Below are 112,181 nucleotides of genomic sequence, written 5' to 3' on the forward strand. Positions count from 1 at the left end.
GGATACGGGAGGGGGAGGGAGAGGTGTTGGTGCCTGGGGGTTTCTCAGGGGGCGGAGCCCCCTTGGCGGGGGGCCGTTGGGGGGCAGCGCCCCCCCGACACGACCTCTCGGCGGCAGCCGAAGGACGACGGGGGCGTGCCCCCACGGAGCCGGGCCATCCGCGGAGGGGGACTGACCCCGCGAAGGGAGTTGGGGGTCAGGTGGTGAGGAGGACGCCGCCGTATGACGCGCCGGCGACGACGATCCAGGCGCAGAGTCCGAGTGCGGCGACCCGCGCTCCGGTGCGGGTCAGCGACGGCAGATGCACCGCGCTGCCGAGTCCGAACAACGCGGCGGCCAGCAGGATCTCCTGCGCGGTGGCGGCGCCGTCGAGTACGGGGCCGGGCAGCCACGCAGTGGTCCGCAGGGCCACCATGCCCAGGAAGCCCAGCACGAACAGCGGAACGAGGGGAGGGCGTCGGCCCTGCGGAGGGTGGCCGGTTCCGTGGCGTTCCCGTGCGGCGAGGACCATTGCCGCGACGAGGGGCGCCAGCATCAGCACGCGGAGGAGTTTGACGAGGACGGCCTCGTTCAGGGCCTGCGGGCCGCCGGTCTGGGCGGTGGCGACGACCTGGCCGACGTCGTGGACGCCGGCGCCGACCCAGCGTCCGAACTGGGCGGAGTCCAGTCCCAGGGGCCCGTGGAGGAGGGGCAGCACGAGGATGGCGAGGGTGCCGCACAGTGTCACCAGCGCGACCGAGGTGGCGACGTCCTCCTCCTCGCTGCCCCGCACTTCGCTGACCGCTCCGATCGCGGAGGCTCCGCAGATCGAGTAGCCGGTGGCGACGAGTACGGGCTGGTCGCCGGGGAGTCCGAGCCTGCGCCCGAGCCACACGGTGCCGAAGAAGGTGGCGGTGACGACGCAGGCGACCATCGCCACGGTGGCCCAGCCCAGTTCGAGCACGTCGCCGAGGGCGAGTTTGAGCCCGAGCAGTACGATGCCGAGTCGCATCAGCCGCTTGCCGGCCAGGGTGAGCCCGGGGCGGGCGGCTCCGCGGACGAGGGTGCGCAGCCCCGGCAGGTGTGCGGCCGCGATGCCGAGCACGACCGCCGCTGTCAGCATCGGAACGGCGGGCACCAGGAGGTGCACGGCGGATGCCGCGGCCACGCCGAGTGCGGCGAACGCGAGTCCGGGTAGCGGGCTCGGCGTCCGTGCGGGTGCGGGTGCGGTGGCGCCGGTCGCCGCGGGCCGGTCCGCGCCGCGGAGGGTCTCCCGCGCGCGGCTGCCGAGAAGGGCCATCAGGCGTCGGCCGGAAGGTCGTACACCCGGCGGACGCTGCTGCCCAGCCGTGAGATGTCCGCTCCGTAGACGTGCAGGGAGACGGCCAGGCCCTCGCAGCCGTTCCACACCCGGTGGATGTCGCCGGGCGGGGCGAAGCCGCAGACGGCTCCTTGCGGGTTGACGACGTCCTCGGTGGCGACGAGGCGCGCGCTGCCGCCCGCGGCCTCGGCGGGCAGCAGCCGGTAGCGGCGCTCGTGCTCCTCGCCCTGGTGTACGCCGGTCACGCACCAGGAGACGTGGTCGTGGATCGAGGTGCCCTGTCCGGGCAGCCACACCAGGGCGACGACGGAGAAGCTGCCGTCGCTCTCCGCGTGCAGTACGTGCTGGCGGTAGCGCTCGGGGTCGGGTGCGCACTGGGCGTCGGTCAGCAGATCGTCGGCGCCCAGGTGCGGTGCCAGCTTCTCGCCGACCAGGTACGCGGTCACGTCCGGCGGCAGCCCTCGGCCGACGGCCTCGCGCACGTCCTCGACGAGGGCGTGCAGCCGCCCGGCGGTCCGGGCGGCGGATGGGGTGGTCGTCGTCGCAGTCATACGGGCAGCGTCGCGGCGGGCACGTATCACGTCCAACGACGGTTCCTTGGCCCCTCCCTCGTATCTGCTTATGGGAGGGCGGCTTGCTTGTGGGCGGGCGGTCCGGTCGGCTCTCGGCGCCGGGCCCGCTCGGCGCGGCCACCGCGGCGTCGGTGAAGGGGAGCCGGACCCGCGGGGGAGGCGCCGCATCCATGGCACGGGGTGGCCTCCGCGGCAGCGGTCAGCAGCCGACGCGGCGTTCCGCGACGGTGCGCAGCGCCGCCAGTACGCGTGCTGTGGCGGGGATCTCCAGGTGCTCGCGCAGCACGTACGCGGAGACCTGGCGGCGTGAGGCGGGGTCGAGTGCGCGGCCCGTGACCTTCCGGTGGACGAGGAAGGAGAGCACCAGTCCCGGCACCATGGCGACGCCGAGCCCTTCGGCGACCAGGCTCTGCACCACCAGGTTGTCGTCGGTGGTGAAGGCGATCTCGGGTGCGAAGCCCAGTTCGGCGCATTCGTGCAGGAAGTTGGCCCGGCAGCGCAGGCAGCCGGCGATCCAGCGTTCGTCGGCCAGCTCGCGCAACCGCACGGCGCGGCGCCTGGCCATGGGGTGGCCGGTGGGCAGCAGGACGGTGAGCTGGTCCTCCAGCAGCGGGATCTCCACCAGTTCCTCGGGCACCTGTTCGCGCAGTCCGGGGTAGGTGAAGGCGAGGGTGATGTCGCACTCGCCGCGTACGACGCGGCGCAGCGATTCGGGCGGCTCGTCCTCCTGGAGTTCGACGCGTATGCCGGGGTGTTCGGCGGCGAGTTCGGCGAGGGACTCGGGCACCAGGGTGGCGCCCGCGCTGGGGAAGGCGCAGACGGTGACCTTGCCGGCCCGCAGCCTGGTGAGGGACTCCATCTGCTGTCGGGCGGTGCTGATGCTCTCCAGGATCACCTCGGAGTGCCGGGCGAGCGCCTCTCCCGCTTCGGTGAGCCGCATCCGACGGCCGACGCGTACGAACAGCGGGGTGCCCACGGACCGCTCCAGTGCCTTCATCTGCTGGGTGATCGCGGGCTGGGTGTAGCCCAGTGCTCGGGCCGCCGCGGAGTAGGAACCCGCGCGCACCACTTCGTGGAAGGTCTTGATGTGTCGCGAGTCGAACATGGCAGAACCATAAGCAGATTTTGGGTCGGTGCGGGAGGTGGGGTTCTGTGCTTCTGGATCACTCCGTCGGCACTGCCGCCTCGATGGGCTCCTGCGTCCCTTCCGCAACGGACGTCCGGCGCTTCGCCGGGTCCCCGGCGGGGAGTTCAGGTCGCAGCCGCCGGGCCACCGCGACGCCCGCGAGGGCGACGACGGCCGAGACGGCGTACACGGCCGCGAACGCCGCCGGCTGCGCGGCGTCCGCACCGCCCGCCCCCGCGGCGTCGGCGCCGCCGGTACCGGTGACGGTGACCGAACCGCCGCCCAGCGCGGCGAACAGGGCACCGGTCACCGCGAGCAGCAGCACGTTGGAGAGGCCGTCGCTCAACTGGAGCGCGGCGGAGTTGCGTCCGGCCGCCTGCGGGGCCGACAGCCGCAGCAGCAGGACGCTGAGGGAGGAGATGGTCAGGCCCATGCCGAAGCAGCCGATCCCCATGGCGAGTGCGAGGCACCAGACGGGTACCGACTCCACCAGCACCAGCGGCGTGCAGCCGACGGCGAAGGTGACCAGGGACATGCCGAGGACGACGAGCCGTTCGCGGTACGGCTCCAGCCGGGGCCGGGACTGGGCGAAGGAGCCCAGCGCCCACAGCGCGCCCCCGGCGGCGAGGGTGAGCCCGGCGAGGGTGACCGACAGCCCGCGCTGGGTCACCAGCATCAGGGGGACGAAGCTCTCCGCGACGATGAAGGAACCGGCCGCCATTCCGCGCAGCAGCACGACGGAGGGCAGCCCGCGGGCCGCGCGCAGGGTCCCGCGGGGGAGCAGCACCCGCAGCGAGCGGGCCAGCAGGAAGAGCCCCGCGGCGGCGGGCGGCAGCGCGCTCCAGCGCAGGTCCTGGCCGGCGTACTGGAGCAGTCCGGCGCCCAGCGCGGCGGCGACCGCGAGCCGGATCCGCCGCGCGCCCTCGCGCCGGTCGCTCCCCTCTCCGGGGGGACCAAAGGCCGGGGGCGGTCCGGAGGCCCGGCTCCTGAGGGGCGGCAGCATCACCAGCAGCGGCAGTGCCACCAGTGCCGGGATGCCCAGGAACACCCAGCGCCAGCCCAGTTGCTCGGCGACGGTGCCGGAGATCAGCGGCCCCACCACGGAGGGCACCACCCAGGAGGCGGCGAACGCGGCCATCACGGTGGGCCGCAGATGTTCGGGGAAGGCGCGGCTGACGGTGACGTACAGCGCCACGATCACCAGTCCGCCGCCCACGCCCTGCACGGCGCGGCCGAGGATGAACAGCCACATGCTCCCGGCGGTCCCGGACAGCAGGAGGCCACCGGCGAACAGTGCGATGCCGGTGGTCAGCGGGGGCAGCGGACCTCTGCGGTCGCACCACTGGCCCGAGGCGACCATGCCGACCACGGACGTGGTGAAGAAGGCGGAGAAGGCGTACGCGTAGAGCGGGATGCCGTCCAGTTCGTCGGCCGCCAGTGGCATGGCCGTACCGACGGCGGTCGCCTCGAAGGCGATGAGCAGGACGACGGAGACGATGCCGAAGGTCAGCGGCCGGTGGGCGCTGCTGAGCACGGTCTCCCGGCGGCGGGTGGCGGGATCGTCCGGCGGTACGGCCCCGGGCTCGGTCGCTGACATGCCCACCACGGTAAGCGGCGTCCGGGGAGGGGGACACCTACCGTGGTGGGAGTTGCCGCTCGGTCGCCGGTCCTGGTCCCGGCCGCGGTGCCCGTGACCGGCCGCGGTGTGTCTGGCCGTGACCGGTCACGGTTCCCGCCTGTGGCCGCTCGCGTGCCGGCCTGCGAGCGGCCGTCGCGTCAGCCCTTGACCAGCTTCATGTACCGGTCCCAGTCCCAGTGCTTCCCGGGGTCGGTGTGGTCGTTGCCGGGGGCCTCGCTGTGGCCGATGATGTGCTCTCGGTCGAGGGGGATGCCGTGCGCGTCCGCGAGATGGCGGGTCAGCGCGGCGGAGGAGCGGTACATCGCGTCGGTGAACCAGGACGGGTCGTCGACGTACCCTTCGTGCTCGATGCCCAGCGCGGAGGAGTTGGCGCTTCTGGCGTGATAGGCGGTGTCCGCGTCGCGCACCGTCTGGGTGACCGCGCCGTCCGAGGAGCGCACCACGTAGTGGGCGCTGACCTTGGCCTCGGGGTTCTGGAACCAGCTTATGGTGCCCGCGTAGGAGCCCTGGGTCACATGGATGACGATCGTGTCGAGCGCCGCGCTGCGGCCCTTGGCGTAGTTGGCCGGGTCGGCCGGAACCCACGCGGCGTCCGGGTAGTCGGCGCTCCGGGTCGCGGGCCCCGACCCGGTGGCGCCCTTGGCGGGGTGGACGTCACGGGCCGCGACGGACACCCGCTCGCCGTCCGGGGCGCGGCCCCGGACGCCCTGCCGCAGGATCCGGTAGACGTTGTCGGCGTACAGCCGTGCGGCGGCGCCGTGGGCGCCGCTGTAGCGGGCGACGACCGGGTACCAGGCGTCCGCGTCGGCGCGTTCCGCCGCGTCGAGCCCGAGGGCGTCGGCGTAGCCGCGCAGTACGGCCGCTCCGCCGCGGATGTTGGCGTCGGTGTCGGTGCGCAGCCGTGCGGTGGACTTCCCGGTGAGTTCGGCCGCGCGTTCGAGGGTGTGCCGGGAGGGGTTGCTGACCAGGTGCATCACGCCGAAGCCGTGCGCCTGGCTGGGGGCGCCGTCGTGGCCGTCGAAGTGGGTCTCGCCGTAGCCGACGGCGGCCAGTACGTCGCGGGGTATCCCGTACTTCTCGGCGGCCGAGTCGAAGGAGGCGTTCATCGTGGGGGTTGGGCCGCCCGGGCCGGCCGTCGCGGGCTGGACGCCGGCCAGCAGTGCGGCGCAGCCCAGGGCGGTGCCGAGGGTGACGGCGACGCGTGTGCGCGGCCTGCGGGCATGCGGATGTGCGGGCATGACGTGCTCCTGTGGTGGGGGGATGGAGCTCAGGCGCCTGGGGCGTCACAGTACTCATGTGACTCATGCATGACAACGATTTCGGTGGTGTTCGGGCATCCGATCCCCGGTCCCAACCCTTCGCCGCTGCACGCGAGTTGAGACTTCCGACGCGACGGCGCCGGTGCCGCGGCCCCCACCGCGGCACCGGCGCCGCCCGCAGGGCCGGCGGGTTCCGCCGGCCCCTCGCCGGATCAGCGGGCGAAGCCGGCGCCCAGGTGGGAGCCCGCCTCCGGGGCTCCCAGGGTCTTGGGCCCGTAGGAGACGACGCCGTCGGCCGTCAGTCCGCCCGTGGTGCCCCGCAGCACCCACACCGCGCCCGCGTCGACGGCATTGCTGCCGCCGTCCTCGGTGGGCGCGCCGACGGCCAGGTCGTCCCGGCCGTCCCGGTCGGTGTCGGTCATGGTCAGGGCCGCGCCGAAGCGGTCCCCGGCCTCGACCACTCCGGGCACACCCGCGCTGCCCTGGTCCCAGTTCTTCGCGCCCGTCCCGGTCAGCCCGCTCTTGCCGCCGAGGAGCTGGACGACGGCCCCGGCGTCCTTGCCCGAGGCGCCGCTGCCGATGTCCTCGCCCGGCACACCGACCGCGATGTCGGCGTAGCCGTCGCCGTTGACGTCGCCCGCCGCGAGGGCCTTGCCGAACTCGTCGCCCTCCTCGTTGACGCCGGGCACACCCGGGCTGTTCTGGGTCAGCGTGCTCGTGCGGTGCGCGCCGGGGCCGTCGGCCGAGCCGTAGAGCACCTTGAGCGTGCCGTGGTCGTGGGGCAGGTCCTCCACGACGCCGCCCGGAACGGTGCGGACCACCAGGTCGCCGAAGCCGTCCTTGTCCACGTCTGCGATGACGCCGGTCTCGGCGTCGGTGACGTGCTCGGAGGAGGTGGCCAGCCCGTCGGTCGAGCCCTGGAAGAACTCGCTGCTCTCGGACATCTCCTCGAAGGCGTGCGTGGTGACGAGGTCGTCGACGCCGTCGCCGGTGACGTCGCCCGCCGTCAGCGACGTCGGCCCGAACAGATGGCCGGTCTCGCGGGTGTCGCTCCTGGCGGCCTTGCCGTCCCGGCCGAAGCCGCCGTACAGCACCGTCAGCCCCTGGTCGAAGTCCCCGGTGCCCACGGCGAGGTCGGGCTTCTCGTCGCCGTCGAAGTCGCCCGCGACGAGCCGGGTGACGTTCTTGACCCCCGAGACCTGCGTGGCGCTCGTGAGGCCCTTGCCCTTCTCGCCCCACAGGATGACGACGCCCTTGTTGCCGCTGACGGCCAGGTCGGTGACGCCGTCCCCGTCGAAGTCACGGGCTGCGGTGTTGCGGCCGAAGGCCCCGTAGGTCTCCGCGCTGCCGGGCACGCCCGCGGAGTTGGCGCTGAAGAGCTGGCGGCGCGAGACGTCCGCGCCCTTCGCCGAGCCGTAGGTCACGGTGAGGAACCCCGCGTACGACTTGCCGGAGACGGTTGCCGTGGGAGCCGCCGCGACGGTCTCGGCGTATCCGTCGCCGTCGAAGTCGGCCTTCGGTGCGGCGGCGCTCTTGGCCGCCGTGGTGGCGCCGGGCGCTGCGGCGCTCTTCGCCGGTGCCGCCACCGACGGTGTGGCGCAGAGGAGACCGGCCGCCAGTGCGGCCGTCACACCGACGGCGCGGGCGGCCACGGCGGTGGCGCTTGCTGTCGCGGTGCGACCGGGTGTGGTGCGGGGGGTGGCACGGTCGTGGTGACGCACTCGTCCTCCTGAGTCGTTGTGCTCCGGACTCCAGCGGCAGGGAGAGCAAAAGGAGTTGAGCCTGCGGGGGCGGACCGGGACCGGGGCTTTGGTCAGTCGTCCGTGAGACCCGCGAGGCGCGTGAAGGGTTGCCCCGCGACAGCCGGTTCGTCGTCGGACACCGCACCCGTCGGCCACCGGGCGGCCACCGGGCGGCCACCGGCCGGCCGCCGGGAGGCCACCTTGCCGGCCCGGTCCCACGCCGTGTCGTGGCCGGACGGCCGCCGTGCGGGATCCGTGTGCGCCGAGCACCGGAGGTGCTCCGCCATGCCGTCCATCCGGGGCACTCCGCGGAATTCCGCCCGTGTGCGACGGCACTGTCAGGGCCGCCGGGACGCTCTCCGCGGGAAGGATTCCGTTCCGGGCGGGCAGCCCCTGTTCGCGGATGATCAGCAGAGAGGAAGCAGGAATGCTCGTGCGGGCAAGAATCCCACGCGTCACCGGTGCCGCCGCGGTCCTGGTGTTCGCGCTGTCCGGCTGCGCGGGCGAAGGGGACGGCAAGAATCCCGGCGCCACCGACCGGACCCGGCCGACCGCCGACGCCGACAGGAGCGCCGGTAGGTCCGCCCGGCCCGGCCCGTCGGGCCCCACCGCCGCCTCTCCCGCGCACTCGGCCGCGCCCTCGGCCGCCCCCGCGGACCAGACGGCCCCAGCGGACGAGGACTCCGCGGCCGGTACCGGCCGCGTGACGGGCTCGGCGTCCCCTCCCGTATCCGCCACCGGCGCCCCCGCCACCCGCGGCACCCGCCCCGGCGGCAGCGGCACCCCGCGGGAGCCCGGTGCCGAATCGGGCGCGGGGATCGACGCGGTGCAGGGGACCTGGTACTTCCCGTACCGCGTCAGCGGCCGGGCCGTCACCTTCACCGTCACCGGCGGCTCCTACACGGTGCAAGGCGTCGGAGCACGCTGCACCGGAACCGTCAGCCGCGGCCTGCGGCTCGGCGGCAGTTGCCGGGGCAGGGCCATGACCGGCCGGGCGGTGCTCGGCGACGGGGGTGGCAGCCTCACGCTCGACTGGGACGACGGCAGGCCGGACCGGTTCTCCCGCGCCCGGCCCCGGTGATCCGGGCGGGTGGTCGGGCGCAGCGACCCGGCGCCGCTCCGGACGCCCGGCGCCCCCGGTAGGGTTGGCGCGGCTGTGCCGGCAGGCCGCCGCCGTACCTGATCCCGTCGTCATCCCGTCGCCCCGGAGACCGTGACTACCACTCCCACCACCCCCAGCAACAACCACCATCTGTCGCCCGCCTTCCCCGGCCGCGCTCCCTGGGGCACGGCCAGCAAACTGCGGGCCTGGCAGCAGGCGGCGATGGACGCGTACCTGGAGCGGCAGCCGCGCGACTTCCTGGCCGTCGCGACGCCGGGCGCCGGCAAGACGACGTTCGCGCTCACCCTGGCCTCGTGGCTGCTGCACCATCACGTCGTGCAGCAGGTCACCGTCGTCGCGCCGACCGAGCATCTGAAGAAGCAGTGGGCCGAGGCGGCGGCACGGGTGGGCATCAAGCTGGATCCGGAGTACAGCGCGGGCCCGCTGAGCAAGGAGTACCAGGGGGTCGCGATCACCTACGCGGGCGTGGGTGTACGGCCGATGCTGCACCGCAACCGGGTCGAGCAGCGCAAGACCCTCGTCATCCTCGACGAGATCCATCACGCCGGGGACAGCCGCTCCTGGGGCGAGGCGTGCCAGGAGGCGTTCGAGCCCGCCACCCGGCGGCTCGCGCTGACCGGCACGCCGTTCCGCTCGGACACCAACCCGATCCCGTTCGTGGAGTACGCCGAGGACGGCGAGGGCATCCGCAGGTCGGTCGCGGACTACACCTACGGGTACGGCGACGCGCTCGCCAACGGTGTCGTGCGGCCCGTCATCTTCCTCTCCTACAGCGGCAACATGCGCTGGCGGACCAAGGCCGGGGACGAGATCGAGGCCCGGCTCGGCGAGCCGATGACCAAGGACGCCATCTCCCAGGCGTGGCGCACGGCGCTGGCGCCGCGCGGCGAGTGGATGCCCGCCGTGCTGCGCGCGGCCGACCACCGGCTGACGGAGGTGCGCAAGGCGGTGCCCGACGCGGGCGGCCTGGTCATCGCCTCCGACCAGGACTCGGCCCGCGCCTACGCCAAACTGCTCCGCGAGATCACCGGTACCGGTCCGACCGTGGTGCTCTCCGACGACACCGGCGCCTCGCAGCGCATCGAGGAATTTCGGACCTCGGAGAATCCTGCCGACCGCTGGATGGTCGCCGTCCGCATGGTCTCCGAGGGCGTGGACGTGCCCCGGCTGGCGGTCGGGGTGTACGCGACCACCGTCTCCACCCCGCTCTTCTTCGCGCAGGCCGTCGGCCGCTTCGTCCGCTCCCGGCGGCGCGGCGAGACGGCGTCGGTCTTCCTGCCGACGATCCCCACCCTGCTGACCTTCGCCAACGAGATGGAGGTCGAGCGCGACCACGTCCTCGACAAGCCGAAGAAGGGCGGCGAGGACGATCCGTACGCCGAGGAGGCCGACCTCCTCAAGGAGGCGGAGCGGGAGCAGGACGAGGAGGGCGCCGACGGGGACCAGTTGCCCTTCGAGGCGCTGGAGTCGGACGCGGTCTTCGACCGGGTGATGTACGACGGCGCCGAGTTCGGCATGCAGGCCCACCCGGGCAGCGAGGAGGAGCAGGACTACCTCGGCATCCCGGGGCTGCTGGAGCCCGACCAGGTGCAGATGCTGCTCCAGAAGCGGCAGGCCCGGCAGATCGCGCACAGCAGGAAGCGTCCGGACAGTGAGGCCGACCTGCTGGAGACGCCCGCCGACAAGCGTCCCGTGGTCACCCACAAGGAACTGCTGGAGAAGCGCCGCACGCTGAACAATCTGGTGGGTGCCTACGTGCACCAGAGCGGGAAGCCGCACGGGGTCGTCCACACCGAGCTGCGGCGGGTGTGCGGCGGGCCGCCCAGCGCGGAGGCGACCGCGAACCAGATCGAGGCCCGCATCGCCAAGGTGCGGGAGTGGGCCACCCGGATGAGCTGACCGGGCCCGTGCGGGCGGTCCCGGTGTGGGGCAGCCCCCGGGTGCGGACGGCCACCGGGTGCGGACGGCCACCGCTACGGCCGGCTCCGGACGAGCTGCGGCCACGGCACGGCCGCCGCTGCGGCTGCGGGGGTTCCGGTGGCGTTCCGGCGCCTTCCCCGGAGCCCACGGAGAATCCGTTCGGCGGGTCGACCGTCCGGTGATCCGGCCGAAGAACAGGAATTCGTTCGGCAATCGTTCGGAAATTCCACGGAAAATCGTTCGGAAGGCCCGCCGGGCGGTAGAAGGCGTTCCGAAAGGAATACGAGACCGTACCTTCGGGACGTTTGCGGCGAAGGCGGTCAGGCGGCGCCCGGATTCTGGACAGACTCTTCCGGTCAGCGGTGCTGCTCGCTAAATTTCCCGGACACACAGCCCGTGGCGAGGTGCCGCGGGCGGCCGGTTATCCCGTTGACACTCAGTTTGCCCAGCTCGCTGTGCAACAGCTCTTTCCAGTGCCACCGCGACCGGCGGCCTCCAGCGCTGCGCTCGGGGTGCCGACCCAGGCCGGGGGCCGGGGGAGGTGGCTCTCGAACGCGTCCGCCCTCGCGGCTGCCGTCACTCACCCGAGGGAGGGGGGCGTCGTGACAGCGGAAACCTCTCAGACGCTCGACCGAGGGCTGCGTGTCCTCAAATTACTGGCCGACACCGACCACGGCCTCACCGTCACCGAGCTGTCCAACAAGCTCGGCGTCAACCGCACCGTGGTCTACCGGCTGCTGGCCACTCTGGAGCAGCACGCCCTCGTCCGCCGCGACCTCGGCGGCCGGGCGCGGGTCGGGCTCGGGGTGCTGCGCCTGGGGCGGCAGGTCCATCCGCTGGTGAGGGAGGCGGCGCTGCCCGCGCTGCGCTCGCTGGCCGAGGACGTGGGCGCCACCGCGCACCTCACCCTCGTCGACGGCTCCGAGGCACTGGCCGTCGCGGTGGTCGAACCGAGCTGGACGGACTACCACGTCGCGTACCGCACGGGGTTCCGCCACCCCCTCGACCGGGGTGCCGCGGGCCGCGCGATACTCGCCGGGCGCGGTGTCGACGGCGAGCGTGGTCCCGGCTTCGTGCTCACCCACGGGGAGCTGGAAGCGGGTGCCAGCGGTGCCGCGGCGCCGGTGCTGGGCGTGAACGGCATCGAGGGCAGTGTGGGCGTGGTGATGCTGTCCGAGACGGTGCCCGAACAGGTCGGCCACCGTGTGGTGCGGGCCGCCGACGAGGCGGCCGCGGCGCTGCGCTGAGCGGTCCGGGCGTGGACCGGTACGGGACCCGGTACGGGGTCTGCGTACCGGCCCGCGCCCCGGTCGGTAGATTGCGGGGGTGTCCGCATCCAGCACCCGCGCCCCGGGGACCGAAGGCCCGCGCCGTACCCGCCGCCGCACGCTCGCGCTCTGCGTGCTGCCCGTCGTCCTGCTGTTCGTCGTGGCGCTGTCCGCTCCGCTGCCGTTCTCGCTCGCGCAGCCCGGCGAGACCGCGAACGTGCTCGGCCGCAGCGACGGCGAACCCGTGATCACCGTCGAGGGCGCCGAGACGCACGGGAGTGACCAGGGGCGGCTGCTGTCGGTCACCATCGCCGCGACCCGGCCCGAGGCCACCGTGCGGCTGCCCGGCGTGGTGCGGGCCTGGTTCCGCGACGACCGGGCGGTGATGCCCCGCGACGCCGTCTACCCGGGCGGCGGGGACACCGAGGACGCCGAGAAGCGCATCTCGGCGGAGATGGAGGACTCGCAGCACAAGGCCGTCACCGCTGCGCTGCGCCAACTGCACCGCTCCCCGGAGAAGGTGCACGTGAAGCTGCGGCTGGGGGATGTCGGCGGCCCGAGCGCGGGGCTGTTCTTCGCGCTCGGCATCGTCGACAAGCTGGACGGGAACGGCGCCGGCTCCGGGCTGACCGGCGGCCGCACCGTGGCCGGTACCGGCACCATCGACGCGGACGGGAAGGTGGGTCCCGTCGGCGGCGTCCCGCTCAAGACGCAGGCGGCCCGGCGCGACGGGGCGACCTGGTTCCTCGTTCCCGAGGAGCAGTGCGACGACGCCGGTGCGCAGCTGCCCTCGGGGCTGCGGCTGGTGCCGGTCGGCTCGCTCCAGGGTGCGCTGGACGCGCTGGAGGAGATCCGTACCGACGGCAAGGTCCCCGCCTGCTGACCGCGGGCTGCTGCGGGGCCGTGCGCGGGGTCACTGCCCGGCGGAGTCCTGTGCGGCCTGCCGTACCAGCGGCACGATGCGCAGCGGTACCGGGTTCTCCATGACGATGGCCGTGGAGGCGCGGACGATGCCCTCGATGCCCACGACCCGGTCGATGACCCGCTGGAGGTCGGCGTTGGAGCGGGCGACCAGGCGGCAGAGCATGTCGCCGCTGCCGGTGGTGGTGTGCAGTTCCAGCACCTCGGGGACGGTGGCCAGGTGCGCCCGTACCTCCGCGCCCTGGCCCTGCCTGATCTCCAGCGTCGCGAAGGCGGTGACGGGGTAGCCGAGCGCCGCCGGGTCGACCTGCGGGCCGAAGCCGCGGATGGCGCCGCTGGAGGTGAGCCGGTCCAGCCGCGCCTGTGCCGTGCCGCGCGCGACGCCGAGCCGCCGGGACAGCTCCAGCACGCCGATCCGGGGCTCCTCGGCGAGCAGTTCGAGCAGCCGTCCGTCCAATCGGTCGATGCCCATGGGTTGCCTCTCCGTGAGTGTCGGCATAGTGCGCGGAGGCGCTGCACATATTGCACACATCGTCCGCCCAGTCCCGTGTTCCACTGAACAACCTGCCCAGTCGAAACGCAAACTATTGCGCACCTTGTGGCCCGGCGGGACGCTGCCGCCATGACTGCTGCATCCGGAAAGACCACCCACCCGGCACCCCCCGAGACCGCACGGCAGGCAGATCCCTTCCCGGTCAAGGGGATGGACGCGGTCGTCTTCGCCGTCGGCAACGCGAAGCAGGCAGCGCACTACTACTCCACGGCCTTCGGCATGCGTGCCGTCGCCTACGCCGGTCCGGAGAACGGCAGCCGGGAGACGGCCAGTTACGTGCTGGAGTCCGGCTCGGCGCGGTTCGTGTTCACCTCCGTCATCCGCCCCACCAGCGAGCGCGGCCGCTTCCTGGCCGACCACGTCGCCGCACACGGCGACGGCGTCGTCGACCTGGCCATCGAGGTCCCGGACGCCCGGGCCGCCTACGCGTACGCCGTCGAACACGGCGCCCGCGGCCTCGAGGAGCCCTACGAGACCAAGGACGAGCACGGCGTCGTGGTGCGGGCCGCCATCGCCACCTACGGCGAGACCCGGCACACCCTGGTCGAACGCACCGGGTACGACGGCCCCTACCTGCCCGGCTTCGCCGCCATGGACCCGATCGTCGAACCCCCCGAGCGGCGCTTCTTCCAGGCCATCGACCACTGCGTCGGCAACGTCGAACTCGGCCGGATGAACGAGTGGGTCGAGTTCTACAACCGGGTCATGGGCTTCACCAACATGAAGGAGTTCGTCGGCGACGACATCGCCACCGAGTACTCCGCGCTCATGTCCAAGGTCGTGGCCGACGGCACGCTCAAGGTGAAGTTCCCGATCAACGAGCCCGCCGTCGCCCAGAAGAAGTCCCAGATCGACGAGTACCTGGAGTTCTACGGCGGCTCCGGCGTCCAGCACATCGCCCTGGCCACCAACGACATCGTCTCCGCCGTGCGGAGCATGCGCGCTGCCGGTGTGCGGTTCCTGGACACCCCCGACACCTACTACGACACGCTGGGGGAGTGGGCGGGCGAGACCCGGGTGCCGGTCGAGACGCTGCGCGAGCTGAAGATCCTCGTCGACCGTGACGAGGACGGCTACCTGCTGCAGATCTTCACCAAGCCGGTCCAGGACCGGCCCACCGTCTTCTTCGAGATCATCGAGCGGCACGGCTCGATGGGCTTCGGCAAGGGCAACTTCAAGGCGCTCTTCGAGGCCATCGAGAGGGAGCAGGAACGCCGCGGCAACCTGTAGCCCGCCGTGCGCGCGCCGGGTGGGCGGGGAAGCCCCCAGCACAGGGGGCTGCGGGGCTTCCCCGGGCGCAAGTGCGCTGCCACGCTGAGGGAATGAGCGAGCTCCTCGAACAGCTCCGGTCCGCACTTCCCGCCGACGCGGTGCAGACCGACCCCGACGTCCTGCGCGCGTACGCCGCCGACACGGCCGGCTTCTGCCCCGCGGGCCGCCCGGCCGCGCTCGTGCTGCCGCGCACCGTGGAGCAGGTGCGGCACGTGCTGCGCACCGCGCACGCCCGGCAGGTCCCGGTGGTGCCGCAGGGCGCCAGAACGGGGCTTTCGGGGGCCGCCAACGCGGTGGAGGGCTGCCTGCTGCTCTCCCTCGTCCGGATGGACCGCATCCTGGAGATCGATCCCGTCGACCGGATCGCCGTGGTGGAGCCGGGCGTCGTCAACGCCCGGCTCTCCCGCGCGGTGGCCGAGCACGGCCTCAGCTACCCGCCGGACCCCTCCAGTTGGGAGACGTGCACCATCGGCGGCAACATCGGCACCGGTTCCGGCGGCCTGTGCTGTGTGAAGTACGGCGTCACCGCCGAGTATGTACTCGGCCTCGACGTCGTGCTCGCCGACGGGCGGCTGCTGTCCACCGGCCGCCGCACCGCCAAGGGCGTGGCCGGCTACGACCTCACCAGGCTGATCGTCGGCTCCGAGGGAAGCCTGGGCATCGTCGTCCGCGCCGTCCTCGGACTCCGCGCCCAGCCGCCCCGGCAGCTCGCCCTGGCGGCGGAGTTCCCCTCGGCGGCCGCGGCCTGCGACGCCGTGTGCCGGATCATGGCGGCGGGCCACACGCCCGCGCTGCTGGAGCTGATGGACCGCACCACGCTGCGCGCCGTCAACGACATGACGAAGATGGGGCTCCCCGAGACCACCGAGGCGCTGCTCCTCGCGGCCTTCGACACCCCCGACCCCGCCCCGGAGCTGCGCGCCGTGGGAGAGCTGTGCACGGCCGCGGGCGCGAGCGAGGTGGTACCGGCCGCCGATCCCGCCGAGTCCGAACTGCTGCTCCAGGCGCGGCGGGCCGCGCTGACCGCCCTGGAGGCGGTCAAGGGCACCTCGATGATCGACGACGTGTGCGTACCGCGCAGCCGGCTGGCCGAGATGCTGGAGGGGACCGCGGAGATCGCCGAGCGGTACGGGCTGACCATCGGCGTCTGCGCGCACGCCGGGGACGGCAACACCCACCCCACCGTCTGCTTCGACGCCGCCGACGAGGACGAGGTCCGCCGGGCACGCGAGTCCTTCGACGCGATCATGGAACTGGGCCTGCGGCTGGGTGGCACGATCACCGGTGAACACGGTGTCGGACTGCTGAAGAAGGACTGGCTGGCGCAGGAACTGGGCGAGGTGAGCCTCGGACTCCACCGGGCGGTCAAGGCCGCCTTCGACCCGACCGGGATCCTGAACCCGGGAAAGCTGTTCTGAGGACCTGCCGAGGGCGGTCCGGCTCCCGCGTCGGCGGTCCGGAGCGCCGTCCGGGCTCCTCCGGTCGGCGCCCGGCACACCTCGGCGAGCCCGCTTCGCCAGGGCGGTGCCGGCGCGCGCCGGGAGCTCCTAGAGGTCCAGCGGCTCCAGCAGCCGGTGCGGACGCAGCAGGGCGCGGCTGACGGCGTCCTGGCGGGCCGTGGGGCCGTCGGTGCCGGGGGCGGGGTACACCTCCACGTCCTGCGGCGGCACCGCGACCGATCCGCAGGCCGCGCACCCGCCGCCGGGGCCCAACTCCTGCCCGCAGTCGGCGTGCACGTACAGCCGGCGCGCCGGGGCGCCCCGGGAGGCGAACTGCTGCCCCCAGGTGAGCAGCGCGAACAGCGCCGGCCACAGGCGGCGGCCCGGCTCGGTGAGGACGTACTCGTCCCGGGGCGGGGACGCCTCGTACCGGCGCCGCTCCATGACGCCGGACTCGGTGAGGGTGCGCAGCCGGGTGGAGAGCACGGCGCGCGGGATGTCCAGGTGCGCGAGGAAGTCGCTGTAGCGGCGCACGCCGTAGAAGGCGTCGCGCACGACCAGCATGGTCCACCGCTCGCCGACGAGTTCGAGTGTGCGGGCGAGCGCGCAGTCCTGGGCCGCGTAGTCCTTCTTCAGCGCCATGGCCGCCAGCTTACCAAGAAGCGGATTCATTCATTGAACCTTGGGTGCTAGTCTGCCCCGGGCAAGCGAGTTCAATGAACGAACTCACTTGCCCGCTGTCTGCCTCCCCGCCCGCCTGCCTACTCCGAGGAGCCTCCTCGTGCCGACCGCACCGAGACCGTCCGGCGCCCGTCCCGGCGCCGTGCTGGCCGCCACCAGCCTGGCCACCTTCGTCGTGCTCATGGACTACACGGCGCCGATGCTCACCCTCCCCGGCATGACCGCCGACCTCGGCACCTCGCTCGCGGGCCGCCCCTGGCTGCTCAACGGCACCCCGCTCGGCCTCGCCGCCGTGCTCCTGGTCGCGGGCAGCTTCGCCGACGACCACGGGCGCAAACGGGTCTTCGTCGGCGGCCTCGGCGCGCTGACGGTCACCGTCGCGCTGGGCGCCCTCGCCACCGGCACCCTCGGCTTCACCCTGGCCCGGGTCGCCCAGGGAGCCGCCGGGGCCGCCGTCCTCGCCAGCAGCCTCGGACTGCTCGCCCACGCCTTCCCGGCAGGACCGGCGCGCATCCGGGCCACCGGAGTGTGGGGAGCGGCCCTCAGCGGCGGCATCGCCGTCGGGCCGGTGGTCTCCGCCGCACTCGGCACCGTCGACTGGCGCCTGTGCTACGCGTTCTACGCCGCCGCCGCGCTCCTCCTCACCGTGTGCTCGGCCCGCGTCCTCACCGAGTCCCGCCACCCCCGCCCCGGCCGCCCGGACCTGGCCGGTGCCCTGCTGCTCGGGCCCGCGCTGACCGCGCTGCTCGCCGCCCTCACGCTGGGCCGGGACGGCTGGCTGCGTCCGCAGGTCCTGGGCCCGGCCGCCGCGGCCCTCGCCCTGTTCGCCGCCTTCGCCGCGGCGGAGACCAGAGCCGGCGCGCCCCTGCTGGACCCGAAGCTCCTCCGCCGCCCGGCCTTCCTCGCCGCGACCAGCGGCGCCCTGTTCACCGGGCTCGGCGTCATCGGCCTGTTCAGCTACCTGCCCGCACTGCTGCAGCAGTCCCTCGGCATGTCCGAACTGGGCACCTCCTGGCTCTTCCTGCTGTGGTCCGGCACGGCGCTGCTCGCGGCCCTCCAGGTGCGCCGGCTGCCGCCCCGGTTCGCCGCCCGGCACCAACTCGCGCTCGGCTTCGCACTCTCCGCCGTCGGCGCACTGACGATGCTGGGCGCGCTGGCCGCCGGCTCCTGGGCCCGCACCGTGCCCGGCTTCTTCGTCGCGGGCGTCGGCAGCGGGCTGCTCAACGCGGCCCTGCCCCGGCTCGCCGTCGAGAGCGTCCCCGCGGACCGGACCGCCATGGGCTCCGGGGCCAACAACACGGCGCGCTACCTCGGTTCGTCCATGGGACTCTCGCTCACCCTCGCGGTGTCCACCACCGCGCCCGGCGCGGATCCCGCGCAGGCCCTCGCCCACGGCGCCGACCGTGCCCTGTACGTGGCAGCCGGACTGATGCTCACAGGCGCGCTGGCCGCCCTGCTGTGCCGGACGTGGCGCTCCCCGGCCGTCCCCGCCCGTCCGGAGGCCCCGGCACCGGCCGTCGCGGAGTCCGCGGCACCTGCCGGGCCGGTCGATCCGGCGGCCCGGCCCGCGGAGCCCGCCGCCTGAGCCCCCACCGGCCCGTCCCGGCGGCCCGGGCCGCCGGGACGCGGGCACCCCGCAGCGCCCGCCCGCCGGAACCCGGGCGGGCGGCTGCCGCCACGCCGGTCACCCCGGCAGCCGGGTCACTGCTCCAGCAGGCCGGTCAACTGCTCGTCCAGACCCAGCGCCTCCGACTCGCTGCCCGGCGGCACCGCCCGCAGCACCCGCTCCAGCCAGTCGGCCACCACGTGGGACGGCGCCTCCAGCAGCGCGTCCCCGTTGGGCGAACTCAACGCCAGGCAGAGCACGTCGCGGTCCGCCACCGAGGTCGGCCACACCCGTACGTCGCCGTCCCCGCACGGCTGCGCCACCCCCTCGACCAGCAGTTCGCGGGCGAACGTCCAGCGGACGGGCGTGTCGGAGTGGATATGGAAAGTCATGTGGACGGCGTAGGGGTCGTCCGTGCGGTAGCTGAGCCGGGCCGGTACGGCCACGCTGAGCTCCGGCGCGAGGACGAGCCTCATCTCCACTTCGCGTTCGACGACGGTGTGCATACTGTGCGCCCTTTCGTGTGCTCCCCGGATCCCCGGATCCCCGGTGCGGGCCGCCGGAAAGGGGCCCGCACCGGACAAGAGGCAGCAGGGCGCGGTTTCTTACACGGGTTCGCGGAAGTTTTTCGCCGGGCACCCCGCGCGGGTGACCTCCCGGTGGCCGCCGAGGCCGCTCCGAGGGCGTGACCGGGCGCGATTCCGCCTGGTCGGGCCGCGGTCGGCGGGGTGCCGGCGGGTCCCTCGAAGGCGGGCCACGCGGCGGCTGCTTCCGCCCCGCGCGGTCTTCTTCGTTACTGTCCTCCTTACCGTCCTTCCCGGACGGTGAGGAGGAGCCCGCCGCGCCGCCGGCGGCGGGTCGTGCGGCCGCACCACCGCGGCCCGGTCGAATGCTTCGTGCGTGAGGGGAGTTGGGGGCTGTGGGACCCTCCGGTACTCATGGTGAGGTGCCCCGTGCTGGGTACTATCCGGATCCGTCCATCCCCGGATACATCCGCTACTGGAACGGCTCGTCCTGGGTGCCCGGGACCAGCCGCCCCGAGCCACGTGAGGGTGAACCCATGCCCGCGCCGCCACCCGTGGCGTCCTCGCCCGCGGCGGCTCCCGCCCCGCCCGCCACCGGTGGCCAGGAGGGCCCCGCGGGCCCGCCGAGCCCCCGCCGCTCGACGGCGGACGAGACCGGCCCGGTCTTCCTGGACGAGGGCGGCGACGGGGACGGGCCCGGCCCGCAGCGAAGGCCGGTCCCGGGCCCGGAACCCGCGGCGTCCGGTGGATCGCCCGGACCGGCCCCGGCCCGGCCGCAGTCCGGTCCGGGGCAGTCGAGCCCGCCGCAGGGCGGCTTCGGGCCGCCCGCCGCCGACCCCCGGGGCGACTGGGGCGGCGACGCGCGGGCGGCGGAGCGCACCGAACGCGAACCAGGTCCGGCGCCTGAGGCTCCGCAGCCGGGCGGCCGGGAGAAGACGGTCGGCCTGCGCCGCTCCGAGGTGCTCCGCACCGGCGACCGGACCCCGCAGGCCGGGGCGCCCGCCCACTCGGCTCCGGCAGCGGACGCCGCCGCCCCCGGCGGCGCGCCGTCTGCACGGTCTGCACCGACTCCCGACGCGGCGGCGGAGGGCGGGGCATCCGGCGCCGCTCCGGTGCCGGACCCGGCCCCGAACCGTCCGGTGTCGACGGCCGTGAACCTGCCCGGGCAGTCCGCCCCCGCCGCGGCGTCCGCACCGTCGGGCGGTGCGGCGGCGATCCCGGCACAGAGCCAGGCGCCGGAGAACGGCCGCCCCTCCGCGGGCGGATCCGCCCCGGACCGGGTCGAGCCGAACCCGTCCGGTACCGGCGGCGCTCCCGCGCCCGCCCCCGGCCAGACACCCGGGTCCGGCCGACCGGCACCCGCGCAGGGGGCGGCCGGGGCCGTGGCGGAGCGGCCGGGGCAGCAGACGGCGCTCGGCGCGGGCCCGGTGGCGCTCCCCGCGCAGCAGGGACCGCCTGCGGGGCTCGCCCCGGTGCCCGGGCCGGGGCAGGACCAGGCAGGGCACCCGCCCGCCGCCCGGCAGTCCGGTCGGCCGCCGGAGTTGGCCGCTCCCTCCTGGTCGCAGCCGGCGGGGTCGCCCGCCCAGCCGCAGTCCCCGGGGCAGGACGTGGTCACCCCGTGGCGGCCGCCCGCCGACGACCCGTTCGCGCGGGCTGCGCAGCAGGAGGTGCGGCCCGGTTCGCTGGGCATGCGGCTCGGTGCGCGCCTGGTCGACCTCGTGCTGACGCTCGGGGTGGCCGTGGGGGCCGCGTTCCCGTTCGTGGACCGGACGATCGACCACATTGACGCCAAGGTGGAGGCCGTGGAGCAGGCGGGCGTCACCCAGCGGGTGTGGCTCGTCGACGGCACGACGGGCGGCTATCTGGCGCTGGTCCTGGGGGCCGTACTGGTCTTCGGACTGGTCTACGAGGTGCTGCCGACCGCCCGGTGGGGCCGCACGCTGGGCAAGAAGCTGTTCGGGATCTCGGTGGTGAACATCGAGGGCTACGGAAAGCCCTCGTTCGGCAAGGCCGTGCTGCGCTGGCTGGTGCACGGGGTGCTGGGGCTGCTGGTGGTCGGCGTGGTCAACGCCGCGTGGTGCCTGTTCGACCGGCCCTGGCGGCAGTGCTGGCACGACAAGGTGGCCGGTACGTTCGTCGCCAAGGGGCGCGCGGGCGGCGGTGAGCTGAGGCTGTGACCGCGCGGGTGCCGGGCCCGGGGCGGGGCGTGCCGAGGCGGGGACCCGCCCGGCACGGCACCTGCTGAGTCGCGGCACCTGCTGAGTCGCGGCACCTGCTGAGTCGCGGCACCTGCTGAGTCGCGGCACCTGCTGAGTCGCGGCACCTGCTGAGTCGCGGCACCCGCTGAGCCGCGGCACCCGCTGTGGTGCGGCATTCCGCGAGGTGCGGCGCCTCGGGGAATTGAGGTGAACGGACCTTCCCGTCCCTCGAACAGCCCGCCCCGGATGCGGCGGCCTCCCGGGGGCGGTGCACTCGGGCCATGAGTACGGACCAGCCGGAGAACGATCCGTTCCGGAAGCCGCAGGAGCCGGGGCAGGAGCCGCAGCGCCCCGCCGCGGGCGGACAGCCGCCGGGGCAGGAACCGCCCGGCCCCGGGGCCCCGCCACCGGGCGGACCGGGTACGCCGTACGGCAATCCGCCGCCGCCTCCGGCCGGCGGCGGTCCCGCAGACGGCTACGGCGGCGGCTACGGCGGTGGTCCAGGCGGGCCGGGCGGCGGCGGGAGCCCCTACGACAACCCGTACGGGGGGCCGGAGGGTGCCGCGGACCCGCTGGCGGGGATGGCACCGCTGGCGTCGCGGGGCAAGCGCCTGGTGGCCCGGATCATCGACGCGCTGCTGGTCGCCATCCCGATCGGCATCATCGCGGGCGTGGTGGAGGGTGGCTATTCGACCGACACCGGCATCGACTACTGGCCTCAGCTCAGCTACACCCTCGTCTACTTCCTCTACGAGGGGCTGATGCTGACGAACTCGGGGCAGACGGTCGGCAAGAAGCTGATGCGCGTCCGGGTCGCGATGCTGCAGAACGGCGCCGTACCGGCGGGTAGTCCGGGGTGGCTGCGGGCGGCCGTCTACCAGATCCCTCCGCTGGTGCCCTGCGTGGGTTCGCTGTTCTGGCTGGTGAACGTGCTCTTCTGCACCTGGGACAAGCCCTATCAGCAGTGCCTGCACGACAAGGCGGCCCGCACGGTGGTGGTCGCGGCGGACTGACGGCTCCGCCGCCCCGGCGCGCTCCGCGGTCCGGCCCGGGGCCGGTGCGCTCCCGGAGCCCCCGGCGCGGCGGCCGGGGAGTCCGGGAGAGGGCTGCGGGCACGGTCAGTTGCGGGCCCCCAGGCCCGCTGTCGCGGCGGGAGCCGGGGCGGCGGCCGTCCGTGCGGCGGGAGCGGGGTCGGGCCGGGGCGCCGGCGCGCGGGAGCCGACGGCGGCGGGGACGCGGGCAACGGTCCGGCGTCGGCGCAGCGTTGGTCCGGCGACGGGGACGGTCACTGCCACCAGCAGGCCAAGTGCGAGGGACGCGAGAGCGGTCACGGCGATCCAGGCGCCCGAACGCATCTCGAAGAGCAGCAGCATGGCGAGCGTGGCGCAGATGACGGTGGCCGAGCCGTAGACGAGTTGGGCGGGGTGCGGACGCGGCATGGCGGATCCGTCCTCGGGGGGTGTGGGCACGGTCTGAACGGATGAACAGGTCGATGTGCGCTACGGGTTGCCTCGGTACAAACGGGGCGCCATCGAACGACTCTACGGTCCGGCATGCCCTTGCGGAAAGCGCGGCAAGCGTGAGCTGACCCACGCCGTAGTTGCACGGGGGGCGCACCGGCGCACGAGACTCCGGTTGTCCCAACTGGCGGACGGCGGAAGGGTCTTGCGCGGGTCGCGCGCTGCCCGCGTCGGGCGCGGGTGGCGGAGGGCGGCCCAGTGCGCTGCGCATGCTCCCGCACCGGTGTTCGCACCCGCTATCTGATGGGGAGTTGGGGATTCCGCTTAGCCGGACGTTCCGGCCGGTTCTCCCTGTTGCCAGCGGTTGGGCCAATGGCGACGCCGAAAGTAGTAGCCCTTTCAATCAGCCGCGACAAAACACGTAAAATGGTGCAGAACAGTCAACAAGATGGCACAGTTACGGACGGTCAGGGGGGCCTGAAGATCCACAAACGGGTGGTCGGGCACAGGTGAGCGACCCCTGTGCAACCCAGGTATGAATTTGTTTGCATCGTTGCAGGTCAAAACATGATCATCCGTTACCCCCTGGCGATCGGCGCTCGATCGCGTTTAGATGCATGGTGGGGATGCCTCAGGGCGGCCCCGTATCGACCGACCCGAACGAGTCTCACGGGGGAGATGGTGATCATGTCAGGAGGCGGATTCGTCAGGCTTCCGGACGGCAGCGTGATCGTCGCGCTGACGCTTCCGGTGCCGCGCGAGCCGCACAGTGCCGCCGCCGGTGCCGCAGCCCCGGGCGCGCGGAGCGGGAGCGGGGGCGGAGCCCGTCGCTCCGCCGTCGTACCCGCCCCGGGACGCCCCGGGCTGCTGCCGGCCTCGCGGCGCTGGTCGGCGTTCGCGGACGAACCGCACACGGTGCGTGAGGCCGCGGTGTGCAGACCCAGCGAGGAGCAGCGCGTCCGGGTACTGGTGCACGCCGGGAACCGTGCCCGCGCGCTGACCAGGCTGCGGAACCTCGGCCTGCGGGCGATCTACCTGCGCGGCAACGCGGAACCGCCCACCGCGGACGAGGTCACGGCGGTGCTGCACCACCCCGAGGGGCTGGTCTGGCGGGCCGTCCCGGACGACGACCGCAACTCCTGGCGCCCCATCGCGGCCCTGCTGCGCGCCACCCCGGCCTGACCCCGCGTCCTTCGACGCCCCCTGCCCCCTGCTCCTTCGCGGGGCCGGGGGCAGCCGTGCGACGGCAGGCTTCCCGACCGGAGCCGGCCGCACGGCCGGGGGCGGGAAGGCCGGCGGCGCGGAGGACCGGCGGGTGACGCCGAGCGGCGGGTTCCGGGGCCGGTGCGGCAGCCGCCCCGGCGCGACATCGGCTCCGGGCGGGCCTGAGGGCTCGGGGCGGGTCCGAGGGCTCGGGGCGCCCCGCACGCAACCCGCGGGACCCGCGCGGGGGCGCTCACCGAGGGCGCGCGAGCGGCTCTAGGCGGGAGCGACCACGGGCTTGCCGGTCAGCTCCACGCCCCCCTCGCGCAGCTCGTACAGCGCCCGCTGGACGGTCTCCTCGGCGACGCCCGCGGTCAGATCGAGCAGCACCTGGGTGCGGAACCCCGCGCGGGCCGCGTCCAGCGCCGTCTCGCGTACGCAGTGGTCGGTGGCGATGCCGACGACGTCGACCTCGGTCACCTGCCGTCGGCGCAGCCAGTCCGCCAGCTGGACGCCGTTCTCGTCGGCGCCCTCGAAGCCGCTGTAGGCGGCGGTGTGGGCCCCCTTGTCGAAGACCGCCTCGATGGCGCCGGAGGCGACGGCCGGCGTGAAGTTGGGGTGGAAGCCCACGCCCTCGGTGCCCGCCACGCAGTGCGGCGGCCAGGAGTGCCGGTAGTCCGGGTCGGCGGAGAAGTGCTCGCCGGGGTCGATGTGCGCGTCCCGGGTCGCGACGACATGGCGGTAACCGGCGGAGGCGTCCCCGACCAGGTCGGTGATGGCGGCCGCGACGTCGGCGCCGCCCGCGACGGCGAGGCTGCCGCCTTCGCAGAAGTCGTTCTGGACGTCCACGACGATCAGGGCCCGGTGCATGGTGCACACCTTTCGGCTGGTGGGTCGACTGGGAGGGGCGGGACCGGGGAGAGGTGGGCCGTTGCGCCCTCGGCGGATGCCAGAGGGAGCCGCCGCCCGTCACCTCCGAGACTAGACACTTGCGAGGCCCGGCGGCAGTGTGCGGACGCCGCCGCCGCGGCTCACCGTACCGGGGGTTGCATGCGTCACCGTACCGGGGGTTACACGTGCTCCACGGGGAGTACCGGCTCGCCCCGGGAGAGCTGGGTCGCGGACATCGGCAGCCGGGCCCGGGCCGCGCGGTGGCGTTCACGGGCGGCGTCCAGGGGCTCGCGGCCGACGACGGTGCCCCGGTCGACCAGCTTCACCTGGACGAGGTGCTCGGCCAGCTCGGGCGGCACCTCGCCGGTGCCCACGATCTCCGCCGTGGCGACCCCGTCCGCGTCCACCGGCCGGGCGGCCCACTTGGCGCCGCCGATGGAGGTCTTGCCGCCGGTCGACCGCTTGGCCACCGGACGGAGCGGTGCCCCGGGGGTGTCGGAGTCGGCGCGGGCCACCAGTTTGTAGACCATCGAGCAGGTCGGGTGCCCGCTGCCGGTGACCAGCTGGGTGCCCACGCCGTAGGCGTCCACCGGGGCCGCGGCCAGCGAGGCGATGGCGTACTCGTCCAGGTCGCTGGTGACCACGATCCGGGTCCGGTCCGCGCCCAGCTCGTCGAGCTGCTGGCGCACTCGGTGGGCCACCAGCAGCAGGTCCCCGGAGTCGATCCGGACGGCGCCCAGCTCCGGGCCGGCGACCTCGACCGCGGTGCGCACCGCCTCGGCCACGTCGTAGGTGTCCACCAGCAGGGTCGTACCGCTGCCCAGGGAGTCGACCTGCGCGGTGAAGGCGTCCCGCTCGGTGTCGTGCAGCAGCGTGAAGGCGTGGGCGCTGGTGCCGACGGTGGGGATGCGGTAGCGGAAGCCCGCTGCCAGGTCGGAGGTGGTGTCGAAGCCTCCGACGTAGGCCGCCCGGGCGGCGGCCACGGCGCCGAGTTCGTGGGTGCGGCGGGCGCCCATCTCGATCAGCGGGCGGTCGGCCGCGGCCACCGCCATCCGGGAGGCCGCGGCCGCCACGGCGGAGTCGTGGTTGAGGATGGAGAGGATCACCGTCTCCAGCAGCACGCACTCGGCGAACGTGCCCTCCACCCGCAGGATCGGGGAGCCGGGGAAGTAGACCTCGCCCTCCGGGTAGCCCAGGATGTCGCCGCCGAAGCGGTAGTCGGCCAGCCGTTCGAGGGTCGGCTCGTCCACCACCCGCGTCTCGCGCAGGAAGTCGAGCAGTTGGCCGTCGAAGCGGAAGTTCTCCACCGCGTCCAGCACCCGTCCGGTGCCCGCGACGACACCGTAGCGGCGACCCTCGGGCAGCCGGCGGGTGAAGACCTCGAAGGCGGAGCGGCGTTCGGCGGTCCCGGCGCGCAGCGCGGCCTGCAGCATGGTCAGCTCGTACTGGTCGGTGAAGAGCGCGGTGGACGGCACCTCCACCGGCAGCCCCGTCTCCATCCGCCGGGCGTGTTCCTGCCGGGAGTCGTGCGGGGGCTGCCCCCCTGGGGAATCCAGCACTGCTGCCTCACCTCGTGTGTTCGGGTCGGTCGCTGCGAGCGTACCCCGGATCTCGTCAGCCTGACGATATACGGGGCTCGGGGGAGCTGTTTGGGCGCCCCCGGGTGCCGAGTGGCAGCATGGGACCCGTGAGTGTCGCCCCCACGGAGATCGAGCGCCCGGAGACCACCGAGGAACCCGTAGAGGTTCCCGAACCGGATGTGCCCTGGGTGACCGTCGTGCACAACGACCCGGTCAACCTCATGAGCTACGTGACGTACGTGTTCCAGGCGTACTTCGGCTATTCGAAGGAGAAGGCGAAGAAACTGATGCTCGACGTCCACCACAAGGGGCGCGCCATCGTCTCCAGCGGGACCCGCGAGGAGATGGAGCGCGACGTGCAGGCCATGCACGGCTACGGTCTGTGGGCCACGCTCACCCAGGACCGCTGATGGCCGGGCACTTCGAGCCGACCGGGGACGGCGGCGCCGCCATCGCGCTGGACGAGGTGGAGATCTCGATCCTGCGCAGCCTCGCGGTGCAGCTCCTGGAGCTGATCGGCCCGGGCAGCGAACCCGCCGACCAGCCGCAGCCCCCGCAGGATGCCGGGTCCTCCGGTACGGCGGGTGGCGCGAGCATGGAGGAGGAGCTGGCGGGCATCGAGGCGGTCTCCTGGCCGCCGTTCGCCGAGGGGTCCAGCGAGCCGCCCGCCGACCCGGTGCTGGCCCGGCTCTTCCCCGACGCCTACGGTCCCGGCCCGGCTGCCGCGCCCGCCGAGGACCTGGAGCCCGGCAGCGGCGAGGCGGCGCGGGCCAAGCAGGACCGGGCCGCCTCCGCTGAGTTCCGCCGCTACACCGAGAACGACCTGCGGGCCCACAAGCGGGCGGCCGGGCTCGCGGTGGTTCGGGCGCTGGACGGGCTGACGCCGGGGGAGCGGGGCGCCGTGCTCACCCTGACCCCGGAGCAGTCCCAGCAGTGGCTGGGCGCGCTCAACGACCTGCGGCTGGCCATCGGCACCCGCCTCGAGGTGAGCGACGACAGCGACGACGAGCTCTACCGGCTGCCCGACAGCGACGAGCGCAAGCCCATGGTGATGGCCTACCTGTGGCTGGGCGGTCTGCAGGAGACCCTGGTGGAGACGCTGCTGCCGGGTACCGGCGAGGACTGACGCGCTCCGGAGGAAGCCACCGCTTCGGCGGCCCCCGCACGGGGGCCGCCGAAGCGCGCTCGGCCGGTTCCTGACGCGGAATCCCGGCCGGCTCCTGGCACGGCCCGGTGTGGCCCGGGAGCAGCGGGCCCGGCACGGCATAGCCATGACGGGTGCGCCTGGTGTCCGCGCCGTTCACCCGGTCGGGTATTCGTGCGCGGTGCCGGACGGCCCCCGCGCCGCACGTCGGCGCGGTGCACCCTCCGAGGCGACCGCCAGGGCGGTCCGCCGCGCCGCCTCCCGGGCCCGGCCGTCTCCGTCGCCTCCGTGCCGTGTCTCCTGCGTCGCCGACCGCTCCGCGTGGTACGTCTCCCCACGTCCGGCTGCGGCCCCGGGTGCCGCCCCTGCCGCACGGCGGCGCACGGCGGCGCACCGCGGGCCGGCCGCCTGCCCGGACGACTCCGGCCGGGGATCGGGCGCGATCCGGAGCGGGCCGGACCGGCACGGCGAAAGGCGCACCAGATGACCTCCGAGGTCGAGGACCACGATCCGGTACCGGACCCGACGTCCGGCACCGCGGCGGAAGCCGCCGGCGGCGCGACTCCCGGCAGCGGCTCGCCGGAGGGCTACCGGCGGGGGCTCGGCGGCCGGCAGATCCAGATGATCGCCATCGGCGGCGCCATCGGGACCGGGCTCTTCCTGGGGGCGGGCAAGTCCATCCACAAGGCCGGACCGAGCATCATCCTGGCGTACCTCGTCGCGGGCGCCGTCATCTACGTGATCATGCGCGCGCTGGGCGAACTGCTGATGTACCGCCCGGTCTCCGGCTCGTTCTCCGAGTACGCGCGCGAACTGCTCGGGCCCTACTGGGGGTTCGTCACCGGCTGGACCTACTGGCTCTTCTGGGTCGTCACCGGCATCACGGAGGTGACGGCCGCCGCGACCTATGTGAACTACTGGTGGAGCGTCCAGCCGTGGATCTCCGCACTGGTGTTCACCGTCGCCCTCTACGGCATCAATCTGATCTCCGTGAAGCTCTTCGGGGAGCTGGAGTTCTGGTTCTCGATGATCAAGGTGACCGCGATCGTCGGCATGATCCTGATCGGCCTCGGGGTGCTCACACTGGGCTTCTCGCAGGCCGGTGACACCGCGTCGGTCGGCAACCTCTACCAGCACGACGGGGTCTTCCCCAACGGCGTCGGCAGCACCCTGATGACGCTGCAGATCGTGATGTTCTCGTTCCTCGCCGTCGAACTGGTCGGCGTCACCGCGGGCGAGGCCGCCGACCCGGCCAAGGTACTGCCCCGGGCGATCCGCACCGTGCCCTGGCGGATCGCGCTGTTCTACATCGGCTCGCTGGCCGTCATCCTCTCGGTCGTCTCCTGGACCGCGTTCGAGCCGGGCACCAGCCCGTTCGTCGCCGCGTTCCAGCGCATCGGGCTGCCCGCGGGCGCGGCCGTCGTCAACTTCGTGGTGCTGACCGCGGCGCTCTCCTCCTGCAACTCGGGGATGTACTCCACCGGCCGGATGCTGCGCGACCTGGCACTCAACGGCCAGGGCCCGAGGCTCTTCACCCGGCTCTCCGGCACCGGGCTGCCGTTCGTCGGGACCACCGCCTCGGCCGCGCTGATGTCGGTCGGCGTGTGGATCAACTACGAGTGGCCGTCCAAGGCGTTCGACTACGTCGTCTCCTTCGCCACCATCTCCGGCATGTGGGCCTGGATCATGATCCTCTGCTCCCAGCTGCGCTACCGGGCCAGGGCCGACCGGGGCGAGCTGCGCCGCTCGGACTTCCGGATGCCCGGCGCGCCCTGGACCGGCATGGCGGCCCTGGCCTTCATCTTCCTGGTGATCGCGCTGATGGGCTTCGACCCCGACGCCCGGGTCTCGCTCTACGCCGCACCGATCTGGGCGCTGCTGCTGACCGTCTCGTACTTCGTGGTCAAGGCCCGCACCCCGCACGTCTTCGCCCGGCCGGCGCCGCCCGTGCCCCCGGCCGAGCAGCCGGAGCAGCCCTGAGCGGCCCCGGCCCCGGACGCCGCCGCTGACCGCCCGCGCCGGGCACCACTGCCACGCCCGCCCGCCCGGGCCCCCGCCCCGTCCGCCCCGACCGGTCCGACCGCCCCGACCGCCCCGACCGGTCCGTCCGGCCCGGGCAGCCCTGTCCGGCGGGTGCCGCCGGGCGCGTGCTTATCCTTGCCCCCATGCTGACCATCACCCAGGAGCTGCACGACCGGATCGTCGCCCACGCCCGCGCGGACCACCCGGACGAGGCGTGCGGTGTGATCGCCGGACCGGTCGGCAAGGGCCGTCCGGAGCGCTTCATCCCGATGCTGAACGCCGCGCGCTCGCCGACCTTCTACGAGTTCGACTCCTCGGACCTGCTCAAGCTCTACCGCGAGATGGACGACCGGGACGAGGAACCGGTCGTGATCTACCACTCGCACACCGCGACCGAGGCGTACCCCTCTCGGACGGACATCTCCTACGCCAACGAGCCCGGTGCGCACTACGTGCTCGTCTCCACCGCCGAGTGCGGCAACGACGAGGGGCCCTTCTCGTTCCGTTCGTTCCGCATCGTGGACGGCGAGGTGACCGAGGAAGAGGTCGCGGTCGTCGAGAGCTACTGAGCACCTGCTCAGCGACCCGTCACCCACCATTCTGAGACGCCTCCGTCCGCATCATGAAACCGGCATCCGATTTCCCGTCCGGGAATCGTTACGATGAGCCCATGGTTGTCCCCGACGTGAGCGCATTCGAGAAGGCCCCGGGCAGCGTGCTCGTGGCGCGCCTGCACGTCGACCTGTGCCGCCTCGCCAGCGCGATCTGTCCGCTGTCCTGACGTGCGCCCCCTCGGGTGCCGCGCTGCGCGCCCGGGCCCCGTCAGCCCCCTGCCCGCGGTACGGGGCATGCGCGCGCAGCCCGCCCGCCGAACAGCCAGCCCTCTTTCCTCTCCGACGGGAGCTCTCTCATGGCCATCGAGGTCCGCATTCCGACCATCCTCCGCACCTACACCGGCGACCAGAAGGTCGTCGAGGGCACGGGCGCCACCATCGGTGAACTCTTCACCGACCTGGAGAGCCGCCACACCGGCATCCAGGCGCGCCTGGTGGACGGCGGCGAGCTGCGCCGGTTCGTGAACGTCTACCTCAACGACGAGGACGTGCGCTTCCTCGACGGCATCTCGACCCGGCTCGGCGACGGGGACAGCGTCACGATCCTCCCGGCCGTCGCCGGGGGCTCCGGTGCGCGGCCGGCCGGCCGACGCCTGGGCATGCGCTGATGCGCTACGACTCCCCGCTCGAGGCGGTCGGCAACACGCCTCTGGTGCGGCTGGCCCGCCTCTCGCCCTCCGAGGAGGTGCGGATCTGGGCGAAGCTGGAGGACCGCAACCCGACGGGTTCCATCAAGGACCGTCCGGCGCTGCACATGGTCGAACAGGCCGAGAAGGACGGCCGGTTGCGGCCCGGCTGCACCATCCTGGAGCCGACCTCCGGGAACACCGGCATCTCGCTGGCCATGGCGGCCCGGCTCAAGGGCTACCGCATCGTCTGCGTCATGCCGGAGAACACCAGCGAGGAGCGCCGCCAGCTGCTGGCCATGTGGGGCGCCGAGATCGTCTCCTCGCCCGCGGCGGGCGGCTCCAACACGGCGGTCCGGGTGGCCAAGGAACTGGCCGCCGAGCACCCGGACTGGGTGATGCTCTACCAGTACGGGAACCCGGACAACGCGGGCGCGCACTACGCCACCACCGGCCCCGAGATCCTCGCGGACCTGCCGTCCGTCACCCACTTCGTGGCGGGCCTCGGCACCACCGGCACCCTGATGGGAGCGGGCCGCTATCTGCGCGAGCACCGTCCGGACGTGAAGATCGTGGCCGCCGAGCCGCGCTACGACGACCTGGTGTACGGGCTGCGCAACCTGGACGAGGGCTTCGTGCCCGAGCTCTACGACGAGTCGGTGCTCACCACGCGCTTCTCGGTCGGCTCCGCGGACGCGGTGACCCGCACCAGGGAACTCCTCGCGCAGGAGGGCATCTTCGCCGGAGTCTCCACCGGCGCCGCGCTGCACGCCGCGATCGGGGTGGGCCGCCGGGCCGTGAAGGCGGGGGAGAGCGCCGACATCGTCTTCCTGGTGGCGGACGGCGGCTGGAAGTACCTGTCGACCGGCCTGTACACCGCCGAGTCCGACGAGGACGCGGTCGCCGCCGTCCAGGGCCAGCTCTGGGCGTAGCGGCACGGCCCCCGGCGGTCCGGGGCCGGTCCCGGTTCCGGCACCCGGTCAGTCGGCCAGGTGCCGGACCCGCTCCCAGGTGTCCGGGTCGACCTCGCCGCAGCGGGTGAGAAGCCGGCCGAGTCCGGCCTCGGCCAGGATCTCCGGCTCCAGATAGGCGGGACCGGCCGCGGCGTCCTCCGGAAGCACCGGAAGATCGGTGGGCTCCGGCGTGAGCCGGGCCAGCCGGGCGCCGTCCGTGCGCACCGCCAGGACGAGGAAGAGCGGCTCGCTGCCGTCCGGCAGGCTGGTCCGCCAGATCTCCCCGGGCCGGGGGCGCGGCGCCGCCCGCTCGGCCCGCGGCTTGCCGCCCCGGCCGCCCGGGTCCGCGGGGCGGCGGGGGCCCAGCCGGCCCCGGCCGTCCACGAGCGCCGCCACGAACGCGAGCAGCACGACGCCGCCGAGCGCCAGCCACCACCTGGTGTCCATTTCCGTTCCGCCTCCGCCGCGCCTGCGAGGTGTCCGGGGTGTCCCTCCCGACACCGTGCGGCGTTTGCGCGGGGACCGCCCGGGGAACGACGCTACCCCGGGCTGGTGATTCCGCCCACACCGCCGCCGCATCGAGGAGCCGACCCGACCCGCGCGGCTTACGCTCGGAAGTCCCCTCGTCAACCAGATGGGGACTTCTCCCGCAGCCGTCAACGGAGGTTCCCGCTCCATGAAGCTCACCGTCGTCGGCTGTTCCGGGTCGTTCCCGTCCACGGAATCGCCCTGTTCGAGCTATCTCGTCGAGGCCGACGGCTTCCGGCTGCTCCTGGACATGGGCAACGGCGCGCTCGGTGAGCTGCAGCGCCACTGCGGGCTCTACGACCTCGACGCGATCGCGCTCAGCCATCTGCACGCGGACCACTGCATCGACATGTGCGGCTACTTCGTGGCCCGCTACTACCGCCACGAGGGCGGCCGTTGCGCTCCCCTCCCGGTGTACGGCCCGCCCGGCACCGAGCAGCGGCTCACCACCGCCTACGCCGACACCCCGTCCGAGTCGTCGATGAGCGAGGTCTTCACCTTCCGTACGCTCACGCCCGGCGGCGGCTTCGAGGCGGGTCCCTTCCGGGTGCGCACGGAGCGGGTCGAGCACCCGGTCGAGGCGTACGCGTTCCGCGTCGAGCACGAGGAGAGCGGGCGGGTCCTCACGTATTCGGGTGACACCGGGCCCAGTCCGGCGCTCGAACTGGCGGCGCGGGACGCCGATCTGTTCTTGTGCGAGGCGTCGTTCACGGACGGCAAGGAGCAGATCCCCGGTCTGCATCTGAACGGACGGGAGGCCGGGGAGGTCGCGGCCCGGGCCGGTGCGGGGCGGCTGGTGCTCACCCACGTACCGCCGTGGACGGATCCGCAGATCAACCTGCGGGACGCGAAGGCGGTCTTCGCCGGGCCGGTGGAGATGGCCCGGGCCGGTGCGGTGTACGAGGTCTGAAACCGACCGGCGTGCCGCGGCGGCGGATGCCGCGCGGCACGCCGGCGCCTGTCACTTGGTCAGGTCCTCGACCTCGTCGTCCGGTTCGCGGCCCGGGGTCTTGATGTCCAGCTTCACGATCAGGAAGCGGAAGATCACGTAGTAGACCGCAGCGAAGCACAGTCCGATCGGGATGATCAGCCAGGGTTTGGTGGCCAGGCTCCAGTTGATGGCGTAGTCGATGAAGCCCGCGGAGAAGCTGAAGCCGTCGTGGACTCCGAGCGTCCAGGTCACCGCCATCGAGACGGCCGTGAGCACCGCGTGCACCACGTACAGCACCGGTGCGATGAACATGAAGGTGAACTCGATCGGTTCGGTGATGCCGGTGACGAACGAGGTCAGCGCGAGCGAGACCATCATGCCGGTCACGGCCTTGCGGCGGTGCGGCTTGGCGCAGTGCGCGATCGCCAGCGCGGCGGCGGGCAGCCCGAACATCATGATCGGGAAGAAGCCGGACATGAACTGGCCCGCGCTCGGGTCGCCCGCGAAGAACCGGGCGATGTCGCCGTGCACGACGTCCCCGGAGGCGTTCGTGAAGTCACCGAGCTGGAACCAGGCGACCGTGTTGAGGAACTGGTGCATGCCCACCGGGATCAACGCCCGGTTGATCAGGCCGAAGATGCCCGCACCGGTGGCGCCCAGCCCGGTCATCCACTCGCCGAACGCGGTGATGGCGTCCCCGATCGGTCCCCAGACCAGGGTGAAGGCCACGCCGACGACGAGGCCGACGAAGGCCATGATGATCGGCACCAGCCGGCGGCCGTTGAAGAAGCCCAGCCAGTCCACCAGTTTGGTGCGGTGGTAGCGCTGCCAGACGACCGCGGCTATCAGCCCCATCAGGACGCCGCCGAGCACTCCCGGGTCGTTGTAGACGGCCGGGGTGTCCTCGCCCGCCTTGACCACGGCCTCGTGGACGGGGAAGGCCTCCAGGACGTTCTTGTAGACGAGGAAGCCGACGAGCGCGGCGAGCGCCGTGGAGCCGTCGGACTTCTTGGCGAAGCCGATGGCGACGCCGATGCAGAACAGCAGCGGCAGGTTGTCGAAGATGGCGCCGCCCGCGCCGGCGAACGCGGCGGCGACGTCGTGCCACTTCAGCCCCTCGTCGCCGAAGACGTCGGGCTGGCCGAGCCGGTTGAGGATGCCTGCGGCGGGGAGGACGGCGATGGGCAGCTGCAGGCTGCGTCCGACCTTCTGCAGTCCTTGGAACAGTCCGGAGCCCCGCTTCTTCGCGGGAGCAGCGGTGTCCGTGCTCATGGGGGTGTTCCTCCAGGTGGGGCGGGTGCTGCACAGGGAGGAGGCAGCCCGCTGGTGGTCTAGTCCACGTAGTGGTGTAGACCATTAGTAGCACGGCCCCGGCGCACGGCGGAACGGTCTCTTCCGGGTGATCTGGGCAACGTTCGGCCGCTGCCCGGTGCCGCCGAAGCCGGCACCCGGCAGCCCCGCTCCCGGCGGCTCGCCGGGTCTCGTCACCGGCGCCCGGTGCGGTGCCCTGTCCAGGCGGCGAGCCGGACATCTCCCGGCGGCCGGGCAGGCGCACCGGCCGGCTCGCCCGCTACGGGGTCAACGCCTTGCGCGCCCGGCGCCGCCCCCTCGGCGGCGCCGCCCTTTCGGCGGCCGACTTCCCGCGGCCCGGAGCGGCACCGCCGCGCACCCGACCGGGCCGCCGCCAGCTGTCCGGCCGCGCGGCCCTGTGCCGCGGCCCACTCGTGCCCCGCGGCTCCGGCGAAGTGCTCTCGCTCCACCGCGCACCCGCGCCGCTCGGCGGTCGCGCCGCCGCCGTCGGCGCAGGCGCAGGCGCCGGCTTCGCGTGCAGCGCCGCTACCGGGTGACGTCGTTCTCGATCTCCTCTGCGATCTCCTCCGGCTCCCGCCCGGGAGTCTTGAGATCGAACACGGAGATCACGACACGGAAGATCACGTAGTAGACCACCGCGAAGCACAGTCCGATCGGGATGATCAGCCAGGGTTTGGTGGCCAGGCTCCAGTTGATGACGTAGTCGATCAGCCCCGCGGAGAAGCTGAAGCCGTCGTGCACGCCGAGCCCCCAGGTGAGGGCCATCGAGACGCCCGTCAGCAGGACGTGGATGACGTACAGCACCGGGGCCACGAAGAGGAAGGAGAACTCGATCGGCTCGGTCACCCCGGTGACGAACGAGGTCAGCGCCGTCGAGAGCATCAGGCCGCCGACGACCTTGCGGCGCTCCGGCCGGGCCGCGTGCGTGATGGCCAGTGCGGCGGCGGGCAGCGCGAACATCATGATCGGGAAGAACCCGGTGAGGAACTGCCCGGCGTCCGGGTCGCCGGCCAGGAAGCGGTTGATGTCGCCGTGCACGATCTCGCCGTCCGGCTTCTTGTAGCTGCCGAACTGGAACCACATGAAGGTGTTCAGGAACTGGTGCATCCCGATCGGGATCAGTGCCCGGTTGGCGATACCGAAGATCCCCGCGCCCCAGGCGCCCAGGTCCGACATCCACTTCGAGAAGCTGGTGAGCCCGTCGCCGACGGGCGGCCACACCCACTGGCACAGCACCGCGAAGACCAGCGCGACGAAGGCCATGATGATCGGCACCAGCCGGCGGCCGTTGAAGAAGCCCAGCCAGTCCACGAGCTTCACCCGGTGGAAGCGCTGCCAGAACCACGCGGTGAGCAGCCCGACGATGATGCCGCCGAACACCCCCGGGTTCTGGAAGGAGGCGGCACCGGCCGCGGTGCTGTCCTTGGCCAGGCAGGTGCCCAGTTCGGCGTCGTAGCTGGTGCCGGAGGGGCAGTCGGGGAACTGCTGGAGGATGTTGTAGTAGACGAGGAAGCCGGCGACGGCGGCGAGCGCGGTCGAGCCGTCCGCCTTCTTGGCCATGCCGATGGCCACGCCCACGCAGAACAGCAGCGGCAGTCCGAGCGCCGAGTCCAGCAGCGCGCTCCCCGCGCCGAGGAAGACCTTGGCCACATCCGTCCAGCCCAGCCCGTCGTCGCCGAAGATGTCCGGCTGGCCGAGCCGGTTGAGGATGCCGGCGGCGGGGAGCACGGCGATGGGGAGCTGGAGGCTGCGGCCCATCTTCTGCAGGCCCTGGAAGAATCCGGAGGTCCACTTCCTCCCCGGCCCGGCTGCGGCGTTGGCGCTCACGGCCCCTCCTGACTGGTCGGCCGCTCGTCCGCCGACCGGGCGACTGACGCATACTGGTGTAGACCACTACTGGATGCGGGAAGTCCGCCGTGCGGCGGCTGACGCCCTCGCGGCACCAGTAAGCGTCATCATTCGCCAGACAGCGCACCGGCGCGCGCAAAGCTGGGCTGATCGTGGGCTAACGTGACAAAAGATCCACCGATGCCAGCAACGCCACAGCGTCCACCGGGCGGGAACACAGGAGAAGGACATGGCCAGCAAGGCTGAGAAGATCGTCGCCGGACTCGGCGGGCTCGAGAACATCGAAGAGGTCGAGGGCTGCATCACCCGCCTCCGCACCGAGGTCGGCGACCCCTCCCTCGTCGACGAGGCCGCCCTCAAGAGCGCGGGCGCCCACGGCGTGGTCAAGATGGGGACCGCGATCCAGGTCGTCATCGGCACCGACGCGGACCCCATCGCAGCGGAGATCGAAGACATGATGTGAGCCGCACCCCGGCCGGCCACGTCCGCCGCCCGGCGGCCCCCGGCACCCCACCCGGCACCCCGGAGCGGAGCCGGGAGCCCGAACCGGGGGACCGTGGGGCGCGCGCGGCCCGGGCGGTCGAACGGCCCGGCCCCGGCGGCGCACCGGCCCCGTACCGGGCCGGACCGGCGGCCCGGGGCCGCGTTCGGCCCGCGCCCCCGGCCGGGGATACGCTCGCCCCCATGTCACGTATCGACGGCCGTACGGCCGAGGAGCTGCGCCCCGTCACGATCGAGCGCGGTTGGAGCAAGCACGCCGAAGGCTCCGTCCTGGTCTCCTTCGGCGACACCCGGGTGCTGTGCACCGCCAGCCTCACCGAGGGCGTGCCCCGCTGGCGCAAGGGCAGCGGCGAGGGCTGGGTCACCGCGGAGTACGCCATGCTGCCGCGCGCCACCAACACGCGTGGCGACCGCGAGTCCGTGCGGGGCCGGATCGGCGGCCGCACCCATGAGATCTCCCGCCTCGTCGGCCGCTCGCTGCGGGCCGTCGTGGACTACAAGGCGCTGGGCGAGAACACCATCGTGCTCGACTGCGACGTCCTCCAGGCGGACGGCGGCACCCGCACCGCGGCCATCACCGGCGCCTACGTCGCACTGGCCGACGCGGTGGCCTGGGCGCAGGAACGCAAGCTCGTCAAGGCCAAGGCGAAGCCGCTGACCGGCACGGTCGCCGCCGTGAGCGTCGGTATCGTCGACGGTGTGCCGATGCTCGACCTGCGCTACGAGGAGGACGTGCGCGCCGAGACCGACATGAACGTCGTCTGCACCGGCGACGGCCGCTTCGTGGAGGTGCAGGGGACCGCCGAGGGCGAGCCCTTCGCGCGCGAGGAGCTCAACGGGCTGCTCGACCTCGCGGTCGCCGGCTGCGCCCAGCTCGACGGCGCGCAGCGCACGGCGCTGGGGCACTGAACCGGAGAGAGCGCCGCCCGGAAATCCGCGCGGTGTGGGGAACTTTGCCCCCGCTTTACGCGTCTGACGGGGTGCGGGCCGCACGTGTCGAACCGTGCGGCCCGACCAGTCTCGGGGAGGGGACGCTGAGGTGTCACGCAGGAGGACCGCTCTGACAGCGGCTGCCGTCACGGCCGTCGTGCTGACCGTACCGGCGGTGGCGAGCTGCTCGGCCGTCGACCGGACACTGGACTGCGCCGGTACGGCGGTGACCGTCGCCCGCTCCGTGGACGACCTCCGGCAGGCCGTCTCCGACGCGGGCGAGGACCCGGCCCAGGCGAAGCAGGCCCTGGACCGGATCGACAAGAACCTCGCCGCGATATCCGAGGAGACGGACGACGGCGACATCGCCGAGTCCGTCTCCCGGCTGCAGAAGGCGGCCGACAGCGTCCGCTCCGACGTGGAGGCCGGGCGCACCCCGCGGACCGGGCCGGTGACCGACGCGGCCGACGAGCTGACACAGGTCTGCACCCCCGGCTGAACCGCGTCCCGGGCGGGGAGATACTGGGTGGCCATGAGCACCCAGCGCCTGATCCTCGCCACCCGCAACGCCCACAAGGTCGTCGAGCTGAAGGCGATCCTCGCCGCCGCGGGCCTCGAACTGGACCTGGTGGGCGCGGACGCCTACCCCGAGGTGCCCGACGTCAAGGAGACGGGGGTGACGTTCGCGGAGAACGCGCTCCTCAAGGCGCACGCCCTCGCCCGGGCCACCGGGCTGCCCGCCGTCGCGGACGACTCCGGACTCTGTGTGGACGTACTCGGCGGAGCACCCGGCATCTTCTCGGCACGCTGGGCCGGCCGGCACGGCGACGACGGCGCCAACCTGGACCTGCTGCTGGCCCAGCTCGCCGACATCGACACCGCACACCGCGCCGCCCACTTCGAGTGCGCGGCGGCCCTCGCCCTGCCCGACGGCACCGAACGGGTCGTCAGCGGACGGCTGCGCGGCACCCTGCGGCACGCCCCCGCGGGCGCCGGCGGCTTCGGCTACGACCCGATCCTGCAGCCCGAGGGCGAGAGCCGGACCTGCGCCGAACTCGACCCGGAGGAGAAGAACGCGATCAGCCACCGCGGCGAGGCGTTCCGCGCGCTGGCCCCCGCCGTCCGGGAACTGCTCGGCTCGGACTGAGGTTCCCTCAGGGTGCGCGAGGGGGGACTCGAACCCCCACGTCCGAAGACACCGGCACCTAAAGCCGTCCCGTCTACCAATTCCGGCACTCGCGCGCGCACGTATCGTACTGCGCCGGTGTGCCCGCGCACCGGGGCGGGGGCGGGCGCACCGGCGCGGGGCCGGACGGTGCCGTCGCCTGCCGGCGCGCCGGGCCCGGCGCGCCGGGTCAGAACGTGGGCTCGTGGTTCTCGGCCCGGGCCAGTGCGCGGGCCTCCTCCGGGGTGCTGACCGAGGGCGGTGAGCCGGCCAGCGGACGCCGGGCCGTCTCCTTCATCAGGGACACCGCGATGATGCCGAGCAGCGCCGCGCCGGAGGCGTAGTAGGCCGGGGCGAGGTTGTCCCCGGTACTGTCCACCAGATAGGTCATCACACCGGGCGCGGTGCCGCCGAACAGCGAGGTCGCCACGTTGTAGCCGATGGAGAGCGAGCCGTAGCGCACATCGGTGGGGAAGAGCGCGGGCAGCGTGGCCGACATCGTGCCCAGCAGGCACACCAGGCAGGCGCCGAGCACCAGCAGCCCGATCAGCACCGCGGCGAAGCTGCCCTGCTGGAAGAGGGCGAAGACCGGGACGGTCAGCACGAAGAAGCCGACCATGCCCGCCATCAGGACGGGCTTGCGGCCGAAGCGGTCGTTGAGGTGGCCGATCCGCTGGATGACCGCCGCCATCGCCACCATCGTGATGATGGCCGCGACCAGCTCCATCGAGTTCTCGTACCCGAGGGAGTCGGTCAGATAGGCCGGCATGTACGAGAGCAGCATGTAGTCGGTGACGTTGTAGGCGGCCACCAGGCAGATGCACAGCAGGAGCGTGCGCCACTGCTCGGAGAAGATTGACTTCAGCTCCCTCTGCGGCATGTTCTCCGAGAGCCTCGGCTCGTTCGCCTCCGCTGCGCCCGCCTCGGGGGAGGGAGCGAGCTGCTCGGCGCGCTTCCGGAAGGCCGGGGTCTCGTCCAGCTTCATCCGCAGATACAGCCCCACGACCCCGATCGGCCCGCCGACCAGGAACGGGATGCGCCAGCCCCAGCGCAGCATCGCGTCGTCGCCCAGCGCGGTGTTCAGCACCAGCACCAGTGCGGCGGCGCCGGTGTAGCCGGTGAGGGTGCCCAGCTCCAGGAAGCTGCCGAAGTAGCCGCGCCGTCTGTCCGGCGCGTACTCCGCGATGAAGGTGGCGGCGCCGCCGTACTCGCCGCCGGTGGAGAAGCCCTGCACCAGCCGGCACAGCAGCAGCAGTACCGGTGAGGCGAGGCCGATGGAGGAGTAGGAGGGGATCAGCCCGATGCAGAAGGTGCCCGCCGCCATCAGCACCATCGTCAGGGCGAGCACCTTCTTGCGGCCGATGCGGTCGCCGAGCGGACCGAAGAAGAGTCCGCCCAGCGGACGCACCAGGAAGGAGGCCGCGAAGGCGGTGAACGAGGCGAGCAGTTGGGTGCTGCCGCCGCCGGGGAAGAAGACCTTGCCGATGGTGACCGCGAGATAGGCGTAGATCCCGAAGTCGAACCACTCCATGGCATTACCGACAGCGGCGGCCTTGGTGGCACGTTTGACCGTCGGTTCGTCCGTCACGGTGATGTCGCTGAGGCGGACTTTCGGATCCCGCCTGCGGCGTACGGCGCGGAAGAGGTACCGGTGCCGCTTGAGCGCGGCCGGATCCGGGGGCTGGTCCTCGTGCTTCATTCCCCATGGGTACCACCCGCTTCACCTCCCTATACGGACCGTTTCCGGAGGCGGCGCACGATCACTCCGAAGCCAGCCCCAGGTCCCTGAGCAGCTTGGCGACGTGCCCGGTGGCCTTGACGTTGTACAGCGCCCGCTCGACCCGGCCCTCCTCGTCCAGGACGACGGTGGAGCGGATGACGCCGGTGACGGTCTTGCCGTAGAGCTTCTTCTCGCCGAAGGCACCGTACGCCTCCATCGTCTCCTTGCCGGGATCGCCGACGAGGGTGACCTTCAGCGACTCCTGCTCCCGGAACTTCGCCAGCTTCTCCGGCTTGTCGGGGGAGACGCCGATGACGTCGTAGCCCTGACCGGCCAGCAGTTCGAGGTTGTCGGTGAAGTCGCAGGCCTGCTTGGTGCAGCCGGGCGTCAGCGCCGCCGGGTAGAAGTAGACGATCACCTTGCGGCCCCGGTGGCCGGCCAGCGAGACCTCCTTGCCGTCGGCGTCCGGCAGCGTGAAGTCGGGGGCGGTGTCGCCGGGCTCGAGTCGTGCGCTCATCGGGGCTCCTTCGTCTCCTGTGGGTTTCCTCCGGCGGCCACCGCGGTACTCACCTGCACATGCGGTACCTCTTCCGCGGTGGTGGCGGGGCCGACCCTGCCCGAGCGTAGCCGGAGGCCGTCGATCGGGGGTGCCGTGGGGCGGCGGCCCCGGCGAGCTGACAGGATGGCCGCTGACACACGGTAGGACGCAGGACTGACAGCGACGGAGGCAGCTCGGTGCCGGAAGCCAGGACCCCCGCGGACATCGAGGCGGACATCATCCGCAGGCGGCAGGAACTCGCCGTCGCGCTGGACGAGATCGCCGTACGCGTTCACCCGAAGACCATCGTCGGCGACGCCAAGGCACGGGCCGCCGCCGCGGTGGACCGCACCGCGGGGCGTGCGTACGTGGTCGCCAACCGTGCGGTGTCCGACGTGCGGGCCCAGTTCGTCAGCGAGGACGGCGCCCCGCGGCTGGAGCGGGTCGTACCGGCCGCGGTGCTGACCGCCGTCCTGGTCGGCGGCGCCCTCACCCTCTCCTCCCGGCGCAGGCCCGGCGGGCGGCGGGCTCGCCGCCACCGCAAGTGAGGCGCTGAGATACGGTCTCCGGGTGAGCCCAAAGACCTCCGCCTCCGCGCACGATGACAAGCTGCCGATCCGGATGCTGCACGACCGTGTGCTCGTACGGACCGACACCGGCGAGGGCGAGCGCCGCTCCTCCGGCGGCATCGTGATCCCCGCCACCGCCGCCGTGGGACGCAAGCTGGACTGGGCCGAGGTGGTCGCCGTCGGCCAGCACGTGCGCACGGTGGAGCCCGGGGACCGGGTGCTCTACGACCCGGAGGACCGCGCCGAGGTCGAGGTGCGGGGAGTCGCCTACGTCCTGATGCGCGAACGCGATCTGCACGCCGTGGCCGCCGAACGCCTCCAGGACACCGACGACTCCACCGGTCTGTACCTCTAGGACCGCCCGAACCGCCCGAACCGCCCGCCGGCCCCGGTGGGTGGCCCGGACCGGTCAACGGTCCGCCCCGGTCCGTGGCCCGCCCGGTCAGTGGCCCGAGGTGGCCTTGAGACCGACCACGGCCACCAGCAGCAGCGCGATGAAGAAGACCCGCGCCGCGGTCACCGGCTCGCCCAGCACCAGCATGCCGACGACGGCGGCGCCCGCCGCGCCGATGCCGACCCAGACGCCGTAGGCGGTACCGATCGGCAGGGTCTTCACGGCGAGGGCCAGCAGCACCATGCTGGTGGCGAACCCGGCGGCGGTCAGCACGCTGGGCCACAGCCGGGTGAAGCCCTCGGTGAAAGTGAGGCCGATCGCCCAGGCCACCTCGACGAGACCGGCGACGACGAGCAGGATCCAGGCCATGACGGCACCTCCGTGAGTTCGACTGCGGGGGTGCGTCGTCTTTCCGGGCCCGGTACGGCGCGTCTCGTCGGGACCGGCCCGCGAACGGAGCCGGTCCCCGGACCGTAGCAAACCGGGCGCCCGGGGGCGGTGGCCCGGCTCACCCGCGGGGGCCCGCGGGGGCGGCCGGGCGCGGCGGGTCACCGCCGCGCGTCACTGGGCGACGGGCCCGGGGCCGGTGGGCGGCACGACGCCCACGAGCCCCCGGGCGAGTGCCGGCTCAGAGACCTCCGGGGTCCCCGGAGGCGCCGTCGCCCCCGGGGCCGCCGTTCCCGTTCCCGCCGACGACGCCGTCCCCGCCGCCGGGGTCACCGCTGCCGCCGCCGTCGGCACCGCCGGTGGCCGGGGGGCTCTGGGGCGGGCTGGACGGCGGCCGGGAGGGCGGGGTCGACGGCGTCGACGGCCGGTCGCTCGGCTCCTCGGGCTGGGAGGGCTCGTCGCTCGGCCGGTCCGACGGGGCCTGGCTCGACGGGTCCGTGCTGAACGGCGGTTGGCTGGGCGACACGTTCCCCTTGCCCGCCGTGTCCAGGTCGAAGTCCTTGGCCGGGCGGCCCTCCAGCGCCTTCTCGGTGTAGGCGGCCCAGATCTGGGTCGGGAAGCCGCCGCCGTTGACCCGGGGCCGGCCGCCCGTTCCGTAGAGCGGTTCCTGGACGTTCGTCTTCGGGTTCTGCCCCATCACCGCGACGACGGTGGACAGGTCCGGGGTGTAGCCCGCGAACCAGGCCGCCTTGTCCTCCTCGGCGGTGCCGGTCTTGCCCGCGGCCGGGCGCCCCGCGGCCTGGGCCGCGGTACCGGTGCCGCCCTGGACGACGCTGCGCAGCGTGGCCGTCGTGGAGTCGGCGGCCTCCCGGGGGACGGCGTGCACGGGGTCGGGGTCGGGCAGGTTGATGACCTCACCGCCGCGGGTGGCCTTCTCCACCATGCTGTAGTGGCCGTGCTTGCCGTGGTTGGCCAGCGTCGCGTACGCCTCCGCCATGTCCAGCACCGAGGCCGTGGTGACGCCGAGCGCGATGGAGCCGTTCTCGGTCAGGTTGGGCGCGTCCTCGGGGATGCCCAGGTCGACCGCGGTCTCCTTGACGTTCTTGGGACCGACGTCGATACCCATCTGCGCGAAGACGCTGTTGACCGACTTGTCCATCGCGGTCGAGACGGGGATCTTCCCGTAGGAGCGCTGGTCCTCGTTGGCGGGCGCGTATCCCGTCCCCCGTCCGTCGCTCACCACCTCGCGCTTGTTGGTGCCGTCGTAGACGGTGTCGGCCCGGATGAGCCGGCCGTCCTGGGTGGTGGAGCGGTTCTGGACGGCCGAGGTGAACAGGAAGGGCTTGAACGTGGAGCCGACCTGGTAGTCCCGGCGGGTCGCGTTGTTCGTGTACTGCTTGGTGTAGCCGATGCCGCCGTACATCGCCACGACCTTGCCGGTCTTCGGGTCGACGGAGGCGCCGCCCGCGCGGACGTAGCTGTCGACCTTGCGGTTCTTGCGGTCCAGCTTCGCCATCAGTTCGTCGTCGACCGCGTCCCGCATGGCCTTCTGCTTCTTCGGCTGGAACGTGGTGGTGATCCGGAAGCCGCCGGCCGCCAGCCGCCGCTCGTCGATGATCTCGTTGCCGATCAGGTAGTTCTTGACCGCGTCCACCAGGTAGCCGCGCTCGCCGGACAGGTTCCGGGGCGGCTTGACCTTGTGCGGCTCGGGGAACTTCATGCCCGTGCGGTCGCTCTTGCTCAGCCAGCCCTCCTTGACCATGCCGTCCAGCACGTAGTTCCAGCGGGCGACGGCGCGGTCCTTGCTCTCCGGATGGGCGCGGGTGTCGTAGGCGTTGGGCGAGTTGACCAGCGCGGCCAGGTAGGCGCCCTCGCCGGCGGTCAGCTTGCTGACGTCCTTGCCGTAGTAGGCGTGCGCGGCCGACTGGATGCCGTAGGCGTTCCGGCCGAAGTAGCTGGTGTTGAGGTAGCCCTGCAGGATGTCGTTCTTGCTGACCTCGTTGTCCAGCTTCAGCGCGATGAAGAACTCCTTGGCCTTGCGGGTGACCGTCTGGTCCTGGCTCAGGTAGTAGTTCTTCACGTACTGCTGGGTGATCGTCGAGCCGGACTGCCGCTCGCCGCCGGTGACCATGTTCCAGCCCGCGCGGGCCATCGCCTGCGGGTCGACGGCGGACTCGTGGTAGAAGTCGCGGTCCTCGGCGGCCAGCACCGCGTGCTGCGTCGTCTTCGGCACCTTGCCGAGGGTGACGTTCTCCCGGTTGACGTCGCCGTCCCGGGCGATCTGGCTGCCGTCCGCGTACAGGTAGACGTTGGTCTGCGCCGCGGCGGCGTCGTTCGGGGCCGGAATGCTCACCAGCAGGTACCCGGCCACGAGCGCGCCGGACACCGCCAGGACGACCAGCAGGAAGGTGCCCAGCACCATCCGCCAGGTGGGCAGCAGCCTGCGCCAGCCGGTACGGCGGCGCTTCTGCTTCTTCATGGCCTTCTTGGCCTTCTTGGCGGCTTTGCCCTGCTCCGCCTCGGGGGTGTTCGCCATGAGACTGCCGCTCTCCTCGGATGCGGGACCGTCCCCGGCCGGGCCCTGCCCCAGGGGAACGGCGGCAGTCGCGGCCGGGTCGGCCGGTGACGGCGGTGCGGGCTTCTCGGGCGGGTCGGACGCCCCCGCCGGAGCGGACTGCCCGGCCGGTTCCGGCTCCCGGGGCGACGCGGGCGCCTCGGGGGTCGCGGGCTGCCCGGAGCGGGCGGACTGCTCGGCCGCGGATATGGAGCGCTCCGGCGCCCCCGGCTCCTCGTCGGCGGTGCCCGGTATTCCGTCCGCGGCGCCCGGCTTTCCGCCCGCGGCGCCCGGCTCCGCACGCTGCGCGCCCGGCGTCCCCACGGGTGCCTCCGGCTCCTCGTCCGGTGAGCCCGGCTGCTCGCCCCGCGCTTCCGGCTCCGGCGCCGCGGACGTCGGAGCGGTGCCCTCCGCGGGCTGCCCCGGGCGCGCGTCGGCCGCCGGGCGCTCCGGCGGGGTCCCCGCGTCCCCCTCGGCAGCCGCGGCGCTCTCGGCGTCGGCCGGGCCCGGCTGCCGCCGGGGGGTCTGCGCTGGCGGGCCGTCCGACTCCGGCTCCCGGCCGTCGGCGTCGCGGTTCGGCTCGTCACTCATGTCTGCAGGGACTCCTCGTCCAATGGCGGGCGATGCTCTTACGCCCCGTAGAACACTTTCGCACCCGCCGTACCGGAGAACGGCTGCGGGGCCGTAGCCCGGCCCGGTGGATATTCGATGGTCGTCCACCCGGCCCGTGGACTAGGCTCGCTGGCTTCGTCCACGCGCGGTGTTCGCACGGCAGTGCTATGGAAGAGACGGTGGAGGGGCCAGAAAGGATGCATCTGCTCCGTCTCCATTTCGCCGTGGCCCTGAGCGGCTTCCGTCGCCATGCCACCTACCGCGTCGCCACGGCGGCCGGAGTCTTCACCAACACCGTCTTCGGTTTCATTCTCGCCTATACGTTCCTGGCCCTGTGGCACGAGCGTCCCCACCTCGGCGGATACGACCAGAGCCAGGCGCTGACCTTCGTCTGGACCGGGCAGGCGCTGCTGGCCGCCGCGGCGCTGATGGGTGGCGGTTTCCAGGACGAGTTCCAGGAGCGGATCAGGAACGGCGACGTCGCCATCGACCTCTACCGGCCGGTCGACCTGCAGACCTGGTGGCTCGCCGCCGACCTGGGGCGGGCCCTCTTCCAGCTGCTCGGCCGCGGCGTGCTGCCGCTGGCGCTCGGCTCCCTCGTCTTCGACCTGGCGCTGCCCGCCTCGCCGGGGACCTGGCTGTGCTTCCTGGCCGCGGTGCTGCTGGCGATCGTGGTCAGCTTCGCGGTCCGCTACCTGTTCGCGCTGTGCGGGTTCTGGCTGCTGGACGCGACCGGCCTCGGCGCGCTGTCCGGGCTGCTGAGCGTCTTCTTCTCCGGGATGCTGCTGCCGCTGTCCGTCTTCCCGGGCGGCTTCGGCGACGCGGCGCGGCTGCTGCCGTGGGCCGCGATGCTCCAGGTGCCCGCCGACGTGCTGCTGGGCACCCACCCCGGCGGCGCGGCGGCCGGGCTCGCCTTCCAGGCCGGATGGGCGGTGGTGCTGCTGGCCGCGGGACGCCTCCTGCAGGCCCTCGCGACCCGCAAGGTGGTGGTCCAGGGTGGCTGAGGCCGACCGGCGACCGCGCTTCGCCGGGGCCGGCGGCGGGGCGCTCGGCGCCGCGCTGGGCCGCGGGGCCTGGGCGGTGCGGGCCTACTGCTTCATCGCCGCGATGTGGGTGCGCTCGACGATGGCGTACCGCACCTCGTTCGCGATCATGCTGGCGGCCAACTTCGCCACGACCGCTCTCGACTTCGCCGCCATCATGATCATGTTCGGCCAGGTGGACGCGCTGGGCGGCTTCACGCTGCCCGAGGTCGCCTTCCTCTACGGCACCTCCGCCGTCGCCTTCGGCCTGTCGGACCTGCTGCTGGGTTCGGCGGAGCGGGTCGGGCGCCGGGTCCGCGACGGCACCATGGACGTCCTGCTGACCCGCCCGGTGCCCGTCCTCAGCCAGCTCGCCGCCGACCGGTTCGCGCTGCGCCGGCTGGGCCGGATCATCCAGGGCTCCCTGGTGCTGGGCTGGGCGATCTCCCGGCTGGAGCTGGAGTGGACCGCGGGCAGGATCGCGCTGCTGGTCTCCATGGTGCTGTGCGGGACCGTGATCTTCGGCTGCGTGTTCGTCGTCGGCGGCGCCTTCCAGTTCTGGGCGCAGGACGCCTCCGAGGTGCAGAACGCCTTCACCTACGGCGGTACGACGCTGCTCCAGTACCCGCCCACCGTCTTCGGCAGGGAACTGGTGCGCGGCGTGACGTTCGTGGTGCCGCTGGCCTTCGTCAACTGGCTGCCGGCGCTGCGGGTGCTGGGCCGGGACGATCCCCTGGGCCTGCCGGACGGGCTCGACCTGGCCGCCCCCGCCGTCGCGTTCCTGTGCTGCGCCGTGGCGGGCGCGGCGTGGCGGGCGGGGCTGCGTTCCTACCGCAGCACGGGAAGCTGACCGGGCTCCGGGGCTCCGGGGCTCCGGGGCCCCGGAGCCCCGGAACTCTGAAGATCAGGAAGGACGCGAGAGCAGTGAGCGATACGGGAGCCGCGAACGGCACGGGTGGCGTGGCGGCCGCGGACGGGGCGCGCGGTGCGGACGCCGGATTCATCGACGTACGGGACCTGACCAAGACCTTCACGGTGCGCCGCCGCAGCGGCCTGCTGCGCCGCACGGCCACCTCGGTACGGGCCGTGGACGGCATCTCCTTCGCACTCCGCCGCGGTGAGATGGTCGGCTTCATCGGACCCAACGGCGCCGGCAAGTCGACCACCATCAAGATGCTCACCGGCATCCTCACCCCCTCCACCGGCAGGCTGCGGGTCGCCGGGGTGGACCCGTGGCAGGAGCGCACCCGGCTGGTGCGGCGCATCGGCGTCGTCTTCGGGCAGCGCACCACACTCTGGTGGGACCTGCCGCTGCGCGACTCCTACACGCTGGTCCGCCGGATGTACCGGATCCCGCGCGCCCGCTTCGAGGAGAACCTGGCGCGCTGCGTGGAACTCCTGGAACTGGGCGACCTGCTGGACGTGCCGGTCCGGCAGCTCTCGCTGGGGCAGCGGATGCGCGGCGACATCACCGCGGCCCTGCTGCACGACCCCGACGTGCTCTACCTGGACGAGCCCACGATCGGCCTGGACATCGTCAGCAAGGCGCGGGTGCGCCGGTTTCTGACCTCGCTCAACGCGGAACTGGGGACCACCGTGCTGCTGACCACGCACGACCTGAGCGACATCGAGCACCTGTGCGAGCGGGTCGTGGTCATCGACCAGGGCCGACTGCTGTACGACGGCTCGCTCGGCGGCCTCCAGGAAGCCGGCCGCGGCGAGCGCACCCTGGTCGTCGACCTGGAGTACGAGATGCCGCCGATAGCGGGGTTGGAGGGAGCCCGCACCGTCCGCACCGAGGGCCCGCGCCAGTGGCTGGCCTTTCCCGCCGCCGCCAGCGCCGCGCCGCTGGTCTCCAAGCTCGCGGCGGAGTACCCGCTGGTCGACCTCTCGCTCCGCGAACCGGCCATCGAGGACGTGATCGCGCGGATGTACGCGGGCTGACCCGGCTTCCTGGAGGCGGGCCGCCGCCCGCCGGCCCTCACAGCGTGGCGGGCCGCGCCCCCTTCAGGCTCTGCAGGTCCATCGCCTGGGCCATGGCCTGGTACCCGTTGTCGCTCGGGTGCAGATGGTCGCCCGAGTCGTACGCCGCGCGCAGCCGCTCGGGGTGGGCCGGGTCGCGCAGGGCCGCGTCGAAGTCGACCACGGCGTCGAACACCTTCCCCTTCCGGATCTCGGCGTTGACGCCCTGCCGCACGGCCTCCATGCGCGGGTTGTAGCCCCGGTGCCCGCCGAAGGGGGTGAGCGTGGCGCCGACGACCCGCAGCCCGCGGGTGTGCGCCTGCCGCACCAGGTCCCGCAGCCCGTTCACGATCCGCTGCGGATCGCGCTGCCGCGGCGGCTTGATGATGTCGTTGAGCCCCATCTCGACGACGACGACCTTCAGGCCGGTACGGGAGAGCACGTCGCGGCTCATCCGGGTCAGCCCGCTCGGGCCGTTGTTGGGCGAGTACTTGCTGCCGTCGACCAGCACCCGGTTCCCGCTGATACCCGCGTTCAGGACACTCAGCCGGGGCGCTTCGCGCTCCGTGCGCAGCCGCTCGGCCAGAAAGTCGGTCCAGCGCCGGTTGGCACCGGGGCTGGAGGTGATGCCGTCGGTGATCGAGTCGCCCAGCACCGCGACGGCGCCCTGCGTCTCGGAGCTCCACACGTCCACCCCGGTGAGGTAACGCCAGTACGGGCTCTGCTGGTTGAAGGCGGTGCCCGAGGTGTCCTCGGCCCGGTCGCCCGTGGCCACATAGCTGGTCTGCCGTGCGTAGGGGTGGTAGGTGACCGGCCCGGAGGGGGTGGGCGAGTAGGTGGTGACCAGCAGGTCCGCCGCGTGCGGCACGTTCAGCCGCACCGCGTCGCTGGTGACCTCGCCGCCGGCCGGGATGGTGACCGAGGTCTTGTTGCCGAACCGGAGCCGGCGCATGCTGCCCGCCGCTGCCGTGGGGTTGCTGGGGGCCGCGGCCAGCGCGACGCTCGCGTGCGTGATGGTCAGCGGCCGGTTGCCGAACAGGTTGGAGAGCCGCACCCGGGCCCCCGTGCCGCCCACGGAGGTGTGCACGACGTTGCGGATCGACATGTGCGCGAAGCCGTCCCGGCTGCGCGGTTCGGCCGCGGCGGGCGCCGCCGACCAGGTGCCGACCCAGTTCCCGGAGGAGGCGGGTGCGGCCGAGTTGCGTGCCCGCGGCGAGTCCTCGCCCCGTCCGCTGTCCCGGTTGCCGGCGCCGATGAATATCGCGGTCGAGACGAGGACCACGAGCGCCGCCAGTCCGGCGAGCAGGGCATAGCCCATGTTCCTGGTCACGCGCGCTCGTTCTCCTCGGGCTGCACGGAGCCCGCGGCTCCGGTCGGTCGGCGGTGCCATGATCCCACGATCGGGGTGCGGCGCCCTGTCGGGGGCCGTACGCCGGACGGGCCCTCGACGGGCCGACTCCCCCCGGCACCACCTTGCTGGTTCCTGATGTTCTTCACTGCCGCCCACACAGACGCGGCAGAGCCTCGCTCCGTTCCACGCGCGGCCGGGGGAGGGAGAATGTCCTTCCTGTACCGGGTGGTGACCCGGTGCGCGGACGGTAGCGAGGGTTCCCCGGTGTCCCGCCGGTATGCGGGGCGTGGCCAGGGACGATCCAGGGGGAGGGCGGAGCGGATGGAGCGGGCGACCGAGGGCGAGCACCCCGATCAGGAGGAGACCCGCGTGAGAGCGATCACACGCGGCCGGCCCGCCGCGCGCAGCGCCTCGGGAACCGGAGAGCCGGCGTTGGACCACTCGGGTGGCGCTGCGGGCGCTTCGGGCGCTTCGGGCGCTGCAGGTGCGCCGGGACCGCGGGGGCCGGGCGGGGCCGGGGGGCTCACCCCGGCCGACGAGGAGCGCCGCCGCGGGGTGCGGCGGATGAAGACCACCGCCACCGGGGCGCTGCTGCTGATGGCCGCGGTCTTCGCCGCGGCCACCTGGGCGGAGCACGCCGGCGCCGGACCCTGGAGCGGCTATGTCGCGGCGGCCGCCGAGGCCGGGATGGTGGGTGCGCTCGCCGACTGGTTCGCGGTCACGGCGCTCTTCCGGCATCCGATGGGGCTGCCCATCCCGCACACCGCGATCATTCCGACCAAGAAGGACCAACTCGGCCGCAGCCTCGGCGACTTCGTGGGGGAGAACTTCCTCTCCGCCGACGTGGTGCGCGAGCGGCTGCACGCGGTCGGGATCAGCGGCCGGTTCGGTGCCTGGCTGGCCCGCCCCGAGCACGCCGACCGGGTGACGGCCGAGCTGGCCACCGCGCTGCGCGGGGCGCTCACCGTGCTGCGGGACGCGGACGTCCAGGCCGTCGTCAGCGAGGCGATCACCCGCCGCGCCACCGCCAAGGAGGTGGCGCCGGGGCTCGGCGCGATGCTGGAGCGGATCGTCGCGGACGGCGGTCACCGCCGCGTGGTCGACCTGGTGTGCACCCGGGCCGCCGAGTGGCTGCACGAGCACGGCGACTCCGTGATGGGTGCGGTCGCGGGAGGTGCACCGGGCTGGACGCCGAAGTTCGTGGACCGGCGGGTCGGTGAGCGGGTCTACCGCGAACTGCTGCGCTTCGTCACGGAGATGCGGGACATGCCCGACCACCCGGCGCGGGGCGCTGTCGACCGTTTCCTGCGGGACTTCGCCACCGACCTGCAGACCGACCCGGACACCCGGGCCCGGGTGGAGCGGCTAAAGAACGAGACGCTGGCCCGTGCCGAGGTGCAGGACCTGATCGCCTCGGTGTGGGGTGCCGTGCGGGCGATGCTGGTGGCCGCCGCCGAGGACGAGCGCAGCGAGCTGCGCGTCCGGGCCCGGGCGGCCCTGCTGTCGCTGGGCGGCCGGCTGGCGGCCGACGACCGGCTGCGGTCGAAGGTGGACGGCTGGATCGAGGGCGCCGCCGCGCATCTGGTGACCACCTACCGGGGCGAGATCACCTCGCTGATCTCGGAGACGGTCGCGAGCTGGGACGCCGAGCACACCTCACGGAAGATCGAGGCCCACATCGGCCGGGACCTGCAGTTCATCCGGATCAACGGCACGGTGGTCGGCTCGCTGGCCGGGCTGGCCATCCACACGGTGGCCCGGCTGGCGGGGGCGTAGGGGCGCCCGCTCTCCGGGGCGCGTCGTCCGTGCGGCGCGGAACGCGGGCCGGCGAGGCATCGCAATGCCGAAATACCGGATTCGGTGCCGCGAAACGCCAGACTACTTCCGCATTACGGATGCTACGGTCCAGTATGTGAACTCTCTCTTGTGGTTCTGAACGCCCTCCTGGACGATCTGCTGATTCGCCTGGGAGGGAGAGCGACGTGAAACTGCTCCGCGTCGGACCTGCGGGAGCCGAGCGCCCCGCGCTGCTGGACGAGGACGGAACCCTGCGCGACCTGTCGGGGGTCGTCCCCGACATCGACCCCGAACTGCTCGCGGACCCCGCCGCGCTCGACCGGGTGCGCGCGGCGGCTGCCGCCGGGAAGCTGCCCGGAGCGGCGGCGGACACCGGGTCCGAGGGGCCGCGCATCGGGCCGCCGCTGGCCCGTATCGGCAAGATCGTGTGCATCGGGCTGAACTTCCACGACCATGCGCGGGAGACCGGCGCCCCGGTGCCCGAGGAGCCCATCGTCTTCATGAAGGCGCCCGACACGGTCGTCGGCCCGCACGACCCCGTGCTGATCCCGCGCGGCAGCCGGAAGACCGACTGGGAGGTCGAACTGGCCGTCGTCGTCGGCCGCACCGCACGCTATCTGGAATCCGACCAGGAGGCGCTGGCCTGCGTCGCCGGGTACACGGTCGGCAACGACGTGTCCGAACGCGCCTTCCAGCTCGAACGGGGCGGGCAGTGGGACAAGGGCAAGAACTGCGAGACGTTCAACCCACTGGGCCCCTGGCTGGTCACGGCCGACGAGGTACCTGACCCGCAGGCGCTGGCGATGCGCCTGTGGGTGAACGGCACGCTGCGCCAGGACGGCAGCACCGCCGACCAGATCTTCCCGGTCGCCGAAGTGCTGCGCCACCTCAGCCACTTCATGACCCTGCACCCCGGCGACATCGTCTCCACCGGCACCCCGGCGGGCGTCGCGATGGGGATGCCGGAGCCCAAGCCCTACCTGCGCGACGGCGACGTCGTCGAACTGGAGATCGCGGGCCTGGGCCGGCAGCGCCAGGTCATGGTGTCGGCCTAGCCGTTAGCCGTGCCGCGCCCGGGGCGGCCCCGAGCCCCGGGGCCGCCCCGGGCGCCCGGATCGTGCGACCGCCCGGACCCTCCGGCCGGGACCGTCCGCAGCGCCCGGTCCGCGGCCGAGTCACGACCCGAACGCGACCTCATGCAGGGCCAGTTGCGTGCGACCATACCCACGTCCGGAACGCAGGGCACGGGGGACGGGGACGGGGGCGGGACAGTGACAGAGCCGTTCGGGATGGGTGTGTTCGCGCTCAGTGGTGAGCTGCGCCGACTCGGGCCCTACCGACTGCTGGGCCAGTTGGCCACCGGCGGCATGGGGGTGATCTACCTCGGCCGGCACCCCGACACGGGCCGGATCGTCGCCGTCAAGACACTGCTGGCCCCGGGCGGGGTGAGCGAGGAGGCCCGCAAGCGCTTCGGCCGGGAGACCAGGCTGGCCCGCCGGGTGCGGAGCACGTACACCGCCCGGGTGCACGACTCCGACGTCGAGGCCGAGCGGCCCTGGATGGCCATGGAGTACGTGCCGGCGCCCTCGCTCGAGGCACTCGTGGTGCAGAAGGGGCCCCTCGGGGACGAGGAGGCGGTGCGCCGGATCGCCCCCGGCATCCTGCGGGCGCTCGCGGAGCTGCACAGCAAGGGCATCGTGCACCGGGACGTGAAGCCGCTCAACATCCTGCTGACCGCGAAGGGGCCGAGGGTCATCGACTTCGGCATCTCGCACGCCGGCGACCTCACCAGCACCCGGCTCACTCTCGGCACCATCGCCTTCGCCGCGCCGGAACAGGCCGACGGGCAGCCCAGCACGTTCGCCTCCGACATCTACGCGCTCGGCGTCACCCTCTACTACGTGGCCTGCGGACGGCTGCCGTACCCGGAGACCCAGGAGCCGCTGCAGCAGCTCAACCACGTACGGCGGGCGGCCATCGACCTGGACGGCCTGCCCGCGGGCCTCGCCGGGGTGGTCGGCGACTGCCTCGCGGTGCGGCCCGAGGACCGGCCGACGGCCGAGCAGCTCATCCGGCGCTTCGCCCGGAGAGGCTCCCGCGCCCTGCCGAGCGGCTGGACCGCACTGATCGACCAGTACGCCGAAGAAGGCAGCCGCCTCCAGCGAGCCGCCGACCAGGCGGAGGCGGAGACCGTCACCCGCAGTTGGACCTCGGACGTGCCGGGGCACACCAGGCGCGTGACCGGGGAAGGGCGGTCCGGGGGCCGGCGGCAGGCGGCAGGCGCGCGGGCGAACGGGCCGGGGAACAGCCGGCCGCCCACTCCCGGGCGCAGCCAGAGCCCGGGCACCGCCCCGAGGAGGGACCCGGGCCCGGGCGGGTCGACGCCGGGCCGCACCCTGGGGGGCATCGCCCTCGCCATCGGCGCCGTGGTCCTCGCGGCAGTGCTGCTGTCCGGCAAGGACGGGCCGTCCGACGATGCGGACCAGCTCTCCGACGCGAGGCCCACCACTTCCGCGAGTCGGCTGCTGACCGACCACGACTCGACGCCGGGCCGCCTCACCTCGGGGACAACCGGTGGCACGGACCCGGCCGACACCAGGCCGACCCGCACGCCGACCTACACCAGGCCGACCGACGACGACCCGCCGGAGACCGAAGCCGCCTCCCGTCCGACGTACAACGCTCCGGCCCCCGCACCCGAGCGGACCTCCGCCCCGCCCCGGAACTACTACGGGGCCATCGCAGTGGGGCATGACGGCAGCAACGGCAGGTCCTGGGACCACAGTTCCCGCAGCGCTGCCGAGCGGGGCGCGATGTCCCACTGCTCCGGCCCCGGCTGCAAGGTCCTCGTCTCCTTCGCCAACGGCTGCGGCGCCGTCGCCTACAACCCGAACAACCACCGCTACTGGGGCGGCCACGGCCGGACGCGGGCCGCGGCCGAGCAGGCGGCGCAGGGACGCGCGGGCGGCGGCCGCACGATCGCCTGGGCGTGCACCCGGCGATGACGAACCGGGCGGCACAGCAGCTCCGCACGCCGCCCACGGGGGAAGCCCCGACGGCACGTCCGGCTCGCGGGTCGCTGCCTAGCCGCCCCGCGCGAAGGAGCGCGCGGTCTCCAGCACCTGGAGGGCCGCGGCCGCCTCGTGGGCGGTCACCGGCGCCGGAGTGCCCTCGCGCAGCGCACCGGCGACCGCGTCGTAGAAGGCCGGGTAGTCGCCGTCCAGCGTCGGCACGGTGCGCAGGGCGCCGGGCGGGTCCTGCGCACCCAGCGTGCCCCAGGCGCCCTCCGGCTCCACCCCCCACGGCGTCCCCTCGACCGGGCGCGCGCCCCCGCGCAGCGCGCTCTCCTGCGGGTCGAGTCCGTACTTCACATACGCGGCGCTGCTGCCCAGCACCCGGAAGCGCGGCCCGAGCTGGGCCGCTGTGGCGCTCATCCACAGGTGGGAGCGGACGCCGCTCTCGTGGGTGATGGCGATGAAGGTGTCGTCGTCCGCCGCGGCGCCCGCCCGCCGCACGTCCGACTCCGCGTAGACGGAGGCGGCCGGGCCGAAGAGGGTCAGCGCCTGGTCGACGACGTGGCTGCCCAGGTCGTAGAGCAGCCCGCCCACCTCCTCCGGATCGCCCGACTCGCGCCAGCCGCCCTTGAGCCGGGGCCGCCAGCGCTCGAACCGCGACTCGAAGCGGAACACCTCGCCCAGCGCGTCCTCGGCCAGCAGCGAGCGCAGGGTGAGGAAGTCGTTGTCCCAGCGGCGGTTCTGGAACGGCGCCAGCAGCAGCCCACGGGACTCGGCCTTCGCCGCCAGCTCGCGGGCCTCGGCAACGGTGGGCGCCAGCGGCTTGTCCACCACGGCCGGCAGTCCCGCGTCCAGGGCGCGGTGCGTCAGCGGCACATGGGTGCGGTTGGGGGTGGCGACCACCACCAGGTCGAGCCGGTCCGCGTCCGCGAACAGCTCGTCCGCCGAGGCGACCGTCCGCACCTCGTCGCCCGGAGCGCCCGCCTCCCGGGCGCGCTTGCGGCGCTCCGGGTCGGAGGTGACGACGGTGTCCAGCACGAGCCCCGGCGTGGTGGCGATCAGCGGGGCGTGAAAGACCGATCCGGCCAGCCCGAATCCGAGCAGTCCGACGCGGAGCGGCGTGGCGGTGGTGTCCATGCGGTTCATGCCCCCACCCTCGCAAAGCCCGCGGCCCGGAGCACGCACCCGGCTGCCCGCTTCCGCCGCCCGCAGGGGCTCTCCGGTGCTCTCCGGCACCGGAGCGACTGCGCCCCGGCTGACCTGCACCGGCCGCTGCCGCTACGCTGAGCGCGGCGGCCGGTTCCGTGCCCCGGCGTACGCGGGCACGCTCCTCCGCCGGCCGGACCACCACGACCTGGCAGGAGTCCATCCGTGGCAGAGCGCAAGCCCATCGAGTCCTGGCTCACCGACATGGACGGTGTGCTGATGCACGAGGGAATCCCCGTCCCCGGCGCCGACTCGTTCATCAAGCGGCTCAAGGAGTCGGGGCGGCCGTTCCTGGTGCTCACCAACAACTCGATGTACACCCCCCGGGACCTCCACGCCCGGCTGGCCCGCATCGGGCTGACCGTCCCGACGGAGAACATCTGGACCTCCGCGCTGGCCACCGCGCAGTTCCTGGACGACCAGCGCCCCGGAGGCACCGCCTATGTCATAGGGGAGGCCGGGCTGACGACGGCCCTGCACGACATCGGCTACGTCCTCTCCGACGCCGACCCGGACTACGTCGTCCTCGGCGAGACCCGCACCTACAGCTTCGAGGCGCTGACCCGGGCCATCCGGCTGATCAACGACGGCGCCCGCTTCATCGCCACCAACCCCGACGAGACCGGCCCCTCCGCCGAGGGAGCGCTGCCCGCCACCGGGTCGGTCGCCGCCCTGATCACCAAGGCCACCGGCCAGCACCCGTACTTCGTCGGCAAGCCCAATCCGCTGATGATGCGTGCCGGTCTCAACGCGATCGGCGCCCACTCCGAGACCAGCGCCATGATCGGCGACCGGATGGACACCGACGTCCGGGCCGGGATGGAGGCCGGGCTGGAGACCTTCCTGGTGCTGACCGGGCTGACCCGGCCGGATGAGGTGGAGCGGTACCCCTACCGCCCCTCCAGGGTCGTCGACTCCATCGCGGACCTCGTCGACCGGGTCTGACCCGCTCCCGGTCCGCCGGCTGCCCCACGCACCGCCGCCGTGGGGCAGCCGCCTCCCGCCTGCGCGTACCGGTACGCGCAGGCGCCGGAGTACGGCCGTGCGCGGCGTCTTCTGTGACACGATGGGCCGATGCTGCGGCCGGTCTGCGGCCCGCCCCGCGGCGGCTCGCGGCTGTTCGGCGAGCCGGCCGCCGCCCGCAGTACAGCCGAGGGGGAGTGGATGTACGGCAGCGCCCGGAGTCGCGCGCCGCTCGCGCGCGCCCGGGGGGCCGCGGGGGGCACGCTGGCGGGAGCCCTGCTGCTGGCCGGCTGCTCCGCGCCGGACGCCCCGGACGGGGGCGGGCCCGAGGCGGGCTCCGAGGTGCGGCAGCGCCCCAGGTCCGTCGTCCCCTACTGGGTCGACCCCCGGGGGAACGCCGCACGGCAGGCCCGTAGCGACGCCGAGGACGGTGAATCCGCACGGGCCCGCGCGCTGCGGAAGATCGCCGGGCAGCCGGTGGCCGACTGGCTCGGGCCCGCCGACCCGCGCGGTCACGCGGCCCGCGTCACCGAGGCCGCCACCGCCGCGGACCGGGAGGCGCTGCTGGTCCTCTACAACGTGCCGCACCGCGACTGCGGGCAGTACAGCAAGGGCGGAGCCGAGAGCGCCGCGGCGTACCGCGGGTGGCTGGACGAGGTCGCGGAGGGCATCGGAAGCCGGGCCGCCACGGTGATCGTGGAACCGGACGCTCTCGCGCACACCGTCTCGGGCGCGTGCGCCGCGCCGAAGCTGCGCGCGGAGCGCTACCGGCTGCTGGCCGACGCCGTCACCCGGCTCAAGCGGCTGCCCCGCACGACGGTCTACCTGGACGCCGGCAATCCGGACTGGGTCCGCGACCCGGGCGCGCTGGCCGAGCCGCTCGCCCGCGCCGGGATCGAGAAGGCCGACGGCTTCGCGCTGAACGTCTCCAACTTCCAGACCACCGCCTCCAACATCGCCCACGGCAAGCGGCTGTCGGCGAAGGTCGGGGGCAAACACTTCGTCGTCGACACCAGCCGGAACGGCAACGGGCCGCTGCGCGGCGGCGAGGAGAGCTGGTGCAACCCGCCCGGACGGGCCCTGGGCGAACCGCCCACCACCAGGACGGGGCACGACCTGGTGGACGCCTACCTGTGGATCAAGCGCCCGGGGGAGTCGGACGGCGAGTGCCGCGGCGGCCCGAAGGCCGGTACCTGGTGGCCGGAGTACGCCCTGGAGCTGGCCCGCAACACCGACGAGCAGAACGGGCACCGGTCGTAGTCGGTCGGCCGACCGGCCGACCGGCGCGGCTCCGCGCTCCCGAGGGCGTGCCGCGGGGGCGCGGAGCCGGCCGGACGGCAGGGGCCTACTCCGGATCGCCCGTGGTCACCGTGGTGTGCGCGGCGTCCGGGTCGATGCCTACCTTCACCCACTGGGCCTTGGAGGGCACGCCGTCCGCATCCACCCCGAAGACCATCCACCAGCCGGGGGTGACCAGGGAGGGGTCGTCCGGGATGGTCGTGGTCACCGTTCCGTCCCGGGACGTGTTCATCTTCAGGGCCACCGACGACTGCTCCACGTTCGTCACGTGGGTGAACGAACCGGGCCGGACCATCCGCAGCCGCTTGAAGGACGCCGCGTCCTTGCTGCGGAAGGAGACGCGGTCACCCGGCGCGAGGTTCTCGGCGGCGTCCGCGTCGGCCGTGCGCAACTGCGGCTGCTTCTTGTCCTGATGGAGATAGGGCGGGGTGTAGATCTCGATGCGCTGGTCGAACTCACCCGGCTTGGTGTTGGCCTTGTCCGCGTACAGCGAGTCCGAGCCGAAGGTCATCACCCGGCCGTCCGGCAGCAGCAGCCCGCCCGAGTGGTAGTTGCGGCCGACCAGCGGGGCGGCGGCCTCCTTGAACTTGTTGGTTTTCGGGCTGTAGATCGCGGCCTTCAGCACGTTGCTGTCGCTCTTGCCCCGATAGCGGCCCGATCCGTTGGTGGTCAGCACGGTGTCGTCCGGCAGGATCACGCTGCTGGGGTAGCGGACCTTGTCGTAGAGGTCGGGCCCGTCGCGGAACCGCGGGGTGTCGGAGGAGAGGTCCACGATGCGTGTCTTGTCCGTCGTCTTGTCCGACTCGCCGACGCCGCCCCCGCCCTCGACGATGAACTTCCGCGACTGGGTGGGAGGCAGCGGCACGGACATCGCCGTCTCCAGCACGTCCGGGTCGCTCATACCGGGGATCTCGGTGAACTTGTTGGTCTCCAGGTTCCAGATGCCGGGTGTGCGGCCCTTGTCGGCCGGGCCGTATCCGGCGGTGGTGCCGCTGAAGAAGACCCGGTTCTGGCCGACCAGGTGCAGCCCCGGGTAGGTGGGGAAGAACCGCGTCTTGGGCAGGTAGTGCCACTTCTTCGTCTTCGGGTCGAAGATCTCGTTCTTGCCGGGGACGACCTGGCCGATGTCGTCCAGCCCGGAGACGGTCAGCACCCTGCCGTCCTGGAGCGTGAGCTGGGTGGGGTACCAGCGGGCCTCGTTCATCGGGTCGACCGTGATGTAGCGCTCGGCCACCGGGTCGAACTCGTAGGCGTCCTTGATGCCCTGGAAGTCCTTCTTGTCGAAGGACATCTTCTGGGCCACACCGTAGACGTTCCGCTTCCAGTCCCCCTCCAGGCCGTGCACCCGGTACTGGTCCTCGGTGCCCGTCTGGTACTTCCGGCCCTTCTTCGCCGCCTCGGCGTAGACCCGGGTGACACTGTGGACGGTCTCGACCTCGCCGGTCTCCGGGTCCTTCCGCTTCTTGGCCCGCGGCAGGAGCACGGTGTGCTGGGCGACGAAGGTCTTGCCGCTCTTCCGCCCCGTGAAGCGGGTGCCCTTCTTGATCGTCTTACCCCGGTCGGGGTTCTCGTTGTAGAGGAACATCAGCCCCCCGGCCTTCTCCACATCGCCCTCGAGCGTCTCGTACCGCTGAGTGCCGCCCGCGACCAGCAGCTTGCCGTCGGGGAGCTGGTTGTGCCCCGAGCAGAACAGGTCGTTGGGGGTGGGGATGTTCTTGAAGGTGTTGCGCACCGGGTCCCACAGGACCGTGCGGAAGCTCTTGGCCTTGAAGTTCTTCGCGTCGTTGCCCGAGCCCGCCACCAGCAGCACCTTGCCGGTGTGCAGCAGGGCCGCGTGGATGGTGTTGATCCGGAACTTCTCGGGGATGTCGACGATCTGCCAGTGGCCCTTCGCGGCCTTGTACTCGGGCTGGTTGATCTCGTAGTCGTGGTACTTGGCCGAGGCGAAGCTGTACAGCGCCGGGCCGTTGAACCCGGCGACGAGCAGCACGACCGCCGTGCCGATGGCTATGCGCCGGGCCCGCCGCTTCCCGGCGCTCGCGGCGCGGCGGCGGCTCCGTCGGTTCGTCATCGTTCCTGTCCCCCAAACGCGGTGTGGTGCGGATGCTGGTCGTGGGCGGGCGTGGGCCAGGGCGCGGACGCGGACGCGGGCGCGGACGCGGGCGCGGCCAAAGGTGCCGCCGCGGTCCGGGTTCCGGAGGCGTGCCGGCGGGCCCTGCGCGCCCTGCGGCGTTTCTCGGTGCGGACGGTCGCTCGCCAGCCCACGATCGGTGCCGCCGTGATCAGCAGCGCGAGCGCGGCCCAGGTGAGCATGGCCGGGTGGTCGTGCCCCAGGAAGAGGGAGCCGACGAGGGAGCCTCCGAAGACGGCGATGAAGAACAGGTGCACCCGGAACGTGCCGAACAGCGTGTCGGGGCTGGCCGAGTCGCCCTTCGGCGTGACCACGAACTTGCTCTTGCGGCGCAGCACCGTGTCGAAGAGGGAGCGTGCGTAGATCGGCGCGGACAGCGCGGACATCAGCATCCCGGCCAGTCCGCCGGAGCCCTCCGGCTCGTGCGGGGAGACGTTGTGCCGCCGGTTCCAGATGTAGAGCCCGATCTGCAGCGCGGTGGCGTTGCCGTACAGCGCCATCCAGATGGCCGGGTCGATCTGCACACCGGAGGCGCCCAGGCCGAGGAAGAGCGCGCAGGAGAGCGCGGCGAGGATCCAGTTCAGCGCCGAGGCCGGGTAGAAGAGCATCAGCAGCGTGTAGTTGAACATCTTGCCCGGCGGCATGCTGCCCAGGCCGCGCCAGTACTGCTTGAGGATCGTCTCGTAGGTGCCGCGGGACCAGCGGAGCTGCTGGGTGAAGAAGTCCGTCCAGGCGTTGGGGCCCTCGCCGACGGCGAGCACGTCGGGGGTGTAGACGGAGCGCCAGGTGTTGCCGGTGGCCGGGTTGCGGTGGCGGTGCATCTCGAAGCCGGTGGCCATGTCCTCCGTGATGGAGTCGTACAGCCCCCCGATGGCCTTCAGCGCCGTGATGCGGACGGCGTTGCTGGTACCGACGAACATCGGCGCCCGGTAGCGGTTCCCGGCGCGCTGGATGAGGGCGTGGAAGAGGAACTGCTGGCTCTCGGCGGCCTTGGTGACGAAGTTGTCGTAGTTGCCGTAGACCTGCGGGCCGATGACGAAGCCGACGTCCGGGTCGCGGAAGTAGCCCAGCATCCGCTCCAGGTAGTTGGGCAGCGGTACGTGATCGGTGTCGACCCCGGCGAAGAAGTCGTAGTCGTCGCCGTGCGCGTCGAGCCAGGCGTTGTAGTTGCCGTGCTTGGTCTTGGCACGGAAGGCACCCTTGGCGGTGTTCCACCGCGGGGTGCCCTTGCGGGAGAAGTGATGCACTCCCAGCCGGCGGCAGACCTCCTTGACCTCGGGGTCGTCGCCCTCGTCGAGCAGCCAGACGTGCATGGTGCCCCGGTGCCGCACCCGCATGGCCGCCTCCAGGGTCCTGGTGACCATCCCGATCGGCTCCTTGCCGGGGACGAACGAGGTGAGGAAGGCGACGCGGGTACCGGCCTCGGGCACCACGGGTATCGGGTCCCGGGCCACCAGGGTGGCGTGCGCGTTGGAGAGGACGTTGAGGGTGCGGAACAGCTCGATCAGCCCGATCGAGACGAGCATGACCACGTCGAGTTTGAGGACGAGATCGGAGACCTCACCCGGGTCGCGGCGGGTCCAGTGATCCGGCTGCATCAGCCAGACCAGGAGCGCGGCCGACAGCAGCGGAGCCAGGCACAGCAGGAACCCGGCGCGGAACCGGTGCGGTTCGTCGGCCAGCAGGCTGCGGTACCGCACCCGGTGGGGCGCGGCCGGGTCCGGTTGCCGCAGCGGGCCCGCAAGCCGGCTGTAGTGCTCGTAGTCGTAGCGGGGCGCGGCACGCTCCCAGGGGTGCGGGGAGGGCCGGCGCGCGCGGGTCCGGGACGGTGCGGGCGCGTGCTGCGCCGCGGCGTCCCCCGCCCGGGCGGCCGGCCGGGGTATGCGCAGTTGCGCCGTGCGCGTCGGATCCTGGTCGTCGTGCTCCGGCGGCTGCGGATGCCGGGCGCCCTCGGGTGGCGTGGTCATGTGTCGTTCCCCCGCACGCCCCGGCAGGAGCGTGCTCTCGTGCCGATGCCGCGCCCTGGCCCCCGCCCCGCGGCGCGCGGTGTCGCTCGGTCTCCGTGTCCCCGTGTCCCCGTGCACGGTACGGACCGCTCGGTGAACGCACGTCAGGTTCTACAACTCGGCACACGAACGCAAGGGCGGCACGGGCGGTTTCGTGCCGTTGGGGTGTTATGGGGCCACCAGATGTGACGGAAGCGTCATCGATCCGTGGTCATCGCGGGGAGGCGGCGCCGGGCAGGGCGCGTGCGGCGAAGGCGACCGCGTGCGGGCCCGGGCGGCCGTCGGTGGCGAACGCCAGCAGCCGCTCCCCCTCTTCGGTCAGTGCCTGCTCCGCCTCCTCGTCCAGTTGCTCGAACGGGGTGAGCGTGAGGGTGGCGGCCTTGCGTGAGGTGTCGGCCTTCCACATGCCCCGCACCCGGCCGTCCACCAGGAAGGTGCCGGGCACCTGCCCGTTCCGGCCGGCCAGGGTGCGGCGGACGGGTTCGTCCAGCAGCCGGGAGCGGTCGGCGTGCGAGAGGACGATGTTGTCGTACTCGGCCAGGAAGCGGACCGGCAGCGGCAGTTCGGGGTCGGGTCGCGGCGCGTCGGGCAGGTCGTACAACTCCCGGCCCGCCTCGTCCCGGAAGACCCGCAGCTGCGGCCGCAGCCGCTCCAGCACCTCACCGAGCCGGGTCAGTCCGGACCAGGTCTGCGCGTCCCGTGCGGAGGCCGGGCCGAAGGCGCCGAGGTAGCGCAGCACCATCGCCTCCACACTGGGTTCGGCGGCCGGCGACCGCCCCAGCCACCGCTCGACGGTGTCCAGCACCGGCTGCCCGGTGCGCCCCCACAGTCCGCGCGGCGGCAACTGCACCAGTGGCAGCAGATAGCGGGCCGTCATCCACAGCGGGCGGGCCTCCAGATGGGGCCACCGCTCCTGGAGCCGGGCGCCCAGCTCGCTGCCGGTCAGCGGGTGCTCGGCGAGCAGTTCCCGGGCGGCCTCCGCCACCCGCCAGGGGTCCTCGCCGCCGAGCTGCTTGGCGAGATTCGTGCGTACCGCGCTCTCGTGCAGCGGCTGGGTGAGCGCCCGCAACTCCAGCGCGTCGCGGTCGCTGACCAGGTGGACGGTGCCGCGCATGGTGCTCAGCCGGACCAGCCCGCGGCCCTCCAGTTGCAGCGACAGCTCCTGCGGGTCGAAGTCCACCAGCCTGCTCCACAGCGCGAAGTACGGCGGTCTGGGCGCCTGGGCCTGGATGCCGACCAGGTGCTCGACGGCGTCGCGCACCGGCATCCGGGCGCGTTCGACCAGGAGTTGGCGGGCGAGGAGGGCGCGGCTCAGGGCCGGCCGCGTCAGGAGAGCGGGCATGGCGTCGAGTCTCGCCGATGGCGCGGCGCCGCGCCATGCGGTCCGGGGTGCGGCGCGCCCGGAAGCCCAACACGGGGGAAGGGGCCGGGTCATGCGGTATGGATGGAGACAACTGCTCAAGAAAGCACCCATAGGGGAATGAGTCCATGTACAGTGCCACTCCCGGCGCCGGGGGCCGCAGCGCCCTCTCTCCCGGCACGTTCGTGCTCGTGCTGGGCGTCCTCCTGGTCCAACTGGGCTTCCTCGTCTCCTACATCGGTGCCTTCCACCACCCCCGGCCGCAGGGCATCCCGGTCGCCGTCGTCGCGCCCGTGCAGGCCGCCGAACGGCTCGACCGGCTCCCCGGGGACCCGCTGTCCGTCACCGCCGTCGAGGACGAGCGCGCCGCCCGCGCACGCATCCTGGACCGGAAGGCGGAGGGCGCCTACCTGATGGACCCGCGCGCAGGCGCGGACACCCTGCTGGTGGCCTCCGGCGCGGGCGGCCCGCAGGCCCAGGCGCTGCGCCGGGTCGGCGAGCGGGTGGCCGACGAGCAGGGCCGGCGGCTGAAGGTGGTGGACATCGCGCCGTCCGGGCCGCAGGACTACGAGAGCCTGACCGCGTTCTATCTGATCGTCGGCTGGCTCGTCGGGGGCTATCTGCTGGCCTCGCTGATGGGGGTGGCGGCCGGTACCCGCCCCGCGCGGCCCGGGCTGGGCGCGCTGCGGCTGGCCGGTACGGCGGTGTACGCCGTCCTCTCCGGACTCGGCGGCGCGATCGTCGTCGACCCGGTGCTGCATGCGCTGCCGGGGCACTTCGTGGCGCTGTGGTGGGTCGGTGCGCTGCTGGTCTTCGGCACGGCGGCGTGCACCCTGGCGCTGGAGGCGTTCCTGGGGGTGGTCGGTATCGGCGTCGCGGTGCTCGTCTTCGTCGTGCTCGGCAACCCGAGCGCCGGCGGCGCCTTCCAGCGGCATCTGATCCCGCCCTTCTGGCGGGCCGTCGGCGAGTGGATCCCGACCGGCGCCGGGACGAGTGCGGTACGCGGCATCGTGTACTTCTCCGGCCACGCGCTCGGCACTCCGCTGCTGGTCATGGCGGTCTGGGCGGTGGCGGGCGCGGCGTTGCTGATGGCGGGATCGGTGCGGCGCCGGGAGCCGGGCCTGACCCTCCCGCTCTGACGCCGGGCCCGGGGCCGCGCGCGGCCGCCGCCGCCGGGAGCTGGTCATCAGCACCCTTGGAGAAGGGGTAGTATTTCCTCTGTCGGCCGGAAACGGCGACGGGCGCCGCTAGCTCAGTTGGTTAGAGCAGCTGACTCTTAATCAGCGGGTCCGGGGTTCGAGTCCCTGGCGGCGCACAAATTCGGCTGCGGATCCTCGACTGTCGGGGAGCCGCAGCCTTTTTGTGCGTCCGGACGGTGGCAGGGCGCGTCGGTCCGGGCGGTGTCCGGGACGGGTCAGATCGCCAGCGACAGCATCACCGGCGCGGCCCGCTGGCTCAGCATCTCGGCGGCTCTGCGCAGCCGGTGCGCCTGGGCGACCGGCAGGGAGAGCGCCAGACAGCTCACCGCGGAGCCCGCCGTCACGGGTACCGCGGCGCAGACCGTGCCGACGGCGTACTCCTGGAGGTCCAGCACCGGGACGGTCGACGGCTGCCGGTCGAGTGCGGTCAGCAGCAGCCGCTCGTCGGTGATCGTCCGCGAGGTGAGCCGCGGGGTCCGGTGGCGGGAGAGGTGGTCCAGCCGGCGATCGTGGTCGAGCTGGCTGAGCAGGCACTTGCCGAGCGCGGTCGCGTGCGCGGCCGAGCGGAAGTCCACCCACTGGTTGACCGCCGGGGTGGTGGGACCGTCGGCGACCTGGGCGCTCTCCAGCTCCCCGTCCCGGTAGCGGCCGAAGTAGACGGCGGCGCCGACGGTGTCCCGCAACTCGTCCAGGGTGCTCTGGAGCCGCGCCCGCAGCGCTTGGCTCCGGTCCAGGCCGGAGCTCAGCAGCATCAGCGCCTCGCCGACGACGTAGGAGCCGTCCTCCAGCCGGGACAGATAGCCCTCGCGGCACAGCATCCGCAGCAGCCGGTCGAGCCGGTCGGCGGGCAGCTCGGCGCGGCGGGCGATCACGTCCTCGGTGACACCGTTCCGGTGTCGGGAGACGGTCTCCAGCACCCGCAGGGCGTGCTGTACCGAGCCGAGGGGTGTGACCGGCTCCCGTCCCGACTCCTCGGGCGGGCCTCCGGGTGGTTGGAGCAGTGACACGGTGTCCCCCTGGAGGTTGTGACCGTTTGTACCGTTACCACTTCGTGTGGTCACGGCTTCATATCCCACGATAGCGGCCAACGTGGCACCGGTACGGGTGCGTTGCCGTGATCGGCATATGCCGCACGGCTGGATGCGCCCCCTCTGTGCGCCCCCGTACGCGCCCCCGCGCTGTGCCCCTGGCGGCGCAGCCGGCGGCCTCGTGGCGTCCTGTTCCCCGGACCGCTCCGCGGCCCGCGGGTGCGCCACGCAGCCGAGCCCGCGCCGCAGTCGGCGCGGGCTCGGTCAGAACGGCGGGTGCTCCGTGCGGAGCGGAGCACCGGTGCGCTCACAGCACGGCGCTGAGGAACTCCCTCGTGCGCTCGTGCTCGGGATCGGTGAAGATCTTCTCCGGCGCACCGGACTCGATGACCCGGCCCGCGTCGAACATCAGCACGTCGTCGGAGATGTCACGCGCGAAGTTCATCTCGTGCGTGACGCAGAGCATGGTGATGTCGGTGGAGTGGGCGATGTCCCGCAGCACGTCCAGCACCCCGGCCACCAGCTCCGGGTCGAGGGCCGAGGTGACCTCGTCCAGCAGCAGCACCTGCGGGCGCATCGCCAGCGCGCGGGCGATCGCCACCCGCTGCTGCTGACCGCCGGAGAGCTGGCTGGGGTACTTGTCGATGTGGTCGGTCAGACCGACCATCTCCAGCAGCTCGCGGGCGCGCTGCTCGGCCTCGTCCTTGCCCAGTCCCAGCACGTGCACCGGGGCCTCGGTGATGTTCCGCAGCACCTTCATGTTGGGGAAGAGGTTGAACTGCTGGAAGACCATGCCGATGTTCTTGCGGACCTCCCGCGAGTGCTTCTCGCCCGCAGGCACCAGCTTGCCGTTCCGCTCCTCGTGCGAGAGGTACTCGCCCGCCACCTTGATGGTGCCCTCGTCCGGCTTCACCAGGGTCATCAGCAGCCGCAGGATCGTGGTCTTGCCCGAGCCGGAGGGGCCGATGAGGGTGACGTGCTTGCCGGGCGACACGTCGAAGCAGAGGTTGTCCAGCACCACGTTGCTGCCGTAGCGCTTGGTGACGTTGTCGAACTTGATCAGCTCACTGCCCTCGGCAGCGGGGTTCGTACCGCCGTTCGCGGCCGTGCTCGGGTTCTTCTCAGCGGACAAGGCGACGCTCCAGGGCTCTCGTAAGCAGGGATGCCGGGTAGGCGATGACGATGAAGGCGATACCGACCACGGTGATCGGCTCGGTCGGCAGGAAGGTGACGGAGGTGAACTGCCGTGCCTGGCCGAGCATTTCGAGCGCGCCGATCACCGCGATCATCGGCGAGTCCTTCAGCATCGCGATCACGTAGTTGCCCAGCGCGGGCACCACGCGGCGGATCGCCTGCGGCAGGATGACGGCGCTCCAGGTGCGGCCGCGCGGCATGCTCAGCGCCGTGCACGCCTCCCACTGGCCCACCGGGACGCCGTCGATGCCGGCCCGGTAGACCTCGGCGGTGTAGGTCGAGTAGTGCAGCCCGAGGCCGACGATGCCGGTGGTGAGGGCGGAGAGCGTGAGCCCCCACTCCGGCAGTACGTAGAACAGGAAGAACAGCTGCACCAGCAGCGGGGTGTTGCGGATGAACTCGGTGACGACCATCACCGGCCAGCGCACCGCCTTCAGCGGGGAGCGCTGGGCCATCGCCCAGACGAGCCCGAGGGCGAAGGCTATGAGCGAACCGAGCACCAGCGCCTGGAGCGTGACGAGCACGCCGTCCCAGAAGCGCGGCATGAAGTCGCCGACAGCAGACCAGTCCCACTTCATCGGGCACCTCCGGCGCTCTCGGACAGGTCGCTCGAGGGCGCGTCCGCCTGCCGGGGAACGGTGAGCTTGTGCAGCACTCCTTGGCCCTTCTCCGGGGCCTGGCCGATGCCCGCCTTCGCCTTCCGCTCCACCGCGCGCATCACGCGGGTCAGCAGGAAGGCCAGGATGAAGTACATGACCAGGATGATCGTGTAGACCGGGGCGCTCTCGCCGAGTGCGTTGCGCACCAGTGCGGCCCCGAAGGTGATGTCACCGACACCCAGCACGGACACCAGCGCGGTGCCCTTGAGCAGCTCGATCAGCAGGTTGTTGGCGGGCGGGACCATCTCGGGCCACGCCTGCGGAAGCTGGATCTTCACCAGCCGCTGCCAGGGCGAGAAGCTCAGCGCGATCCCGGCCTCCTGCTGGGCCGGTGCCACCGCGGCGAGTGCGCCGCGCACGATCTCCGAGCCGTAGGCCCCGTACGAGAGGCCGAGTGCGAGCACGGCCGCCCACATCGGCACCAGCTGCCAGCCGAAGGCGACCGGCAGCACGAAGAACATCCAGAACATCAGTACCAGGGCGGAGGTGCCCCGGAAGATCTCCATGTAGAGGCCGGAGAGGAACCGGACGATCCACAGCCGGTTGGTCCTGGCCACGCCGACCGTGAAGGCGACGAACGCGCCCAGCGCCGCGCTGAAGACGGTGAGCTGGACGGTGACCCAGACGCCCTTGAGGAGCAGCTCCCACAGCCCTGCGGTGAGGTCCGTCATGCGCAGCGCTCCTTCGCGGTCATCTCGGTCATCTCTTCCTTGATGAAGCCGAAGCCCTTCATGATCCGGAAGAGCTCGCCGCTCTCCTTCATCTTGTGCAGCTCGCGGTTGAAGGCGTCCCGCAGCTTCGTCTCGACCGAGCGGAACGCGAACGCGCCGGTGCCCAGGTCGGGCTTTCCGTCCAGCTTCGGAGTGAAGGCCGCGGTGAACTCGGCCTTCTTGCTCTTGGTCTGCCTGACCACATTCCGCACGGTGACCGCCGTACCGGTGAATACATCGGCCCGTCCCTGTTCCACGGCAAGAAGTCCGGCGAGCTGGTCCGGAAGCAGCAGAATTTCCGACTCCTTGATGCCGACCTCCGCCGCGTAGCCGATTTCGGCATAGCCGGTTCCGGTCGCCAACTTCGCGCCGCTCTTCTTGACGTCCTCGTAGTTGTGCAGGTTCTTCGGGTTCCCCTTGCGCACGATGAACGCGTCCCGCATCTCGTACTCGGGGTCGGCGAACAGGACCTGTTTGCATCGTTCGGGCGTTATGTACATACCGGCTGCGACCACGTCGAACTGCTGCGAGTTGAGACCCGGGATCAGCGAGTTGAACTCGGTCGGGAAGGGCTGGACCTTCGGGACGCCCAGCCGCTTGAAGATGGTCCTGGCGATCTCGGGCGAGGTGCCCGTCAACTCGCCGTCCTTGTCGATGTAGCTGTAGGGCTGTTCGCCGGCGAGGCCCAGTTTCACCGTTCCCTGGGCCTTCAGCCGCTCCAGAAGATCTCCCCCGTCCTCGGCGTCCGCGCTGGACACCCGACTGCATGCGGTCGTTGCGCCGAGCGCGCTGACCGCACCCAAGGACGCTGCCCCGCCGAGCAGCGACCGACGGCTCAAACGTCTCCCGGCACCTGCCGTGTTGTTCCTCTGTGGTGGAGCCATGGGCGCGCGCATACCCAGCCAGGCTGAAGATATGCGGATAATTTCAAGCCGTTATGGGGTCGCGCTGAAGCTGGTGTCTGAGTCACCATTGGCAGGTAAATGACCACCCTTGTGCGGAGGCACGATGGCTGAGCGCTTCATTGAAGTGTCGTTGGACAAGCGGGGAGTGAGCTGCACGGCAAAGCTGCTCGACGACCGCGCGCCCATCACTTGCGCGGCGGTGTGGGACGCGCTGCCGTTGGGCGGCGACGTATACCACGCGAAGTACGCGCGCAACGAGATCTACGCCCTTATTCCCCCGTTCGCCCCCCAGGAGCCGCCGCTGGAGAATCCGACCATTACCCCCATCCCCGGTGACCTCTGCTATTTCACCTTCTCCAACACCCAGTTGGCGACCCCTGGATACGGGTACGAGGCCGCGGCGGAACAGCAGGGCACCGAGGCCGCACACGCCGGCCGGGCCACCGTCATCGACCTCGCGCTGTTCTACGAGCGCAACAATCTGCTGATCAACGGCGACGCCGGCTGGGTGCCCGGCATCGTCTGGGGCCAGATCGTCGAGGGCCTCGACGCCATGGCCGAGGCCTGCCAGGACCTCTGGCGCTCGGGCGCCGTCGGCGAGACCCTCAACTTCCGCCGAGCCTGAGGAACACACCCGTTGGGGGGGCGCAACCCCCCAACGGGACCAGCCGCGCTCAGCCCAGCACGGAGGGGACCCCGGCCGCGACCCCCGCCTCGTACAGGGCGTGCGAGGCACCCAGCACGAGCGCGTCGGAGTGCCGCGGGCCGACGAGTTGCACACCCACCGGCAGCCCTGCCCCGTCCGTCCCGCACGGCACCGAAGCGGCCGGCTGCTGCGTCATGTTGAACGGGTAGGAGAAGGGCGTCCACCCGGTCCACCGGGTCAGCGAGGAGCCGCGCGGCACCTCCACCCCCGCCTCGAACGCGGTGAGCGGCATGGTCGGCGTCACCAGCAGGTCGTACCGCTCGTGGAAGGCGCCCATCCGCCGGCCCAGATCCATCCGCTCGTCCACGGCGGCGAGGTACTCCAGCGCGCTGCGGGCGGCCCCGTCCGCGCAGATCTCCTGCAGACCCGGGTCCAGGCTCTCCCGCTGATCATGGCCGAATCCCTGGGTGACGCGTGCGGCACCGCTGAACCACAGCGTGTGGAAGGAGTCGACCGGGTCGGCGAAGCCGGGATCGGCCTCCTCCACCACCGCACCCAACTCCTCCAGCAGCGCCACCGCACTCCGAACCGCCGCGGCGACCTCCGGATCGACCTGCACCCGGCCGCCGAAGTCGGGCGAGAAGGCCACCCGCAGCCCGCGCACCCCCTCGGCGCCCGCGGCCAGCGCGCCGCGGAAGCTGTGCGGCACCGGGCCCAGATGCGACCAGTCCCGCGGATCCGGCGCGCTGATCACGTCCATCAGCAGTGCGGCGTCCTCCGCGTCCCGCGTCATCGGGCCCACGTGCGCGAGGGTCCCGAAGGCGCTCGCGGGGTAGATCGGTACCCGCCCGTAGGTGGGCTTCAGCGCGAAGATGCCGCAGAACGAGGCGGGGATCCGCACGGACCCGCCGCCGTCCGTACCCAGCGACAGCGGCCCGGCGCCCGTCGCGACGGCCGCCGCGCTGCCCCCGCTGGAGCCGCCCGCGGTGCGGTCGGGCGCGTACGGGTTGCCGGTCACCCCGTGCCGGGGGCTGTCGGTGACGCCCTTCCAGCCGAACTCGGGCGTCGTCGTCTTGCCCAGGAAGACGGCGCCGCTCTCCCGCAGCCGCGCCACCGACGGGGCGTCCTCGTCCCCGGGCCCGCCCTCGCCGGTGGCCCAGGAGCCCTTGAAGGTGGGTGCGCCGCGCTGGAGCAGGATGTCCTTCACCGTCACCGGCACCCCGTCCACCGGGCCGGCCGGCTCGCCGCGCTCCCAGCGCCCGGCGGACTGTTCGGCCTGCCGCAGCGCGGCCTCGCCGTCGATGCGGACGAACGCGTTGACGCGCTCCTGGGTCACCTCTGCGCGCTCCAGCGCCGCCCGGGTGACCTCCACGGGGGTGAAGTCCCCCGTTTCGTACCCCGCCACGAGCTGGGTCGCGGTCAGAGCGTTGAGATCGGACATGACGAAACCTCCCGAGAGACCGGGCGGCCCGCGCACGGCGGACCGCCAGGACGACGAGCCCCGGGCCCGCACCGCACCCGTGGCGTGAAGAAACGACCCGGTGACACCCGATGGTCACCGGCGACGGAGGAGAAGGAGAAGAACGCCCCGGGAGAGCGGAGCGCACGATGCCCCGCCGGAGCGATTCCGGCGGGCACGGGGCGCCGGGGAGCCCCGTGCCCGGCCGGTCAGTCCGTCCGCGCCGCGGGGGCCGACGGAACGTAGCCGAGGTCCTTGTCGACGACGTTCAGCAGCGGCTCGCCCGCCTCCCAGCGGTCGAAGTTGTCCAGGAACTGCTCCGCGAGATCGTTGCGCCAGCCGATCGTGTCACCGCTCATGTGCGGCGAGACGAGCAGCCCGGGCACGTCCCAGAGCCTGCTGTCGGCGGGCAGCGGCTCCTCGGCGAACACGTCCAGCGCGGCTCCCCGGATGTGGTGCTTGAGCAGCGCGTCCACCAGGTCGTCCTCGACCACGTGCGCCCCCCGCCCGACGTTCACGAAGTGCGCTTCGGGCTTCATCCGCGCAAACATCGCTGCGTCGAACATGCCCGTCGACTCCTGGGTCAGCGGTGCGACGCACACGACCCAGTCGGAGTCGCCGAGCAGGCCGGGCAGCGAGTCCGTGCTGTGCACGCGCCCGAATTCGGGGTCGCCGTCCCGTGCAGTCCGGCCGACGAGGTCCACTTTGACACCGAGTGCCAGTAGAGCGCGCCCGATTTCCCGGCCGATTGGACCGGAACCGACGACTGTCGCCCGACTTCCTCCCACGCGGAATGTCTCTCGGTGCCGCCAGCGGCGCTGTCGTTGCAATTCCCAGGTGCCACGGAAGTCCTTGGCCATGGCCAGCACGAGGCCGAGGACGTATTCGGCGATGGGGCGGTCGAACACGCCCCGTGCATTCGTGATGACGGTCTCGCGACCGTCGGCCAGCTCCGGCAGCAGCCGGTCCACGCCGGCGCTCGGGGTGTGTACCCAGCGTGGCCGGGGGTCGTCGCCCGGCCAGGCGTCGCGTACCGCGTCGGAGAGGAAGTCCCAGACCAACAGGACGTCGGCCTCGGGAAGTTGGTCGGCGAGCGTCTTCTCGTCGGCATGCACGACGCGTGCGCGCCCCGCGAGTCGGTCGAGCCGGGGAAGCGGCTCGGCATCGAGGACAAGAACGCAGGTTTCGGACATAGGCAGGAAACCGTTTCGAAACGCAGGGACGGTTGGCTGAAGGAGTGAGCCGGGAGGGACGGGAACCAGCCTCAGATGGCGGGATTGACCACGGTAGGGAGCAGAAACTACCTTCGTCAACAAAGACATCTGTCCCGGCGTCCCGGCTTCTGACCGGCTTTGCTTTTCCTCTGACTTCCCTTGACTCAGGGGCCTTCTGGCCATGAGCCTTCCCCTCCGTTCTTATGGGGTCCGAAATGGACGTCTCCTTCCTCGGCGGACCGTTGCCGCAGCGCGGCGTGGGAATCGTCGCTCCCTTCGACTTCGCACTGGACCGTGAACTCTGGCGTTGGGTGCCGGACGACGTGTCCCTGCACCTGACCCGCACCCCCTTCGTCCCTGTAGAGGTCAGCCTCGACCTCGCACGCCTGGTCAGCGAGCACGAGACGCTGCGCGAGGCGACCCGTGCGCTGTGCGCCGTGGCCCCGGAAGTCGTGGCCTACGCCTGCACATCGGGCAGTTTCGTGGGCGGCACGGCCGGTGAACGCGCCATGGCCACCGCCATGGCGGACGCCGGCGAGATGCCGGCCCTGACCACCTCGGGTGCGATGCTGGACGCGCTGCGTGAGATCGACGCACGGCGCATCGCGATCGTCACCCCCTACACCAAGTCGGTCACCGACTCCCTGGAGGACTACCTGGACGAGGCCGGAATCGGCATCACCGGGCGCTGCTACATGGGGCTCACCCGGGAGATCTGGCGGGTGGCCTACCGGGACGTCGTCGACATGGCCCGAGAAGCGGTGGTGGACGCGCCCGACGCGCTGTTCATCTCCTGCACCAACCTCCCGACCTACGACGTCATCCCGCAGCTGGAGGCCGAGCTGCGGATGCCGGTGCTCTCCGCGAACCAGGTCACCATGTGGGCGGCCCTGCGCGCGGTCGGCAAGCAGGCCGTCGGCCCCTACCAGGCGCTCCTCGACCCGGTCGCACGGCGCGGCCCGGCCGCCATGACGTCCACCACCGGCACCCAGCCCGTGGCGCACGAGGCGGACGGACTCGTCGAGCCCGAGGAGCAGCAGGTCGGCCACGAGCCGGAGGCGGCGCTGGCGGGAGCGGGCACCGAGCCCGGCGACCCGCTGGAGGGCACCCCCGACCTCGGCTACGGGCATCCCGGGCTCCCGGAGGAGTGGGGCAGCGGCCCCCAGCCCCCGGCCTGACCCTTCCCCGCCCGTACGGCCTCCCGTACGGGCTCTCTCCCCCCGTACGGCCCGCCGTGCGGACCCCTGTACGGCCCGCCGTACGAACCAACCGCCGTACCGCCACCGGCAGTACGGCGGTCCCGCACGCATGCGAGCACTCGCAGCACACCACACCGCACCACACCTTTGAGCACGCACAGGAGGCGTAGATGGCACAGGCGGCATCGGCACCGGCGGTCGGATTCCTCTACCCCGGCCACTCGGCCGAGGACGACTACCCGAGGCTGGAGCGGATCCTCGCCGAGGCGGGCGCCGAGGTACGGCTGCCGCTCGTGCACACCGACATCGGCGAGGACGCCCACCGGGTGGACGCCCTGCTGGAGATGGGCTCCGCGGCCCGGCTCGCCGCGAAGGTCGAGGAGGTCAAGGGCCAGGACATCCAGGCCGTCGTGTGGGCCTGCACCAGCGCCAGCTTCGTCTTCGGCTGGGACGGCGCCCACGAGCAGGTCCGGGAGCTGGGAGAGACGGCGGGGCTCCCCGCCTCCAGCACCTCCTTCGCCTTCGCGCACGCGGTCCGCGACCTCGGTGTCGAACGCGTCAGCATCGCGGCGACCTATCCGGAGGACGTCGCCGAGCTGTTCACCGGCTTCCTCAAGGCCGCGGGCGCCGAGGTGATCGCCATGCGCGGCAGCGGCATCATCACCGCCGCCGAGGTCGGCACCTGGGGCGAGGAGGAGGTGCTGGCGCTGGCCCGCGGCGGCGACCACCCCGACGCGCAGGCCGTGCTGCTGCCGGACACCGCCCTGCACACCGCCGCCCACATCCCCGCCCTGGAGGCCGAGCTGGGCAAGCCCGTCCTCACGGCCAACCAGGTCACCGCCAAGGAGGGGCTGCGGCTGCTGGACCGCAAGGTGCACTGCCCGGCGCTGGGCGCGCTCTTCTTCTGACCGGCGCGGCCCCGTCCGCGCTCCCGGTCCCCGGTACCGAAACGGCCGCCGGGGAGCGGGACGCGGCGGGCCGGGCGCCCCGGCTCCCGGCGCGGTGTCCGCCGCTCCCGCGGGGCCCGGCGGGCGGTCTGCCGCACCCCGGGAAGACAGCGGCCTTCCGGCGCGTTGTACCGGCTCGTGGCCCGCGGACCCCGGCACGGGGCGCGCGGGCCCCCGCACCGGAACGCAGGAGGAAGGCGAAGCCATCGTGAGCCAGCCAGGCGAGGACGCACAGCACCAGGATCCGACGACCGGTATCCGGGGCGAGGCGCGGGGCGAGGCCCCCGTACCCCTCTCCGTCCTCGACCTGGTCAACGTGGGCGAGGGGTACACGGCGCGGGAAGCGCTGGCGACCTCCACCCGGATGGCGGCCCTCGCCGACGCCCGCGGCTTCACCCGCTACTGGGTGGCCGAACACCACTCCATGCCCGGCGTCGCCAGTTCCTCGCCCGCGGTCATCCTGGCCCATCTGGCCTCCCACACCCGCCGCGTCCGGCTGGGCTCGGGCGGTGTGATGCTGCCCAACCACGCGCCGTTGGTGATCGCCGAGCAGTTCGGCACGCTGGAGGCGCTGGCGCCGGGGCGGATCGACCTGGGGCTGGGCCGGGCACCGGGCACCGACGGTGCGACGGCCGCCGCGCTGCGGCGCACCGAGAAGCTGCGCGAGGGCGCGGACGACTTCCCGCAGCAGCTTGCCGAACTGGTCCGGTTCCTGGACGACGACTTCCCCGACGGCCACCGCTACGCCCGCATCCACGCCGTGCCCGGACCCGTGCAGACCCGCGGTACCGGGGCGGACGGCGCCGCGCACCGGCCGCCGGTGTGGCTGCTGGGCTCCTCCGGATTCAGCGCCCGGCTCGCGGGGCAGCTGGGGCTCCCGTTCGCCTTCGCGCACCACTTCTCGGCCGCCAACACGCTTCCGGCCCTGGAGCTCTACCGCGAGACGTTCCGTCCCTCGGCGGTGCTGGCCGAGCCGTACGCGCTGATCGGCGCCGCCGCGCTGGCCGCCGAGGACGAGAAGGAGGCCCGCCGTCAGGTGCTGACGGGCGCCCTGTCCATGGTGCGGCTGCGGACCGGACGGCCCGGACTGATCCCCACCCCGGAGGAGGCCGAGGCGTATCCGTTCAGTCCCGTGGAGCGCGACTTCGTGGAGAGCTGGCTGGGCAACGTCACCTACGGCACCCCCGACGCCGTGCGGGCCGGTCTCGACGCGCTGGTCGAGCGGACCGGCGCCGACGAGCTGATGCTCACCGCCAACGCGCACACCCCCGAGGCCCGTGCCCGGTCGCTGGAACTGATAGCCGACGCCTACCGGCTCCCCTGACCGGCTGCGCCGGTTCCGGAGGAGCCGCCCCCGGTTCCGGGTGGCGCGCTCCCGGAACCGGCTTCCGGAGGACTACGCGCTGCCTGCCTCCGGGGGCGACCACGCCAGCAGCTCGGCGATCCGGTCGGCCGCCATGGGTTTGGCGTAGTGCCAGCCCTGGCCCGTGTCGCAGCCGATCCGGCGGAGGCGCTCGGCCTGCGCCGGGCCCTCCACGCACTCGGCGGTGACGGTCAGGCCCAGCTTGTGCGCGAGTTGGACCAGTGCCGTCACGATCGTCTCGTCCGCGGGGTTCTGGTGCCGTGCCGTGCGGAAGCCGCGGACGAAGGTGCCGTCCAGCTTGAGCGCGCGCACCGGGAGGCGGCTGAGGTAGGCCAGGTTGGAGTAGCCGGTGCCGAAGTCGTCGATGGCGATGCGCACCCCCGTCTCCGAGAGCGCCTGCAGCGCCTGGAGGGGGCGCCCGGCCGACCCCATCACCGCCGACTCGGTCAGCTCCAGCTGGAGCAGCCCGGCGGGCAGCCCGGTCTCCTCCAGAATCTCGGCCACGTCCCGCACCAGGTCGGAGTCCCACACCTGGCGCACCGCCACGTTGACACTCACGTACAGCGGCGGTCCCGCGTGCTCCCGCATCCAGCGCCGCGCCTGCCGGCAGGACTCCTCCAGCACCCAGCGGCCCAGCGGCACGATGGCGCCGTTCTCCTCCGCGAGGCCGATGAACCGGTCCGGGCTGAGCATTCCGAACTGCGGATGCTGCCAGCGCACCAGCGCCTCGACCCCGCGCAGCCGGTCGTCGGCGAAGCCCACGATCGGCTGGTACTCCAGCACGAACTCGCCCCGCTCCACGGCCCGGCGCAGGGTGGAGGAGAGGGATTGCCGGGTCATCCGGTGGGCGTTGCGCTCCGGGTCGAAGAGCGTCCAGCGGGCCTTGCCGTCGGCCTTGGCCCAGTACAGCGTGGTGTCGGCCGCCTGCATCAGCTCGGTGGGCGTGGTGCCGGCCGTCTCCCGTTCGACGACTCCGATGCTGGCCGAGACCGACAGCCGCTGCCCCGCCAGGTCGAACGGCCGCTGAAGGGTGGTCAGGACGGACTGGGCGAGCTGGGTGAGCTGCTCGGTGCCGGTGGATGACTCGACCAGCAGCGCGAACTCGTCGCCGCCGAGCCGGGCCACCAGATGGCCGCCGCCGTCCTCCCCGCCCGCCTCGGCGCACAGGGTCAGCCGCTGTGCCACCGCGTCCAGCAGGCTGTCGCCGATCCGGTGGCCGAGGGTGTCGTTGACGGCTTTGAAGCCGTCCAGGTCGAGGTAGCACAGCCCGGTCCGGCCCGTCGCCGAGTCGGCCAGCGCTCCGGCCAGCCGCTCGAAGAAGAGGGTGCGGTTGGGCAGCCTGGTGACCGGGTCGTGCATCTGCAGATGCCGCAGCCGCTCCTGGAGGTCGCGGCGCTCGCTGATGTCCGCGATGGACAGCAGCGCCTCGCCGCCCCGGGCGGTGGGGGTCACCGTGATCTCGGCCCAGAGGGTGTGGCCGTCGGCGTGCTTGAGCCTGCGGGTGCAGGACATCCGGTCGGTACGGCCCTGCAGCGCCTCGTGGTAGGCGCTGCGCACCCGTCCGTCCAGGCCGAGCCCGGCCAGCTCGGCGATGGGCCGTGCGGTCAGCCGGTGCGGCGCGGCGCCCAGCAGGATTCCCAGCGCCCGGTTGGCCGTCAGCACCCGGCCGTTGGGGTCGACGATGGCCATCGGCAACTGCGCCGCGTGGAAGGCGGCCCGGAAGTCGCTCTCGTTGTGCCCGTGGTGTGCGCGCAGTCGCCAGCGCTTGTGGCTACTTTCCGTGATGGTCTGGGGTTGGGTTACGAGGGCTTCGCCGGAGTCTTTGCCCGGTCCTTCGAGGGGTCCGTTCACCGATCGCTCCGCGGGGGGCTCGTCTCGTGCGGATCGGTCGGCCGGCTGCCCGTGGGCCGCCCAGGGGAGGATCCGCGCTGGAAATGTGCCGATCATAGAGGTTGGCGCAAGAGCGGAGCCAGTGTCTCCGCTCGGGCTTCCGGTCGGCCGGGGGGCCGGGGGCCGGGCATGGGCGCAGGGGTGACCGTTTCTGCATCGGTCCTGAGTGTGCCCTGATCACTATCGACCGCCCATTACGAAGAGTAGTCATACTGCGGTTGACTCGTCCGGTCTATCGAAACAGCGCATCACCGGACATACGGCGCGAATCTGAGGAAGGTCCATCCGTCCTCTTCCGGTGAGGTCTTCGCGTGGCGCGTGCGTCTGTACCCGACGGAGTGGCTCCGCGCCGTCCCGGGCGCGGCGCGGACTCCCTGAGGCCCGGTGTCCGGCACCGGGTGGGAGCCGTGCTCATGGCGCTGACCGCCTTCATGGGGGTCGGTCTCGTGGCCGGGCCCGTGCAGGCCGTCGCGGTGGGCATGCCGTGCGCCCTGCCGCGCACGGATGCGCACCACTCGCTGGGTCTGGACACCTGGAACGCCTCCTATCCGCGCCCCGAGGGGACGCTCGACGCCGCCCTTCTCTTTCTCTCTTTCCCCGATGCGACCCCGATGGCCACCCCTCGCGAGCTTGTGAATGACCATTTCCCTGCTACATCAGACTTTTTCAAGCGGGCGAGTTACGGAAAGTTCCGCTTGCGACCGCGTCCGATCGACCGCTGGATCCGGATGCCCCGCCCCGCGGCGGAGTACGACATACAGCGGGACTGGCGCGCTGACCTGCGCAGCTCCTACCTCCGCGACGCCGTTGCCGCGGCCGACCCACGGGTGGACTTCGGCCGCTACGACGTCGTCTACCTGATCGCAGACCCGGACGCCCCGGGAGTGGATCCCGATGCGACAAAAGTGGTCAACCTCAATGAGCCGCTGCACGCGGACGGGGTGGAGCTCGACCGCATCGTCACCGTGTTCGAACAGAGTCCACCCGACCGCAATGTCCTGGCCCACGAGACCGGGCACCTCTTCGATCTGCCCGACCTCTACCAGCGCCCCGCCGACGGCAAGGCGGACTGGGACACCAGGGTCGGGGACTGGGACCTGATGGGAAGCCAGTTCGGACTCGCGCCCGAGCCGTTCGGCTGGCACAAGTGGAAGCTCGGCTGGCTGGGCCGGTCCAACGTGGCCTGCATCCCGACGACCGGCGACGCGGCCCGGCAGCAGGCCCACGCGGAGTCGCCCCGGACCCGCTACACCCTGCGGCCCCTGACGGCCCCCGCGCACCGCGCGCGGGCCCGCCACGAGGTGCGCCGCCCGGCTGCGGCCGGGGCGCCGACCGCACCCGAGCACGTGGACCCGGCGACGGGCGCGGACGGAGTCCGGCTCCTCGTCCTGCGGACCGGCGCGCACCGGGCCCTGGTCATGGAGATCCGCGAGCGCGCGGGCAACGACGCGGGGGCCTGCTCCGAGGGGCTGCTGATCTACCGGGTGAGCAGTGACACCCCCTCCACACACGGCCCCGTGGAGGTCGTCGACGGCCATCCGGGGACATCCCGCTGCCGCGAGACCTCCGTGCACAGCCAGCTCGCCGACGCGCCGCTCGGCGTGGGCGAGAGCTGGTCCGACCCCCGGGACGCCCTCCGTGTCGAGGTCACCGCACGCACCCCGGACGGCGACTGGGAACTGCGCGTGGTCAGGGAGTGACGAGCCGCGCGCTGCGGGCGGCCCGGGGCCGGTGGGCGGGGAGCGGGCCGCCCGGGGCCGGACGGCGGCGGCACTTCGGGCGCCGGGGCCCGCGGGTCAGTCGCACAGCTCGGCCGACCGGTGCGCCTGGGCGAGCCGGCGCAGCGCGGCCAGCAGCGCGTCGCCCAGGATGTTGCCCAGGATCACCGCCTCGGCCATCGCGTCGGCGTCCGGGCGCTTCCGGACGATCTCCAGATCGGTGGCGGCCACGGCGTCCGCGGCGCGCGCGTAGGTGTCGAGCTGGTCGGCGAAGTCGTCCTGGCCCAGCCTCCGCAGCGCGCCCAGCACCCGCGCCGCGGCGGCCAGGGCCGGAGCGTGCTCCTCGACCTGCCAGCCCTGTCGTGCGACCAGGGCCCGGATCTCGGCGAGCGCCTCGCGCTGTCCCGGCTCCTCGGGGTGGGCCGGCCCCGTCCGGGCGGCCGGGACGGTCTGCCGGGCGGCGCCCAGCACCTTGCGGCGGCCGCTCTGCGGGCTGTCGAGCGCGGCGACGACATCGCGGGCGGCGGCGACCGAGAGCCCGCCCACCTCCAGCAGGGCGCGGATGAGGCGCAGCCTGGTCACGTGCTGCTCGTCGTACCGCGCCTGGTTGCGACCGGTGCGCTCGCCGGGCGCCAGCAGCGACTCCCGTACGTAGTACTTGATCGTCGGTGCGGGCACTCCGCTGAGTCGACTCAGCTCCGCAATGCGCATCGGTTTCCCTTCTCCGCTCTGCACGGGGGCCATGTGCACCTTCTCCCACCCTTGATAGATAGTCCAACTATCGGGAGTGGGGCTGCTCGCTGTCCGCGGCGGAGCTGCTCGCTGTCCGCGGTGTCCGGTCCCGGGCCTGCCGGTGCCGGGCCGACTGCATGCACGTCGAAGGCCCCCCGCTTCCGCGAGGGGCCTTCGACTGTCTGTGCGCCGCCAGGGACTCGAACCCCGGACCCGCTGATTAAGAGTCAGCTGCTCTAACCAACTGAGCTAGCGGCGCCTGCTGACGTCGTAGACCTTAGCACCACGATCCGGTGAAGCGAAAATCGATATTCCGCACGCCCCCTTCCCGACCTGCGGCGCCCGGGACCGGAGGCCCCGACGGGGGCCCGGGAGGGGACTCGGGACGGGGGCCCGGGAGGGGGCCCGGGACGGAAGGGGCCGCCCGGCCGAGGCACACAACCGGTCGCACCGCCCGGACAGCCGTTCCCCGGCCGCCGACGGTCCGCCGACGCCCCTCGCGCGTCCCCGGCACATCGCCGGGAAGGCTCACTGCCGACCGGGCGGCCGGGTGCCCGGCACCCGGTCCCGCAGCAGATCCTGGCCGAACTGGATCATCTTTCGGGCGTACTCCTCGCTCCAGCCGCCCCGGTCCGCGATCGCCTCGTCCGGCAGCTTGTCGAAGCGCTTGGGGTCGGCGAGCTGCGCGGCCGCCGACGCCTGGTACTCCTGCGCCCGGTCGGCGGCCGCACGGAACGCGTGCACCAGCTCCGTCGCCCGGTCCAGCAGCTCCTTGGGATCGGTGAGCGACTCCAGGCCGAAGAAGTGCTCGTCGTCGGGCGCCGCCTCGGCCGGCTCGAACAGCAGCGGTGCCGGTCGGCGGTGCAGCGGACCGCCCCCGCTCCCCCCGCCGGACGAGCGCGAGGGGTCCGGAGCCGAGTGCGGCTCAGCCATGTACATACCTCCAAGGTGGTGGGCCGCCCTCCATTGTGCGCTCCGCACCCCCGCCCCCGCACGGCCCGCGGAAGCGGCCGCTCCGGCGCACCGGGGCCCGCGCGGTCACTCCTCCCGCACCCGGTGCCGGGCCAGGTGCGCCAGCACCGCCTGATGGGCCTCCCAGCCGTCCGGAGCGGGCGCCGCGGCGCCGAGCTGCACCGGTTCGGTCGCCGGATGGTCGTCCAGCAGCGCGGCGACACCCGCCCGGCACACCACCACGCACGCGTGCCGGTGCCGCGACGCCAGCACGCACAGCCGTCCCGTCTCCAGATGGAAGTCGGTCGCGTCCGGCCGCCCGGACAGCGGGTGCAGTACGACGGTGACGTCGAACTCCCGCCCCTGGAGCCGGTTGGCCGTGTCGACGGTGACCCGCGCCGCGGCGTCGCCCCCGGCCACCCCGCCCGGCGCCGCCAGCGCCGCCCGGACCGCCGCCGCCTGGTCCCGGTGCGCCGTGCCCACCGCGATCCGGTCGGCGGACAGCGGCGAGCCCGGGTCGCCGTCGCCGTGCTTCTCGCCGCGGGTGCGGCCCTCCCGCTCCAGCATCCGGTGCACCAGCCGCGCGACCGCCGCGACGGCCTCCGGATCCGTCCGGGGCGTACGGGCCGCAGGCAGCTCCAGCAGGCCCCAACCGGCCCCGGCGGCCTCGTCCAGCACCGCGTCCAGCGGCGAGCCGTCGGCCGGCTCGGTGAAGGCGAGCCGCCGCTCGCCGGGTCCGGTCCCGCTGCGGAACGGCGTGTACGGGTAGAACGCGTCCGACACCAGCTCGGCGGCCGAGGCGGGCAGCCGCCAGGAGACCGGCAGCCGGTGCTGCGGCAGCCCGGGGTTGTGCGCCAGCAGCGTGCCGACCGCACCGGCGGAAGGGTCGTGCGCCTGGCCCGCCCACTGCTCGACCCCGACCTGGCTGAACGGATCGAGCTGCCCCGGATCGCCCACGAACAGCGCCCGCTCGAACAGCCCGGCCACGGCCAGCAGCGCGTCCGAACGCATCTGGTACGCCTCGTCGACGATCGCGTACCGCCACGGCTCCTCAGGCGCCACCCACGCCCACTTCGCCGCGGTGGAGACGACCACCTCCAGCCCGGCCAGATCCGCGGGCTTTGCGGAGGGCCGCACCGAGGGGTGCCGGTCCAGCATCGGGTCGTAGGGCTTGGGCTCACTGCTGTGCAGCCGTCCCACCGGCAGCTCCGGGTCGGCCGTCGCCAGCCGGTCCACCAGGTCGTCCACCTGCGCGTTGGTCTGCGCGACGACCATCAGCGGATGCCCGGCCGCGGCCAGCTCGCGCGCCGCCCGCACCACGAGGGTGGACTTGCCCGCGCCGGGCGGCGAGTTCACCACCACCCCCCGGTGCGCGCCCCCCAGCGTGTCGGCCAGGATCGCCTCGGTGGCCGCGGCGGCGGCCCGGCCCGGGTCGGCCGCGCCCTCCGCGACCGCGTCCGCCGCCTGCCGCGGACGGCCCGGCTGCTCCACCAGCGCCGTCACAGCACGTCCTCCGCGGTCACCGGGTCGGGCCGCTCCGCGACCCGGTCACCCGGCGGACCCCCGTGCGTCCAGGGCGTCTCCTCCGGCTCCGGCAGCCCGGGCCCGCCCCGCGGCGCGTGCTCGAAGACCGTCCAGCACATCAGATCGCCCTTCTCCGGCACCGTGCCCGGCGCCGGCTCCTTGCCCCGGCCCATCCCGCTGACCAGCCGCAGTACGAACTCCCCGGGCCCCGCCAGCTCCGCCAGCTCGGCCCGCTGCTGAGTGCCGGCGGGCAGCCGGCGGTGCAGCTTGTCCCCGTCGGACAGCAGCGGCGCGTCCGGGGTGTGCACCGTGACCAGCGGGCGGGGCGAGGGGCGCCTGCCGTCCGAGTACGCCATCTCGACCTCCAGCACCTCGGCCTGGAAGGCCTCGCCCGCCAGTCGCCGCACGGCCATCACCAGCGGGTCGTCCAGCGCCTCCTGCGCGTCCAGCTCCGCCTGCCGCTGCTCGCGCATGGCGAGCTTGCGGGCGGCCGTCACCGCGTCGTCCCGGCGCGGCTGCGGCGGCTCGCCGGCCCGCAGCCGGTCCCGGTGGTGGGTGTAGGACTGCCGGTCGCGGCGCCACCTGTCGGGCAGATGCGCGGCGTCGGGCAGCGTCCGCAGCAGGTCGACGCCCTGCCACATGGTCTCCCAGGTGGGGCTGAGCTGCCCCGCGACCAGGTCGTGCACCTCCTGGGCGGCGCCGGGCACCCCGCGGTCGTGCCGCGCGAGCGCCGGGGCCAGCAGCTCGTTGTCGAACGCCGGGTCGGTCGCCGGCCCGGCGGGCGGCACCAGGAGCTGCCCGCGCCCGTCCCGGCCCAGCTCGGCCCGGAGCGCCGCCTCGGCTGCGCCGAGCCCGTCCGGCGGCGCCAGCCAGGCCAGCAGCGCGCCCAGGTGCTGGTCCTCCAACTGGCTCTGCCCGGTGGCCCAGTGCCGGGACAGCAGCCCCGTCATCGGCAGCAGCAGCGAGGAACCCGGCACCCGGGCGCGCTCGCCGTAGTGCGTCAGCCAGCGCCCCAGCAGCGGCACCCGGGGCGGCGCCGGATGCTCGGTCTCCGGATCCTCCTCGGCGGTGCGCCGGAACCGCATCGAGCGCCCCAGCAGCCGCACGAAATCCACGCCGGGGCCGGTGGGCACCAGCAGCTGCGGCGCGTCGGCGCACAGCTCCGCCTCGACGGTGACCCGCTTTCCGGTCTCCGGGTCGGCTTCCTTGCGCTCGACCAGCTCCACCTCGTCCTGGCAGGACTCCAGATGCGGCAGCATCGCCTCCGCCAGCCGCCCCAGGAAGGCGAACCGCAGATCGCGGTCGCGCGGCTGCGCCACGGTGAACACCTCGGGCGCCGCCCGCTCGGTGCCCAGCATCACCCCCAGCGGCGCGCCGTTCTCACCTGCGGTCGTCAACGGGACGAGAACGAGGGGGCGTTCGGCCAGATGCCGGTGGCGTACGGTCGCCACCGGCCGCGCGCGGCCGCTCGCGGCGGCCTCCATCCGCGCCAGCGCGCTCAGCAGCGACATCAGCGCGCCTCCGTCCGCGGCGCGGCGGGCGCGGGTACCCGCCCGCCGGGGTCGGCAGCCGCTACACCGCCGCCGCACGCCTCGGACGCGCCCGCCGACTGCGCGGCCGACAGCGCCTCGGCCCGCAGCGCCGCCGCCCTGCGCAGCAGCGCCGCCGCCGGATCCGGCGCGGGGTCCGCCGGGTCACCGGAGGCCGCCGCGAGCACCTCCGTCACCGTCCCCAGGCCGCCCAGCTCGCCCCGTACCGAGCGGCCCAGCGCGACCACCTCGCCGCCCCGGCGGGCCCGCTCCCGGCAGTGGAACGCCAGCTCGCAGGTGGACAGGCACTCGGGTGCGTACGCGGCGGGCACCGCCTCGACGGCCGCCGCCAGTGCGCCGGGCTCCTGGGCCGGGGCGAAGTGGGCACCCGCGGGCAGTTCGGCGGCGATCTCCTCCAGCCCGGTCAGCCGCCTCAGCTGGCGCCGGGTGGCGGCGATCTGCTTGCGCAGCGGCAGCAGGCCGCCGGTGGGCAGGTTGGAGAAGTCCTTCGGGCACACCAGCAGCGCCTGCTCACGCACCGGGCGCAGGTCCTCCAGCGCAAGCGCGTAGACCGCCGCCTGCCGGGCCGCGGCGCCCGCCTTCACCGGATCGGCCGCTCCGTCCAGGATCGGGAAGGACTTGATCTCGATGATCGACACCGTGCCGTCCGGGTGGACGGCCAGCGCGTCCGGTTCCAGATAGGCGGTGGAGCCCGCCACCTGGAGCGAGAGCAGCGGGTGGTCCAGCAGCGCCCAGCTCCCGTCCTCCGCCGCGGCGAGCGCCTCGCGGGTGCGGAAGGCGCGGGAGGCCGGACCGTCGGCGCCCAGTTCCGGCACGGTGATCTCGGCCGGATCCGGTCGCTCCGCACCGAGGTGACTGCACAGCAGTTCGAGCAGCACCTGGCCGCCGTCCGCCTTCACCCGCGCCTCGAACGCGTTGCCGCGGACCAGTGCGAACTGCGACTGCCCGAACGGCGCGGGCGCGCCGAGGGCCTGGGCCACCGCGCTCTTGTCCACACCCGCGCCGTCCAGCAGCGCACGGCGCCGGCAGCCGGGGTTGGCGGCGAGCGCGGACAGTGCCCGCGCGTCCAGCGGGCGCTGCGGCACGTCGGGCCCGCCGCGCAGCTCGGCGAGCCGCTGCGGCGTGGCCTGCCGGCCCGTCGGTTCGGCGCCCTGCGGCGGGGTCTGCTTCGGTGGCGAGGAGCGAGTCATCGGCGTGACCTCGGGGGAGGGTGCGGTACCCGGCGAAGTCTCGCATCCTGCGCTGACAACGCGCCCCCGCCCGGTCGTTTCCGCGGGGACTGAGTGAAGATGGAGGGGTGGTTTCCGGACAGACCGGAGCACCGAGAAGCACGTCCGAGAGGTCTCCATGGCAGCGCGCATCCTCCTCGTCCGGCACGGTCAGACCGCATGGTCGGTGTCCGGGCAGCACACCGGCCGCACGGACGTCCCGCTGCTGGACGAGGGGCGCCGGATGGCGAAGCTGCTGGGCGAGCGGCTGCACCGGGTGCCCTGGAACGGGCTGCCCGATGCCGAGGTGCGCACCAGCCCGCTGGTGCGCGCCAGCGAGACCTGCGAGCTGGCGGGCTTCCCCCAGGCGCAGCCGTGGGACGCGCTGATGGAGTGGGACTACGGCGACTACGAGGGCCTCACCCCGCCGCAGATCCGGGAGCGCGCCGGGGATGACTGGTTCATCTGGCGGGACGGCGTGACCGGCGGCGAGACGCTGGCCGAGGTCGTAGCGCGCGCTGACGAGGTGGTGCGCTGGGCGCGCTCGGCCGACCGCGACGTGCTGGTCTTCGCGCACGGCCACATCCTGCGCGTGCTGGGGGCCCGCTGGCTGGGCTACGACCCGTCGTTCGCGGCCCGCCTCAAGCTGGACCCCGCCTCGCTCTCGATCCTCGGCTGGGCCTACGGCGATCCCGCCGTCGAGCGCTGGAACGACACCGGCCACCTGGACTGACCGACCCGCTGCGCCCGCTGTCCCCTCGGCTCCCGGGCCCGCGCGGAGCGCGCCGGGCCCGGGGCCCGGCGAGAGCGGGCGAGGGCGGGGGAGTGGTGGCGTTCCGCGGACGGTGCGCGGTGGCGGCTGCATGCGGCTCTGCGCGGTGCCGGCCACCGGCGGCGCCGCGCACCGCCCGGAGCCGGGCCGTCAGGCCGTCGCCGCCCGGCGGTCGAGGAAGGCGGCCACCGCGGGCTCCCCGCGGAAGGCGGTGAGCCGTTCGGCCGCCGCCTCCAGCATGGCGCTGATCCGGGTGGACTGGACGCGACCGAGGAAGTCCAGTACCTGCGATCCGGCGGCCGCCGCCTCCTCCGCCTGGCCCAGCGCGGCCAGATCGCCCGCGAGTTCGGCGGTGAACAGTGCGCGGTTGCGGGTGAAGTGCGGGTCCTGGAGCTGTACCGCCCGGGCGGCGTGCTCCGCGGCGCGGTCCCACATGCCCAGCGCCGACCAGCACTGCGCCTCCAGTCCCTCCAACTCCGCCTCTCCGAAGAAGGTCATCCACTCGGGGTCGCTCTCACAGGTGCCCTTGGCGAACAGGCGGCGGGCCCGGGCCAGCGCCTGTTGGCAGCCCGCCCGGTCGCCCAGGCCGGACCAGCCCCCGGCCTCGCGCAGCGCGAGCAGTGACAGCAGATGGTGCGAGCCGAGGCTCTCGGCGGCCTGCCGGCCCGCCTGCGCGGCGCGTACGGCCTCCCGTGGGCGGCCCGCGTCCCGGGCGAGGAAGGCGGTGTTGCAGAACGCGTGCGCCTCCAGCGCCGGGTCCTGGGCGACCCGCGCGGTGGCCAGGGCCTCCCCGTAGTGCGAGCGGGCGTCGCTGTAGCGGCCGGAGTCGTGGGCCAGCCAGCCCACGGAGATGGCCAGTTCGCCCGCCCCGGCGTGCAGCCTGTCGGTGATGGACTGGCGGTGGGTGCCCGCGTCCAGCATGCCGTACGCGGCCTGCAGCGAGCCGATGGCCCGGCGGTAGAGCCGGGTGCCGCCGTGCCGGTCGTCGAGCAGCCGGATCCGGCGCACGGCGTCCTCGACGGCACCGGCCTCGGCGTCCCCCACGTGCGCGTGCGCGGGGGCCGCCGGGGGTGCGGGGTGGGCCGCCCGGGCGCTGGGCGCGGTACCGCCCAGGGAGGTGGTGGCAAGGGCGGCGGGACCGCCGGTCATGAAAGCGCGACGTAGCACGTCGCTCTCCTCGTCGTACTCGGGACAGTTGAGGAATGCGGTGAAACCAGGGCTGTCGGAACGGATGGTGAATGGGGGGTGTGGCGAGTGGGTGGAATCGTTGCGGCGCGTGGTGGGTTGCAGAGGCGCACGCTCATTCATGTGCGCCCTGCGAGTGCGCGCTGCACGACCGCGCACCGCCTCGCGGGGTGCGAAGCCCATGTCCGTCAGCGAACAGCCCGGAAACATGTGCAGGAACACCCGCTCGTAGGCGTAGTTGGGGCATCTGATCTCCCCGGACTCCACGCGGCCGATGTAGCGCGCGTCGCAGGAGACCTGCTCGCCGATCTCGCGGGCCGCGCGGCGCACGGCCGCCGCGAACTCCCCCGGGGAGAGATGCCCCCTCAGCGCCCGGAAAGCGGTGTTGGGGCGATGCTGCGGTGCTGGTGACGTTGAGGGTGGCGACGCCATGGCTGAAACGTACCGGCTGTGACGGTGCGGGCACCCAGTGTTTGGCTACAAACGGGATATCTCACCCTGCTTCTGCCATGAAGTGCCATCCAATGCGCTGGTTCGCTGCCGTAGCCGTTGACAAAGACAGCCGTTGAACGTGGCACAACGACCGCGAGGAGGCGTCTGAGTTGTTGGACACTGGCGTAGGCAGTGACGCGCGGGCGGCCCGGTGCGTTCCCGGCCCCTGCGACCTGGTGACCGTGCCCGCCCGGCACGGGCTCGAGGCCGTGGACATCCTCAGGCTCCGCGACGGTGTCGGTCCGGTGCTGCACGACCGCGCCGGGGACACCCTCGGCTTCCTCGTCCCGCCCGGCACCGCGGACTGCTGGGACCTGCCGGGCAGCGCCTGCACCCGGACCGCCGTGCCGACAGCCGAGGGGTACGGACCCGGGGCGCGCGGCGCGTCGGGCGAGCCTCCGGTGGCCGGAACCGGCTGGCTGGTGCCCCCGGAGGGCGCCTACGCGCACGCCACCGAGCCCGCCGAACTCCGCGCCGCTCTCGGCGAGGCGGCCCGCACCATCGCCGCCGCCGGGCGCGGGTAGCGGCGCGCCGAAGGGCTGCCCAGCGCCCCGCCCCGGAACGCTCGGCAGCCCACTGTGCTCCGCGGGATCAGCGCCCGTAGGCGCCGCCGCGCAGTGCCCGGGTGCCGGCCGGGCAGACCAGCGTCACGCGCTTGCTGCCCGACAGGACGGGCGTGACGTAGCGGACCCGGTTCGAGCAGTCGACGAAGACCCGGTACGCCGACCCGGAGCAGGAGATCGCGAAGACCCGCCCGGAGAGGTAGGGGCTCCAGCAGCGCAGGGAGGCCCGCGCCGGAGGCAGGGCCTGGCCGAATCGGCCGGCCGGCGACGCCTTGCCGGTCCGGGTCCCGCCGGTCTTGAGGTCCTTGCTCGTGTAGTCGGCGTTCGCCGCCACCCCGGGTGCCGGAGCACCGGCCGCGGGGGCGCCGGGCGCGATGGCGGCGGGTGCCGCGGCCGCCGCGGCGGGTGCCACCGCGCCGCCGATTCCGAGCGCGAGTACCGCGCTCATGCCCAGCGAAGCCAGGGAATTCCGAACTTTCATTCCTTTCCTCTTTTCTCAGTCGCACGGCTGACAGAGCCGATCGCTCGATTTCGGAGCGACAAAAGAGAGAATCAAGGACGGTCAAAGGTGAAAGCAAGAATTCCGCACTTTTCGTATTGTCGTCATCCGGCGGGAGTTGGGCCGCCGCACCCTACGGGACGAGGGGGAACGATCCCGGACAGGCGCGCGACACCATCGGGAAAACGCTCGTGTGGGTTACCTGGGAAGAGTGTCGGACAATGGCTGCATGGCACGGGGTACGGCACGGCGGCGCGCCGACGAGCGCGGCAGGGCGGGCGACAAGGGGCATGCCGGACAGCGCTCCGGACAGCGCTCCGAACCGCGGGGCAGGGAGCGGGGCGGCGACGTCGTCCGCGCGCAGGTGGACGGCGGGGCGGCGGCGCTGGTGCCCGACCCCGACCGGCCGCACGCCTGGTCCCTGCTGCTGGACGGGGCCCCGCAGTCGTACGTCGACCTCGCCGACCCCACCCACCTCGGCTTCGAGTACCAGAGGAGGCTCGGGCACGTGGTGGACCTCCTCGCGCCGCCCGGCCGCCCGGTCCAGGTGCTGCACCTGGGAGGCGGGGCGCTCACGCTGGCGCGGTACACCGCCGCCACCCGGCCGCGCTCCATCCAGCAGGCTGTGGAGGTGGACGAGGCGCTGACCCGGCTGGTGCGCGAGCACCTTCCGCTGGAGCCGGGCCGGCGTATCCGGGTGCGGAGCGGCGACGCGCGCGCCGCCCTGCGGAAGCTGCCCGAGGCGTGGGCGGATCTCGTCATCGCCGACGTCTTCGGCGGCGCCCGCACCCCCGCGCACCTCACCAGCGTGGAATTCCTGCACGAGGTGCGGAGGGTGCTGCGCCCCGCCGGGTGGTACGCGGCGAACATCGTGGATGGTGCACCGCTGCGCCACCTGCGGGCCCAGATCGCCACGGCGGCTGCCGTCTTCCCGCAGCGCTGCCTGCTCGCCGATCCCGCGGTGCTGCGTGGCCGCAGGTTCGGCAACGGGGTGCTGCTGGCCGCCGCGGACGAGTTGCCCGTCGCCGAACTGACCCGGCGCACGGCGGGCGATCCGCACCCCGGCCGGGTGGAGGCCGGGCGCTCCCTGGACGCCTTCACCGCCGGTGCCGCGGTGGTGACCGACGCGACGGCAACGGCGTCCCCGCCACCGCCGGAGGGCACCTTCGGGTAGCGGGTGCGCCGGTACGCCGGTACGCCGGTACCCGAATCCCGCGGCCTCCCGTTGCCGCCCGGAGCGAGGGCGCGAAAAGGGGCGCACGAGGTGCGCGGAGGTGGGAGGAGCGAAGCCGGAACCTGCGGCCGAACCGGCGATCCGAACCCGTGGGGTGATCCGCGGGCAAATCCGAGCCCCGGTCGAAGGGAAAACCCGAACCCGGTACCCGAAACCGGAAACCCGAAACCCGGACCCTCGAAAGCTGAAACGTCCACCTCACCCGAAAAGTGAAATGCCAAATTCCGGTATTCCCGGTCCAACGGCGGCCCGGGCTCGCCGTTGCCGCGGACGGTCAGCCCGCGAAAGTCTCCACGCGGGGCGCCGCCTCGTCCCAGCGGCAGAAGACCGAGGAGGACGAGGCGCCGTCGGTGAACGTCACCCGGATGTAGCCCGGCGCGTGCCAGACCTTCATCTGCCAGCCGGGATCCGGTGTCGCGGACACCAGCGTCCCGGTGCCGCCGCTGAGGTCGAAGACAGCTCTGCCGCCGCGTACGGTCACGCCTCTGACCTGGCCGGCGGGGCGCCTGCTCGGGCTGCGCGGGCCGTCGTCCGGGTGGGAGGCGGAGGCGGAGGGCGCGTGGGTGCTCGGCTTCTTCGGGGCGGGGGTTTCGGAGGGGGTGGGCGAAGCGGACGAGGGGCGCGGCTCGGGCCGGTGGGTGGAGGAGGCCCGGGGCGAGGCGCGGCCGGTGGGCCCGTCGGAGACGGGTAGTGCCCCGGGACTGTCGTAGGCGGTGTCGCCCAGCACCGCGTGGACACCGAACCAGGAGAGCGCGGTGGCGGCGCCGGTGGTCAGGAGCCAGGCACCGACGGGTAGCCAGCGCGATCCGGTACGTCGACTCAGGCGCTGCATCCCCGTCAGGGTAGAGCCAGTCGGAATGTCGTACGGTTCCGCCCATGGCAAGTGTGCTCGTGGTCGAGGACGACCAGTTCGTGCGCTCCGCCCTCATCCGGCACCTCACCGAGGCCGCGCACGCGGTCCGCAGCGTGGGGACGGCGCTGGAGGCCCTGCGCGAGGTGGCGCAGGTCGGTTTCGACGTGGTCGTCCTCGATCTCGGACTGCCGGATCTGGACGGCGCGGAGGCCCTGAAGATGCTGCGCGGCATCACGGATGTGCCCGTCATCATCGCCACCGCGCGGGACGACGAGGCCGAGATCGTCCGGCTGCTGCACGCGGGCGCGGACGACTACTTGGTCAAGCCGTTCTCGGTGGCCCATCTCTCGGCCCGGATGGCGGCCGTGCTGCGCCGCACCCGCGCGGGGGAGTTCGGCGGCAGCGGGGAGAGCGCCGGGGACGGTGTGCTGCGGGTGGGCGGGCTCGTGGTCGATCCGCTGCGCAGGATGGCCCAGTTGGACGGCGCGGTACTCGCCCTCACCCGCCGGGAGTTCGACCTGCTCGCGTTCCTGGCGGGGCGGCCCGGAGTCGTCGTCCCGCGCAAGGAGTTGCTGGCCGAGGTGTGGCAGCAGTCCTACGGGGACGACCAGACGATCGACGTGCACCTCTCCTGGCTGCGGCGGAAGTTGGGGGAGACGGCGGCCCGGCCGCGCTATCTGCACACGCTGCGCGGTGTCGGCGTCAAGCTGGAACCGCCGCAGGGCGGGGACGGACCCGGGTGAGCGGCGGGCCCGCGTGAGATGGGCGTTGGTGAAGGTCTGCCTCGCCGTGACGGTGATGGTGGTGGTGGCCTTCGCGGTGCCGCTGGCGCTGGTGGTCGAGGAGACCGCCCGCGACCGCGCCTTCGCGGGAGCCGAGCGGCAGGCGTCGGCGGTCGGTCCGGTGCTGGCCCTCACCCGCGACCGCCGCGCGCTCCAGCGCGCCGTCGCCATCACCCAGGCGGGGGCCGAGGGCCGGATCGCGGTGCACGTACCGGCCGGGACCGCCGGGTCCGATGCCGCGGGCGGCACCTCCGGAGGCGGCGGGGAGGCGCTGCGCGTCGGACGCAGCCGTGCGCCACAGGACCGGCTGACCGCCGCGCGGCGGCTCGGCCGCGCCTCCACCGTCGAGGTCGAGGGCGGGTACGCGCTGCTGCGGCCCATCGCCGTGGCGGGCGGGGAGGTCGCGGTCGTCGAGGTGTTCGTCCCCGACGACGAGGTCACCCGGGGCGTGGCCACCTCCTGGATGATGCTCGCCGGGGTCGGCGTCGCACTGGTGCTCGGTTCGGTCGCGGTCGCCGACCGGCTCGGCACCCGGATGGTACGGCCCGCCGAGCGGCTCGCCGGAGCCGCGCACGACCTGGGCGAAGGCGCCCTGGACGTGCGGGTGCCCGAGGAGGGGCCGACCGAACTGCGGTCGGCCGCGGCGGCCTTCAACTCCATGGCCGACCAGGTCGTCCAGCTGCTGGCCAACGAGCGCGAGTTGGCTGCCGACCTCTCCCACCGGTTGCGCACCCCGCTGACCGTGCTGCGGCTCAACGCCGCCTCGCTCGGCGAGGGCGACACCGCCGACCAGACGCGGGCCGCCGTCGCGCAGTTGGAGGCGGAGGTCGACCGGATCATCGGGGCGGCCCGCGAACAGCGCGCCCAGTCGCCGGGCACGCCGCACGCGGTCGCCTCGGACGCGGCCGAGGTGATCCGCGAACGGATGGCCTTCTGGTCGGCGCTGGCCGAGGACGAGGGGCGGGAGGCGCGCGTCGCGGGGGCCGAGCGCCCGGTACGGGTGCCGGTGGCCCGCGCTGAACTCGCCGCGGCGGTGGACGCGCTGCTGGGCAACGTCTTCCGGCACACCGCCGAGGGGACCGCCTTCTCCGTCGACCTGCACAGCGGCGGCCCCGGCAGCGACGCCGTCATCGTGCTGGTCTCGGACGCCGGTCCCGGCATCCCCGACCCGGAGGCGGCGCTGCGCCGCGGCCACGGCGACGGCGGCCCGGGCTCGACGGGGCTCGGACTGGACATCGTGCGCCGCGTCGCAGAGTCCACCGGCGGCGACGTACGGGTGGGTCGCTCGGTGCTCGGCGGCACCGAGGTGCGGATGTGGCTCGCGTTGCGCAACGGCGCCGGGCAGCGCTCTCGCACGAGCCGCCGGGTGCGCCGTCGGCTCCGGCGCCCGGCCCGCCGCTGAGCCGGGGCGTGCGCGGGAGCCGCCGCCCGCGTGCGCCGACCCCGGTGGGTGCCGACGCCGGTGTGTGCCGACCCCCGGTGTGCGCCGAGCGCGAGGACGTGTGCGTGGAGGCGCGTGCGCGGAGGCCGAACCGCGCGTGCGCGAGGCAAGGCGCGACGTGCGCCAGGTTGCGGTGCGCGGGTGGTGGAGACCCCGGCTCCTGTGCGCCGCCGGGGCGGAGGGCGAGGACCGGGGGAGGGTGGGGGTGCACCGCATCCGCCGGAAGGAGAGCTGGACTCCATGAGCAGTGACGCACTCGCCGAAGGGCCCACCGAGGACCCCGCTGTCAACGCCTACCTGGCCGCCTTCGCCGACCGTGACGTGGACCGGCTGCTGGGTCTGGTGGCCCAGGAGGCCGTCTGGATCATTCCTGGTGATGCGCAGATCGTGCCCTGGGTGGGGACGCACCGCGGGCGGGAGACGCTGCGGTACGGGTACTACGCCCCGCTGTTCGAGGCCGTCGAGCCGCTGGCGTTCGACGTGCTGCACAGCCACGCCGCCGCCGGCGCGGTCTTCGTCAACGGCCGCTTCACCTTCCGTTTCCACCCCTCGCAAGAGGTGCTGGAGGACGAGCTCGTCGTCCGGTTCACGACCGCGGACGGACTGATCACCTCGTTCCGCATCTACGAGGACTCCCTCGCCGTCGCCCGCGCCTACACCGGTGACCCCGGCCTGGGCCTGGTCTGACCCGGTCGCCCGGAGGGCCGCAGACGGCGAACGCCGCCGGGCCCGGGACGCGTGGGTCCGGACCCGGCGGCGCTGTGCGTCCGCCGTCGCTTACTTAGCGATGCACTTGTTGCCCAGGGCCGGGTTCAGCAGCCCGATGACGTTGACGGAGTTGCCACACACCTGGACGGGGATGTGGACCGGAACCTGGACGACGTTGCCGCTGAGCACACCCGGCGAGTTGGCGGCGCCGCCCTGGGCGCCGGCGTCGGCGGCCGCTGCGGAGGCCCCGCCCAGGACGAGGGCGGCGGCGCAGGCGGCGGTGGTCACGTGACGAAGCATGGTGTTCTTCCTCCAGGAGACAGACAACTTGCGCACTATCCAGGCACAGCGACCCGGGCCAGGTCGTTGTGACTTTCCGACCAGCGCCCACCGTCACTCCACGGAGTGGTGGAACCGTGCGGCGAACGGAGCAACCGGCGGGGCCGGGGCCCGTGCCGCGCGTCTCCCGCCACCGCGGCGTGCCCCTTAACGTGGCCCTTTCCGCCGCCTTAAGAGCGCCCTAAGGACTCCGGCAGATGTCCGCAAGGCGGCATTTGCCCGACTCGACGTCAGTAACGTGCTGCTCGCTCCATCCAGCGGATCCCCCACGGAACGAGGCAGCAACACGATGACGAACACCGCAGGCCACCGCCGCCGCACCAGCCGGGCCGCCAGGACGGCCATGGGCGCCGCCGCCGTGGCGCTCGTGGCGGGCGGCGGCTTCCTGCTCGCGGGCAACGCGACGGCGGGCGAGGAAGCGGCGGCCGACGCGTCCGGCACGCCCTTCGCGCCGTACGTCGACACCTCGTTGCAGCCCTCCTACGACCTTGTGAAGAGCGCCGAGCGGACCGGCGTGCAGGAGTACAACCTCGCCTTCGTCACCAGCGGCGGCGGCTGCGTCCCGAAGTGGGGCGGCGGCCAGGAGCTCGAGGACGACCCCGTCGCCCGGCAGATCCCCGACCTGCGGGCCGAGGGCGGCGACGTGCGCGTCTCGTTCGGCGGCGCCACCGGGACCGAGCTCGGTACGGCCTGCGACTCGGCGGACGAGCTCGCCGCGGCGTACGGCAAGGTCGTCGACACCTTCGACCTCACGAAGATCGACCTGGACATCGAGGGCGCGGCCCTGCCCGACACCCGGGCCAACGAGCGGCGCGCCAAGGCGGTCGCCGCGCTCCAGAAGAGCCACCAGGACCTGGACGTCTCCTACACCCTGCCGGTGATGCCCGAGGGGCTCACCGCACCCGGCGTGAAGCTGCTGGAGAACGCCGAGGCCAACGGCGTGCGGGTGTCGGCGGTCAACATCATGGCGATGGACTACGGCTCCTCCTACGACGGCGACATGGGCGAATACGCCACCCAGGCGGCCACCGCGGCCCACGAGCAGGTCGCCGCCGCGCTCGGGCTGGACGACGAGGCGGCCTGGAAGGCGCTGGCCGTCACCCCGATGATCGGCGTCAACGACGTCAATGTGGAGGTCTTCACGCCCGAGGACGCCGCGCAGGTCCGCGCGTTCGCCGACGAACACGGGATGGGCCGGCTCTCCATGTGGTCCGGCACCCGGGACAAGCCGTGCCCCGGCGGTCCCAAGGACCAGGCCGACCCGACCTGTTCCAGCATCGAGCAGAGCCCCGACGACTTCAGCAAGGCGTTCGCCGGCTGACCCGGACTCCCCCACGGCCACCCCCCACGGCCACCCCCCACCGGACGGGGCGCGACGGCACCCACCCCCCCCCACACCGCTGTCGCGCCCCGTCCTTCCGCCGTCCTTCGGCCCGCACCCCTCCTGCTGCCGGGTGCGGTTGTAGTTGAATGTTCTCCTCGCCCGGGTCCCGCGGGGCCGGGGCCCGCGGCAGGGGAGGGCAGCATGGCAGCAGTACGCGGCGGACGGGCCCGCAGGAGCGCACGGTCCGGGCCGACCCTGGAGGAGGTCGCCCGCCGCGCCGGAGTGGGCCGCGGCACCGTCTCCCGGGTCGTCAACGGCTCCGCCCGGGTCAGCGACCGCACCCGCGCCGCGGTCGAGGACGCCGTCGCCGAACTGGGCTACGTGCCCGACCGGGTGGCCCGTGCCCTGGCGGCGGGCAGCGCGGACACCGTCGCGCTGGTGGTGCCCGAATCGGAGTCCCGGTTCTTCACCGAGCCCTACTTCCCGGCGATCGTGCGCGGCATCGGCGCCGAACTCGCCCGCGCGGACATGCAACTGCTGCTCACCCTGCTGCACGGCCCGAAGGAGCGGGATCGCTTCGCGCAGTACGCCGCCTCCCACCACATCGACGGGGTGCTGCTGGTCTCCGTGCACGCCGACCACACGCTGCCCGATCTGCTGGCCCGGTCCGAGATCCCCGCCGTGCTGGGCGGCCGGCGGCGGGCCGCGGAAACCGTGCCGTACGTCGACTGCGACAACACCGGCGGTGCCCGCTCCGCCGTCGGCCACCTGCTGGCGCGGGGGCGCGGCACCATCGCCACGGTCACCGGGCCCGACGACGTGTACGCGGCCCGCTGCCGCACCGACGGCTACCGCGAGGCGCTGCGCGCGGCGGACCAGCCGCTGGACGAGTCCCTGCTGGCCTGCGGCGATTTCACCGAGGAGGGCGGGGAGCTGGCGATGCGGCAGCTCCTGGAACGCACCCCGGGGCTCGACGCCGTCTTCTGCGCCTCGGACGTGATGGCCGCGGGCGCGCGCCGCGCACTGCGCGCCGCGGGCCGGTCGGTGCCGGACGACGTCGCGATGGTCGGGTTCGACGACTCGGTCGTCGCCCGCCACACGGATCCGCCGCTGACCACCGTCCGCCAGCCGATCGGAGCCATGGGCGGGGAGATGGCCCGGGTGCTGCTGGAGCTGCTGGGCAAGTGGACACCCGGCGCCTCCGGTGCGGACGCCGGTGCGCGACCGGCCGGGGAGGGAGCCGACAGCCTGCACCGCGTGCTGCCCACCGAACTGGTGACCCGCGCCTCCTCCTGACGGAAGCTCACGTCACCCCATAGGCGGCGCTCCGGGTGCGCCGGTGCCGCGGGGGCCGTTGCATCGCAGACATGGCTCGCACCGGGACCGGCAACACCCGGACGACCGCGGCACCTCGGCGCCGCAGTCGTCCCCTGGTCGGCTGCACCTTGGCAGCCGTCACCCTCCTCGCCCTGCCCGCACCCTTCCTCGCCCTCACCGCCACGTCCTCGCACAGCCCCGCCCCCCAGCGGTCCGGCAGCTCGGCTCCGTCCGCCGCGCCCGCCGCACCTCACGCACCTGAGGCCTCCGGCCCGCCGGCACCGGGCGGTGCGGAGCCGCAGAGCGACGGCAGGCGGACCGGCGCACCCCGCCTCGTCGCACCTCCCGGCCTCCCGGGCGCCCCCGGCGCGGACATCGGCTCCGGAGCTGATCGCAGCCCCGGCGTCGGCCGCGGGTCCGGCGCGGACATCGGCGACGGCGCCGCCCGGCCGTCCGGGCCCTCGGACGCGCCCTCCGGAACTCCCGGGGACACCGGGCCTCCTGGGGCCCCCGGACCGTCGGGCGACCCCGGCGACCCCGGAGCGCCCGGAGACACAGGTGCTCCGCGCGGGGAGTCGGACCCGGCCGGACCGTCCGCACCCGCGGACCCACCGTCGACGGCGGAGAGCGGATGGGTCTCGCCCGTGACCGAGTTCCCGGTGCGGATCTCGCAGGCGTACGGGGTCAAGGGCGGCTGGGCGGCGGGCTACCACACCGGGGTCGACCTGGCGGTCCGGGTGGGCACCCCGGTGCGGTCCGTCGGGCCGGGGACGGTCGTGGCCGCCGGGTGGGCCGGCGACTACGGGAAGGCGGTGACCGTGCGGATGGAGGACGGCAAGTACCTCCTCTTCGCGCATCTCTCGGAGGTCTTCGTCCGGGAAGGAGCCGCGGTGCGCGCCGGGACCTGGCTCGGCCGCTCGGGCAACACGGGCCACTCCACCGGCCCGCATCTGCACTTCGAGGTGCGCGAGCAGCGCGGCTACGGTTCGGACGTCGACCCCGTGCGCTACCTCGCCGACCACGGTGTACGCCTCGGCTGAGGGCGGTCGTCCGGGGCCGGGGCCCCGGACGGGAGGAGTCGCCCGGGTGCGCGGGGCGCGCCCGCGGTCCACTCCGGCCCGGCCGGGTGCCGGTCACCGGCCGAGCCGGTCCAGTACGCGGTCCGGGCGGCAGATGTCGCACACGCGCGCCTCCGCGGTGCGGGCCAGCAGCTCCACCGCCTCCCGGGCGGTGACGCGCCGGGTGAGCCAGCCGTCGCGGGCCTGCCAGCAGTCCCGGCGGTGCAGGCACCACCAGGGCTCCGCGTCGCCGGTACCGCGCACGCGGACGGCCAGCCACTGGCGGCCCGCGACCGCACCGGCCGTCGGCACCGCGGCGTAGCTCTCGCCGGGGATCGGGGCGATGTCCTCGGCCGCGACGCTGATCGCGGTGGGTGCGCTCTTGGGCTCGGCGTGCCCGTCGGGGTGCTGGTGGCGGCTCGGCAGGATCGCCTCGCACTCGTACCACCAGTGGCCGTCGGGTGTGCGGGACCGGCCGGTGACGACCACGTCCAACTCCTGTCCGTCCGGCATCCGGGCCCGCGCCCACGGGCCCGCACGCTCACGCCACTCACTCACGTTCCGAATATTAGTTCGAATGGAACGGGAGTGCGCCGTCCGGGTTCATTCCGCCCCGCGTTGTCGTGTTGTACCAAAAAGTGACACTTCGGCCGCCATGGTGGTGCCTCGTCCAACCCAACCCTCGGAGGTTCACATGCGTATGCGCACGCTCGCGCGTTCCGTCGCCGTCGGCTTCGCCGTCCTGGGCCTGGCCGGTGCCGGCGCCGGCTCGGCCGCCGCCTGGCCGAAGGGGCACCAGTACAACTGGGTGCACGAGTCGGTCAACAAGGAGATCAAGAAGATCTCCATCTCCGACGACGACAAGATCATCAGCGACTCGGTCATCTTCGTCTTCGGCCCGATGCAGAACGACTGACCCGAGTACCTTCCCCTGGCAGAGACCAGCTCTGCCTGCCCGTCAGCACTGCGTTCCCGTCTCCCCGCAGGGAGGCCGGGAACGCAGTGTTTTTCGCGGCCTCCGGCGGCTCGCGCCACTCCCGGCGCCCCGTCCTCCCGGCTGCCGGGCGGCTCCGGCCCGTCCCGCGGGTCCTGGCCGGGTCCGGAGTCGTGGACGGTCCCGGTGCACTGCCGCCGCGAGCCGGACGCGGCCCGCTACCGCTGTGTGCCGGTCCGCTCGGCGCCGCGGCCGTCGTCCTGTCCGGAGTCCGCGCCGTCCCGGCCGGGCTCCGCGTCCCGCTGTGCGGACTCCGCGCGGTTCTGCTCCCCGCCGGATTCCGTGTCGTCCGGTCCGCGGCCGGCGTCCGCCGTCCTCCCGGTCTTCCGCGCCCCGGTGCCGAAGGGCCACCGGGGGCCGCGGTCGTCGTCCGGGATGCCCACGAGTTCCTCGACGTCGAACAGCCGGGCGATGGGCACGTCCGAGCTGCTGTGGGCGACGATCGAGAAGGCGATGGTGACCGCGATGAGGGTGAACGCCTCCTCCCCGTGCGGGATACCGGCCTGGAGCACCAGCAGTCCGTAGACCACCGAGGCGAAGCCCTTGGGGCCGAACCAGGCCGCTGTCAGCTTCTCCCGCTGGTCGAAGGACGTACCAAGCAGCGACAGCAGCAGCGAGGCCGGGCGGATCAGGACGATCGCCAGCACGGCGACCACGTACCCGCCGAAGGACAGGTCCCCGAACAGCTCCCCGGTCAGCAGCGCTCCGAAGATCAGCAGCGCGGCGAACTTGGCCAGTTCGGCCAGCGAGTCGCCCAGCGGTTCGAACGCCTGCTTGGCCTCGGGGGAGACGGCCGCGAGCACCGAGCCCGCGCTGAAGGCGGCCAGGTAGGAGTTGGCGTGGGTCAGCGCACACACGGCGTACAGGATCACGCCGATGGCCAGCGGCCCCAGCGGCTGCAGCTTCGGTTCGGCACCCAGCAGCCGGAACCGCAGCAGCCCGTTGACGAGCAGCGGGGCCGCGATGCCGAAGGCCAGCCCGAGCACCAGCTCCAGGGCGATGCTGCCGGCCGAGGCGTGCTCGCTGTGTCCGCTGGGTGCGGCGGCGGCCAGGAAGATCAGCACGAACGGCAGCGCCAGCCCGTCGTTTATGCCGCTTTCCACGTTGAGGAGCTGCCGGAGCCGGGACGGCACCCGGCGGTGCCCGACGATGGCGGAGGCGAAGACCGGGTCGGTGGGGGAGAGCACCGCGCCGACGAGGAAGGAGGTGGTCCAGTCGAAGCCGACCAGCCAGTGGGTGAGCAGCGCGATACCGAGGAAGGCCAGCGGCATGCCCAGACCGAGCGCCCGGGCCGGGCTCTTCCAGCGCTCGCGCAGGTCGGCGAAGCGGACGTGCATGCCGTCGGTGAACAGCACGGCGAAGAGCGCCAGATCGGCCGTGACGCGGACGATGTCGCTCTCCGGTGCGACGTGGATGAGCCCGAGCGCCCCGTCCCCGACCAGCGCGCCGCCCGCCAGGAACAGCAGCGAGGTGGAGAGCACCGAGCGCGCGGCCAGCCCGGACAGCAGTACGGCGACCAGCAGCGCGATGCCGAAGACCATGACCAAGACCAAGAGAGCAACCCCCGCCGCGCTGAGTCGTGCACACAAGCAAGAGGCCCTGTGACCCGCGTTTCCGCCGGCCACAGGGCCTCCGAGAGAAGGGTGATCGACGGGACTTGAACCCGCGACATCCTGGACCACAACCAGGTGCTCTACCAACTGAGCTACGACCACCACGTCCGGTGCGGAAGAGAAGATCTTCCCTGACCGGCCGCTACGAGTGTACAGGGTCCGGCGCCGTGCTCGCGCACAGGTTTCCGGCTCCGGGCCCGGCAGGGGTGCTGCCGGGCCCGGAAAGCCCTCCGGTCAGTCCGCCGGGGGCAGCACGTGCCGGGCCGCGATCTTCTTCGCCGTCTCCGAGTCCGGCCCCGGCTGGGGCACGAAGACGGCCTCCCGGTAGTAGCGCAGTTCCGCGATGGACTCGCGGATGTCGGCCAGCGCCCGGTGGTTGCCGTTCTTCTCCGGGCTGTTGTAGTAGGCACGCGGGTACCAGCGGCGGGCCAGCTCCTTGACCGAGGAGACATCCACGATGCGGTAGTGCAGGTGGCTGTCGAGCGCGGCCATGTCGCGGGCGAGGAAGCCGCGGTCGGTGCTGACGGAGTTGCCGCACAGCGGCGCCCGGCGGGCGTCGGGCACCCACTCGCGCACGTAGCCCAGGACCCGGGCCTCGGCGTCGGCCAGCGTCGTGCCGTCGTCCAGCTCCTCCAGCAGGCCGGAGGCGGTGTGCATCTCGCGCACCACCTCCGGCATCGCCTCCAGGGCGTGCGCGGGCGGGCGGATCACGATGTCCACGCCGTCGCCGAGTACGTTCAGCTCCGAGTCGGTCACCAGCGCGGCCACCTCGATGAGCGCGTCATCGGACAGCGAGAGGCCGGTCATCTCGCAGTCGATCCACACCATGCGATCGTTCATGCTCTTCACAGTACGTGACCCGGCCCGCTCAGCTCGTCCCACGGCCGCGCTGGCCGGGAACCCGCGGGGCGAACGCGTCCGATTCCGGTTTGCCCTGTTCCGAGCGGTTGTGCGGAGTGCTTCGGTACTCCCTCACTTCCTGTCGGGTCTCCTGCCTGGTGCCGTACGCCGACGGCCCGCCGGCCGCGCCCGACTCGTGGCCGCCCGGATGCGCTGGATGCCCCGAGTGTCCCGGGTGCCCGGGGTGTCCCGAGTGCCCTGCCGGTCCGGCGGGGCCGGGCTGGCCGTACCCCTGCCCCGGCCCGGAGTGCTGGGACTGATGGGACTGGTGGGGCAGGCGCAGCGGACCTTCGCCGCCCTGGCCGCCCGGGCCCAAAACCCCGTTCCCGGCGCTTCCCGCTGCTCCCGGCGGCGCCCCCGCACCCTCGTGCGCCTGCTCCCCGTCCGGCCGGCGCGCGCGGTACGCCGCCCGGTAGGCGGCGGGCGAGGCGCCGAGCTGGCGGCGGAAGTGGCCGCGCAGCGCGACGGGTGAGCGGAAGCCGCAGCGGCCCGCCACCTCGTCCACGGAGTAGTCCGACGTCTCCAGCAGGCGCTGCGCCTGGAGCACGCGCTGGGTGATCAGCCACTGCAGTGGAGCGCTCCCAGTGAGAGACCGGAAGCGCCGGTCGAAGGTGCGGCGACTCATGTACGCGCGCGCGGCGAGCGTCTCCACGTCGAACTGCTCGTGGAGGTGCTCCAGCGCCCAGGCGACGACCTCGGCGAGCGGGTCGGCGCCGATCTCCTCTGGTAAGGAGCGGTCCAGGTGGCGAGGATGACCGCCGGTCTCCTGGCCGTTGCCGCGGCGCGGCGGGACGACCAGCCTGCGGGCCAGTGCACCGGCCGCCTCGGCCCCGTGGTCGCTCCGTACGACGTGCAGGCACAGGTCTATGCCCGCGGCCGTACCGGCGGAGGTGAGGATGTCCCCGTCGTCCACGAACAGTTCGCGCGGATCGACGTGGACGGCCGGGTAGCGCTTGGCCAGCGTGGGTGCGTACATCCAGTGGGTGGTGGCCGGGCGCCCGTCCAGCAGCCCGGCCGCTGCGAGGACGAAGGCGCCGGTGCACAGGCCTATGACGCGGGCCCCCTCCTCGTGTGCCCTGCGCAGCGCCTCCAGCGCCCCCGGTGGTGGCGGCTGGGTGATGGAGCGCCAGGCGGGCACGACCACGGTGCCCGCGCGGGAGATCGCCTCCAGCCCGAACGGCGCGCTCAACTGGAGCCCGCCGGTGGTGCGCAGTGGTCCGTCCTCGCCCGCGCAGACGAGCAGCCTGTAGCGCGGTACTCCGGCGTCTTGGCGGTCGATTCCGAAGACGGAGAGCGGGATGGAACTCTCGAAGATGGGACCACCGCTGAAGAGCAACACCGCCACGATCTCGCGCCGGCGGCGCGCGGCCAGCTTGCGGGTCTCGACTGGGCCGTTCGTGGAGTCCTGGCTCATTGGAACTAAGCCCCCCTCAATCGTTGTGTTCCTCTCGGTCCATACACATCTCCCCCGCTCTCCCCCGCAGTGAAAGCCAAGATCGAATCTACTGCGTCGGATGAGGTGGGCGGTGCAAGTTCGGCATCCGGCGCTATGTCGATAAGGCAACTTGGCGTGAAGCATTCGATCACGAAGCGTTTCACTCAACTGCGCTGCAGGGAAGTACGCATGCCCTCTCTGCCCCATCAACGTAGGGTGCACACCCGCGTGACGCTCCTTTCCTCCCTGGTGGCAGGGGGTCGGGCAGGAGAGGTGGCACAGGTTCTGATGCCGTGCCAAGTTGGCTGAAATTCGAGGGGGATCAGACGTGCGATTCGGTCACACGCGTGGTGCGACGTCGTGACTCCAGAGGCGCATGAGGTATATGTGACGCGTGAGGTGCGCTCAGCGTGTACAACATGCGACGGTGCGTGACATTTTGTGGCTCTGTGCGCGCCGGTGTGTGCCGGTGTGCGCCGTGAGGGACGGTCTCGCGCCAACGCAATGATCGGGACAGAATGCCTCCGGCGCACCACCTGGCGCCGGGTGTTCCGGGTGCGCGGCGCGACAGGGGCGCTCCCACGGCGCGTGACCGGTGCGACACGCGGGGTACCCGGGGCGGTGGGCCGGGCGGTTCCGCGCCACTTCCGACGGCGGGCCTGTTACGCGTCGGTCAAGGAGGCGCGTAAGGGGCGTAACGCGGCATTGCGCTGCGGCCCGCGCTCAGGCATGCTCCGGGGTCAACCGCTCCCGGCACCCGCTCCGCATTGCCTGGGCAAGCGGGGAGTGCGGTCGTACCCTTTGGGTAAGGGACTTGGGAAGACGATTCCCGGTCTTCGTGAGAGGCCGTGCAGCACCCAGCAGATCCGTCCGAGCAGATCCGAGAGAGCGCAAGCCGTCCGTCGTCCCTCTGCACAGAGGACTCACTTCGCCGAGACAGTCATGGCAGGACACGAGATCCCTGAACCAGCAGACCGCAGGCAGGTCGCCGACTCCACGGCGATCCCCGAAGCGGCGGACGAGACGCGCCACTCCTGCGATCCGGCGTTCCAGCACGGCGTCGTCGTCGGTTTCGACGGCTCGGTCTCCAGCGAGCGCGCTCTGGCGTACGCCATCGGCATGGCCTACCGCTCCGGCTCCGGTCTGATCATCGTCCATGTCGCCAACCGGCTGCCCACCACGGTGTGGGCGGGGTGCGAACCACCCGTCTTCGTCGACGTCCCCGACCACCGCACCGAAGTGCTCGGGTTGGAACTCGCCTGCGCCGAGCATCTGGCGGAGGTGCCCTGGGTCCTGGTGGAGCGGGGCGGTGACATCTGCCACGAACTGGAGGAGGTCGGCAGCGAGTACGCGGCCGACGCCATCGTGGTCGGCTCGACGCACGGACTCGTGGGACGGATCTTCGGCTCGGTCGCGGGGCGCCTCGCGCGGCGGGCCCAGCGCCCGGTCATCGTCGTCCCCTGACACCATCCCGCGCTGTGCGCCCGGCGCAGGCACGCTGTGCGCCCCAGCCCGCCGTGGGCCGCGGCACCCGGACCCCTGGAGTCGTGGCTGCTCCCCATCCTCGCGCCGCCGGTGCCGTTTCGCCGCGTTCCCGGGGTGCCGCCGCGTGCCGTCGCGTTTTCAGGTGCCGTTTCGCCGGGACCGTCGGCTTCTGCACGCCTCGGCCGACTCCCTTGCGGGGGAGTCGACTTCGACCGCACCCGGGCTCGTCCCCGGGTGAGCCGCGCGGTCGGCGCGGCCCGGAGGGCATCGACAAATCTACCCACCCGTAGAGGTGGGTTGTGCGCTTGTGAGGGGCATACAGACAGCACACGGGTGGCCGAGACCCGAGGGCGCGCCACCGGGCGGGAGGTGACGGTCCCGTCCGGTGGCCCACCCGCCGGCGTAATGGGCGACGCCGGCACAGGGGAGGCGGGATCCCGCGCGGATGGTGGCCCGCGCGGGATCCCGCCCATCCGGGCGACCGCACCCGGTGACGTGGACGGACCGCTCCTACTCCACGGTGACCGACTTGGCCAGGTTCCGGGGCTTGTCGATGTCCCGTCCCAGGGCGAGCGCCGTGTGGTACGCCAGCAGCTGCAGCGGGATGCCCATCAGGATCGGGTCCAGCTCGTCCTCGTTCTTCGGCACCAGGATGGTGTGGTCGGCCTTCTCCTGCTCCTGGTGGGCCACGGCCAGGATGCGACCGCTGCGTGCCTTGATCTCCTCCAGCGCCGCCCGGTTCTTCTCCAGCAGATCGTCCTCGGGCACGATCGCGACCGTCGGCATCGCGGGCTCGATCAGCGCCAGCGGTCCGTGCTTGAGCTCGGAGGCCGGGTACGCCTCGGCGTGGATGTAGGAGACCTCCTTCAGCTTGAGGGACGCCTCCAGGGCCACGGGGTAGCCGCGCACCCGCCCGATGAAGAGCATGGAGCGGGCGTCGGCGTACAGCTTCGCCAGCTTCTCGATCTCCGGCTCCTGCTTGAGGATCTCGGCGATCTGGTCGGGCAGCCGGCGCAGCCCCTCGATGATGCGCTTGCCGTCCTTGACCGACAGGTCGCGGATGCGGCCCAGGTGCAGCGCGAGGAGTCCGAAGGCGACCACCGTGTTGGTGAAGCACTTGGTGGACACGACGCAGACCTCGGGCCCGGCGTGCACGTAGACCCCGCCATCGGCCTCCCGTGCGATGGCCGAGCCGACGACGTTGATGACCCCGAGCACCCGGGCGCCCTTGCGCTTGAGCTCCTGCACGGCGGCGAGCGCGTCGTAGGTCTCCCCGGACTGCGAGACGGCGATGTAGAGCGTGTCGGGGTCCACCACCGCGTTGCGGTACCGGAACTCGCTGGCGGGCTCCGCGTCGGCGGGGATGCGGGCCAGCTCCTCGATCATCTGCGCGCCGATGAGACCGGCGTGATACGAGGTGCCACAGCCGAGGATCTTCACCCGGCGCACGGCGCGGGCCTCGCGCGGGTCGAGGTTGAGGCCGCCGAGGTGCACGGTGGCGAACCGGTCGTCGATGCGCCCGGCCAGCACCCGGTCCACCGCGTCTGCCTGCTCGGCGATCTCCTTGTGCATGTAGGTGTCGTGGCCGCCCAGGTCGTAGGACTCGGCGGCGTACTCCACCGTCTCCGGGGAAGAGGAGGTGCGGGAGCCCTCGGTGGTGTAGGTGCGGTAGTCACCGGCCTTGATGGTGGCCATCTCGCCGTCGTCCAGCGTGACCACCTGGCGGGTGTGCGAGACCAGCGCGGCGACGTCCGAGGCGACGAACATCTCGTTCTCGCCGATGCCCAGCACCACGGGCGAGCCGTTGCGCGCCACCACGATGCGGTCCGGGAAGTCGGCGTGCAGCACGGCGATGCCGTAGGTGCCCTCGACGTGGCGCAGCGCCTCCTGGACGCGCGCCTCCAGCCGCTCGGCCTGCGCCGCGGCGATCAGGTGGGCCAGCACCTCGGTGTCGGTGTCGGAGACGAAGGTGACGCCCTCCGCCGTGAGCTTGGCGCGCAGTTCGGCGGCGTTGTCGATGATGCCGTTGTGGACGACGGCGACCTTCTCGGCCGGGTCCAGATGCGGGTGGGCGTTGACGTCGTTGGGCACGCCGTGGGTGGCCCAGCGGGTGTGGGCGATCCCGGCGCTCCCGGTGAACCGCTTGGGGACGCGCTCCTCCAGGTCCCGGACCCGGCCCTTGGTCTTGGCGGTCTTCAGCCCGCCCGCCTTGCCGCCCGTACCGGTCTGGATGGCGATGCCCGCCGAGTCGTAGCCGCGGTACTCCAGTCGCTGGAGGCCCTCCAGCAGGAGCGGGGCGGTGTCACGCTTACCGATATACCCGACAATTCCGCACATGCTGCTGATGCCCTGCCTCTCTGTCGTGCCGTTGAGGGTGGTCTGCTTCTGCCGGCGCTGCTCCGCGCTCAGCCGTACACGATGCGGCGGAGCTGTCTGAGGGACAGCTCGGGCGGCGCGACGGCCCGGTGCGGCAGCTCGGCCTCGATACGTTCGAAGATCTCCGGGTTCGCCAGGCCCTTGGCCTGGAGCTCGCGGTGCCGACGGCGGACGAACTCGGCGGCCGTCTCGTCGAAGTACGACAGGACGTCCAGCACCACCCGGACCGCCTCGCCGCGCTGCAGTGGCGTGGTGCGGACCAGGTGGTCGATGAGGTCGTCGTGGACCGGTGTCGGGGCGTCGAGCACCCGTCGATACTGCGGTTTCCACGCCTCGATCGCAAGAAATCTGCCCGATAGCGGGCACGGCGTGGCGAAAACGGGCCAGAAAAGGTACGTACCGATCCCTTCCCGGCTTCATGTGCGGCCGTCAGTATGACGAAGTGTCCTGAACACGGCTTTCGTTGAGAGTGCGCCACCCCGGTGAAGGACCGTTCACCCGGGCCCGCCGCGGATCCCGGAGGGATCGCTGATGGGACGACGACTCACACCGTTACTGGTCCTGTGCGCCTCGCTGCTCGCCGCCACCGCACTGCCCGCCGTCCCCGGCGCGGCCGACGCGGCCTCCGCGCGTTCCAGAGCCCGGCCCACACCACTCGACCGGGTGATACCCGCACCCGCCTCGGTGCAGGAGCGGGGCAGGCCCTACACGCTCACCCCGCGGACGGTGATCCGCGTGCACGCCTCCGCCGACCGGACGCCTGACCGCCGCGGGAGCCGACCGCGGCCGGGCCACGGGCCGGACAGCGGCACCGCGGGGGAGGCGGGGTCCGGGCAGGAGGCACAGGAGGCACAGGAGGCGCGGGAGGCGCGGGAGGCGCGGGAGGCGCGGGAGGCGCAGGAGGTGGCCGAGCAGCTCGCCGCACTGCTGCGGCCCGCCACCGGCTACCGGCTGCCGGTCACCACCCGCCCCGGGCGCGACGGCATCCACCTGCGGCTCGGCGGCGACCGGGCACTGGGCGGCGAGGGCTACCGGCTCCAGGTGGGCGCGCGTGCCGCGCGACTCACCGCCCGCGACGCCGCCGGGCTCTTCCACGGGGTGCAGACCATCCGCCAGCTCCTCCCCGCCGCCGTCGAAGCCCGTACCGAGCAGCCCGGCCCCTGGCAGCTCGCCGGGGGCGTCATCACCGACACCCCGCGCTACGCCTACCGGGGCGCCATGCTGGACGTCTCCCGCCACTTCTTCCCCGTCCCGGCGGTCGAGCGGTACATCGACCAGCTCGCCCTCTACAAGATCAACACTCTGCATCTGCACCTCTCCGACGACCAGGGCTGGCGCCTCGCCATCGACTCCTGGCCCCGGCTGGCCGACTACGGCGGCGGCACCGAGGTCGGCGGCGGGCCAGGCGGCTTCTACACCAAGGCCGACTACCGTGCGATCGTGCGCTACGCCGCGGCCCGGCACCTGACCGTCGTCCCCGAGATCGACATGCCCGGACACACCAACGCGGCACTGGCCTCCTACGCCGAACTCAACTGCGACGGCAAGGCACCGCCCCGCTACACCGGCACCGAGGTCGGATTCAGCTCCCTGTGCGTGTCCCTGGAGCGGACCTACGACTTCGTCGACGACGTGCTCCGCGAACTCGCGGCCCTCACCCCTGGCCGCTACCTCCACATCGGCGGCGACGAGGCGCACTCCACCAGCCACGAGGACTACGTCGCCTTCATGCGGCGCGTGCAGCCCCTCGTCGCCGCATACGGCAAGCAGGCCGTCGGCTGGCACCAGATCACCGCCGCGCCCGCCCCCGGCACCGTCGCCCAGTACTGGGGCTACGACCGGACCGGAGCCGAGGAGCGCCGCCAGGTCGCCGAGGTCGCGCGGCAGGGCACCAAGCTGGTGCTCTCCCCGGCGGACCGGGCCTACCTGGACATGAAATACGACAAGAACACCCCGCTGGGACTCTCCTGGGCCGGATACGTGCCCGTGCAGCGCTCCTACGACTGGGACCCGGCCCGCTACCTGGAAGGGGTGCCCGAGGAGGCCGTCCTGGGAGTCGAGGCGCCGCTGTGGTCGGAGACGATCGAGACCAGCGCACAGCTCGAATACCTGGCCTTCCCGCGCCTGCCAGGGCTGGCGGAACTGGGCTGGTCGCCCGCCGCCACCCACGACTGGGAGGGCTACCGGGAGCGATTGGCCCGGCAGGGCAGCCGCTGGGAGCGGATGGGAGTGAACTACTACCGCTCACCGCAGGTGCCCTGGCCCCGCTGACCGCACCCGCAGCGGTACCGGGCCCGCGGCGCCGCCACCGCGCGGCGCCGCGCGCCTTGCGGAGCCCGCTTCGAGCGGGGGAGCTTCCCCTTGCGGAGAGCGGGACCGTCGCGGGAGCGGCTCCGCGGAGGGCGGTTCTCCTCAGCGTGCCTTCAACCCTCAGTCCGTGGCATACGGCGGTGAAGGTTGGTTCCATACGTCATCAAACCTGCTGATGATCCGCCGGAGTTCGCGGGCAGCGCGAGGCGGCATGGCCTGCATCACCGTGTCGAGGAGAGCACGCGCTTCAAGAGGATTGCCGCAGCAGCACCAGTACACGTTGCCCCACTCGTAGTCGTGCCACAGCTCACGCTCGGGACGACGGACGTAGTCCTTCCACAAGCGCACGGCTGCGCTGATGTCGCCTGGCTGCAGATAATTCCGGGTGCGCTCGAGACGGTGGATCTCTGACAGAGCACGCGAGGACAGGCCGTCGATGACGGGGTTTGCGTCTGGTGTCCGGTGGCGGTGGGAGATGCCGGCCCGGATGTGTCCTGGCCGTCTACGCGGCATAGGCCTTTCGGTTCGTCATCATGCCGAACATGGTGTCATGGCTCCGCACGACACCTCGACCTGTTTCTCGCTCGCCGCGATTCGCCGGGCAGGTGGACGGCCGTCTCTACCGCCGCAACCGGCACCGCGAATGACAGCCAGAGCACCGCCCCGGTCGAAGCATCATCGGCGCGCGCCCCTCAGGGGCGGGGTCGACCGGGGCGGGGCTCTGTTCAGCCGCGGGGTACGGGGGTCACTCGCCCACTCCCAGTTCGCGGGCCACCAGCATGCGCTGCACCTCGCTGGTGCCCTCGCCGATCTCCAGGATCTTCGCGTCCCGCCACATGCGTGCCACCGGGTACTCGTTCATGAATCCGTAGCCGCCGTGGACCTGGGTGGCCTCACGCGCGTTGGTGACGGCGCTCTCGGAGGAGTACAGCTTGGCCAGCGCCGCCTCCTTCTTGAACGGCTCGCCGGCCAGCAGCCGGGCGGCCGCGTCCCGCCAGGCCACTCGTGAGGTGTGGGCCCGCATCTCCATGTCCGCGATCTTGAACTGGATGGCCTGGTTGGCGCCGATGGGCTTGCCGAATGCCGTACGGGTGTTGGCGTAGCGGACCGACTCGTCCACACAGCCTTGGGCGAGCCCGGTGGCCAGTGCGGAGATCGCGATCCGGCCCTCGTCCAGGATCCGCAGGAACTGGGCGTAGCCGCGGCCCTGCTCGCCGAGCAGATTGGCGCGGGGTACGCGCACATCCGTGAAGGACAGCTCATGAGTGTCCGACGCGTTCCAGCCGACCTTCGAGTAGGCGGGCGCCACCGTGAAACCGGGGGTGCCGGAGGGGACGATGATGGTCGAGATGCGCGGGGCGCCGTTCTCCTTGCGCCCGGTGACAGCGGTCACCGTGACCAGGCCCGTTATGTCCGTGCCGGAGTTGGTGATGAAGGACTTGCTGCCGTTGATCACCCATTCCCCGGACGACTCGTCCAGGACGGCGGTGGTGCGGGTGCCGCCCGCGTCCGAACCGCACTCGGGCTCGGTCAGCCCGAAGGCGCCCAGCATCTCGCCCGCGCACAGCCGGGGTAGCCACTCCCGCTTCTGCTCCTCGGTGCCGAAGAGGTAGACGGGCATCGCGCCCAGCGACACCCCCGCCTCCAGCGTGATGGCCACCGAGGAGTCGACCCGGGCCAACTCCTCCAGGGCCAGGCAGAGGGCGAGGTAGTCGCCGCCCATCCCGCCGTACTCCTCGGGGAAGGGCAGGCCGAACAGGCCCATGGTGCCCATCTGCTGGACGATCTCATACGGGAACTCGTGCCGCTCGTAGAACTCACCGATCTTGGGGGCGACCACGTCGTGGGCGAACTCCTCCACGGTGCGGCGCAGTTCCTCGTGCTCGGGGGTGAGGCGGTGGTCGAGTGCCATGCTCACTGCTCCTTGGGGGCGGGGGAGTCCGGGGTGTTCCGGGACTCCGTGGAAGAGGGGGAAGCGGAGGAAGCGACGGAAGAGGCCGGGCCGGCCAGGGCACGAACCGTCCGGGAGGGGCTGGGGCGGCCCAGCTGCTGTGCCATCCAGGTGCTGGTGGCGGTGAGCCGGGACAGCTCGACACCCGTCTCGACACCGAGGCCGTGCAGCATCCAGACCAGGTCCTCGGTGGCGAGGTTGCCCGTGGCGCTCTTGGCGTACGGGCAGCCGCCCAGCCCGCCGGCCGAGGCGTCCACCGTGGCCACTCCGTGCTGGAGCGCCGCGAGGGTGTTGGAGAGCGCCTGGCCGTAGGTGTCGTGGAAGTGCACGGCGAGCGTGGGGCCGCCCGGCGGACCGGAGTCGGCGGGGGCGCCCGAAGCGGGCAGCCCCGCCGTGCCGAGTGCCGTGAGCAGCGCGTGGACATGGCCGGGAGTGGCCACGCCGATGGTGTCGCCCAGGCTCAGCTCGTCGCAGCCCATGCCGGCCAGCGCCCGGCACACTCGCACCACCTGGTCGATGGGGACCGGGCCCTCCCACGGGTCGCCGAAGCACATCGACAGATAGCCGCGCACGCGGAGGCCCGCGCTCTTGGCGCGCGCCACCACCGGCTCGAACATCTCCAGCGCGCCGTCCACCGAGCGGTTCAGGTTGGCCTTGGCGAACGACTCCGTGGCGCTGGCGAACACCGCCACCTCCCGCGCGCCCAGCGCCGCCGCGCG

At 72.9% G+C, this 112,181-nt stretch carries 98 protein-coding genes, 4 tRNA genes, 2 pseudogenes and 1 riboswitch (1 of these 105 running past the window's edge); of the genes and pseudogenes, 52 read left to right on the plus strand and 52 right to left on the minus strand.

Features of this window, described 5'->3' with window-relative positions:
* Positions 1–196: 196 nt before the first annotated feature.
* The 6 genes and pseudogenes from ACFYNS_RS17725 to ACFYNS_RS17750 form a co-directional block, all read right to left on the minus strand.
* The gene (locus ACFYNS_RS17725; protein WP_360301980.1) at positions 197–1,279 is read right to left on the minus strand and encodes a putative sulfate exporter family transporter; all 1,083 of its coding nucleotides are present in this window, start codon (positions 1,277–1,279) and stop codon (positions 197–199) included.
* Positions 1,279–1,851, minus strand: coding sequence for a cysteine dioxygenase family protein (locus ACFYNS_RS17730; RefSeq protein WP_360301983.1), 573 nt, complete (start codon positions 1,849–1,851; stop codon positions 1,279–1,281). The genes ACFYNS_RS17725 and ACFYNS_RS17730 overlap by 1 nt, the downstream gene beginning before the upstream one ends.
* A gap of 220 nt (positions 1,852–2,071) precedes the next feature.
* On the minus strand, positions 2,072–2,977 hold the full coding sequence (locus tag ACFYNS_RS17735; RefSeq protein ID WP_360301986.1) for a LysR family transcriptional regulator: 906 nt from the start codon (positions 2,975–2,977) through the stop codon (positions 2,072–2,074).
* A 58-nt stretch (positions 2,978–3,035) separates the two neighbouring features.
* Positions 3,036–4,595 carry an MFS transporter gene (locus ACFYNS_RS17740; protein ID WP_388603730.1) on the minus strand — a complete coding sequence of 520 codons (1,560 nt, stop codon included), beginning with the start codon at positions 4,593–4,595 and terminating at the stop codon, positions 3,036–3,038.
* Positions 4,596–4,777: 182 nt separating this feature from the next.
* A pseudogene (locus ACFYNS_RS17745) lies at positions 4,778–5,875 on the minus strand (N-acetylmuramoyl-L-alanine amidase); the annotation flags it as partial.
* A gap of 233 nt (positions 5,876–6,108) precedes the next feature.
* Positions 6,109–7,617 carry an FG-GAP and VCBS repeat-containing protein gene (locus ACFYNS_RS17750; RefSeq protein ID WP_360301992.1) on the minus strand — a complete coding sequence of 503 codons (1,509 nt, stop codon included), beginning with the start codon at positions 7,615–7,617 and terminating at the stop codon, positions 6,109–6,111.
* A 448-nt stretch (positions 7,618–8,065) separates the two neighbouring features.
* Between ACFYNS_RS17750 and ACFYNS_RS17755 the strand changes: the two genes are divergently transcribed.
* The 4 genes from ACFYNS_RS17755 to ACFYNS_RS17770 all read left to right on the plus strand — a co-directional run bounded on the left by ACFYNS_RS17755 (position 8,066) and on the right by ACFYNS_RS17770 (position 12,832).
* Positions 8,066–8,719, plus strand: a complete 654-nt coding sequence (locus tag ACFYNS_RS17755) for a hypothetical protein (RefSeq protein ID WP_388603732.1) — start codon at positions 8,066–8,068, stop codon at positions 8,717–8,719.
* A 132-nt stretch (positions 8,720–8,851) separates the two neighbouring features.
* Positions 8,852–10,660, plus strand: coding sequence for a DEAD/DEAH box helicase (locus ACFYNS_RS17760; RefSeq protein ID WP_388603735.1), 1,809 nt, complete (start codon positions 8,852–8,854; stop codon positions 10,658–10,660).
* A 623-nt stretch (positions 10,661–11,283) separates the two neighbouring features.
* The gene (locus ACFYNS_RS17765; protein ID WP_360301810.1) at positions 11,284–11,928 is read left to right on the plus strand and encodes a helix-turn-helix domain-containing protein; all 645 of its coding nucleotides are present in this window, start codon (positions 11,284–11,286) and stop codon (positions 11,926–11,928) included.
* A 79-nt stretch (positions 11,929–12,007) separates the two neighbouring features.
* Positions 12,008–12,832, plus strand: a complete 825-nt coding sequence (locus ACFYNS_RS17770; protein ID WP_360301813.1) for a S16 family serine protease — start codon at positions 12,008–12,010, stop codon at positions 12,830–12,832.
* 30 nt (positions 12,833–12,862) lie between these two features.
* Here the strand turns inward: ACFYNS_RS17770 and ACFYNS_RS17775 are convergent, their stop codons facing one another.
* Positions 12,863–13,342 carry an Lrp/AsnC family transcriptional regulator gene (locus tag ACFYNS_RS17775; protein ID WP_360301816.1) on the minus strand — a complete coding sequence of 160 codons (480 nt, stop codon included), beginning with the start codon at positions 13,340–13,342 and terminating at the stop codon, positions 12,863–12,865.
* Positions 13,343–13,492: 150 nt separating this feature from the next.
* Here ACFYNS_RS17775 and hppD point away from each other — a divergent pair, with 150 nt between their 5' ends.
* Positions 13,493–14,653 (plus strand): 4-hydroxyphenylpyruvate dioxygenase, encoded by a 1,161-nt coding sequence (gene hppD / locus ACFYNS_RS17780; RefSeq protein ID WP_360301819.1) that lies wholly within the window; start codon positions 13,493–13,495, stop codon positions 14,651–14,653.
* Between the two features lie 92 nt (positions 14,654–14,745).
* The gene (locus ACFYNS_RS17785) at positions 14,746–16,113 is read left to right on the plus strand and encodes an FAD-linked oxidase C-terminal domain-containing protein (protein WP_360301822.1); all 1,368 of its coding nucleotides are present in this window, start codon (positions 14,746–14,748) and stop codon (positions 16,111–16,113) included.
* 129 nt (positions 16,114–16,242) lie between these two features.
* Here the strand turns inward: ACFYNS_RS17785 and ACFYNS_RS17790 are convergent, their stop codons facing one another.
* Entirely contained in the window at positions 16,243–16,776 is a 534-nt protein-coding gene (locus ACFYNS_RS17790; protein ID WP_360301827.1) for a helix-turn-helix domain-containing protein, read from the minus strand.
* Between the two features lie 139 nt (positions 16,777–16,915).
* Between ACFYNS_RS17790 and ACFYNS_RS17795 the strand changes: the two genes are divergently transcribed.
* Entirely contained in the window at positions 16,916–18,400 is a 1,485-nt protein-coding gene (locus ACFYNS_RS17795; protein ID WP_360301825.1) for an MFS transporter, read from the plus strand.
* Positions 18,401–18,516: 116 nt separating this feature from the next.
* Here ACFYNS_RS17795 and ACFYNS_RS17800 read toward each other — a convergent pair whose 3' ends face one another.
* Positions 18,517–18,927, minus strand: coding sequence for an SsgA family sporulation/cell division regulator (locus ACFYNS_RS17800; RefSeq protein ID WP_360302061.1), 411 nt, complete (start codon positions 18,925–18,927; stop codon positions 18,517–18,519).
* A 440-nt stretch (positions 18,928–19,367) separates the two neighbouring features.
* On the opposite strand from ACFYNS_RS17800, the pseudogene ACFYNS_RS17805 reads away from it, so the two are divergent.
* From ACFYNS_RS17805 to ACFYNS_RS17815, 3 genes and pseudogenes are all read left to right on the plus strand, one after another.
* Positions 19,368–19,457, plus strand: a pseudogene (locus ACFYNS_RS17805) (DUF2510 domain-containing protein); the annotation flags it as partial.
* Between the two features lie 24 nt (positions 19,458–19,481).
* Positions 19,482–21,122: an RDD family protein gene (locus ACFYNS_RS17810; protein ID WP_360302074.1), complete on the plus strand. Its 1,641-nt coding sequence runs from the start codon at positions 19,482–19,484 to the stop codon at positions 21,120–21,122.
* Between the two features lie 302 nt (positions 21,123–21,424).
* Positions 21,425–22,156, plus strand: a complete 732-nt coding sequence (locus ACFYNS_RS17815) for an RDD family protein (protein ID WP_360302064.1) — start codon at positions 21,425–21,427, stop codon at positions 22,154–22,156.
* A gap of 105 nt (positions 22,157–22,261) precedes the next feature.
* Here the strand turns inward: ACFYNS_RS17815 and ACFYNS_RS17820 are convergent, their stop codons facing one another.
* A complete protein-coding gene (locus ACFYNS_RS17820; protein ID WP_388603741.1) occupies positions 22,262–22,612 on the minus strand; it encodes a hypothetical protein in 351 nt (116 codons plus the stop codon).
* Between the two features lie 906 nt (positions 22,613–23,518).
* Here ACFYNS_RS17820 and ACFYNS_RS17825 point away from each other — a divergent pair.
* Positions 23,519–23,785 (plus strand): hypothetical protein, encoded by a 267-nt coding sequence (locus ACFYNS_RS17825; protein WP_360302080.1) that lies wholly within the window; start codon positions 23,519–23,521, stop codon positions 23,783–23,785.
* A 297-nt stretch (positions 23,786–24,082) separates the two neighbouring features.
* Here the strand turns inward: ACFYNS_RS17825 and ACFYNS_RS17830 are convergent, their stop codons facing one another.
* Together ACFYNS_RS17830 and ACFYNS_RS17835 are read right to left on the minus strand one after the other, a co-directional pair.
* Positions 24,083–24,676, minus strand: coding sequence for an isochorismatase family protein (locus tag ACFYNS_RS17830; RefSeq protein WP_388603744.1), 594 nt, complete (start codon positions 24,674–24,676; stop codon positions 24,083–24,085).
* Positions 24,677–24,876: 200 nt separating this feature from the next.
* Complete coding sequence (locus ACFYNS_RS17835) at positions 24,877–26,196, minus strand: nicotinate phosphoribosyltransferase (protein WP_360302083.1); 1,320 nt, start codon at positions 26,194–26,196, stop codon at positions 24,877–24,879.
* Positions 26,197–26,375: 179 nt separating this feature from the next.
* Between ACFYNS_RS17835 and clpS the strand changes: the two genes are divergently transcribed.
* From clpS to ACFYNS_RS17870, 7 genes are all read left to right on the plus strand, one after another.
* A complete protein-coding gene (gene clpS / locus ACFYNS_RS17840) occupies positions 26,376–26,687 on the plus strand; it encodes an ATP-dependent Clp protease adapter ClpS (RefSeq protein WP_019357017.1) in 312 nt (103 codons plus the stop codon).
* Positions 26,687–27,403: a DUF2017 domain-containing protein gene (locus ACFYNS_RS17845; protein WP_388603746.1), complete on the plus strand. Its 717-nt coding sequence runs from the start codon at positions 26,687–26,689 to the stop codon at positions 27,401–27,403. Before clpS ends, ACFYNS_RS17845 begins: the two co-directional genes overlap by 1 nt.
* Before the next feature lie 501 nt (positions 27,404–27,904).
* Complete coding sequence (locus ACFYNS_RS17850; RefSeq protein WP_388603748.1) at positions 27,905–29,401, plus strand: amino acid permease; 1,497 nt, start codon at positions 27,905–27,907, stop codon at positions 29,399–29,401.
* A gap of 185 nt (positions 29,402–29,586) precedes the next feature.
* Positions 29,587–30,012, plus strand: a complete 426-nt coding sequence (locus ACFYNS_RS17855) for a Mov34/MPN/PAD-1 family protein (RefSeq protein ID WP_388603751.1) — start codon at positions 29,587–29,589, stop codon at positions 30,010–30,012.
* 101 nt (positions 30,013–30,113) lie between these two features.
* Entirely contained in the window at positions 30,114–30,224 is a 111-nt protein-coding gene (locus tag ACFYNS_RS17860) for a putative leader peptide (RefSeq protein ID WP_019357021.1), read from the plus strand.
* Between the two features lie 129 nt (positions 30,225–30,353).
* Positions 30,354–30,665, plus strand: coding sequence for a MoaD/ThiS family protein (locus ACFYNS_RS17865; RefSeq protein ID WP_019357022.1), 312 nt, complete (start codon positions 30,354–30,356; stop codon positions 30,663–30,665).
* The gene (locus ACFYNS_RS17870; RefSeq protein WP_360302652.1) at positions 30,665–31,615 is read left to right on the plus strand and encodes a cysteine synthase; all 951 of its coding nucleotides are present in this window, start codon (positions 30,665–30,667) and stop codon (positions 31,613–31,615) included. The genes ACFYNS_RS17865 and ACFYNS_RS17870 overlap by 1 nt, the downstream gene beginning before the upstream one ends.
* 48 nt (positions 31,616–31,663) lie before the next feature.
* On the opposite strand, the gene ACFYNS_RS17875 is transcribed toward ACFYNS_RS17870, so the two are convergent.
* Complete coding sequence (locus ACFYNS_RS17875; RefSeq protein WP_360302649.1) at positions 31,664–32,083, minus strand: type II toxin-antitoxin system PemK/MazF family toxin; 420 nt, start codon at positions 32,081–32,083, stop codon at positions 31,664–31,666.
* Between the two features lie 229 nt (positions 32,084–32,312).
* On the opposite strand from ACFYNS_RS17875, the gene ACFYNS_RS17880 reads away from it, so the two are divergent.
* Positions 32,313–33,074: an MBL fold metallo-hydrolase gene (locus tag ACFYNS_RS17880; protein ID WP_360302646.1), complete on the plus strand. Its 762-nt coding sequence runs from the start codon at positions 32,313–32,315 to the stop codon at positions 33,072–33,074.
* 51 nt (positions 33,075–33,125) lie between these two features.
* Here the strand turns inward: ACFYNS_RS17880 and ACFYNS_RS17885 are convergent, their stop codons facing one another.
* Together ACFYNS_RS17885 and ACFYNS_RS17890 are read right to left on the minus strand one after the other, a co-directional pair.
* Positions 33,126–34,367 (minus strand): PTS transporter subunit EIIC, encoded by a 1,242-nt coding sequence (locus ACFYNS_RS17885; RefSeq protein WP_360302643.1) that lies wholly within the window; start codon positions 34,365–34,367, stop codon positions 33,126–33,128.
* Between the two features lie 564 nt (positions 34,368–34,931).
* A complete protein-coding gene (locus tag ACFYNS_RS17890) occupies positions 34,932–36,233 on the minus strand; it encodes a PTS transporter subunit EIIC (RefSeq protein ID WP_360302489.1) in 1,302 nt (433 codons plus the stop codon).
* 193 nt (positions 36,234–36,426) lie between these two features.
* Between ACFYNS_RS17890 and ACFYNS_RS17895 the strand changes: the two genes are divergently transcribed.
* From ACFYNS_RS17895 to rdgB, 4 genes are all read left to right on the plus strand, one after another.
* Complete coding sequence (locus ACFYNS_RS17895; RefSeq protein ID WP_272944204.1) at positions 36,427–36,717, plus strand: PTS glucose/sucrose transporter subunit IIB; 291 nt, start codon at positions 36,427–36,429, stop codon at positions 36,715–36,717.
* Positions 36,718–36,938: 221 nt separating this feature from the next.
* Complete coding sequence (rph, locus tag ACFYNS_RS17900) at positions 36,939–37,664, plus strand: ribonuclease PH (RefSeq protein WP_019357029.1); 726 nt, start codon at positions 36,939–36,941, stop codon at positions 37,662–37,664.
* Between the two features lie 130 nt (positions 37,665–37,794).
* Positions 37,795–38,184 carry a hypothetical protein gene (locus ACFYNS_RS17905; protein WP_075001515.1) on the plus strand — a complete coding sequence of 130 codons (390 nt, stop codon included), beginning with the start codon at positions 37,795–37,797 and terminating at the stop codon, positions 38,182–38,184.
* A 33-nt stretch (positions 38,185–38,217) separates the two neighbouring features.
* Complete coding sequence (gene rdgB / locus ACFYNS_RS17910) at positions 38,218–38,832, plus strand: RdgB/HAM1 family non-canonical purine NTP pyrophosphatase (protein WP_360302485.1); 615 nt, start codon at positions 38,218–38,220, stop codon at positions 38,830–38,832.
* A 13-nt stretch (positions 38,833–38,845) separates the two neighbouring features.
* Here the strand turns inward: rdgB and ACFYNS_RS17915 are convergent.
* The 3 genes from ACFYNS_RS17915 to bcp all read right to left on the minus strand — a co-directional run bounded on the left by ACFYNS_RS17915 (position 38,846) and on the right by bcp (position 41,087).
* Positions 38,846–38,927: transfer RNA gene (locus ACFYNS_RS17915), tRNA-Leu, on the minus strand.
* A 113-nt stretch (positions 38,928–39,040) separates the two neighbouring features.
* Complete coding sequence (locus ACFYNS_RS17920; protein WP_360302482.1) at positions 39,041–40,549, minus strand: MFS transporter; 1,509 nt, start codon at positions 40,547–40,549, stop codon at positions 39,041–39,043.
* A 61-nt stretch (positions 40,550–40,610) separates the two neighbouring features.
* On the minus strand, positions 40,611–41,087 hold the full coding sequence (gene bcp / locus ACFYNS_RS17925) for a thioredoxin-dependent thiol peroxidase (protein ID WP_360302480.1): 477 nt from the start codon (positions 41,085–41,087) through the stop codon (positions 40,611–40,613).
* Between the two features lie 218 nt (positions 41,088–41,305).
* Here bcp and ACFYNS_RS17930 point away from each other — a divergent pair, with 218 nt between their 5' ends.
* On the plus strand, positions 41,306–41,656 hold the full coding sequence (locus ACFYNS_RS17930; RefSeq protein WP_075001511.1) for a DUF3618 domain-containing protein: 351 nt from the start codon (positions 41,306–41,308) through the stop codon (positions 41,654–41,656).
* A 73-nt stretch (positions 41,657–41,729) separates the two neighbouring features.
* Positions 41,730–42,032: a co-chaperone GroES gene (locus ACFYNS_RS17935; RefSeq protein WP_051271644.1), complete on the plus strand. Its 303-nt coding sequence runs from the start codon at positions 41,730–41,732 to the stop codon at positions 42,030–42,032.
* Positions 42,033–42,119: 87 nt separating this feature from the next.
* Here the strand turns inward: ACFYNS_RS17935 and ACFYNS_RS17940 are convergent, their stop codons facing one another.
* Complete coding sequence (locus ACFYNS_RS17940) at positions 42,120–42,440, minus strand: multidrug efflux SMR transporter (RefSeq protein ID WP_019357037.1); 321 nt, start codon at positions 42,438–42,440, stop codon at positions 42,120–42,122.
* Between the two features lie 29 nt (positions 42,441–42,469).
* A riboswitch (guanidine-III (ykkC-III) riboswitch) is annotated at positions 42,470–42,537 on the minus strand.
* A 162-nt stretch (positions 42,538–42,699) separates the two neighbouring features.
* Positions 42,700–45,603, minus strand: coding sequence for a transglycosylase domain-containing protein (locus ACFYNS_RS17945; protein ID WP_388603759.1), 2,904 nt, complete (start codon positions 45,601–45,603; stop codon positions 42,700–42,702).
* 218 nt (positions 45,604–45,821) lie between these two features.
* Here ACFYNS_RS17945 and ACFYNS_RS17950 point away from each other — a divergent pair, with 218 nt between their 5' ends.
* The 3 genes from ACFYNS_RS17950 (at position 45,822) to ACFYNS_RS17960 (ending at position 48,590) form a co-directional block, all read left to right on the plus strand.
* Entirely contained in the window at positions 45,822–46,628 is an 807-nt protein-coding gene (locus ACFYNS_RS17950; RefSeq protein ID WP_360300302.1) for an ABC-2 family transporter protein, read from the plus strand.
* Positions 46,629–46,731: 103 nt separating this feature from the next.
* Positions 46,732–47,496: an ABC transporter permease gene (locus ACFYNS_RS17955; protein WP_360300309.1), complete on the plus strand. Its 765-nt coding sequence runs from the start codon at positions 46,732–46,734 to the stop codon at positions 47,494–47,496.
* A gap of 110 nt (positions 47,497–47,606) precedes the next feature.
* Entirely contained in the window at positions 47,607–48,590 is a 984-nt protein-coding gene (locus tag ACFYNS_RS17960) for an ATP-binding cassette domain-containing protein (protein WP_360300306.1), read from the plus strand.
* A 37-nt stretch (positions 48,591–48,627) separates the two neighbouring features.
* Here the strand turns inward: ACFYNS_RS17960 and ACFYNS_RS17965 are convergent, their stop codons facing one another.
* Positions 48,628–49,926 (minus strand): SGNH/GDSL hydrolase family protein, encoded by a 1,299-nt coding sequence (locus tag ACFYNS_RS17965; RefSeq protein ID WP_360300304.1) that lies wholly within the window; start codon positions 49,924–49,926, stop codon positions 48,628–48,630.
* Positions 49,927–50,280: 354 nt separating this feature from the next.
* Between ACFYNS_RS17965 and ACFYNS_RS17970 the strand changes: the two genes are divergently transcribed.
* The 3 genes from ACFYNS_RS17970 to ACFYNS_RS17980 all read left to right on the plus strand — a co-directional run bounded on the left by ACFYNS_RS17970 (position 50,281) and on the right by ACFYNS_RS17980 (position 54,761).
* Positions 50,281–51,735, plus strand: a complete 1,455-nt coding sequence (locus tag ACFYNS_RS17970) for a DUF445 domain-containing protein (protein ID WP_388603761.1) — start codon at positions 50,281–50,283, stop codon at positions 51,733–51,735.
* Positions 51,736–51,941: 206 nt separating this feature from the next.
* On the plus strand, positions 51,942–52,811 hold the full coding sequence (locus ACFYNS_RS17975; protein WP_388603764.1) for a fumarylacetoacetate hydrolase family protein: 870 nt from the start codon (positions 51,942–51,944) through the stop codon (positions 52,809–52,811).
* Positions 52,812–53,027: 216 nt separating this feature from the next.
* On the plus strand, positions 53,028–54,761 hold the full coding sequence (locus tag ACFYNS_RS17980; protein ID WP_360300293.1) for a protein kinase: 1,734 nt from the start codon (positions 53,028–53,030) through the stop codon (positions 54,759–54,761).
* 78 nt (positions 54,762–54,839) lie between these two features.
* Here ACFYNS_RS17980 and ACFYNS_RS17985 read toward each other — a convergent pair whose 3' ends face one another.
* Positions 54,840–55,916 carry a Gfo/Idh/MocA family oxidoreductase gene (locus ACFYNS_RS17985; RefSeq protein WP_360300290.1) on the minus strand — a complete coding sequence of 359 codons (1,077 nt, stop codon included), beginning with the start codon at positions 55,914–55,916 and terminating at the stop codon, positions 54,840–54,842.
* A gap of 225 nt (positions 55,917–56,141) precedes the next feature.
* Between ACFYNS_RS17985 and ACFYNS_RS17990 the strand changes: the two genes are divergently transcribed.
* On the plus strand, positions 56,142–56,921 hold the full coding sequence (locus ACFYNS_RS17990) for an HAD-IIA family hydrolase (protein WP_360300287.1): 780 nt from the start codon (positions 56,142–56,144) through the stop codon (positions 56,919–56,921).
* Between the two features lie 219 nt (positions 56,922–57,140).
* Positions 57,141–58,199, plus strand: coding sequence for a glycoside hydrolase family 6 protein (locus tag ACFYNS_RS17995; protein ID WP_388603908.1), 1,059 nt, complete (start codon positions 57,141–57,143; stop codon positions 58,197–58,199).
* Between the two features lie 85 nt (positions 58,200–58,284).
* On the opposite strand, the gene ACFYNS_RS18000 is transcribed toward ACFYNS_RS17995, so the two are convergent.
* The 3 genes from ACFYNS_RS18000 to ACFYNS_RS18010 all read right to left on the minus strand — a co-directional run bounded on the left by ACFYNS_RS18000 (position 58,285) and on the right by ACFYNS_RS18010 (position 63,717).
* Positions 58,285–60,309 carry a galactose oxidase-like domain-containing protein gene (locus tag ACFYNS_RS18000; protein ID WP_388603768.1) on the minus strand — a complete coding sequence of 675 codons (2,025 nt, stop codon included), beginning with the start codon at positions 60,307–60,309 and terminating at the stop codon, positions 58,285–58,287.
* A complete protein-coding gene (locus ACFYNS_RS18005; protein WP_388603770.1) occupies positions 60,306–62,336 on the minus strand; it encodes a glycosyltransferase family 2 protein in 2,031 nt (676 codons plus the stop codon). The genes ACFYNS_RS18000 and ACFYNS_RS18005 overlap by 4 nt, the downstream gene beginning before the upstream one ends.
* Positions 62,337–62,586: 250 nt before the next feature.
* The gene (locus ACFYNS_RS18010; RefSeq protein WP_388603773.1) at positions 62,587–63,717 is read right to left on the minus strand and encodes a winged helix DNA-binding domain-containing protein; all 1,131 of its coding nucleotides are present in this window, start codon (positions 63,715–63,717) and stop codon (positions 62,587–62,589) included.
* A gap of 146 nt (positions 63,718–63,863) precedes the next feature.
* Here ACFYNS_RS18010 and ACFYNS_RS18015 point away from each other — a divergent pair, with 146 nt between their 5' ends.
* Together ACFYNS_RS18015 and ACFYNS_RS18020 are read left to right on the plus strand one after the other, a co-directional pair.
* On the plus strand, positions 63,864–64,874 hold the full coding sequence (locus ACFYNS_RS18015; RefSeq protein WP_360296472.1) for a DUF3533 domain-containing protein: 1,011 nt from the start codon (positions 63,864–63,866) through the stop codon (positions 64,872–64,874).
* Positions 64,875–64,976: 102 nt separating this feature from the next.
* Positions 64,977–65,050, plus strand: a tRNA-Lys gene (locus tag ACFYNS_RS18020).
* 99 nt (positions 65,051–65,149) lie between these two features.
* Here the strand turns inward: ACFYNS_RS18020 and ACFYNS_RS18025 are convergent.
* The 5 genes from ACFYNS_RS18025 to ehuB form a co-directional block, all read right to left on the minus strand.
* Positions 65,150–65,941, minus strand: coding sequence for an IclR family transcriptional regulator (locus ACFYNS_RS18025; RefSeq protein WP_388603775.1), 792 nt, complete (start codon positions 65,939–65,941; stop codon positions 65,150–65,152).
* 328 nt (positions 65,942–66,269) lie between these two features.
* Positions 66,270–67,094, minus strand: coding sequence for an ectoine/hydroxyectoine ABC transporter ATP-binding protein EhuA (ehuA, locus tag ACFYNS_RS18030; RefSeq protein ID WP_360296475.1), 825 nt, complete (start codon positions 67,092–67,094; stop codon positions 66,270–66,272).
* Complete coding sequence (gene ehuD, locus ACFYNS_RS18035) at positions 67,084–67,734, minus strand: ectoine/hydroxyectoine ABC transporter permease subunit EhuD (RefSeq protein ID WP_360296477.1); 651 nt, start codon at positions 67,732–67,734, stop codon at positions 67,084–67,086. Before ehuD ends, ehuA begins: the two co-directional genes overlap by 11 nt.
* On the minus strand, positions 67,731–68,486 hold the full coding sequence (gene ehuC / locus ACFYNS_RS18040) for an ectoine/hydroxyectoine ABC transporter permease subunit EhuC (RefSeq protein WP_360296480.1): 756 nt from the start codon (positions 68,484–68,486) through the stop codon (positions 67,731–67,733). Before ehuC ends, ehuD begins: the two co-directional genes overlap by 4 nt.
* Complete coding sequence (ehuB, locus tag ACFYNS_RS18045) at positions 68,483–69,409, minus strand: ectoine/hydroxyectoine ABC transporter substrate-binding protein EhuB (RefSeq protein ID WP_360296483.1); 927 nt, start codon at positions 69,407–69,409, stop codon at positions 68,483–68,485. Before ehuB ends, ehuC begins: the two co-directional genes overlap by 4 nt.
* Positions 69,410–69,533: 124 nt before the next feature.
* Here ehuB and ACFYNS_RS18050 point away from each other — a divergent pair, with 124 nt between their 5' ends.
* The gene (locus ACFYNS_RS18050) at positions 69,534–70,055 is read left to right on the plus strand and encodes a DUF3830 family protein (RefSeq protein ID WP_360296486.1); all 522 of its coding nucleotides are present in this window, start codon (positions 69,534–69,536) and stop codon (positions 70,053–70,055) included.
* Between the two features lie 49 nt (positions 70,056–70,104).
* Here the strand turns inward: ACFYNS_RS18050 and ACFYNS_RS18055 are convergent, their stop codons facing one another.
* Positions 70,105–71,517 carry an amidase gene (locus ACFYNS_RS18055; RefSeq protein ID WP_388603778.1) on the minus strand — a complete coding sequence of 471 codons (1,413 nt, stop codon included), beginning with the start codon at positions 71,515–71,517 and terminating at the stop codon, positions 70,105–70,107.
* A 227-nt stretch (positions 71,518–71,744) separates the two neighbouring features.
* Positions 71,745–72,728, minus strand: coding sequence for a D-2-hydroxyacid dehydrogenase (locus ACFYNS_RS18060; RefSeq protein WP_388603780.1), 984 nt, complete (start codon positions 72,726–72,728; stop codon positions 71,745–71,747).
* Positions 72,729–72,964: 236 nt separating this feature from the next.
* On the opposite strand from ACFYNS_RS18060, the gene ACFYNS_RS18065 reads away from it, so the two are divergent.
* The 3 genes from ACFYNS_RS18065 (at position 72,965) to ACFYNS_RS18075 (ending at position 76,219) form a co-directional block, all read left to right on the plus strand.
* Positions 72,965–73,927, plus strand: a complete 963-nt coding sequence (locus tag ACFYNS_RS18065; RefSeq protein WP_360296491.1) for a decarboxylase — start codon at positions 72,965–72,967, stop codon at positions 73,925–73,927.
* 191 nt (positions 73,928–74,118) lie between these two features.
* Positions 74,119–74,856, plus strand: coding sequence for a decarboxylase (locus ACFYNS_RS18070; protein WP_360296494.1), 738 nt, complete (start codon positions 74,119–74,121; stop codon positions 74,854–74,856).
* Between the two features lie 247 nt (positions 74,857–75,103).
* The gene (locus tag ACFYNS_RS18075; RefSeq protein ID WP_360296497.1) at positions 75,104–76,219 is read left to right on the plus strand and encodes an LLM class flavin-dependent oxidoreductase; all 1,116 of its coding nucleotides are present in this window, start codon (positions 75,104–75,106) and stop codon (positions 76,217–76,219) included.
* A 72-nt stretch (positions 76,220–76,291) separates the two neighbouring features.
* On the opposite strand, the gene ACFYNS_RS18080 is transcribed toward ACFYNS_RS18075, so the two are convergent.
* Positions 76,292–78,109, minus strand: a complete 1,818-nt coding sequence (locus ACFYNS_RS18080; RefSeq protein WP_388603783.1) for a putative bifunctional diguanylate cyclase/phosphodiesterase — start codon at positions 78,107–78,109, stop codon at positions 76,292–76,294.
* Positions 78,110–78,561: 452 nt separating this feature from the next.
* Between ACFYNS_RS18080 and ACFYNS_RS18085 the strand changes: the two genes are divergently transcribed.
* Positions 78,562–79,848 carry a M6 family metalloprotease domain-containing protein gene (locus ACFYNS_RS18085; protein WP_360296500.1) on the plus strand — a complete coding sequence of 429 codons (1,287 nt, stop codon included), beginning with the start codon at positions 78,562–78,564 and terminating at the stop codon, positions 79,846–79,848.
* A gap of 96 nt (positions 79,849–79,944) precedes the next feature.
* Here the strand turns inward: ACFYNS_RS18085 and ACFYNS_RS18090 are convergent, their stop codons facing one another.
* The 6 genes from ACFYNS_RS18090 to ACFYNS_RS18115 all read right to left on the minus strand — a co-directional run bounded on the left by ACFYNS_RS18090 (position 79,945) and on the right by ACFYNS_RS18115 (position 85,813).
* Positions 79,945–80,577, minus strand: a complete 633-nt coding sequence (locus ACFYNS_RS18090) for a MerR family transcriptional regulator (protein WP_360296502.1) — start codon at positions 80,575–80,577, stop codon at positions 79,945–79,947.
* Positions 80,578–80,783: 206 nt separating this feature from the next.
* Positions 80,784–80,857 (minus strand) — tRNA-Lys (locus tag ACFYNS_RS18095).
* A 269-nt stretch (positions 80,858–81,126) separates the two neighbouring features.
* On the minus strand, positions 81,127–81,531 hold the full coding sequence (locus tag ACFYNS_RS18100) for a hypothetical protein (protein WP_360296505.1): 405 nt from the start codon (positions 81,529–81,531) through the stop codon (positions 81,127–81,129).
* Between the two features lie 105 nt (positions 81,532–81,636).
* On the minus strand, positions 81,637–83,043 hold the full coding sequence (locus ACFYNS_RS18105) for an AAA domain-containing protein (RefSeq protein ID WP_388603910.1): 1,407 nt from the start codon (positions 83,041–83,043) through the stop codon (positions 81,637–81,639).
* A 5-nt stretch (positions 83,044–83,048) separates the two neighbouring features.
* Positions 83,049–84,584, minus strand: a complete 1,536-nt coding sequence (locus ACFYNS_RS18110; protein ID WP_388603786.1) for a hypothetical protein — start codon at positions 84,582–84,584, stop codon at positions 83,049–83,051.
* Positions 84,584–85,813, minus strand: coding sequence for a hypothetical protein (locus ACFYNS_RS18115; protein ID WP_388603788.1), 1,230 nt, complete (start codon positions 85,811–85,813; stop codon positions 84,584–84,586). The genes ACFYNS_RS18110 and ACFYNS_RS18115 overlap by 1 nt, the downstream gene beginning before the upstream one ends.
* Positions 85,814–85,970: 157 nt before the next feature.
* On the opposite strand from ACFYNS_RS18115, the gene ACFYNS_RS18120 reads away from it, so the two are divergent.
* On the plus strand, positions 85,971–86,564 hold the full coding sequence (locus ACFYNS_RS18120) for a histidine phosphatase family protein (protein WP_388603790.1): 594 nt from the start codon (positions 85,971–85,973) through the stop codon (positions 86,562–86,564).
* A 189-nt stretch (positions 86,565–86,753) separates the two neighbouring features.
* On the opposite strand, the gene ACFYNS_RS18125 is transcribed toward ACFYNS_RS18120, so the two are convergent.
* Complete coding sequence (locus ACFYNS_RS18125; protein WP_388603792.1) at positions 86,754–88,220, minus strand: tetratricopeptide repeat protein; 1,467 nt, start codon at positions 88,218–88,220, stop codon at positions 86,754–86,756.
* Positions 88,221–88,390: 170 nt separating this feature from the next.
* Here ACFYNS_RS18125 and ACFYNS_RS18130 point away from each other — a divergent pair, with 170 nt between their 5' ends.
* The gene (locus ACFYNS_RS18130; RefSeq protein WP_388603793.1) at positions 88,391–88,804 is read left to right on the plus strand and encodes a hypothetical protein; all 414 of its coding nucleotides are present in this window, start codon (positions 88,391–88,393) and stop codon (positions 88,802–88,804) included.
* Positions 88,805–88,871: 67 nt separating this feature from the next.
* Here ACFYNS_RS18130 and ACFYNS_RS18135 read toward each other — a convergent pair whose 3' ends face one another.
* A complete protein-coding gene (locus ACFYNS_RS18135) occupies positions 88,872–89,324 on the minus strand; it encodes a hypothetical protein (protein WP_388603795.1) in 453 nt (150 codons plus the stop codon).
* A gap of 247 nt (positions 89,325–89,571) precedes the next feature.
* Between ACFYNS_RS18135 and ACFYNS_RS18140 the strand changes: the two genes are divergently transcribed.
* Positions 89,572–90,516: a spermidine synthase gene (locus ACFYNS_RS18140; protein ID WP_388603798.1), complete on the plus strand. Its 945-nt coding sequence runs from the start codon at positions 89,572–89,574 to the stop codon at positions 90,514–90,516.
* Between the two features lie 334 nt (positions 90,517–90,850).
* On the opposite strand, the gene ACFYNS_RS18145 is transcribed toward ACFYNS_RS18140, so the two are convergent.
* Complete coding sequence (locus tag ACFYNS_RS18145; RefSeq protein WP_360299610.1) at positions 90,851–91,408, minus strand: hypothetical protein; 558 nt, start codon at positions 91,406–91,408, stop codon at positions 90,851–90,853.
* A gap of 44 nt (positions 91,409–91,452) precedes the next feature.
* On the opposite strand from ACFYNS_RS18145, the gene ACFYNS_RS18150 reads away from it, so the two are divergent.
* The 3 genes from ACFYNS_RS18150 (at position 91,453) to ACFYNS_RS18160 (ending at position 94,339) form a co-directional block, all read left to right on the plus strand.
* Entirely contained in the window at positions 91,453–92,172 is a 720-nt protein-coding gene (locus ACFYNS_RS18150; RefSeq protein ID WP_360299613.1) for a response regulator transcription factor, read from the plus strand.
* A 13-nt stretch (positions 92,173–92,185) separates the two neighbouring features.
* The gene (locus tag ACFYNS_RS18155; RefSeq protein WP_388603800.1) at positions 92,186–93,613 is read left to right on the plus strand and encodes a sensor histidine kinase; all 1,428 of its coding nucleotides are present in this window, start codon (positions 92,186–92,188) and stop codon (positions 93,611–93,613) included.
* 279 nt (positions 93,614–93,892) lie between these two features.
* A complete protein-coding gene (locus ACFYNS_RS18160; RefSeq protein ID WP_360299619.1) occupies positions 93,893–94,339 on the plus strand; it encodes a nuclear transport factor 2 family protein in 447 nt (148 codons plus the stop codon).
* 90 nt (positions 94,340–94,429) lie between these two features.
* On the opposite strand, the gene ACFYNS_RS18165 is transcribed toward ACFYNS_RS18160, so the two are convergent.
* Complete coding sequence (locus ACFYNS_RS18165; RefSeq protein ID WP_026004704.1) at positions 94,430–94,660, minus strand: chaplin; 231 nt, start codon at positions 94,658–94,660, stop codon at positions 94,430–94,432.
* Positions 94,661–94,988: 328 nt separating this feature from the next.
* Here ACFYNS_RS18165 and ACFYNS_RS18170 point away from each other — a divergent pair, with 328 nt between their 5' ends.
* The 3 genes from ACFYNS_RS18170 (at position 94,989) to ACFYNS_RS18180 (ending at position 98,380) form a co-directional block, all read left to right on the plus strand.
* The gene (locus tag ACFYNS_RS18170; protein ID WP_360299622.1) at positions 94,989–96,020 is read left to right on the plus strand and encodes a chitinase; all 1,032 of its coding nucleotides are present in this window, start codon (positions 94,989–94,991) and stop codon (positions 96,018–96,020) included.
* 204 nt (positions 96,021–96,224) lie between these two features.
* Positions 96,225–97,319, plus strand: coding sequence for a LacI family DNA-binding transcriptional regulator (locus ACFYNS_RS18175; RefSeq protein ID WP_360299625.1), 1,095 nt, complete (start codon positions 96,225–96,227; stop codon positions 97,317–97,319).
* A gap of 665 nt (positions 97,320–97,984) precedes the next feature.
* A complete protein-coding gene (locus tag ACFYNS_RS18180; RefSeq protein ID WP_360299277.1) occupies positions 97,985–98,380 on the plus strand; it encodes a M23 family metallopeptidase in 396 nt (131 codons plus the stop codon).
* 93 nt (positions 98,381–98,473) lie between these two features.
* Here the strand turns inward: ACFYNS_RS18180 and ACFYNS_RS18185 are convergent, their stop codons facing one another.
* Positions 98,474–98,956: a DUF6233 domain-containing protein gene (locus ACFYNS_RS18185; RefSeq protein WP_360299275.1), complete on the minus strand. Its 483-nt coding sequence runs from the start codon at positions 98,954–98,956 to the stop codon at positions 98,474–98,476.
* A gap of 136 nt (positions 98,957–99,092) precedes the next feature.
* On the opposite strand from ACFYNS_RS18185, the gene ACFYNS_RS18190 reads away from it, so the two are divergent.
* Positions 99,093–99,314: a hypothetical protein gene (locus tag ACFYNS_RS18190; RefSeq protein WP_360299273.1), complete on the plus strand. Its 222-nt coding sequence runs from the start codon at positions 99,093–99,095 to the stop codon at positions 99,312–99,314.
* A gap of 236 nt (positions 99,315–99,550) precedes the next feature.
* On the opposite strand, the gene ACFYNS_RS18195 is transcribed toward ACFYNS_RS18190, so the two are convergent.
* The 4 genes from ACFYNS_RS18195 to ACFYNS_RS18210 form a co-directional block, all read right to left on the minus strand.
* Positions 99,551–100,945, minus strand: coding sequence for a cation:proton antiporter (locus ACFYNS_RS18195; RefSeq protein WP_388603803.1), 1,395 nt, complete (start codon positions 100,943–100,945; stop codon positions 99,551–99,553).
* A gap of 89 nt (positions 100,946–101,034) precedes the next feature.
* Positions 101,035–101,107 (minus strand) — tRNA-His (locus ACFYNS_RS18200).
* Positions 101,108–101,239: 132 nt separating this feature from the next.
* Complete coding sequence (orn, locus tag ACFYNS_RS18205; protein WP_360299269.1) at positions 101,240–101,845, minus strand: oligoribonuclease; 606 nt, start codon at positions 101,843–101,845, stop codon at positions 101,240–101,242.
* 28 nt (positions 101,846–101,873) lie between these two features.
* Complete coding sequence (locus ACFYNS_RS18210; RefSeq protein ID WP_360299267.1) at positions 101,874–103,319, minus strand: helix-turn-helix domain-containing protein; 1,446 nt, start codon at positions 103,317–103,319, stop codon at positions 101,874–101,876.
* 963 nt (positions 103,320–104,282) lie between these two features.
* Between ACFYNS_RS18210 and ACFYNS_RS18215 the strand changes: the two genes are divergently transcribed.
* Positions 104,283–104,804, plus strand: coding sequence for a universal stress protein (locus tag ACFYNS_RS18215; protein WP_360299264.1), 522 nt, complete (start codon positions 104,283–104,285; stop codon positions 104,802–104,804).
* Positions 104,805–105,335: 531 nt separating this feature from the next.
* Here the strand turns inward: ACFYNS_RS18215 and glmS are convergent.
* Positions 105,336–107,162, minus strand: a complete 1,827-nt coding sequence (glmS, locus tag ACFYNS_RS18220; protein ID WP_019357088.1) for a glutamine--fructose-6-phosphate transaminase (isomerizing) — start codon at positions 107,160–107,162, stop codon at positions 105,336–105,338.
* A 68-nt stretch (positions 107,163–107,230) separates the two neighbouring features.
* On the minus strand, positions 107,231–107,509 hold the full coding sequence (locus ACFYNS_RS18225; protein ID WP_019357089.1) for a hypothetical protein: 279 nt from the start codon (positions 107,507–107,509) through the stop codon (positions 107,231–107,233).
* 223 nt (positions 107,510–107,732) lie between these two features.
* On the opposite strand from ACFYNS_RS18225, the gene ACFYNS_RS18230 reads away from it, so the two are divergent.
* Positions 107,733–109,472 carry a beta-N-acetylhexosaminidase gene (locus tag ACFYNS_RS18230; RefSeq protein ID WP_388603805.1) on the plus strand — a complete coding sequence of 580 codons (1,740 nt, stop codon included), beginning with the start codon at positions 107,733–107,735 and terminating at the stop codon, positions 109,470–109,472.
* Between the two features lie 784 nt (positions 109,473–110,256).
* Here ACFYNS_RS18230 and ACFYNS_RS18235 read toward each other — a convergent pair.
* Together ACFYNS_RS18235 and ACFYNS_RS18240 are read right to left on the minus strand one after the other, a co-directional pair.
* Positions 110,257–111,423, minus strand: a complete 1,167-nt coding sequence (locus ACFYNS_RS18235) for an acyl-CoA dehydrogenase family protein (RefSeq protein WP_360299258.1) — start codon at positions 111,421–111,423, stop codon at positions 110,257–110,259.
* Between the two features lie 2 nt (positions 111,424–111,425).
* Positions 111,426–112,181, minus strand: the 3' portion of a protein-coding gene (locus tag ACFYNS_RS18240; protein ID WP_388603911.1) for a hydroxymethylglutaryl-CoA lyase. Its footprint extends 279 nt past the window's final position; 756 of the gene's 1,035 nt are visible here — the last part of the coding sequence; its start codon lies off the right edge, out of view; its stop codon occupies positions 111,426–111,428.

The organism is Streptomyces sp. NPDC006925, assembly GCF_042869575.1.
Taxonomy (GTDB): Bacteria; Actinomycetota; Actinomycetes; order Streptomycetales; family Streptomycetaceae; genus Streptomyces.

Bases quoted from the DNA above. Each gene is read 5' to 3' on its own strand.
- ACFYNS_RS17725 (WP_360301980.1), bottom strand. From the start codon at position 1,279: ATGGCCCTTCTCGGCAGCCGCGCGCGGGAGACCCTCCGCGGCGCGGAC.
- ACFYNS_RS17730 (WP_360301983.1), bottom strand. From the start codon at position 1,851: ATGACTGCGACGACGACCACCCCATCCGCCGCCCGGACCGCCGGGCGG.
- ACFYNS_RS17735 (WP_360301986.1), bottom strand. From the start codon at position 2,977: ATGTTCGACTCGCGACACATCAAGACCTTCCACGAAGTGGTGCGCGCG.
- ACFYNS_RS17740 (WP_388603730.1), bottom strand. From the start codon at position 4,595: ATGTCAGCGACCGAGCCCGGGGCCGTACCGCCGGACGATCCCGCCACC.
- ACFYNS_RS17755 (WP_388603732.1), top strand. From the start codon at position 8,066: ATGCTCGTGCGGGCAAGAATCCCACGCGTCACCGGTGCCGCCGCGGTC.
- ACFYNS_RS17775 (WP_360301816.1), bottom strand. From the start codon at position 13,342: ATGGGCATCGACCGATTGGACGGACGGCTGCTCGAACTGCTCGCCGAG.
- hppD (WP_360301819.1), top strand. From the start codon at position 13,493: ATGACTGCTGCATCCGGAAAGACCACCCACCCGGCACCCCCCGAGACC.
- ACFYNS_RS17785 (WP_360301822.1), top strand. From the start codon at position 14,746: ATGAGCGAGCTCCTCGAACAGCTCCGGTCCGCACTTCCCGCCGACGCG.
- ACFYNS_RS17790 (WP_360301827.1), bottom strand. From the start codon at position 16,776: ATGGCGCTGAAGAAGGACTACGCGGCCCAGGACTGCGCGCTCGCCCGC.
- ACFYNS_RS17800 (WP_360302061.1), bottom strand. From the start codon at position 18,927: ATGCACACCGTCGTCGAACGCGAAGTGGAGATGAGGCTCGTCCTCGCG.
- ACFYNS_RS17810 (WP_360302074.1), top strand. From the start codon at position 19,482: ATGCCCGCGCCGCCACCCGTGGCGTCCTCGCCCGCGGCGGCTCCCGCC.
- ACFYNS_RS17815 (WP_360302064.1), top strand. From the start codon at position 21,425: ATGAGTACGGACCAGCCGGAGAACGATCCGTTCCGGAAGCCGCAGGAG.
- ACFYNS_RS17830 (WP_388603744.1), bottom strand. From the start codon at position 24,676: ATGCACCGGGCCCTGATCGTCGTGGACGTCCAGAACGACTTCTGCGAA.
- ACFYNS_RS17835 (WP_360302083.1), bottom strand. From the start codon at position 26,196: ATGGAGACGGGGCTGCCGGTGGAGGTGCCGTCCACCGCGCTCTTCACC.
- clpS (WP_019357017.1), top strand. From the start codon at position 26,376: ATGGGACCCGTGAGTGTCGCCCCCACGGAGATCGAGCGCCCGGAGACC.
- ACFYNS_RS17845 (WP_388603746.1), top strand. From the start codon at position 26,687: ATGGCCGGGCACTTCGAGCCGACCGGGGACGGCGGCGCCGCCATCGCG.
- ACFYNS_RS17850 (WP_388603748.1), top strand. From the start codon at position 27,905: ATGACCTCCGAGGTCGAGGACCACGATCCGGTACCGGACCCGACGTCC.
- ACFYNS_RS17855 (WP_388603751.1), top strand. From the start codon at position 29,587: ATGCTGACCATCACCCAGGAGCTGCACGACCGGATCGTCGCCCACGCC.
- ACFYNS_RS17860 (WP_019357021.1), top strand. From the start codon at position 30,114: ATGGTTGTCCCCGACGTGAGCGCATTCGAGAAGGCCCCGGGCAGCGTG.
- ACFYNS_RS17865 (WP_019357022.1), top strand. From the start codon at position 30,354: ATGGCCATCGAGGTCCGCATTCCGACCATCCTCCGCACCTACACCGGC.
- ACFYNS_RS17870 (WP_360302652.1), top strand. From the start codon at position 30,665: ATGCGCTACGACTCCCCGCTCGAGGCGGTCGGCAACACGCCTCTGGTG.
- ACFYNS_RS17875 (WP_360302649.1), bottom strand. From the start codon at position 32,083: ATGGACACCAGGTGGTGGCTGGCGCTCGGCGGCGTCGTGCTGCTCGCG.
- ACFYNS_RS17880 (WP_360302646.1), top strand. From the start codon at position 32,313: ATGAAGCTCACCGTCGTCGGCTGTTCCGGGTCGTTCCCGTCCACGGAA.
- ACFYNS_RS17885 (WP_360302643.1), bottom strand. From the start codon at position 34,367: ATGAGCACGGACACCGCTGCTCCCGCGAAGAAGCGGGGCTCCGGACTG.
- rph (WP_019357029.1), top strand. From the start codon at position 36,939: ATGTCACGTATCGACGGCCGTACGGCCGAGGAGCTGCGCCCCGTCACG.
- rdgB (WP_360302485.1), top strand. From the start codon at position 38,218: ATGAGCACCCAGCGCCTGATCCTCGCCACCCGCAACGCCCACAAGGTC.
- ACFYNS_RS17920 (WP_360302482.1), bottom strand. From the start codon at position 40,549: ATGAAGCACGAGGACCAGCCCCCGGATCCGGCCGCGCTCAAGCGGCAC.
- bcp (WP_360302480.1), bottom strand. From the start codon at position 41,087: ATGAGCGCACGACTCGAGCCCGGCGACACCGCCCCCGACTTCACGCTG.
- ACFYNS_RS17935 (WP_051271644.1), top strand. From the start codon at position 41,730: ATGCTGCACGACCGTGTGCTCGTACGGACCGACACCGGCGAGGGCGAG.
- ACFYNS_RS17940 (WP_019357037.1), bottom strand. From the start codon at position 42,440: ATGGCCTGGATCCTGCTCGTCGTCGCCGGTCTCGTCGAGGTGGCCTGG.
- ACFYNS_RS17945 (WP_388603759.1), bottom strand. From the start codon at position 45,603: ATGAGTGACGAGCCGAACCGCGACGCCGACGGCCGGGAGCCGGAGTCG.
- ACFYNS_RS17950 (WP_360300302.1), top strand. From the start codon at position 45,822: ATGCATCTGCTCCGTCTCCATTTCGCCGTGGCCCTGAGCGGCTTCCGT.
- ACFYNS_RS17955 (WP_360300309.1), top strand. From the start codon at position 46,732: ATGTGGGTGCGCTCGACGATGGCGTACCGCACCTCGTTCGCGATCATG.
- ACFYNS_RS17965 (WP_360300304.1), bottom strand. From the start codon at position 49,926: ATGGGCTATGCCCTGCTCGCCGGACTGGCGGCGCTCGTGGTCCTCGTC.
- ACFYNS_RS17970 (WP_388603761.1), top strand. From the start codon at position 50,281: ATGGAGCGGGCGACCGAGGGCGAGCACCCCGATCAGGAGGAGACCCGC.
- ACFYNS_RS17985 (WP_360300290.1), bottom strand. From the start codon at position 55,916: ATGAACCGCATGGACACCACCGCCACGCCGCTCCGCGTCGGACTGCTC.
- ACFYNS_RS17995 (WP_388603908.1), top strand. From the start codon at position 57,141: ATGTACGGCAGCGCCCGGAGTCGCGCGCCGCTCGCGCGCGCCCGGGGG.
- ACFYNS_RS18000 (WP_388603768.1), bottom strand. From the start codon at position 60,309: ATGACGAACCGACGGAGCCGCCGCCGCGCCGCGAGCGCCGGGAAGCGG.
- ACFYNS_RS18005 (WP_388603770.1), bottom strand. From the start codon at position 62,336: ATGACCACGCCACCCGAGGGCGCCCGGCATCCGCAGCCGCCGGAGCAC.
- ACFYNS_RS18010 (WP_388603773.1), bottom strand. From the start codon at position 63,717: ATGCCCGCTCTCCTGACGCGGCCGGCCCTGAGCCGCGCCCTCCTCGCC.
- ACFYNS_RS18015 (WP_360296472.1), top strand. From the start codon at position 63,864: ATGTACAGTGCCACTCCCGGCGCCGGGGGCCGCAGCGCCCTCTCTCCC.
- ehuD (WP_360296477.1), bottom strand. From the start codon at position 67,734: ATGAAGTGGGACTGGTCTGCTGTCGGCGACTTCATGCCGCGCTTCTGG.
- ehuC (WP_360296480.1), bottom strand. From the start codon at position 68,486: ATGACGGACCTCACCGCAGGGCTGTGGGAGCTGCTCCTCAAGGGCGTC.
- ehuB (WP_360296483.1), bottom strand. From the start codon at position 69,409: ATGGCTCCACCACAGAGGAACAACACGGCAGGTGCCGGGAGACGTTTG.
- ACFYNS_RS18050 (WP_360296486.1), top strand. From the start codon at position 69,534: ATGGCTGAGCGCTTCATTGAAGTGTCGTTGGACAAGCGGGGAGTGAGC.
- ACFYNS_RS18055 (WP_388603778.1), bottom strand. From the start codon at position 71,517: ATGTCCGATCTCAACGCTCTGACCGCGACCCAGCTCGTGGCGGGGTAC.
- ACFYNS_RS18060 (WP_388603780.1), bottom strand. From the start codon at position 72,728: ATGTCCGAAACCTGCGTTCTTGTCCTCGATGCCGAGCCGCTTCCCCGG.
- ACFYNS_RS18065 (WP_360296491.1), top strand. From the start codon at position 72,965: ATGGACGTCTCCTTCCTCGGCGGACCGTTGCCGCAGCGCGGCGTGGGA.
- ACFYNS_RS18070 (WP_360296494.1), top strand. From the start codon at position 74,119: ATGGCACAGGCGGCATCGGCACCGGCGGTCGGATTCCTCTACCCCGGC.
- ACFYNS_RS18085 (WP_360296500.1), top strand. From the start codon at position 78,562: ATGGCGCTGACCGCCTTCATGGGGGTCGGTCTCGTGGCCGGGCCCGTG.
- ACFYNS_RS18090 (WP_360296502.1), bottom strand. From the start codon at position 80,577: ATGCGCATTGCGGAGCTGAGTCGACTCAGCGGAGTGCCCGCACCGACG.
- ACFYNS_RS18100 (WP_360296505.1), bottom strand. From the start codon at position 81,531: ATGGCTGAGCCGCACTCGGCTCCGGACCCCTCGCGCTCGTCCGGCGGG.
- ACFYNS_RS18110 (WP_388603786.1), bottom strand. From the start codon at position 84,584: ATGTCGCTGCTGAGCGCGCTGGCGCGGATGGAGGCCGCCGCGAGCGGC.
- ACFYNS_RS18115 (WP_388603788.1), bottom strand. From the start codon at position 85,813: ATGACTCGCTCCTCGCCACCGAAGCAGACCCCGCCGCAGGGCGCCGAA.
- ACFYNS_RS18120 (WP_388603790.1), top strand. From the start codon at position 85,971: ATGGCAGCGCGCATCCTCCTCGTCCGGCACGGTCAGACCGCATGGTCG.
- ACFYNS_RS18125 (WP_388603792.1), bottom strand. From the start codon at position 88,220: ATGGCGTCGCCACCCTCAACGTCACCAGCACCGCAGCATCGCCCCAAC.
- ACFYNS_RS18135 (WP_388603795.1), bottom strand. From the start codon at position 89,324: ATGAAAGTTCGGAATTCCCTGGCTTCGCTGGGCATGAGCGCGGTACTC.
- ACFYNS_RS18140 (WP_388603798.1), top strand. From the start codon at position 89,572: ATGGCACGGGGTACGGCACGGCGGCGCGCCGACGAGCGCGGCAGGGCG.
- ACFYNS_RS18145 (WP_360299610.1), bottom strand. From the start codon at position 91,408: ATGCAGCGCCTGAGTCGACGTACCGGATCGCGCTGGCTACCCGTCGGT.
- ACFYNS_RS18150 (WP_360299613.1), top strand. From the start codon at position 91,453: ATGGCAAGTGTGCTCGTGGTCGAGGACGACCAGTTCGTGCGCTCCGCC.
- ACFYNS_RS18160 (WP_360299619.1), top strand. From the start codon at position 93,893: ATGAGCAGTGACGCACTCGCCGAAGGGCCCACCGAGGACCCCGCTGTC.
- ACFYNS_RS18165 (WP_026004704.1), bottom strand. From the start codon at position 94,660: ATGCTTCGTCACGTGACCACCGCCGCCTGCGCCGCCGCCCTCGTCCTG.
- ACFYNS_RS18170 (WP_360299622.1), top strand. From the start codon at position 94,989: ATGACGAACACCGCAGGCCACCGCCGCCGCACCAGCCGGGCCGCCAGG.
- ACFYNS_RS18175 (WP_360299625.1), top strand. From the start codon at position 96,225: ATGGCAGCAGTACGCGGCGGACGGGCCCGCAGGAGCGCACGGTCCGGG.
- ACFYNS_RS18190 (WP_360299273.1), top strand. From the start codon at position 99,093: ATGCGTATGCGCACGCTCGCGCGTTCCGTCGCCGTCGGCTTCGCCGTC.
- orn (WP_360299269.1), bottom strand. From the start codon at position 101,845: ATGAACGATCGCATGGTGTGGATCGACTGCGAGATGACCGGCCTCTCG.
- ACFYNS_RS18210 (WP_360299267.1), bottom strand. From the start codon at position 103,319: ATGAGCCAGGACTCCACGAACGGCCCAGTCGAGACCCGCAAGCTGGCC.
- ACFYNS_RS18215 (WP_360299264.1), top strand. From the start codon at position 104,283: ATGGCAGGACACGAGATCCCTGAACCAGCAGACCGCAGGCAGGTCGCC.
- glmS (WP_019357088.1), bottom strand. From the start codon at position 107,162: ATGTGCGGAATTGTCGGGTATATCGGTAAGCGTGACACCGCCCCGCTC.
- ACFYNS_RS18230 (WP_388603805.1), top strand. From the start codon at position 107,733: ATGGGACGACGACTCACACCGTTACTGGTCCTGTGCGCCTCGCTGCTC.
- ACFYNS_RS18235 (WP_360299258.1), bottom strand. From the start codon at position 111,423: ATGGCACTCGACCACCGCCTCACCCCCGAGCACGAGGAACTGCGCCGC.